This is a genomic window from Ancylobacter sp. TS-1 (genome assembly GCF_009223885.1).
Classification (GTDB): domain Bacteria; phylum Pseudomonadota; class Alphaproteobacteria; order Rhizobiales; family Xanthobacteraceae; genus Ancylobacter.
Genome location: NZ_CP045144.1, coordinates 564,551 through 673,426, shown reverse-complemented (window position 1 = coordinate 673,426; position 108,876 = coordinate 564,551). Strand labels below are relative to the sequence as shown.

Annotated in this window: 121 protein-coding genes and 6 tRNA genes (2 of these 127 only partly in view); 41 read left to right on the top strand and 86 right to left on the bottom strand. The window is 67.5% G+C overall.

The window, feature by feature from the left end; genetic code table 11:
* Positions 1-1,411: the 3' portion of a ubiquinone-dependent pyruvate dehydrogenase gene (gene poxB / locus GBB76_RS03260; protein WP_152301957.1), read on the top strand. Its footprint begins 323 nt before the window's first position; 1,411 of the gene's 1,734 nt are visible here — the last part of the coding sequence; the start codon falls outside the window, past its left edge; its stop codon occupies positions 1,409-1,411.
* 120 nt (positions 1,412-1,531) lie between these two features.
* Here poxB and GBB76_RS03255 read toward each other — a convergent pair.
* Together GBB76_RS03255 and GBB76_RS03250 are read right to left on the bottom strand one after the other, a co-directional pair.
* Positions 1,532-1,623 (bottom strand) — tRNA-Ser (locus GBB76_RS03255).
* A 127-nt stretch (positions 1,624-1,750) separates the two neighbouring features.
* Entirely contained in the window at positions 1,751-2,461 is a 711-nt protein-coding gene (locus tag GBB76_RS03250) for a glutathione S-transferase N-terminal domain-containing protein (protein ID WP_152301956.1), read from the bottom strand.
* A gap of 167 nt (positions 2,462-2,628) precedes the next feature.
* Here GBB76_RS03250 and GBB76_RS03245 point away from each other — a divergent pair, with 167 nt between their 5' ends.
* On the top strand, positions 2,629-3,270 hold the full coding sequence (locus GBB76_RS03245; protein WP_152301955.1) for a hypothetical protein: 642 nt from the start codon (positions 2,629-2,631) through the stop codon (positions 3,268-3,270).
* Positions 3,271-3,288: 18 nt separating this feature from the next.
* On the opposite strand, the gene GBB76_RS03240 is transcribed toward GBB76_RS03245, so the two are convergent.
* Together GBB76_RS03240 and gatB are read right to left on the bottom strand one after the other, a co-directional pair.
* Entirely contained in the window at positions 3,289-3,789 is a 501-nt protein-coding gene (locus GBB76_RS03240; protein WP_152301954.1) for a GNAT family N-acetyltransferase, read from the bottom strand.
* Complete coding sequence (gene gatB, locus GBB76_RS03235; protein ID WP_371717064.1) at positions 3,786-5,261, bottom strand: Asp-tRNA(Asn)/Glu-tRNA(Gln) amidotransferase subunit GatB; 1,476 nt, start codon at positions 5,259-5,261, stop codon at positions 3,786-3,788. Before gatB ends, GBB76_RS03240 begins: the two co-directional genes overlap by 4 nt.
* 160 nt (positions 5,262-5,421) lie before the next feature.
* Between gatB and GBB76_RS03230 the strand changes: the two genes are divergently transcribed.
* Positions 5,422-5,724 (top strand): DUF6455 family protein, encoded by a 303-nt coding sequence (locus GBB76_RS03230; protein ID WP_152301953.1) that lies wholly within the window; start codon positions 5,422-5,424, stop codon positions 5,722-5,724.
* On the opposite strand, the gene GBB76_RS03225 is transcribed toward GBB76_RS03230, so the two are convergent.
* The 5 genes from GBB76_RS03225 to GBB76_RS03205 all read right to left on the bottom strand — a co-directional run bounded on the left by GBB76_RS03225 (position 5,721) and on the right by GBB76_RS03205 (position 8,535).
* Positions 5,721-6,017: a chorismate mutase gene (locus GBB76_RS03225; protein ID WP_152301952.1), complete on the bottom strand. Its 297-nt coding sequence runs from the start codon at positions 6,015-6,017 to the stop codon at positions 5,721-5,723. The two genes, GBB76_RS03230 and GBB76_RS03225, sit on opposite strands and share 4 nt — an antisense overlap.
* Positions 6,017-7,498: an Asp-tRNA(Asn)/Glu-tRNA(Gln) amidotransferase subunit GatA gene (gatA, locus tag GBB76_RS03220; protein WP_152301951.1), complete on the bottom strand. Its 1,482-nt coding sequence runs from the start codon at positions 7,496-7,498 to the stop codon at positions 6,017-6,019. Before gatA ends, GBB76_RS03225 begins: the two co-directional genes overlap by 1 nt.
* A gap of 5 nt (positions 7,499-7,503) precedes the next feature.
* Positions 7,504-7,791, bottom strand: coding sequence for an Asp-tRNA(Asn)/Glu-tRNA(Gln) amidotransferase subunit GatC (gene gatC, locus GBB76_RS03215; protein WP_152301950.1), 288 nt, complete (start codon positions 7,789-7,791; stop codon positions 7,504-7,506).
* 114 nt (positions 7,792-7,905) lie between these two features.
* Positions 7,906-8,202, bottom strand: coding sequence for a hypothetical protein (locus tag GBB76_RS03210; RefSeq protein ID WP_246669022.1), 297 nt, complete (start codon positions 8,200-8,202; stop codon positions 7,906-7,908).
* 24 nt (positions 8,203-8,226) lie between these two features.
* Positions 8,227-8,535: a hypothetical protein gene (locus tag GBB76_RS03205; protein WP_371717062.1), complete on the bottom strand. Its 309-nt coding sequence runs from the start codon at positions 8,533-8,535 to the stop codon at positions 8,227-8,229.
* A 233-nt stretch (positions 8,536-8,768) separates the two neighbouring features.
* On the opposite strand from GBB76_RS03205, the gene GBB76_RS03200 reads away from it, so the two are divergent.
* A complete protein-coding gene (locus GBB76_RS03200) occupies positions 8,769-9,614 on the top strand; it encodes a hypothetical protein (protein WP_246669021.1) in 846 nt (281 codons plus the stop codon).
* A gap of 3 nt (positions 9,615-9,617) precedes the next feature.
* Here the strand turns inward: GBB76_RS03200 and GBB76_RS03195 are convergent, their stop codons facing one another.
* Complete coding sequence (locus GBB76_RS03195; RefSeq protein WP_162375465.1) at positions 9,618-10,436, bottom strand: FkbM family methyltransferase; 819 nt, start codon at positions 10,434-10,436, stop codon at positions 9,618-9,620.
* Positions 10,437-10,539: 103 nt separating this feature from the next.
* A complete protein-coding gene (locus tag GBB76_RS03190; protein ID WP_152301946.1) occupies positions 10,540-11,241 on the bottom strand; it encodes a metal-dependent hydrolase in 702 nt (233 codons plus the stop codon).
* A gap of 178 nt (positions 11,242-11,419) precedes the next feature.
* Here GBB76_RS03190 and ruvX point away from each other — a divergent pair, with 178 nt between their 5' ends.
* From ruvX to dprA, 6 genes are all read left to right on the top strand, one after another.
* Positions 11,420-11,902 (top strand): Holliday junction resolvase RuvX, encoded by a 483-nt coding sequence (gene ruvX / locus GBB76_RS03185; RefSeq protein ID WP_152301945.1) that lies wholly within the window; start codon positions 11,420-11,422, stop codon positions 11,900-11,902.
* Position 11,903: 1 nt separating this feature from the next.
* Entirely contained in the window at positions 11,904-12,836 is a 933-nt protein-coding gene (locus tag GBB76_RS03180; protein WP_152301944.1) for an AEC family transporter, read from the top strand.
* An 83-nt stretch (positions 12,837-12,919) separates the two neighbouring features.
* On the top strand, positions 12,920-13,873 hold the full coding sequence (locus tag GBB76_RS03175; protein ID WP_152301943.1) for an aspartate carbamoyltransferase catalytic subunit: 954 nt from the start codon (positions 12,920-12,922) through the stop codon (positions 13,871-13,873).
* Positions 13,866-15,167: a dihydroorotase gene (locus GBB76_RS03170; RefSeq protein ID WP_152301942.1), complete on the top strand. Its 1,302-nt coding sequence runs from the start codon at positions 13,866-13,868 to the stop codon at positions 15,165-15,167. Before GBB76_RS03175 ends, GBB76_RS03170 begins: the two co-directional genes overlap by 8 nt.
* A 63-nt stretch (positions 15,168-15,230) precedes the next feature.
* The gene (gene plsY, locus GBB76_RS03165) at positions 15,231-15,836 is read left to right on the top strand and encodes a glycerol-3-phosphate 1-O-acyltransferase PlsY (protein ID WP_152301941.1); all 606 of its coding nucleotides are present in this window, start codon (positions 15,231-15,233) and stop codon (positions 15,834-15,836) included.
* 3 nt (positions 15,837-15,839) lie between these two features.
* Positions 15,840-16,952 (top strand): DNA-processing protein DprA, encoded by a 1,113-nt coding sequence (gene dprA, locus GBB76_RS03160; protein ID WP_152301940.1) that lies wholly within the window; start codon positions 15,840-15,842, stop codon positions 16,950-16,952.
* Positions 16,953-16,991: 39 nt separating this feature from the next.
* Here the strand turns inward: dprA and GBB76_RS03155 are convergent, their stop codons facing one another.
* The gene (locus tag GBB76_RS03155) at positions 16,992-17,180 is read right to left on the bottom strand and encodes a hypothetical protein (RefSeq protein ID WP_152301939.1); all 189 of its coding nucleotides are present in this window, start codon (positions 17,178-17,180) and stop codon (positions 16,992-16,994) included.
* Positions 17,181-17,480: 300 nt separating this feature from the next.
* Between GBB76_RS03155 and topA the strand changes: the two genes are divergently transcribed.
* The gene (gene topA, locus GBB76_RS03150) at positions 17,481-20,147 is read left to right on the top strand and encodes a type I DNA topoisomerase (RefSeq protein ID WP_152301938.1); all 2,667 of its coding nucleotides are present in this window, start codon (positions 17,481-17,483) and stop codon (positions 20,145-20,147) included.
* A gap of 77 nt (positions 20,148-20,224) precedes the next feature.
* On the opposite strand, the gene GBB76_RS03145 is transcribed toward topA, so the two are convergent.
* Positions 20,225-21,703, bottom strand: coding sequence for an MDR family MFS transporter (locus GBB76_RS03145; RefSeq protein WP_152301937.1), 1,479 nt, complete (start codon positions 21,701-21,703; stop codon positions 20,225-20,227).
* A gap of 222 nt (positions 21,704-21,925) precedes the next feature.
* Here GBB76_RS03145 and rnr point away from each other — a divergent pair, with 222 nt between their 5' ends.
* The 5 genes from rnr to rpmG all read left to right on the top strand — a co-directional run bounded on the left by rnr (position 21,926) and on the right by rpmG (position 27,023).
* Complete coding sequence (gene rnr / locus GBB76_RS03140) at positions 21,926-24,202, top strand: ribonuclease R (protein ID WP_371717110.1); 2,277 nt, start codon at positions 21,926-21,928, stop codon at positions 24,200-24,202.
* A gap of 20 nt (positions 24,203-24,222) precedes the next feature.
* A complete protein-coding gene (locus GBB76_RS03135; protein WP_152301935.1) occupies positions 24,223-24,678 on the top strand; it encodes a DUF983 domain-containing protein in 456 nt (151 codons plus the stop codon).
* A 14-nt stretch (positions 24,679-24,692) separates the two neighbouring features.
* Positions 24,693-25,433, top strand: a complete 741-nt coding sequence (locus tag GBB76_RS03130; protein WP_152301934.1) for an NUDIX hydrolase — start codon at positions 24,693-24,695, stop codon at positions 25,431-25,433.
* Positions 25,434-25,567: 134 nt separating this feature from the next.
* Positions 25,568-26,725: an MFS transporter gene (locus GBB76_RS03125; RefSeq protein WP_152301933.1), complete on the top strand. Its 1,158-nt coding sequence runs from the start codon at positions 25,568-25,570 to the stop codon at positions 26,723-26,725.
* A 130-nt stretch (positions 26,726-26,855) separates the two neighbouring features.
* Positions 26,856-27,023 (top strand): 50S ribosomal protein L33, encoded by a 168-nt coding sequence (gene rpmG / locus GBB76_RS03120; RefSeq protein WP_013166321.1) that lies wholly within the window; start codon positions 26,856-26,858, stop codon positions 27,021-27,023.
* Between the two features lie 313 nt (positions 27,024-27,336).
* Here rpmG and GBB76_RS03115 read toward each other — a convergent pair whose 3' ends face one another.
* Positions 27,337-27,708 carry a response regulator gene (locus GBB76_RS03115; protein WP_152301932.1) on the bottom strand — a complete coding sequence of 124 codons (372 nt, stop codon included), beginning with the start codon at positions 27,706-27,708 and terminating at the stop codon, positions 27,337-27,339.
* Between the two features lie 107 nt (positions 27,709-27,815).
* Between GBB76_RS03115 and GBB76_RS03110 the strand changes: the two genes are divergently transcribed.
* Both GBB76_RS03110 and GBB76_RS03105 read left to right on the top strand, forming a co-directional pair.
* Positions 27,816-28,124, top strand: coding sequence for a DUF3572 domain-containing protein (locus GBB76_RS03110; protein WP_152301931.1), 309 nt, complete (start codon positions 27,816-27,818; stop codon positions 28,122-28,124).
* Positions 28,125-28,148: 24 nt separating this feature from the next.
* Complete coding sequence (locus tag GBB76_RS03105) at positions 28,149-29,528, top strand: DNA polymerase IV (protein WP_152301930.1); 1,380 nt, start codon at positions 28,149-28,151, stop codon at positions 29,526-29,528.
* Here the strand turns inward: GBB76_RS03105 and GBB76_RS03100 are convergent.
* Complete coding sequence (locus GBB76_RS03100) at positions 29,485-30,303, bottom strand: cell envelope integrity EipB family protein (RefSeq protein WP_152301929.1); 819 nt, start codon at positions 30,301-30,303, stop codon at positions 29,485-29,487. The two genes, GBB76_RS03105 and GBB76_RS03100, sit on opposite strands and share 44 nt — an antisense overlap.
* Positions 30,304-30,449: 146 nt before the next feature.
* Between GBB76_RS03100 and GBB76_RS03095 the strand changes: the two genes are divergently transcribed.
* From GBB76_RS03095 to GBB76_RS03080, 4 genes are all read left to right on the top strand, one after another.
* The gene (locus tag GBB76_RS03095) at positions 30,450-30,911 is read left to right on the top strand and encodes a RidA family protein (protein ID WP_152301928.1); all 462 of its coding nucleotides are present in this window, start codon (positions 30,450-30,452) and stop codon (positions 30,909-30,911) included.
* An 8-nt stretch (positions 30,912-30,919) separates the two neighbouring features.
* Positions 30,920-31,678 carry a glycerophosphodiester phosphodiesterase family protein gene (locus tag GBB76_RS03090; protein ID WP_152301927.1) on the top strand — a complete coding sequence of 253 codons (759 nt, stop codon included), beginning with the start codon at positions 30,920-30,922 and terminating at the stop codon, positions 31,676-31,678.
* Positions 31,679-31,785: 107 nt separating this feature from the next.
* Positions 31,786-33,081 carry a GNAT family N-acetyltransferase gene (locus GBB76_RS03085; RefSeq protein ID WP_246669019.1) on the top strand — a complete coding sequence of 432 codons (1,296 nt, stop codon included), beginning with the start codon at positions 31,786-31,788 and terminating at the stop codon, positions 33,079-33,081.
* 91 nt (positions 33,082-33,172) lie between these two features.
* The gene (locus GBB76_RS03080; protein WP_152301925.1) at positions 33,173-33,595 is read left to right on the top strand and encodes an HIT family protein; all 423 of its coding nucleotides are present in this window, start codon (positions 33,173-33,175) and stop codon (positions 33,593-33,595) included.
* Positions 33,596-33,605: 10 nt separating this feature from the next.
* Here the strand turns inward: GBB76_RS03080 and GBB76_RS03075 are convergent, their stop codons facing one another.
* The 5 genes from GBB76_RS03075 to GBB76_RS03055 all read right to left on the bottom strand — a co-directional run bounded on the left by GBB76_RS03075 (position 33,606) and on the right by GBB76_RS03055 (position 38,296).
* Positions 33,606-33,953, bottom strand: a complete 348-nt coding sequence (locus tag GBB76_RS03075) for an AzlD domain-containing protein (protein ID WP_152301924.1) — start codon at positions 33,951-33,953, stop codon at positions 33,606-33,608.
* Positions 33,950-34,648, bottom strand: a complete 699-nt coding sequence (locus GBB76_RS03070) for an AzlC family ABC transporter permease (protein ID WP_246669018.1) — start codon at positions 34,646-34,648, stop codon at positions 33,950-33,952. Before GBB76_RS03070 ends, GBB76_RS03075 begins: the two co-directional genes overlap by 4 nt.
* A 239-nt stretch (positions 34,649-34,887) precedes the next feature.
* A complete protein-coding gene (gene clpA / locus GBB76_RS03065; RefSeq protein ID WP_152301922.1) occupies positions 34,888-37,326 on the bottom strand; it encodes an ATP-dependent Clp protease ATP-binding subunit ClpA in 2,439 nt (812 codons plus the stop codon).
* Between the two features lie 31 nt (positions 37,327-37,357).
* On the bottom strand, positions 37,358-37,693 hold the full coding sequence (clpS, locus tag GBB76_RS03060; protein WP_152304734.1) for an ATP-dependent Clp protease adapter ClpS: 336 nt from the start codon (positions 37,691-37,693) through the stop codon (positions 37,358-37,360).
* Between the two features lie 264 nt (positions 37,694-37,957).
* Positions 37,958-38,296, bottom strand: a complete 339-nt coding sequence (locus tag GBB76_RS03055) for a phasin family protein (protein ID WP_152301921.1) — start codon at positions 38,294-38,296, stop codon at positions 37,958-37,960.
* Positions 38,297-38,677: 381 nt separating this feature from the next.
* On the opposite strand from GBB76_RS03055, the gene GBB76_RS03050 reads away from it, so the two are divergent.
* The gene (locus GBB76_RS03050; RefSeq protein WP_246669017.1) at positions 38,678-40,360 is read left to right on the top strand and encodes a D-alanyl-D-alanine carboxypeptidase; all 1,683 of its coding nucleotides are present in this window, start codon (positions 38,678-38,680) and stop codon (positions 40,358-40,360) included.
* A 9-nt stretch (positions 40,361-40,369) separates the two neighbouring features.
* Here GBB76_RS03050 and GBB76_RS03045 read toward each other — a convergent pair whose 3' ends face one another.
* Together GBB76_RS03045 and GBB76_RS03040 are read right to left on the bottom strand one after the other, a co-directional pair.
* A complete protein-coding gene (locus tag GBB76_RS03045; protein WP_152301920.1) occupies positions 40,370-41,068 on the bottom strand; it encodes a DnaJ domain-containing protein in 699 nt (232 codons plus the stop codon).
* Positions 41,065-41,778 carry a VWA domain-containing protein gene (locus tag GBB76_RS03040; protein WP_152301919.1) on the bottom strand — a complete coding sequence of 238 codons (714 nt, stop codon included), beginning with the start codon at positions 41,776-41,778 and terminating at the stop codon, positions 41,065-41,067. Before GBB76_RS03040 ends, GBB76_RS03045 begins: the two co-directional genes overlap by 4 nt.
* 130 nt (positions 41,779-41,908) lie before the next feature.
* Here GBB76_RS03040 and panC point away from each other — a divergent pair, with 130 nt between their 5' ends.
* The gene (panC, locus tag GBB76_RS03035) at positions 41,909-42,769 is read left to right on the top strand and encodes a pantoate--beta-alanine ligase (RefSeq protein WP_152301918.1); all 861 of its coding nucleotides are present in this window, start codon (positions 41,909-41,911) and stop codon (positions 42,767-42,769) included.
* A 13-nt stretch (positions 42,770-42,782) separates the two neighbouring features.
* Here panC and GBB76_RS18700 read toward each other — a convergent pair whose 3' ends face one another.
* The 3 genes from GBB76_RS18700 to GBB76_RS03025 form a co-directional block, all read right to left on the bottom strand.
* Positions 42,783-42,953 carry a hypothetical protein gene (locus tag GBB76_RS18700; protein WP_202911157.1) on the bottom strand — a complete coding sequence of 57 codons (171 nt, stop codon included), beginning with the start codon at positions 42,951-42,953 and terminating at the stop codon, positions 42,783-42,785.
* A 64-nt stretch (positions 42,954-43,017) separates the two neighbouring features.
* Positions 43,018-43,452 carry a DUF1489 family protein gene (locus tag GBB76_RS03030; protein WP_152301917.1) on the bottom strand — a complete coding sequence of 145 codons (435 nt, stop codon included), beginning with the start codon at positions 43,450-43,452 and terminating at the stop codon, positions 43,018-43,020.
* 30 nt (positions 43,453-43,482) lie between these two features.
* Positions 43,483-44,157 carry a glutathione S-transferase family protein gene (locus GBB76_RS03025; RefSeq protein WP_152301916.1) on the bottom strand — a complete coding sequence of 225 codons (675 nt, stop codon included), beginning with the start codon at positions 44,155-44,157 and terminating at the stop codon, positions 43,483-43,485.
* A gap of 607 nt (positions 44,158-44,764) precedes the next feature.
* On the opposite strand from GBB76_RS03025, the gene GBB76_RS03020 reads away from it, so the two are divergent.
* Entirely contained in the window at positions 44,765-45,445 is a 681-nt protein-coding gene (locus GBB76_RS03020) for a DUF599 domain-containing protein (RefSeq protein ID WP_152301915.1), read from the top strand.
* Entirely contained in the window at positions 45,438-45,728 is a 291-nt protein-coding gene (locus tag GBB76_RS03015) for a DUF3253 domain-containing protein (protein WP_152301914.1), read from the top strand. Before GBB76_RS03020 ends, GBB76_RS03015 begins: the two co-directional genes overlap by 8 nt.
* On the opposite strand, the gene GBB76_RS03010 is transcribed toward GBB76_RS03015, so the two are convergent.
* From GBB76_RS03010 to mgtE, 3 genes are all read right to left on the bottom strand, one after another.
* Positions 45,725-46,543: a YdcF family protein gene (locus GBB76_RS03010; RefSeq protein ID WP_246669016.1), complete on the bottom strand. Its 819-nt coding sequence runs from the start codon at positions 46,541-46,543 to the stop codon at positions 45,725-45,727. The genes GBB76_RS03015 and GBB76_RS03010 overlap by 4 nt on opposite strands.
* Positions 46,540-48,849 (bottom strand): bifunctional diguanylate cyclase/phosphodiesterase, encoded by a 2,310-nt coding sequence (locus GBB76_RS03005; protein WP_162375460.1) that lies wholly within the window; start codon positions 48,847-48,849, stop codon positions 46,540-46,542. The genes GBB76_RS03010 and GBB76_RS03005 overlap by 4 nt, the downstream gene beginning before the upstream one ends.
* A 96-nt stretch (positions 48,850-48,945) precedes the next feature.
* Positions 48,946-50,340 carry a magnesium transporter gene (gene mgtE / locus GBB76_RS03000; RefSeq protein ID WP_152301912.1) on the bottom strand — a complete coding sequence of 465 codons (1,395 nt, stop codon included), beginning with the start codon at positions 50,338-50,340 and terminating at the stop codon, positions 48,946-48,948.
* A 192-nt stretch (positions 50,341-50,532) separates the two neighbouring features.
* Between mgtE and GBB76_RS02995 the strand changes: the two genes are divergently transcribed.
* Entirely contained in the window at positions 50,533-50,826 is a 294-nt protein-coding gene (locus GBB76_RS02995) for an acylphosphatase (protein WP_152301911.1), read from the top strand.
* 9 nt (positions 50,827-50,835) lie between these two features.
* Here GBB76_RS02995 and lipB read toward each other — a convergent pair whose 3' ends face one another.
* Positions 50,836-51,573, bottom strand: coding sequence for a lipoyl(octanoyl) transferase LipB (gene lipB, locus GBB76_RS02990; RefSeq protein ID WP_152301910.1), 738 nt, complete (start codon positions 51,571-51,573; stop codon positions 50,836-50,838).
* Between the two features lie 199 nt (positions 51,574-51,772).
* Between lipB and GBB76_RS02985 the strand changes: the two genes are divergently transcribed.
* Positions 51,773-51,857 (top strand) — tRNA-Leu (locus GBB76_RS02985).
* 79 nt (positions 51,858-51,936) lie between these two features.
* On the opposite strand, the gene GBB76_RS02980 is transcribed toward GBB76_RS02985, so the two are convergent.
* The 37 genes from GBB76_RS02980 to GBB76_RS02800 form a co-directional block, all read right to left on the bottom strand.
* A complete protein-coding gene (locus tag GBB76_RS02980; RefSeq protein ID WP_152301909.1) occupies positions 51,937-52,716 on the bottom strand; it encodes a polysaccharide deacetylase family protein in 780 nt (259 codons plus the stop codon).
* A 151-nt stretch (positions 52,717-52,867) separates the two neighbouring features.
* Complete coding sequence (locus GBB76_RS02975) at positions 52,868-53,959, bottom strand: RluA family pseudouridine synthase (protein ID WP_152301908.1); 1,092 nt, start codon at positions 53,957-53,959, stop codon at positions 52,868-52,870.
* A gap of 48 nt (positions 53,960-54,007) precedes the next feature.
* Entirely contained in the window at positions 54,008-54,391 is a 384-nt protein-coding gene (gene crcB, locus GBB76_RS02970) for a fluoride efflux transporter CrcB (RefSeq protein ID WP_152301907.1), read from the bottom strand.
* A 33-nt stretch (positions 54,392-54,424) separates the two neighbouring features.
* Positions 54,425-55,744 (bottom strand): replication-associated recombination protein A, encoded by a 1,320-nt coding sequence (locus tag GBB76_RS02965; RefSeq protein WP_152301906.1) that lies wholly within the window; start codon positions 55,742-55,744, stop codon positions 54,425-54,427.
* 7 nt (positions 55,745-55,751) lie between these two features.
* Positions 55,752-57,182 carry a DegQ family serine endoprotease gene (locus GBB76_RS02960; protein WP_152301905.1) on the bottom strand — a complete coding sequence of 477 codons (1,431 nt, stop codon included), beginning with the start codon at positions 57,180-57,182 and terminating at the stop codon, positions 55,752-55,754.
* Between the two features lie 175 nt (positions 57,183-57,357).
* The gene (gene rplQ, locus GBB76_RS02955) at positions 57,358-57,786 is read right to left on the bottom strand and encodes a 50S ribosomal protein L17 (RefSeq protein ID WP_152301904.1); all 429 of its coding nucleotides are present in this window, start codon (positions 57,784-57,786) and stop codon (positions 57,358-57,360) included.
* Between the two features lie 73 nt (positions 57,787-57,859).
* Positions 57,860-58,876 carry a DNA-directed RNA polymerase subunit alpha gene (locus GBB76_RS02950; protein ID WP_152301903.1) on the bottom strand — a complete coding sequence of 339 codons (1,017 nt, stop codon included), beginning with the start codon at positions 58,874-58,876 and terminating at the stop codon, positions 57,860-57,862.
* 129 nt (positions 58,877-59,005) lie between these two features.
* Entirely contained in the window at positions 59,006-59,395 is a 390-nt protein-coding gene (rpsK, locus tag GBB76_RS02945) for a 30S ribosomal protein S11 (protein ID WP_152301902.1), read from the bottom strand.
* A gap of 117 nt (positions 59,396-59,512) precedes the next feature.
* On the bottom strand, positions 59,513-59,881 hold the full coding sequence (rpsM, locus tag GBB76_RS02940) for a 30S ribosomal protein S13 (protein WP_152301901.1): 369 nt from the start codon (positions 59,879-59,881) through the stop codon (positions 59,513-59,515).
* A 188-nt stretch (positions 59,882-60,069) separates the two neighbouring features.
* Positions 60,070-60,654: an adenylate kinase gene (locus GBB76_RS02935; RefSeq protein WP_152301900.1), complete on the bottom strand. Its 585-nt coding sequence runs from the start codon at positions 60,652-60,654 to the stop codon at positions 60,070-60,072.
* Positions 60,651-61,982 carry a preprotein translocase subunit SecY gene (gene secY / locus GBB76_RS02930; protein WP_152301899.1) on the bottom strand — a complete coding sequence of 444 codons (1,332 nt, stop codon included), beginning with the start codon at positions 61,980-61,982 and terminating at the stop codon, positions 60,651-60,653. Before secY ends, GBB76_RS02935 begins: the two co-directional genes overlap by 4 nt.
* A 55-nt stretch (positions 61,983-62,037) precedes the next feature.
* Positions 62,038-62,526, bottom strand: a complete 489-nt coding sequence (rplO, locus tag GBB76_RS02925) for a 50S ribosomal protein L15 (protein WP_152301898.1) — start codon at positions 62,524-62,526, stop codon at positions 62,038-62,040.
* A gap of 20 nt (positions 62,527-62,546) precedes the next feature.
* Positions 62,547-62,738 (bottom strand): 50S ribosomal protein L30, encoded by a 192-nt coding sequence (gene rpmD, locus GBB76_RS02920; protein WP_152301897.1) that lies wholly within the window; start codon positions 62,736-62,738, stop codon positions 62,547-62,549.
* Between the two features lie 23 nt (positions 62,739-62,761).
* Positions 62,762-63,313 (bottom strand): 30S ribosomal protein S5, encoded by a 552-nt coding sequence (rpsE, locus tag GBB76_RS02915; protein ID WP_152301896.1) that lies wholly within the window; start codon positions 63,311-63,313, stop codon positions 62,762-62,764.
* A gap of 42 nt (positions 63,314-63,355) precedes the next feature.
* Positions 63,356-63,718: a 50S ribosomal protein L18 gene (gene rplR / locus GBB76_RS02910; protein WP_152301895.1), complete on the bottom strand. Its 363-nt coding sequence runs from the start codon at positions 63,716-63,718 to the stop codon at positions 63,356-63,358.
* A 12-nt stretch (positions 63,719-63,730) separates the two neighbouring features.
* Positions 63,731-64,264 (bottom strand): 50S ribosomal protein L6, encoded by a 534-nt coding sequence (gene rplF / locus GBB76_RS02905; RefSeq protein WP_152301894.1) that lies wholly within the window; start codon positions 64,262-64,264, stop codon positions 63,731-63,733.
* Positions 64,265-64,284: 20 nt separating this feature from the next.
* Entirely contained in the window at positions 64,285-64,683 is a 399-nt protein-coding gene (gene rpsH, locus GBB76_RS02900; protein WP_152301893.1) for a 30S ribosomal protein S8, read from the bottom strand.
* Positions 64,684-64,695: 12 nt separating this feature from the next.
* Positions 64,696-65,001 (bottom strand): 30S ribosomal protein S14, encoded by a 306-nt coding sequence (gene rpsN, locus GBB76_RS02895; protein ID WP_152301892.1) that lies wholly within the window; start codon positions 64,999-65,001, stop codon positions 64,696-64,698.
* Positions 65,002-65,060: 59 nt separating this feature from the next.
* Positions 65,061-65,618, bottom strand: a complete 558-nt coding sequence (gene rplE, locus GBB76_RS02890; protein ID WP_152301891.1) for a 50S ribosomal protein L5 — start codon at positions 65,616-65,618, stop codon at positions 65,061-65,063.
* A complete protein-coding gene (gene rplX, locus GBB76_RS02885; RefSeq protein WP_152301890.1) occupies positions 65,611-65,928 on the bottom strand; it encodes a 50S ribosomal protein L24 in 318 nt (105 codons plus the stop codon). Before rplX ends, rplE begins: the two co-directional genes overlap by 8 nt.
* The gene (gene rplN / locus GBB76_RS02880) at positions 65,928-66,296 is read right to left on the bottom strand and encodes a 50S ribosomal protein L14 (protein ID WP_018390610.1); all 369 of its coding nucleotides are present in this window, start codon (positions 66,294-66,296) and stop codon (positions 65,928-65,930) included. Before rplN ends, rplX begins: the two co-directional genes overlap by 1 nt.
* A 73-nt stretch (positions 66,297-66,369) precedes the next feature.
* Positions 66,370-66,618: a 30S ribosomal protein S17 gene (rpsQ, locus tag GBB76_RS02875; RefSeq protein ID WP_152301889.1), complete on the bottom strand. Its 249-nt coding sequence runs from the start codon at positions 66,616-66,618 to the stop codon at positions 66,370-66,372.
* A 10-nt stretch (positions 66,619-66,628) separates the two neighbouring features.
* Positions 66,629-66,838 (bottom strand): 50S ribosomal protein L29, encoded by a 210-nt coding sequence (rpmC, locus tag GBB76_RS02870; RefSeq protein ID WP_152301888.1) that lies wholly within the window; start codon positions 66,836-66,838, stop codon positions 66,629-66,631.
* An 11-nt stretch (positions 66,839-66,849) separates the two neighbouring features.
* Positions 66,850-67,263 (bottom strand): 50S ribosomal protein L16, encoded by a 414-nt coding sequence (rplP, locus tag GBB76_RS02865; RefSeq protein WP_152301887.1) that lies wholly within the window; start codon positions 67,261-67,263, stop codon positions 66,850-66,852.
* 29 nt (positions 67,264-67,292) lie between these two features.
* Entirely contained in the window at positions 67,293-68,000 is a 708-nt protein-coding gene (gene rpsC, locus GBB76_RS02860; RefSeq protein ID WP_152301886.1) for a 30S ribosomal protein S3, read from the bottom strand.
* The gene (rplV, locus tag GBB76_RS02855) at positions 68,000-68,380 is read right to left on the bottom strand and encodes a 50S ribosomal protein L22 (protein ID WP_144343296.1); all 381 of its coding nucleotides are present in this window, start codon (positions 68,378-68,380) and stop codon (positions 68,000-68,002) included. The genes rpsC and rplV overlap by 1 nt, the downstream gene beginning before the upstream one ends.
* A gap of 9 nt (positions 68,381-68,389) precedes the next feature.
* Entirely contained in the window at positions 68,390-68,668 is a 279-nt protein-coding gene (gene rpsS, locus GBB76_RS02850; protein WP_013166266.1) for a 30S ribosomal protein S19, read from the bottom strand.
* A gap of 17 nt (positions 68,669-68,685) precedes the next feature.
* The gene (gene rplB, locus GBB76_RS02845; protein WP_152301885.1) at positions 68,686-69,519 is read right to left on the bottom strand and encodes a 50S ribosomal protein L2; all 834 of its coding nucleotides are present in this window, start codon (positions 69,517-69,519) and stop codon (positions 68,686-68,688) included.
* 23 nt (positions 69,520-69,542) lie between these two features.
* Positions 69,543-69,839, bottom strand: coding sequence for a 50S ribosomal protein L23 (locus GBB76_RS02840; RefSeq protein ID WP_152301884.1), 297 nt, complete (start codon positions 69,837-69,839; stop codon positions 69,543-69,545).
* Positions 69,836-70,459: a 50S ribosomal protein L4 gene (gene rplD / locus GBB76_RS02835; RefSeq protein ID WP_152301883.1), complete on the bottom strand. Its 624-nt coding sequence runs from the start codon at positions 70,457-70,459 to the stop codon at positions 69,836-69,838. The genes GBB76_RS02840 and rplD overlap by 4 nt, the downstream gene beginning before the upstream one ends.
* Positions 70,459-71,196, bottom strand: coding sequence for a 50S ribosomal protein L3 (gene rplC / locus GBB76_RS02830; protein ID WP_152301882.1), 738 nt, complete (start codon positions 71,194-71,196; stop codon positions 70,459-70,461). Before rplC ends, rplD begins: the two co-directional genes overlap by 1 nt.
* A gap of 22 nt (positions 71,197-71,218) precedes the next feature.
* A complete protein-coding gene (gene rpsJ, locus GBB76_RS02825; RefSeq protein WP_013166261.1) occupies positions 71,219-71,527 on the bottom strand; it encodes a 30S ribosomal protein S10 in 309 nt (102 codons plus the stop codon).
* Between the two features lie 98 nt (positions 71,528-71,625).
* The gene (gene tuf, locus GBB76_RS02820) at positions 71,626-72,816 is read right to left on the bottom strand and encodes an elongation factor Tu (RefSeq protein ID WP_152301868.1); all 1,191 of its coding nucleotides are present in this window, start codon (positions 72,814-72,816) and stop codon (positions 71,626-71,628) included.
* Positions 72,817-72,881: 65 nt separating this feature from the next.
* On the bottom strand, positions 72,882-74,957 hold the full coding sequence (gene fusA, locus GBB76_RS02815; RefSeq protein WP_152301881.1) for an elongation factor G: 2,076 nt from the start codon (positions 74,955-74,957) through the stop codon (positions 72,882-72,884).
* 27 nt (positions 74,958-74,984) lie between these two features.
* A complete protein-coding gene (gene rpsG / locus GBB76_RS02810; RefSeq protein ID WP_018390598.1) occupies positions 74,985-75,455 on the bottom strand; it encodes a 30S ribosomal protein S7 in 471 nt (156 codons plus the stop codon).
* A 10-nt stretch (positions 75,456-75,465) separates the two neighbouring features.
* A complete protein-coding gene (rpsL, locus tag GBB76_RS02805; protein WP_018390597.1) occupies positions 75,466-75,837 on the bottom strand; it encodes a 30S ribosomal protein S12 in 372 nt (123 codons plus the stop codon).
* 477 nt (positions 75,838-76,314) lie between these two features.
* A complete protein-coding gene (locus GBB76_RS02800) occupies positions 76,315-76,797 on the bottom strand; it encodes a MarR family winged helix-turn-helix transcriptional regulator (protein ID WP_152301880.1) in 483 nt (160 codons plus the stop codon).
* A gap of 318 nt (positions 76,798-77,115) precedes the next feature.
* Here GBB76_RS02800 and GBB76_RS02795 point away from each other — a divergent pair, with 318 nt between their 5' ends.
* Positions 77,116-77,538 carry an organic hydroperoxide resistance protein gene (locus tag GBB76_RS02795; RefSeq protein ID WP_152301879.1) on the top strand — a complete coding sequence of 141 codons (423 nt, stop codon included), beginning with the start codon at positions 77,116-77,118 and terminating at the stop codon, positions 77,536-77,538.
* Positions 77,539-77,630: 92 nt separating this feature from the next.
* Here GBB76_RS02795 and rpoC read toward each other — a convergent pair whose 3' ends face one another.
* The 14 genes from rpoC to GBB76_RS02725 form a co-directional block, all read right to left on the bottom strand.
* A complete protein-coding gene (gene rpoC, locus GBB76_RS02790; protein WP_152301878.1) occupies positions 77,631-81,821 on the bottom strand; it encodes a DNA-directed RNA polymerase subunit beta' in 4,191 nt (1,396 codons plus the stop codon).
* A 125-nt stretch (positions 81,822-81,946) separates the two neighbouring features.
* Positions 81,947-86,077: a DNA-directed RNA polymerase subunit beta gene (gene rpoB, locus GBB76_RS02785; RefSeq protein WP_152301877.1), complete on the bottom strand. Its 4,131-nt coding sequence runs from the start codon at positions 86,075-86,077 to the stop codon at positions 81,947-81,949.
* A 269-nt stretch (positions 86,078-86,346) separates the two neighbouring features.
* Entirely contained in the window at positions 86,347-86,724 is a 378-nt protein-coding gene (rplL, locus tag GBB76_RS02780; RefSeq protein WP_152301876.1) for a 50S ribosomal protein L7/L12, read from the bottom strand.
* Positions 86,725-86,774: 50 nt separating this feature from the next.
* Positions 86,775-87,293, bottom strand: coding sequence for a 50S ribosomal protein L10 (rplJ, locus tag GBB76_RS02775; protein ID WP_152301875.1), 519 nt, complete (start codon positions 87,291-87,293; stop codon positions 86,775-86,777).
* Positions 87,294-87,773: 480 nt separating this feature from the next.
* A complete protein-coding gene (rplA, locus tag GBB76_RS02770; RefSeq protein WP_152301874.1) occupies positions 87,774-88,478 on the bottom strand; it encodes a 50S ribosomal protein L1 in 705 nt (234 codons plus the stop codon).
* A 4-nt stretch (positions 88,479-88,482) separates the two neighbouring features.
* Positions 88,483-88,932 (bottom strand): 50S ribosomal protein L11, encoded by a 450-nt coding sequence (gene rplK, locus GBB76_RS02765; RefSeq protein WP_152301873.1) that lies wholly within the window; start codon positions 88,930-88,932, stop codon positions 88,483-88,485.
* 261 nt (positions 88,933-89,193) lie between these two features.
* Entirely contained in the window at positions 89,194-89,571 is a 378-nt protein-coding gene (locus GBB76_RS02760) for a ribbon-helix-helix domain-containing protein (protein WP_152301872.1), read from the bottom strand.
* Between the two features lie 128 nt (positions 89,572-89,699).
* On the bottom strand, positions 89,700-90,314 hold the full coding sequence (locus GBB76_RS02755; RefSeq protein ID WP_152301871.1) for a DJ-1/PfpI family protein: 615 nt from the start codon (positions 90,312-90,314) through the stop codon (positions 89,700-89,702).
* 168 nt (positions 90,315-90,482) lie between these two features.
* Positions 90,483-91,013: a transcription termination/antitermination protein NusG gene (nusG, locus tag GBB76_RS02750; protein WP_152301870.1), complete on the bottom strand. Its 531-nt coding sequence runs from the start codon at positions 91,011-91,013 to the stop codon at positions 90,483-90,485.
* 11 nt (positions 91,014-91,024) lie between these two features.
* Positions 91,025-91,222 (bottom strand): preprotein translocase subunit SecE, encoded by a 198-nt coding sequence (secE, locus tag GBB76_RS02745; protein ID WP_152301869.1) that lies wholly within the window; start codon positions 91,220-91,222, stop codon positions 91,025-91,027.
* Positions 91,223-91,420: 198 nt separating this feature from the next.
* A tRNA-Trp gene (locus GBB76_RS02740) sits at positions 91,421-91,497 on the bottom strand.
* 172 nt (positions 91,498-91,669) lie between these two features.
* Positions 91,670-92,860 (bottom strand): elongation factor Tu, encoded by a 1,191-nt coding sequence (gene tuf, locus GBB76_RS02735; protein ID WP_152301868.1) that lies wholly within the window; start codon positions 92,858-92,860, stop codon positions 91,670-91,672.
* Between the two features lie 193 nt (positions 92,861-93,053).
* Positions 93,054-93,127: transfer RNA gene (locus tag GBB76_RS02730), tRNA-Gly, on the bottom strand.
* Positions 93,128-93,159: 32 nt separating this feature from the next.
* Positions 93,160-93,244: transfer RNA gene (locus GBB76_RS02725), tRNA-Tyr, on the bottom strand.
* Positions 93,245-93,462: 218 nt separating this feature from the next.
* Between GBB76_RS02725 and rlmB the strand changes: the two genes are divergently transcribed.
* On the top strand, positions 93,463-94,284 hold the full coding sequence (gene rlmB / locus GBB76_RS02720) for a 23S rRNA (guanosine(2251)-2'-O)-methyltransferase RlmB (protein WP_202911156.1): 822 nt from the start codon (positions 93,463-93,465) through the stop codon (positions 94,282-94,284).
* A gap of 350 nt (positions 94,285-94,634) precedes the next feature.
* Positions 94,635-96,308 (top strand): MFS transporter, encoded by a 1,674-nt coding sequence (locus GBB76_RS02715; RefSeq protein ID WP_152301867.1) that lies wholly within the window; start codon positions 94,635-94,637, stop codon positions 96,306-96,308.
* 101 nt (positions 96,309-96,409) lie between these two features.
* Here GBB76_RS02715 and GBB76_RS02710 read toward each other — a convergent pair whose 3' ends face one another.
* The 3 genes from GBB76_RS02710 to GBB76_RS02700 form a co-directional block, all read right to left on the bottom strand.
* On the bottom strand, positions 96,410-96,751 hold the full coding sequence (locus GBB76_RS02710; protein ID WP_152301866.1) for a RidA family protein: 342 nt from the start codon (positions 96,749-96,751) through the stop codon (positions 96,410-96,412).
* A gap of 111 nt (positions 96,752-96,862) precedes the next feature.
* Positions 96,863-97,492, bottom strand: a complete 630-nt coding sequence (locus GBB76_RS02705; RefSeq protein ID WP_152301865.1) for an OmpA family protein — start codon at positions 97,490-97,492, stop codon at positions 96,863-96,865.
* A gap of 34 nt (positions 97,493-97,526) precedes the next feature.
* Positions 97,527-97,949 carry a cysteine rich repeat-containing protein gene (locus GBB76_RS02700; protein WP_152301864.1) on the bottom strand — a complete coding sequence of 141 codons (423 nt, stop codon included), beginning with the start codon at positions 97,947-97,949 and terminating at the stop codon, positions 97,527-97,529.
* A 408-nt stretch (positions 97,950-98,357) separates the two neighbouring features.
* Between GBB76_RS02700 and GBB76_RS02695 the strand changes: the two genes are divergently transcribed.
* Positions 98,358-98,432, top strand: a tRNA-Thr gene (locus tag GBB76_RS02695).
* 204 nt (positions 98,433-98,636) lie between these two features.
* Complete coding sequence (locus tag GBB76_RS02690; RefSeq protein ID WP_152301863.1) at positions 98,637-99,581, top strand: hypothetical protein; 945 nt, start codon at positions 98,637-98,639, stop codon at positions 99,579-99,581.
* Positions 99,582-99,666: 85 nt separating this feature from the next.
* On the opposite strand, the gene GBB76_RS02685 is transcribed toward GBB76_RS02690, so the two are convergent.
* Together GBB76_RS02685 and GBB76_RS02680 are read right to left on the bottom strand one after the other, a co-directional pair.
* Positions 99,667-100,362: a sulfite oxidase-like oxidoreductase gene (locus tag GBB76_RS02685; protein ID WP_152301862.1), complete on the bottom strand. Its 696-nt coding sequence runs from the start codon at positions 100,360-100,362 to the stop codon at positions 99,667-99,669.
* An 87-nt stretch (positions 100,363-100,449) separates the two neighbouring features.
* A complete protein-coding gene (locus GBB76_RS02680) occupies positions 100,450-101,187 on the bottom strand; it encodes a TerC family protein (protein ID WP_152301861.1) in 738 nt (245 codons plus the stop codon).
* 438 nt (positions 101,188-101,625) lie between these two features.
* On the opposite strand from GBB76_RS02680, the gene GBB76_RS02675 reads away from it, so the two are divergent.
* The 7 genes from GBB76_RS02675 (at position 101,626) to GBB76_RS02645 (ending at position 108,012) form a co-directional block, all read left to right on the top strand.
* Complete coding sequence (locus tag GBB76_RS02675) at positions 101,626-102,753, top strand: extracellular solute-binding protein (RefSeq protein ID WP_246669015.1); 1,128 nt, start codon at positions 101,626-101,628, stop codon at positions 102,751-102,753.
* A gap of 227 nt (positions 102,754-102,980) precedes the next feature.
* Positions 102,981-104,057: an ABC transporter ATP-binding protein gene (locus GBB76_RS02670; protein WP_152301860.1), complete on the top strand. Its 1,077-nt coding sequence runs from the start codon at positions 102,981-102,983 to the stop codon at positions 104,055-104,057.
* Positions 104,050-105,087, top strand: coding sequence for an ABC transporter permease (locus GBB76_RS02665; protein WP_152301859.1), 1,038 nt, complete (start codon positions 104,050-104,052; stop codon positions 105,085-105,087). The genes GBB76_RS02670 and GBB76_RS02665 overlap by 8 nt, the downstream gene beginning before the upstream one ends.
* Positions 105,084-105,881 carry an ABC transporter permease gene (locus tag GBB76_RS02660; protein ID WP_152301858.1) on the top strand — a complete coding sequence of 266 codons (798 nt, stop codon included), beginning with the start codon at positions 105,084-105,086 and terminating at the stop codon, positions 105,879-105,881. Before GBB76_RS02665 ends, GBB76_RS02660 begins: the two co-directional genes overlap by 4 nt.
* 89 nt (positions 105,882-105,970) lie before the next feature.
* Entirely contained in the window at positions 105,971-106,570 is a 600-nt protein-coding gene (locus GBB76_RS02655) for an outer membrane beta-barrel protein (RefSeq protein ID WP_152301857.1), read from the top strand.
* A 113-nt stretch (positions 106,571-106,683) separates the two neighbouring features.
* Entirely contained in the window at positions 106,684-107,667 is a 984-nt protein-coding gene (locus GBB76_RS02650; protein WP_152304729.1) for an MBL fold metallo-hydrolase, read from the top strand.
* A gap of 93 nt (positions 107,668-107,760) precedes the next feature.
* Entirely contained in the window at positions 107,761-108,012 is a 252-nt protein-coding gene (locus GBB76_RS02645) for a DUF3297 family protein (protein ID WP_152301856.1), read from the top strand.
* 16 nt (positions 108,013-108,028) lie between these two features.
* Here GBB76_RS02645 and cutA read toward each other — a convergent pair whose 3' ends face one another.
* Positions 108,029-108,334 (bottom strand): divalent-cation tolerance protein CutA, encoded by a 306-nt coding sequence (gene cutA, locus GBB76_RS02640; RefSeq protein ID WP_246669013.1) that lies wholly within the window; start codon positions 108,332-108,334, stop codon positions 108,029-108,031.
* Between the two features lie 59 nt (positions 108,335-108,393).
* Here cutA and GBB76_RS02635 point away from each other — a divergent pair, with 59 nt between their 5' ends.
* Positions 108,394-108,876 carry the 5' portion of an NAD kinase gene (locus tag GBB76_RS02635; RefSeq protein ID WP_152301854.1) on the top strand. The gene runs 336 nt beyond the window's last position, so 483 of the gene's 819 nt are visible here — the first part of the coding sequence; the start codon lies at positions 108,394-108,396; its stop codon lies off the right edge, out of view.

The window sequence follows — 108,876 nt, the reverse complement described above, 5'->3', positions numbered from 1 at the left end:
CGGCGGCTATTTCCAGGAGACTCACCCGCAGAACCTGTTCCGCGAGTGCAGCGTCTATTGCGAACTGGTCTCCGACCCCTCGCAGATGCCCTATGTACTGGAGAACGCCATCCGGGCGGCGGTCGGCGAGCGCGGCGTCGCCGTCGTCGTGGTTCCCGGCGACGTGGCGCTGATGCCCGCCCCGAACCGGGACATCTCGCCGGTCGCCGGCCTGCTGCCCCCGGCGCCGGTGGTGACGCCGGACGGGTCGCAGATCAAGGCGCTCGCCGATCTCCTGAACGGCGCCGAGCGGGTGACGCTGTTCTGCGGGCGCGGCTGCGCCGGCGCGCATGCCGAGCTGATGGCGCTGGCCGAGACGCTCAAGAGCCCGATCGTCCACGCCCTCGGCGGCAAGGAGCATGTCGAGTACGACAACCCCTATGATGTCGGCATGACCGGATTCATCGGCTTCGCCTCCGGCTATGAGGCGATGCATGCCTGCGATGCGCTGGTGCTGCTGGGAACGGATTTTCCCTACAAGCAGTTCCTGCCGACCGACGTCAGGATCGCGCAGGTGGACATAAGGCCGGCCCAGCTCGGCCGGCGCTGCAAGCTCGATCTCGGCATTGTCGGCGATGTTGGCGCGACAGTCTCGGCGCTGCTGCCGCACCTGACCGTGAAGACCGAGCGCAGCCATCTCGACGACGGCCTCGCCCGCTACAAAAGCTCGCGCAAGAGCCTCGACGATCTCGCCGTCGGCACGCCGGGTCAGAAGCCGATCCACCCGCAATATCTCGCCCGGGTCGTCAGCGAACTCGCCGCCGAGGACGCCGCCTTCACCTTCGATGTCGGCACGCCGACCATCTGGGCGGCGCGCTATCTCGCGATGAACGGCAAGCGCCGGCTGGTCGGCTCGCTGGCGCACGGTTCGATGGCCAATGCCATGCCGCAGGCCATCGGCATTCAGGCGGCGCAGCCGGCGCGACAGGTCATCTCCCTCTCCGGCGATGGCGGCTTCGCCATGCTGATGGGCGACCTGATCACCCTCACGCAGGAGAAGCTGCCGGTGAAGGTGGTGATCTTCAACAATGGCGTGCTCGGCTTCGTGGCGATGGAGATGAAGGCCGCCGGCTTCGTCGGGCTCGGCACCGACCTGAAGAATCCCGATTTCGGCGCGATGGCCCGCGCCATGGGCATTCTCGGCGTCCGGGTCGAGGACCCCGGCGACCTGCCCGGCGCCGTCGCGCAGGTGCTGGCGCATGACGGGCCGGCCGTGCTGGACGTCGTCACTGCCAAGCAGGAACTGTCCATGCCGCCCACCATCGGCATCGAGCAGGCCAAGGGCTTCGGCCTGTGGATGATCCGCGCGGTGATGAGCGGGCGCGGCGACGAGGTGCTCGACCTCGCCAAGCAGAACCTGCTGAAGCGCTGAGGCGGTGCCGGCAGGATGGCGCGCGTACCCGCGCCCATGCCGGCACAATCCCCCACGGGACGACCGACGCGCAGGCGCCGGTCGGAATAAAATATTGAATTTTCTAGATAAAACGGCAAATGGCGGAGACGGAGGGATTCGAACCCTCGAGACCCTTTTGGGGGTCTGCTCATTTAGCAAACGAGTGCCTTCAGCCTCTCGGCCACGTCTCCAGCCGGCCCCGCATCGCCTTGCGGCGGTGGCGGTGTCAAGCCGGCGACCTGTCTAGGTTTCCGCTGCCCCCCGGTCAAGGCCGAATGCGCATGCCTCCACCGGCGCGCCGCCGGGCCGGGCGGGAAATCAGCGCGCGCGCTGGCCGAACAGGACGTCCTGCGCCTGCTTGTCGGTGGCGATGTCGATCTTGGCGCGATCCTCGGCATTGACCGCAAGGCCGCGCTTCACCGCCGGGCGCGCCAGCATCCGCTCCAGCCAGGCGGCGAAATGCGGGAACTCGGCGATGTCCTGCCCCTGCCGCTCCCACAGCTTCGCCCAGCCGAAGCAGGCGATGTCGGCGATGGAATAGTCGCCGGCAAGGAACGGGCGGTCGGCGAGGCGGCGGTTCATCACGCCATAGAGCCGGTGCACCTCGTTGGTGTAGCGATCGATGGCGTAGGGAATCTTCTCCGGCGCATAGATGCGGAAATGGTGCGCCTGCCCGGCCATCGGCCCGAGGCCCGACATCTGCCAGAACAGCCACTGGTCCACCTCGACCCGACCGCGCTCGTCGGGCGGGTAGAACAGCCCGGTCTTGCGGCCGAGATACTGGAGGATCGCCCCCGATTCGAAGATCGAGATCGGCGCCCCGTCCGGACCCTCGGGGTCGACGATGGCGGGCATCTTGTTGTTGGGCGAGAGGGCGAGGAATTCCGGCTTGAACTGGTCGCCACGGCCGATGTTCAGCGGGATCACCTCATAGGGAAGCCCGCATTCCTCGAGCATGATGGTGATCTTCCAGCCGTTCGGCGTCGGCCAGAAATAGAGCTTGATGGGGCGGGTCTGGAGTTGGGCCATGGAGCGCGAGCCTTCTCGTCGCCCGGCGCGGGCGTTTCCTCCCCAAGAACTAGAGCCGGCCCCGCGCGCTGGCAAGGTCGCCATTGCCGGCTCGCCTCGCCGTGCCGAAGCGGCTAGATTTCCCTGCCCGCGTGCCATGGGCGGGCCAGCTCAACGGGACAGCCAACGTGAAGCGGATCAGTGCCTTCCTTCTCCTCGCAGGCGCGGTCACGCTGCTGACCGCCGGTGCGGCGCTCGCCCAGTCGGGATCGGCTCCCTCCCCGGCCAAGCTCTGCGCCGACCGCTGGAACGAGATGAAGGCCAAGAACCAGACCGGCAACCAGACCTATCGCGACTTCGCCAAGCAGTGTCTGGCCGATGCCGAAGCGGAAAAGCCCGCCACTGCGGCCGGCAAGCCCGCCGAGGCGCCGCCCCGGCGCAACACCACGCCGACCGGCTCGACCGCGGCGCAGGCGCAGCCCTCGATCAAGCAGTGCGCCGATCTGTGGAACGAGATGAAGGCGAAGAACCAGACCGGCAGCCAGACCTATCGCGACTTCGCCAAACAGTGCCTTGCCGGCACCGGTGCCCAGCCGGCGCAGGACACGCCTGCAAAGGAGGCCGCCCCGGCGCAGAAGCCGCGCAGCTCGGTGCCCTCCGTCTCCCCCCGTCCGACGCCCGAACCCGCGCCCGCGCTGACGAAGGAGCCGGACGAGAGCGACCGCGAGGCCCTCAACCGCTGCAATGCCGAATGGCAGGACTACAAGACCCGGCACAATCTGTCGGGCGCCAAGGCCTGGCACGTCTTCATGGCGCGCTGCCTGCCCTGAGGCGGCCGGCCGCCCGACTCAGCCATGCGCGGCGAGGTCGATCTTGAATCCGTCGAGCCGCTTCTCGAAGCCGGCCTTCTCGTAAAAGCGGTGCGCGTCGAAGCGCATCTTGTTGGAAGCGAGTTGCAGCGAGCCGGCCTCGCGCCGGCGCGCCTCGGCGATGGCGAAATCCATCATCGCGCTGCCGACGCCCTTGCCGCGAATGTCCGGGTCCACCTGCACCGCCTCGGCATGGGCGAGCAGCGCCCCGTGGCGCAGCAGCGCGCGGAACAGGACCAACTGAAAAGTGCCGACCACCCGCCCGTCCAGCCGCGCGACATAGAGCGTGGTGCGCGGATCGGCGGCGATGGCGTCGAAGGCGCGCTCATAGTCGGGAAAGTCGGCGGGATCGGCGCTGTCGCGCACGCCGAACATGGTCTCGCGGGCGAGGATCGAGACGATGGCGGGCAGGTCCTCCCGCCGCGCCTCCTCGACCGTCACGGCGCCGGCCGCCGGCGCGGGGGCCGTGGCCGGGCTCATATGCCCAGCTTGCCCTTCAGCAGGTCGTTGACCGCCTGCGGGTTGGCCTTGCCGCCGGTCTGCTTCATCACCTGTCCGACGAACCAGCCGAGCATGGTGGGCTTGGCCTGAACCTGCGCCACCTTGTCCGGGTTGGCGGCAATGATCGCATCGACCGCCGCCTCGATGGCGCCGGTGTCGGTCACCTGCTTCATGCCGCGCTCTTCGACCAGCGCGCGCGGATCGCCGCCCTCGGTGAAGACGATCTCGAACAGGTCCTTGGCGATCTTGCCCGAGATGGTGCCGTCGGCGATCAGGTCGACAATGGCGCCGATCTGCGCCGCCGAGACCGGCGAGGAGGCGATGTCGCGGCCTTCCTTGTTCAGCCGGCCGAACAGTTCGTTGATGACGAAGTTCGCCGCCGCCTTGGCGTCGCGCCCGCGGGCGACCTCCTCGTAATAGGCGGCCGTCTCCTTCTCGGCGACGAGCACGTCGGCGTCATAGGCGGATAGGCCGTAATCGGCGACGAAGCGCGCCTTCTTCTCGTCCGGCAGTTCCGGCAGATGCGCCTTCAGCTCGGCGACGAAGGCGTCGTCGAATTCCAGCGGCAGCAGGTCCGGGTCGGGGAAGTAGCGGTAGTCGTGCGCCTCTTCCTTGGAACGCATGGAGCGCGTCTCGCCCTTGCCGGGGTCGAACAGGCGGGTCTCCTGGTCGATCGTGCCGCCATCCTCGATGATGCCGATCTGCCGGCGGGCTTCGGTCTCGATGGCCTGGCCGATGAAGCGGATGGAGTTGACGTTCTTGATCTCGCAGCGCGTGCCGAAATCGTCACCCGGCTTGCGTACGGAGACGTTCACGTCGGCGCGCAGCGAGCCCTTTTCCATGTCGCCGTCGCAGGTGCCGAGATAGCGCAGGATGGTGCGCAGCTTGGTCACATAGGCCTTGGCCTCTTCCGAGGAGCGCAGGTCCGGCTTGGAGACGATCTCCATCAGCGCCACGCCCGAGCGGTTGAGGTCGACGAGCGAAAGCGTCGGGTGCTGGTCGTGGATCGACTTGCCCGCGTCCTGCTCGAGATGCAGCCGCTCGATGCCGACCTCGATCTGCCCGTCCGCCGTGTCCACCAGCACCACGCCCTCGCCGACGATGGGGCTCTTGTACTGGCTGATCTGGTAGCCCTGCGGCAGGTCCGGGTAGAAGTAGTTCTTGCGGTCGAAGACGGAGCGGTTGTTGATCTGCGCCTTCAGGCCGAGCCCGGTGCGCACCGCCTGCTTCACGCATTCGGCGTTGATGACCGGCAGCATGCCGGGCATCGCCGCGTCGACCAGGGACACATGGCTGTTCGGCTCGCCGCCGAATTCGGTCGAGGCGCCCGAGAACAGCTTGGAGTTCGACGTCACCTGGGCATGGATCTCCATGCCGATGACCACTTCCCAGTCGCCGGTCGCTCCCTTGATGAGCTTCTTCGGGTCGGCGGGGCGGGCGTGCATGTTCATGGATCGGGCCTGCTGTTGTCCGTCATTGGCCAGTTCCCTACTCCGCGCGGCGGGGTTCGACAACTCTCGGCGCGGAAGTTGCGCCAGATCAAGGCCGCCGGCGGGTCCCGGCCGCACGCTACGCCCTTGCGGTGCGGAGGATAAGCCGGGAGGGCGAACCATGCGCGTGGACACGATCGACGAACGTCTGTGCCTGTTCCGCGAGATGACCGACCATGCTGGCGTCGATCTCGATGCGCTGGCCGGCCAGCGGGCCGACGATCTGCGCGCCGCTGCCCAGCGGTGCCTCGGCTGCCGCGTCGGCGAGGAATGCCGCGCCTGGCTGGAGGATGTGGACCTCGCGGCCCCGCCGCCCGGTTTCTGCCGCAACGTCGAGGTTTTCGGCGAGTGGGTCGAATCGGTTCTCGACCCGGCGCCCGACCGTCGGGCCGAGGCGGCAGCGCCGCCGGAGGCTGCGGACTAGCCCAGCCGCTCGTTCTCGTAGGCGATCACCCACTCGATCAGCACGCGCCAGAGCTTCTCGACGAGTTCGGGCGGCAGGCCCTTGGTCTCGGCGCGGGCGCTGACCTTCTCGATCACGTCCTCGACGCGCTCGGGCAGGAAGGCGGCAAGCCCCTCTGCCTTCTTCACCGCCACGACGTGCTTCACCACCTCGAAGCGGCGCGCCAGCAACTCGACCATCTGTGCGTCGATCGCGTCGATCTCCGTCCGGAAGGGCGCGAGGGCGTTCTCGTTGTCGGGCAGCGTCCGTGCCATCACAGCCACCACTTCTCCGGCACGACGAGGCGGCCCGCCGCCTCCTCGATCACCTGGCCGAGCGCGAACAGCTCCTGCTCGGCGAAGGGCTTGCCGATGAGCTGGAGGCCGAGCGGCAGCCCCTCCGAGGAGAGCCCGGCCGGCACCGAGATACCCGGCAGGCCGGCCATGTTCAGCGTCACCGTGAACACGTCCTGCAGGTACATCTCCACCGGATCGGCACCGGACTTCTCGCCGATGCCGAAGGCCGCCGACGGGGTGGCCGGGGCCAGCACGGCGTCGATGCCGTCGGCGAAGGCGTTCTCGAAGTCGCGCTTGATCAGCGTGCGCACCTTCTGCGCCTTCAGGTAGTAGGCGTCGTAATAGCCGGCCGAGAGCACATAGGTGCCGATCATGATGCGCCGGCGCACCTCGTCGCCGAAGCCGGCGGCGCGGGTCTTCTCGTACAGCTCCACGATGTCGCGGCCGGGCACGCGCTCGCCATAGCGCACGCCGTCATAGCGGGCGAGGTTCGAGGAGGCCTCGGCCAGCGCCACGATGTAATAAGCCGGCAGTGCGTATTTGGTGTGCGGCAGGCTGATCTCGACGACCTCCGCCCCGGCGTCGCGCAGTATGTCGGCGCCCTTGTCCCACAGCGCGGCGATTTCCCCCGACATGCCGTCGACGCGGTATTCGCGGGGAATGCCGATGCGCTTGCCCTTCACCGAAGCGCCGACCGCCGCCTCATAGTCGGGAACCGGCAGGTTCGCACTGGTCGAATCCTTCGGGTCGTGGCCCGCCATGGAACGCAGCAGCAGCGCGGCGTCGTTGACCGAACGGGCGATCGGCCCGGCCTGATCGAGCGAGGAGGCGTAGGCGATGATTCCCCAACGCGAGCAGCGCCCATAGGTCGGCTTGATGCCGACCGTACCGGTGAAGGCGGCCGGCTGGCGGATCGAGCCACCGGTATCGGTGCCCGCCGCGCCGGCGCAGATATGCGCCGCCACCGCCGCCGCCGAGCCGCCCGAGGAACCGCCGGGCACCAGCGGCTGCTCCGAGCCATTGCGCCGCCAGGGATTCACAACGGGGCCGAAGGCGCTCGATTCGTTGGACGAGCCCATGGCGAACTCGTCCTGGTTCAGCTTGCCGAGCAGCACCGCACCGTCGCGCCACAGATTGGCGGTCACGGTCGATTCATAGGCCGGAACGAAGTTGCGGATGATGTTCGACGCCGCCGTGGTGCGCACGCCCTCGGTGGCGAACATGTCCTTGATGCCGAGCGGAATGCCCTCCAGCAGCCCCGCCTCGCCTTTCGCGATGCGCGCGTCGCTGGCGGCCGCCATCTCCAGCGCCCTCTCGGGCGTGGTCAGCACATAGGCGTTGAGGTCGCCGGCCGGTTCGATGGCGTCGATATAGGCCTGCGTCAGCTCGGTGGCGGTGAAGCTGCCCTGCGCGAGGCCTTCGCGGGCGGCGGTGATGGTGAGGGAGGTCAGGTCGCTCATGAGGCTCACTCCACCACCTTGGGAACGGCGAAGAAGCCGTCCTCGGCCGCCGGCGCGTTGGCCAGCACCCGCTCGGGGTAGAAGCCGTCATTCACGACGTCCGCGCGCAGCGGAAGCGTCATGGGAATGACGCTGGTCATCGGCTCGACGCCGGTGGTGTCCACCTCGCCGAGCTCGTCCACAAAGGCGAGAATGGCATTGAGCTCGCCCTGCAGATGGGCCACCTCGTCCTCCGTCACGGCGATGCGCGAAAGATGCGCCACTCGCCGGACCGTCGCCTGATCGACCGACATCCGAAATCCCAGTTCAACTGAAAACCGATGCGCGCCGTATAGCAGGCGGGCACCGCGCCCCGCAACGCGCGGCGCCCGGCATCGGCGGGATTCGGATGTCGGCCGTTCCGGCGCTCAGGAGCGCGCCTGCTCCAGGCACTGCCCCGCCGCCTCGGCGTTGGTGCGCGCATTGCCCCGGTCGATCTGGCCCGACATGACGAGCGAGCGGGCGGTGTCGGTGACCAGCGTGCGCAGGTCGCCGCTGTTGCCGGCGCCGATCACGCCGGCATAGATCGCCTTGCCGTCAGGCGTCAGCGACGCCGCGCAGGCATCGCCGGCGGCCTGGTTGGCGAAGGCGGCGGGCGCCACGACGAGGGCGCCGGCAAGGCAGGCGGCGGCGAGAGCGCGGCGGGTGAGGTCGAAGGTGTACATGAGTCTCTCCGAGTCGATGTTGTTTCAGCGCAGTCCGGCGCGGTTCACCGGGCCGCCACCGTTGACGCCGGGACCGGGCCGGGCGACGGCACGGCCGGCGGGGGTGCCCGCCACGCCGACGCCGGGAGCGCCGACACCCGGCGCACCTACGCCACCCACGCAGCCGACAGGATATCCGGGGCGGGTGCAATAGACGGCCGCACGAGCCGCCGGGGCGACGTAGGGCGTCGGCCGCACCACGCATCCGACCGGCACGCCGGGACCCGTGCAGTAGATCACCGCCGCCTGCGCCGTGCCGTTATCGAGCAGACCGAGGCCCGCGAGCAGCAGCACTGCCGCACCAGCCGGTGCAAGATAACGTGCGCGGAAGCGATTCTTGGAACGCTGTCCGGTCATTCGCTGTACTCCGTTGACTTCCCCTTGGGGAAACAGCGCGACTGTCGTCTGTCCGGCGCGTGGCGGCAATGCCGATTATTGGTCGCAATGCCGGGAGGAAGGGTTTGTCCATGTTCGCGCCGAGAAGCACGCCGATCCCGGCCCGGGTCACATACCGTTTCGAGGAATTCATGCCCGGCGAAACCGAGGAACGCCGTCGCCTGCGGGCGCGGCCCGACTTTCCCTGGATCGCCCGGCAGGCGGCGATCCACCTCGCCACCGCCTATCGGGGCAACTACCTGCTGACCCGCGTTCTCAACGATCGCGGGCGGCTTACCCTCGCCCTGCTCATGCTGCAGATGCATTTCGAGCCGCCGGAGGCGCCGGGTCTCACGGCGGGGCGCCTCAAGGCCGAGGCGTCGGCGCTCGGCATCTGCAGCCCGGGGCGCGTCGCCGCGATAGTGTCGGCTTTCCGCCTGCTCGGGCTGGTGACGTCGGCCCCCGACGCCGACCGGCGCCGGCGCCGGCTCATCGTGACCGGCCGCCTGCTGGATATCCACCGCGAACGCTGGCGGGTGCTGCTCAAGGCGCTCGCGCTGGTGCTACCGGAGGGCGCGGCGGGGCTCGCCCGCCTCGACGACGACGCTTTCCTCGCCGCCTTCGTGGATGCGCTGCTGGAGCCGCTGCGCCATGGCTGGCGGCCGGTCTACGACATCCCGGAACTCGAACTCTTCGTCGACCGCGACGGCGGGCTGATGATCGCCTTCGGCCTGTTCGGCACCGCGCCGTCCGGGACGCCGGTGACGGTCGCGGGACTGGCGCGTGCCTACCGCGTCTCGCGCTCGCACGTGGTCGATATCGTGCAAAAGGCGACCGAGGCCGGCCTGATCCGGCGCTACGGTCCCGAGGATCAGGGGCGGAGCGGCATCGTCGCCGAGCCGGCATTGATCGACGCCATGGAACGACTGATCGCCACCGCGCTGGTGCGGCAGGCCAACGCGGTTCGCCACGCCCTCAAGGCCATCGGCGCCGGCTGAGCCTCAGGCGCGCGTCGCGACCAGATAGCCGCGCTCGCCGGTCACCGCGTCCGGATCCGCCAGCGGGAAGAACGGCCCTTCGTCCACCGCCGTATGGAGCGTGAAGCCGGCCGCCGCGAAAACCCGCGCGATTCCGCGATTGGAGCCGCCGAACTGTCCGCAGGTCTCGTCGCCATGCAACTCGATGAACCAGGCATTCACGCTTGAGAGGGCGCGCTCCGCGCCCTTCATGGCCAGAACCTCGGCTCCCTCGACATCGAGAAAGACGAGGCTCGGCGTGCCGAAGCGCCCGATCATGTCGTCGACGGTGAGGCACTCCACCTTGGGGTAGAGGAAATTCAGCATCGACGGCTCGGCGACGATCTGGCCGTTCGAGCGTCCCGTCACCCGCACGAAGCCCGGCCGGTCGGAAATCGCGGCGTGCAGGCAGACCATGTTGTCTTCGCCGTTGAGGCGGAAATTCTCGGTGCAGGCGGCGGCATTGGTGCCGTTCAGCTCGACGCAGACCACCCGGCCCTGCGGCGCCAGCTTGCGCTTGAGCAGGATCGCCACGACGCCCTGATGCGCGCCGATGTCGAAGATCAGCCCGTCGCGCGGGAGGCCGAGCGTCGCCAGCAGGTCGATCTCGGTCCGGCTGCCCTCCGGCCAGTCGGCGCCGTACCACCCCCTCGACATGCCATCCGCGACGACCACGGAGAGCGATTCACCGAGATAGGTGTGCCGCAGCGTCTCGCCGGAATGTCCGCGCCGTTCCGCGCGGCAACGCGCGATCAGATCGCGGACCGGGGCGGGCACCAGTTTCTTCACGCTGCTAAGGGCCACCGGGACTCCGTCCGCTCGGGGGGCAAGGGGCGCAACCATAGGGCAGACGGAGAATTGGCGGCAAGGCGCAGCTTCCGCGCCCAGCGCCCGGGGCGTGGGGCGTTCAGCGCCCGAGCACGAACGCGACGCCGCTTTCCGGCACCTTCACCGTCGCCTCGTCCCCGACCAGCGCGACGAAACGCTCGGCATTCGCCTCCAGCAGGCCGAAGGAGGCGTAGTGGGCCGGAATGATGGTCAGCCCGCCGAGATAGCGCGACACCGCCAGCGCCGCCGTCTCCGGCCCCATGGTGAAGCGGTCGCCGATCGGCACGATCACCACGTCCGGCTGGTGGATCTCGGCGATCAGCGCCATGTCGGAGAAGATGTCGGTATCGCCCATGTGCCAGATGGTCGGCTCGCCCGGCGCCTTCACGATCAGCCCGTTGGCGTTGCCGAGATAGACCGTCGCCCCGTCGCGGACCATGCCCGAGGAATGGTCGGCCCGCACCATGCTCACCGAGAAGCCGTCGAGATGGATCGTGCCGCCGGTGTTCATCATCTCCAGCGATTCGACGCCCTGGGTGCCGAGCCAGCCCGCAAGGTCCGCATTGGCAACCACCGTCGCCGCGTTGGCAGCGGCGATGTCGACGGTGTCGCCGACATGGTCGAAATGGCCATGGGTGAGCAGAATGTGGCGCACGCCGGCGCTCGCCGAGGCCACGTCGCCCTTGAAGCCCGGGTTCCCGGTCAGGAAGGGGTCGATCAGCACCGCCCTGCCCGCGAAGTCGAACCGGAATGCGGAATGGCCAAACCAGGTGATCTTCATCGCCATGACTCCGTCGGGCGTGGGATTTCAGCCGGCAAGATAGTGCTGCGCCATCCCAACTCAAGCACGACCGTCGCCCGTTCGCACGGCCGGCCGGCACCTGCGGTGACAGCAGCGTGCGCGTCCGCAACGAACGGCCATGGCGCCGGCCCGTGCGCCGTGCTAGGCGCTGGCCATCATGGCCGCCGCGATCCTCTCCATTGCCGACGCCGCCCCGCTCCTGCCGCCGCGCGGGGGACTGATCGGGCTCGACCTCGGCACCAAGACCATCGGCGTCGCCAGCTCCGATCCCGACCGCCGGCTCGCCGCACCCGTCGAGACGATCTCCCGCAAGCAGTTCACCCCGGACGCGCAACGCATTCTGGCGCTGGCCGAGGCGCGCGGTGCGGCCGGATTCGTGCTCGGCCTGCCGGTGAACATGGATGGCAGCGAGGGGCCGCGCGCGCAGGCCTCCCGCGCCTTCGCCCGCAACCTCGCCCGCCTCACCGATCTTCCGATCGTGCTGTGGGACGAACGCCTGTCCACCGCCGCAGTGGAACGCGACATGATCGCCACCGACATGAGCCGCGCCCGGCGCGCGGAAGTGGTGGACCAGCAGGCGGCCGCCTTCATCCTTCAGGGCGCGCTCGACCGCCTGCGCTTCCTCGCGGAGCGCGATTGACATGTCGGCGGTGCTCGGCGCCCTCGTGCCGGTGTTCCTCGTCATCGCGCTGGGCGCCGCACTCAAGCGCGGCCTGCTCCCCGAAGCCTCGCACTGGATCGCGCTGGAGCGACTGACCTATTTCGTGCTGTTTCCGGCGCTGCTGATCGTCAGCATCTCGCGCGCCGAGCTTGGCGAGGTCGCCGTGGTGGAGGTCTCCGCCACGCTGCTCGGCTCGGTTGCCATCGTCGGCGCGCTGCTCACCCTCGCGCGCCGGCCGATCTGCCGGGCGCTCGGCCTGCCGGGACCGAGCTACACCTCGCTGTTCCAGGGCGCGCTGCGCTGGAACACCTACATCGCCCTCGCCGTCTCGGGCGCGCTGTCCGGCCAGCGCGGGCTTGCCGTCGCGGCGGTCGGCCTCGCCGTCATGATCCCGGTGCTCAACGCGCTGAGCGTCGTCGTGCTGGCACGGCACGGCGAGAATGGCGGCGCCAGCAACCGCCTGATGCTGCTCCAGCTTTTGCGAAACCCGTTCATCTGGTCCTGCGCCATCGGCGCGGCGATCAATGTCGCCGACGTGCCGATCCCGCCGGTCGTCCTCACCTTCGGCGACATTCTCGGGCGCGCCTCGCTGGCGCTCGGCCTGCTGGTCGTCGGCGCCGGGCTGCGGCTCGGCGATCTGCGCCGCCCACGCGCGGCGACTTGGTTCGCCAGCGCCCTCAAGCTCGCTTTGCTGCCGGCACTGGCCAGTGGGCTCGGGCACGCCCTGGGCCTGCGCGAAGTCGACCTTCTCATCGTCGCCGTCGCGGCCTCCGTGCCTTCGGCGCCGAACGGCTATGTGCTGGCGCGGCAGATGGGTGGCGACGCGCCGCTGCTGGCCGAGATTCTGACCGTGCAGACGCTGCTCGCAGCCGTCACCATGCCGGTCGTGATCGCCCTCGTGGCGCATCTTTAGCCGCCCATGCCCGCCGAAAGTCTGGACAGCGCGCTTAAACGCTTGCGGAGGGGGGCGGCTGCGTCTATCCAGCCGACTTCGATATGACATCGAACCCGACCGCCAGTTTCACCCTCCAGCGCCGGCACCTGCTCGGCATCGAGGGTCTGTCGCCCGACGAGATCGTCGGCCTTCTCGACCTCGCCGAAGAGTTCGTCCTTCTCAACCGGCAGGTGGAGAAGAAACGGGCAACGTTGCGCGGCCGCACCCAGATCAACCTGTTCTTCGAAGCGTCGACCCGCACCCAGTCCTCCTTCGAACTGGCCGGCAAGCGCCTCGGCGCCGACGTCATGAACATGTCGGTCAGCACCTCCTCGGTGAAGAAGGGCGAGACGCTCATCGACACCGCGGCGACGCTCAACGCCATGCACCCGGACGTGCTGATCGTGCGTCACAGCGCCTCGGGCGCCGTCGAGCTGCTCGCCCGCAAGGTCGACTGCTCGGTGGTCAATGCCGGCGACGGCGCCCATGAGCACCCGACTCAGGCACTGCTCGATGCCCTCACCATCCGCCGCAACAAGGGCCGGATCGAGGGGCTGACGGTCGCCATCTGCGGCGACATCACCCATTCGCGGGTCGCCCGCTCGAACATCCTGTTGCTGCAGGCGCTCGGCGCGCAGGTGCGCGTCGTCGCCCCGCCGACGCTGCTGCCGAAGGGCATCGACCGCTTCGGCGTCGCGGTTCACCACGACATGCGCAGCGGCCTAGCGGGAGTCGACATCGTGATGATGCTGCGCCTCCAGCGCGAGCGCATGAACGGCTCCTATGTCCCCTCGGTGAAGGAATATTTCCACTTCTGGGGGCTCGACGAGGCCAAGCTGCGCTACGCCAAGCCCGACGCGCTGGTGATGCATCCCGGCCCGATGAACCGTGGCGTCGAGATCGACTCGGCCGTGGCCGACGGCGCCCAGTCCCTCATCCGCGAGCAGGTCGAGATGGGCGTCGCCGTCCGCATGGCCGTGCTGGACGCGCTTTCGCGGAACCTGCCCAATGCCTGACCGCCGCCACCCCACCCTGCTCGCCAAGGCGCGCATCCTCGATCCCTCGCGCGACCTCGACACGCGCGGCGACATCCTGATCGCCGATGGCGTCATCAAGGACATCGCGACCGACCTCACCGGCGCCGGCCTCCCGGCCGACACCGAGATCGTCGATTGCCGCCATCTGGTGGCGGTGCCCGGCCTCGTCGACATGCGCGCGTTCATCGGCGAGCCCGGCGCCGAGCACCGCGAGACGCTGGCTTCCGCCAGCCAGGCGGCGGCGGCCGGCGGCGTGACGACCATCGTCTGCCAGCCCGACACCGACCCGGTCATCGACGACCCCGCCATCGTCGACTTCGTGCTGCGCCGCGCCCGCGACACCGCCATCGTCAACGTCCATCCCATGGCGGCGCTGACCAAGGGCCTCGAAGGCCGCGAGATGACGCAGATCGGGCTGCTGATGGAGGCCGGCGCCGTCGCCTTCACCGACGGCACCCGCTCGGTCGCGTCCGCCCAAGTGCTGCGCCGGGCGCTGACCTATGGGCGCGACTTCGGCGCGCTGATCGTCCACCACACGCAGGATGCCAGCCTTGCCGGCGAGGGCGTGATGAACGAGGGCGAGCTCGCCTCCCGCCTCGGCCTCGCCGGGGTGCCGAAGGCGGCGGAGACGATCGTGCTGGAGCGCGATGTGCGACTCGCCTCGATCACCGGCGGGCGCTACCACGCGGCGTCGCTGACCTGCGTGGAATCGCTCGAGGTGCTGCGCCGGGCCAAGGATGCCGGCCTCGACGTCACGGCCTCGGCCTCGATCAACCACCTCACGCTCAACGAGCGCGACGTGGTGGGCTATCGCACCTTCTTCAAGCTCACCCCGCCGCTGCGCGGCGAGGACGACCGCGCCGCGCTGGTGGCGGCGGTGGCGGAGGGGCTGATCGACGTCGTCGTCTCCGACCACGACCCGCAGGACGTCGACGTGAAGCGCCTGCCCTTCTCGGAAGCGGCCTTCGGCGCCATCGGGCTGGAGACGATGCTGGCGGCCGGCTTGCGTCTGGTGAAGGACGGCGCGCTCGACCTCGCCACGCTCATCCGCGCCACCTCGACCCGGCCGGCCGAACTGCTCGGCCTTCCCGGCGGCACGCTGCGTCCCGGCAGCCGCGCCGACATCGCGCTGATCGCGCTCGACGAGGCCTGGCTGCTCGACGCCTCCACGCTCAAGTCGCGCTCGCGCAACACGCCGTTCGACGAGGCCCGTTTCGAGGGCCGCGTGGTGCGCACGCTGGTCGGCGGCCGCACGGTATATGAATACGTGTAAGAAGTGCGCCGGCGGCGCCCGCCGCCGGCTGTGCTTTCCCTGCAAAGCCGGTAACATTCCCGCATGAGCTGGTCCCTGCCCCCGCTGTCGAGCTATGTCGCGCTGATCCTCGGCTACGCGCTGGGCTCGATCCCGTTCGGCCTACTGCTGACGCGCTGGGCCGGCACGCAGGACATACGCTCCATCGGCTCCGGCAATATCGGCGCCACCAACGTTCTGCGCACCGGCCGCAAGGGACTTGCCGCCGCGACCCTGCTCGGCGACGCCCTCAAGGGCACGGTGGCGGTGCTGCTCGCCGGCTGGCTGATCGGCGCCAATGGCGCGCTGCCGGCCGCGCTGGGCGCCTTCCTCGGCCATCTCTTCCCGGTCTGGCTCGGCTTCCGGGGCGGCAAGGGCGTCGCCACCTTCCTCGGCGTGACGCTGGCGCTGGCCTGGCAGGCCGCGCTGGTCTTCGCCGCCGCCTGGCTGACCGTCGCCTTCGTCTCCCGCTATTCCTCGCTGGCCGCGCTGGTGGCGAGCGCGCTCACCGCCGTCGCGGCATTCGCCCTCGCCGCGCCGCAGACCGGGCTGCTGCTCGCCATCCTGGCGACGCTGCTGTGGATCATGCACCGCGCCAACATACGGCGCCTTCTCGCCGGCACCGAAGGCCGGATCGGCAAGAAGGGATAAGGCTTGAGCGGGAGCGGCGTTCATCTCGACCCGGGGCAACGCCGCGACTGGCTCCGCCTGATCCGCACGGAGAATGTCGGCCCCCGCGCCTTCCGCAGCCTGATCAACCGCTTCGGTGGCGCTGCCGCTGCTCTCGACGCGCTGCCGGCGCTGGCCCGGCGCGGCGGCGGCCTGATCCCCCCGCGTATTCCCACCATCGCCGAGGCCGAGGTGGAGATCGCCGCGCTGGCCCGGATCGGCGGGCGGCTGGTGGCGCTCGGGGAGCCGGAATACCCCGCACTGCTCCGCCATGTCGACGATGCCCCGCCCCTGCTCGCGGTGCGCGGTCGGCTGGAAACGCTGGCCCGGCCGACCGTGGCCATTGTCGGCTCGCGCAACGCCTCCGGCGCCGGGCGTACCATGACGGTACGCATCGCGCGCGGGCTCGGCGCGGCGGGCTGGGTGGTCGCCTCCGGCCTCGCCCGGGGCATCGACGCCGCTGCGCATGAGGCCAGCCTCGGGACCGGGACGATCGCGGTGATCGCCGGCGGCCACGACCGGCCCTACCCCCGCGAGAACGAAGCGCTCATGGAGGCCATTGCCGCCGAGGGCGCCATTCTCTCGGAGATGCCAATGGGCTGGGAGCCGCGCGCGCGGGATTTTCCGCGCCGGAACCGGCTGGTTTCCGGCGTGTCGCTCGGTGTCGTGGTGGTGGAAGCAGCGGAACGCTCCGGCTCCCTGATCACCGCGCGCCTCGCCGGCGAGCAGGGACGCGAGGTGCTCGCGGTTCCCGGCTCACCGCTCGATCCGCGCGCGGGCGGCACCAACGCCCTGATTCAGCAGGGCGCGGCCCTCGTGACCAGCGCCGCGGACGTGCTGGAGGTTCTCGGCGCGCTGCGCGACCGTCCGCCGCCGCTCGCCGTCGAGGAGGAAAGCGAGGCGATGGCCGCCCCGGAGCCGGGCGAGGATGTGCGGGCCCGCGTGCTCTCGCTGCTGGGGCCGACCCCGCTGCCGGTCGACTCCCTCGTCGCCATGTCCGCCGCGACGGTCAGCGAGGTCCAGATCCTGCTGCTGGAACTGGAACTGGCGGGACGGCTGGAGCGGCACGCCAACGGCGCCGTCTCGCTCACCTACTGACGGCAGGCGCCGGCCATCCTGCCGCCGGAAAACCCGCCCTCACCTGTCCTCCGGGCGTTGCAGACGCTCCACCGCGATCATGCGCGCCTCGTCGCGGGCCATTTCGAGCAGGTAACGGAGAAGGTCGAGCCTCTGCGCGGCGGCCATGGTCGCCAGCTCCTGGGCCAGCGTGGCGATGTACTCGGCCGCTTCGCGCGCCAAGCTGGAATCCCGATTGGTGTCGGTCACGGAGCTGTCAGCCGGTTGCGGGAACGCGTCAAACGGAAAGCTAGCACAGGAATCGTGCCGCGCGCGACCTCTGCGTGTGATCAATAGTAGCTCGCTACCAAGACTTGCATATCGGAAAGACCCGCCGCCAGCGGGATCGTTCCGCTACCACAGGCCCGAAGGGGCCTGCCGGCGCCAGAAGCAGCCCCGACGTAGCCCCTGACGCAGGCAGCGTTGCGGATGCCATTTGACAGGTGGGGACGGCTACCCCATTTTCCGGCGCTTCTTGGGCTGGACTTAGCAAACGGACGCGGCGGGCATATGCAGGTCGTCATCGTCGAATCGCCTGCCAAGGCGAAGACGATCAACAAATATCTCGGGCCGGGCTACGAGGTCATCGCCTCGTACGGACACGTGCGCGATCTTCCCGCCAAGGACGGCTCGGTCGATCCCGAGCAGGACTTCCGCATGCTGTGGGATGTCGATCCCAAGGCGCAGAAGCGTCTGGCCGACATCGCCCGCGCCGTGAAGGGCGCCGACGGACTGATCCTCGCCACCGATCCGGATCGCGAGGGCGAGGCCATCTCCTGGCACGTGCTGGAGATATTGAAGGAAAAGCGCGCGCTCAAGGATCAGCCGGTCTCGCGCGTCGTGTTCAACGCCATCACCAAGCAGTCGGTGCTGGATGCGATGAAGCATCCTCGCATCATCGACGCCGCGCTGGTGGACGCCTATCTCGCCCGCCGCGCGCTGGACTACCTCGTCGGCTTCACGCTTTCTCCCGTCCTGTGGCGCAAGCTGCCGGGCGCACGCTCTGCCGGCCGGGTGCAGTCGGTGGCGCTGCGCCTCGTCTGCGACCGCGAGCGCGAGATCGAAACCTTCGTGCGGCGCGAATACTGGTCGATCGCCGCCCAGCTGGCGACGCCGCGCCAGGACGTTTTCGAGGCCCGCCTCGTCGGCGCCGACGGCCGCAAGATCACCCGGCTCGACGTCGGCACCGAGGCCGAGGCCACGGATTTCCGCACGGCGCTGGAAAAGGCCGACTACACGGTACGTTCGGTCGAGGCGAAGCCGGCCCGCCGGCATCCCTACCCGCCCTTCACCACCTCGACGCTGCAGCAGGAAGCCAGCCGCAAGCTCGGCTTGGCCCCCGCCATCACCATGCGGATCGCGCAGCGGCTCTATGAGGGCGTCGACGTCGGCGGCGAGACCGTCGGCCTCATCACCTATATGCGTACCGACGGCGTCGACATGGCGCCGGAAGCGGTGACTCAGGCGCGCTCCGTCATCGGCAGCGACTATGGCGACCGCTACGTCCCGGCGGCGCCGCGCAAGTACACCGCCAAGGCGAAGAACGCGCAGGAAGCCCATGAGGCGATCCGCCCGACCGACCTGTCGCGCCGCCCGAAGGACGTGACTCGCCATCTCGAACCCGAGCAGGCGAAACTCTACGAGCTGATCTGGCTGCGCACCGTCGCCAGCCAGATGGAATCGGCCGAGCTGGAGCGCACCACGGTCGACATCGACGCGGCGGTGCAGGGCCGCGCGCTGGAGCTTCGCGCCACCGGCACGGTGGTGAAGTTCGACGGCTTCCTCACGCTGTACCGCGAGGGCAGCGACGACGGCGACGAGGACGAGGAGAGCCGCCGCCTGCCCGCGATGACCTCCGGCGAGGGCCTCGCCAACAAGGGCATCAAGGCCGACCAGCATTTCACCGAGCCGCCGCCGCGCTACTCGGAAGCCTCGCTCGTCAAGCGCATGGAAGAGCTCGGCATCGGCCGGCCGTCCACCTATGCCTCCGTGCTCGCCGTGCTGCGCGACCGCGAATATGTGCGTCTCGACAAGCGTCGCCTGGTGCCGGAAGACAAGGGCCGCCTTGTCACCGCGTTCCTGGAGAGCTTCTTCGACCGCTATGTCGAGTACGACTTCACGGCCGACCTCGAGGAGAAGCTCGACCGCATCTCCAATGGCGAGTTGCAGTGGAAGGACGTGCTGCGCGACTTCTGGCGCGATTTCACTGCCGCCGTCGGCGAGACCAAGGAACTGCGCGTCTCCGACGTCATCTCGGCGCTCGACGGGATGCTGACCGCGCATATCTTCCCGCCGCGCGAAGACGGCTCGGACCCGCGCATCTGCCCGACCTGCGGCACCGGCCGGCTGTCGCTGAAGGTCGGCAAGTTCGGCGCCTTCATCGGCTGCTCGAACTATCCCGAGTGCAAGTACACCCGCCCGCTGGCGGCGCAGAGCGGCGATTCCGACAATCCGGCCGAGGCCAACGGCACCCGCGTGCTCGGCACCGATCCCCAGAGCGGGCTCGAAGTCACGGTGCGCGACGGCCGCTTCGGCACCTATCTTCAGCTCGGTGAGGGCAAGGACGGCGAGAAGCCCAAGCGCTCCAGCCTGCCCAAGGGCCTCGCCCCGGCGGATGTCGACCTCGATACGGCGCTGGCCCTGCTCTCGCTGCCGCGCGAGATCGGCCGCCACCCGGACGGCGGCGAGCCCATCCTCGCCGGCATCGGCCGCTTCGGGCCCTATGTCCAGCATGGGAAGATCTACGCCAATATCGAGCCGGGCGACGACATCCTGGCCATCGGCCTCAACCGGGCTGTGGCGCTGATCGCCGACAAGCAGAACAAGGGGCCCGGCCGTCGTGGCGGCGCCACCGCCGGGCGCGAGCTTGGCGAGTTCCCGGAGGTCGGCGGCATGATGACCGTGCGCGCCGGCCGCTTCGGCCCCTATGTGAGCCACGGCAAGATCAACGCGACGCTGCCCAAGGGCACGGACCCGGAAACGCTGACGCTGGAGCAGGCGGCGGAGCTGATCCGCGCCAAGGCCGGCGGCACCCCTCCGGCGCCGGGCGCGCGCAAGACGGCGGCCAAACCCGCCGCCGCCAAGAAGGCCCCGGCGGCCCGCAAGCCGGCCGCCAAGAAGGCGACGGCGTCGAAGGCCACCGCCACCAAGACCAAGGCGGCCGCCAAGAAGGGCTGAGCCATCCGGACGGACTGAGCCCCGAGACGCGAAAGGCCCGCCGGTCACAGGCGGGCCTTCTGTTTTCGGGGGTGCCGCTATTCCGGCAGCGGGGCGGGCGCGTGGGCGGAGCGCAGGGGGCGCTCCTCCATGGCGATGATGGCGATCAGGGACACCGCCAGAGAGACCGCCCCGGCGACGAACACCCAGCGGAAGGCATCGGCCAGCGGAGCGACCTGGGCGTGCCCGGACAGCAGCCGCTCCAGCAGCGCGCTTCCCTCCATGCCCGACAGGCCGATGACGATGGCGCCGAAGCCGGCGGTGAGCACCGCGCCGCCGAGCGAGCGGAACAGGTTCACCACGCCGGTCGCCGTGCCCATCTGCGGCAGCGGCACCGCGTTCTGGACGGCGACGGTGGAGACCGGCAGCACCGTGCCCAGCCCGATTCCGGTCACGCCCATCGCGGCGGCGACAGCGGCGATGTGGAGCCCCAGCGGCCAGACGGCGAGAATGGCCAGCGACAGGATGCTGGCGATCAGGCCGACGACCGGCAGCCGCTTGTAGTGCGTCACGCTGCCCATCACCCGGCCGGCCCCGGTGGCACCGACCACCACGCCCGCCATCAGCGGGATGAGGGCGACGCCCGACTGCGAGGCGGTCAGACCCATCACGCCTTCCAGATAGAGCGGCATCTGGATGGACAGGCCGATCAGCGTCCCCATGGCGAAGGCGGCGGCCGGCACGCCCGCCCGCACCACCGGGTTGGCGAGCACCGCCGTCGGCACCAGCGGCTCGCTCGCGGTGGCGACGCGCAGCGCAAAGGCGATCCACAGCACGGTGGAGAGCGCGAGCAGGCCGAGGATCGGCGCCGAGAGCCAGTGGAAATGCGTGCCGCCCCAGCTCAGCGCCAGCAGCAGCGCCACCGTCGCGGCGCACATCAGCGCCGCGCCGAGAATGTCGAGCCGGTGCGGATGGTGATGCGCCGGCAGCCGGCGCAGCGCGCGGTCGCTCATCGCGGCGGCGACGAGGCCGAGCGGCAGGTTGATCCAGAAGATCAGCGACCAGTGCAGGTGCTCGGCGAAGAAGCCGCCGAGGATCGGGCCCGCAATGCTGGAGGTGATGAAGACGATGGCGAAATAGCCCTGATAGCGCCCGCGCTCGCGCGGCGCGATCAGTATGCCGATGATGGTCTGCGCCAACGCGATCAGCCCGCCGCCGCCCAGCCCCTGCACCGCGCGCCCGGCGATCAGCCACATCATGCCCGGCGCCAGCGCGCAGGCGAGCGAGCCGACGAGGAACAGGCCGATGGAGCCGAGCAGCACCGGCCGGGGGCCGTGGATATCCGCCAGCTTGCCGACCAGCGGCGTTACCGCCGTGCCGGTGAGCAGATAGGCGGTGACGACCCAGGACAGGCTTTCAAGGTCGCCGAACTGCGAGCCGATGGTCGGCAGCGCGGTGGCGATGATGGTCTGGTCGAGCGCGCTCAGGAACATCGCGACCATGACGCCGGTGACGATGACGCGAATCTCGGCATGGGAAAGCGGGGCGGGAACCGCCTCCGGCGAACGGGCATCCATCGGAAATATCCAGAGTCGGCGGGCCTTCCCGCCGCAAGAGCGGCGCAAATTCGGCGCATCGGTCCGCGATTGCAAGAGAGTCCGGCCGCCTCCCGCTTCGTTAACCGCCTGTCCGGTCGACGCCGCGCCCCGATCCCGGTAGCGTCGGGGTGTCCGCCCCATCAACGGTGAATCGTGCGCAAACCAACAAAACCGAAGTCCCCGCGTCCCGCCCGTCCGGCGCTGCCCAGAGGTCTGCCCAGTCGCGAGGATTTGATGGCGTTCATCGCCTCGCATGGCGGCGACGTGGGCAAGCGCGAGATTTCGCGGGCCTTCGGGCTCGACGGCGGCGACCGCATCGCGCTCAAGTCCATGCTGCGCGAACTCGCCGATGAGGGACTCGTCGGCAGCAAGCGCCGCAAGCTGCACCTGCCGGGCGCCCTGCCCGCCGCCGTCATGGCCGAGGTGATCGAGCGCGACGAGGACGGCGAGCTGATCGCCACCCCCATCGACTGGGATGAGGAGGAGCACGGCGAGGCGCCGCGCATCCTCGTGCGTCTGGCCCGGCGCGGCCGGGTGGCCGGCCCCGCCCCCGGCATCGGCGACCGCGTGCTGCTGAAGACCGAGGAACTTCCGGAGGCGGACGGGCTGATCCGCCACCATGGCCGCGTGCTCAAGCTGATGGAGAAGGCGCGCACCCTGACGCTGGGCATCTTCCGCCGGGATGCGCAGGGTGGCGGCCGGCTGGTGCCCATCGACAAGCGCAATATGGGCCGCGAACTCGCCATCCCCTCCGATTTCGCCGGCGATGCGCAGGAGGGCGATCTCGTCTCGGTGGAGGTGGTGCGCCACCACGCCTACGGCCTGCCCACCGCGCGGGTGAAGGAGCGGCTGGGTTCCGTCGCTACCGAGAAGGCGATCAGCCTCATCGCCATCCACGCGCATGGCATTCCCAGCGTGTTCCGCCGCGAGGCGGTCGCCGAGGCCGAGGCGGCGCGGGCCGCCACCATGGCCCATCGCGAGGACTGGCGCGACCTGCCGCTCGTCACCATCGACCCGCCCGACGCCAAGGACCATGACGACGCGGTGCATGCGACGCCGGACCTCGACCCGGACAATGAGGGCGGTTTCATCCTCACCGTCGCCATTGCCGATGTCGCCGCCTATGTGCGCCCCGGCACCGCGCTCGACCGCGAGGCGCTGGCGCGCGGCAATTCGGTCTATTTCCCCGACCGGGTGGTGCCGATGCTGCCCGAGCGCATCTCCAACGATCTGTGCTCGCTGCGTCCGCTGGAAGACCGCCCGGCCATCGCCGTGCGCATGGTGGTCGGCGCGAATGGCCGCAAGAAGCGTCACAGTTTCCACCGCATCATGATGCGCTCGGCCGCCAAGCTCGCCTATGCGCAGGCGCAGGCGGCCATTAACGGCCGCCCCGACGAGACCACCGATCCGCTGATCGAGGGCGTGCTGCGCCCGCTCTGGGCCGCCTATGGCGTCGTGAAGAAGGCGCGCGACATCCGCGCCCCGCTGGAACTCGACCTGCCCGAGCGCAAGATCCTGCTGAAGCCCGACGGCACCGTCGACAAGGTGATCGTCCCCGAGCGCCTCGACGCCCACAAGCTGATCGAGGAATTCATGATCCTCGCCAACGTCGCCGCTGCCGAGACGCTGGAGGAGAAGCGCACGCCCCTCGTCTACCGCGTGCACGACCAGCCCTCGCTGGAGAAGATGTCGGGCCTGCGCGAGTTCCTGCAGACGCTCGACATCAAGCTGCCGAAGACCGAAACGGTGCGCCCGGCGCAGTTCAACGACATCCTCGCCCGCGTCGAGGGCTCGGAGATGGCGCCGCTGGTCAATCAGGTGATCCTGCGCAGCCAGGCGCAGGCGGAGTACGCGCAGGAGAATTACGGCCATTTCGGCCTGCACCTGCGCCGCTACGCGCATTTCACCTCGCCGATCCGCCGCTATGCCGACCTCATCGTGCATCGCGGGCTGGTGCGCGCGCTCGACCTCGGCCGCGACGGACTGCCCGAAAGCACCACCCCCGAGCAGCTCGCCGAGATCGCCGCCCGCATCTCCGCCAGCGAGCGGCGCGCCATGGCGGCCGAGCGCGAGACCATCGACCGGCTGATCGCCCACCACATGGCCGAGCAGATCGGCGCCACCTTCAGGGGCCGCATCTCCGGCGTCACCAAATCGGGGCTGTTCGTCGCGCTCGACGACACCGGCGCCGACGGTTTTATCCCCGCCGTCACGCTCGGCATGGACTATTATCGCTACGACGAGGCCCGCCACGCGCTGATCGGCGACCAGAGCGGCGAGATGCACCGGCTGGGCGACCGCGTCGAAGTGAAGCTTGTCGAGGCGGCGCCCGTGGCTGGCGCGCTGCGGTTCGAGCTAATATCTGAAGGTCAGTACATCGCGGGCGACAAGCGCCGCCCGCGCGGCCCGGGGCGCAACCGCTTCCGCCGCCCCGACGAGCGCCCGCGCGGTCCGGCCCGCGGCGGCAAACGCAAATAGGCGCCGGGAGGCGCGACACGATGAAGAGCTTGCCCGCGCGGGCCGTCGGCCCCGCCTTCGTCAACGGTTTCCGCATGCGCTGCCCGGCCTGCGGCCAGGGCGCGCTCTATGCGTCCTATCTGAAGGTGAACGAGCACTGCCCCGCCTGCGGCGAGGAAATGTGGCACCACCGCGCCGACGACGCCCCGCCCTACATGGTCATCACCATTGTCGGCCACATCATCGTGCCGCTGCTGCTGGCGGTGGAGATGGCGCTGCACCCGGCGCTGTGGCTCCATCTGATCGTCTGGCTGCCGCTGACGCTCATCCTCTCGCTGGCGCTGCTGCCGCCGGTGAAGGGCGCGCTCATCGGCTACCAGTGGGCGCTGCGCATGCATGGCTTCGACCCCGCCGATCCGGAACGCGAAGACCTGCCGCCCAGCCGCCGCGACGAGGCGGCGCTGGCGCCCGCGCCCGCCGCCCTCAAATCCTCCTGACGCCCCCTTCCTCGATGTCCCTTACCGACGTCTCCGAACGCTTCGCCCTCGAGACGCGCGACGCGGTGCATCCGGTCATCCGGCCGGTCGACGCCGCCGCGCTGATCCTCGTCGACCGCTCGCGCCGCACCCCGCGCCTGCTGCTGGGACGGCGCAATCCCGCGCTGCGCTTCATGCCGGGCATGTTCGTCTTTCCGGGCGGGCGGGTCGATGCCGGCGACCGCAGCGTGCCCGTCTACGGCATGCTCGACGCGGAGAGCGAGCGCCGCCTGCTCGCCCGCGTCACCCGGCCCAGCGCCGCCCGCGCGCGGGCGCTGGCGCTCGCCGCCATACGCGAGACCTTCGAGGAAACCGGGCTGCTGATCGGCACGCGCGAGGCCGGCACGCCCGAGCGCCTGCCCGTGGCATGGAGCGCCTTCGCCGAGGCGGGCCTGTTCCCCAATCTCGAGGCGCTGACCTTCGTCGCCCGCGCCGTCACGCCGCCGCGCCTGTCCCGCCGCTTCGACACCCGCTTCTTCATGGCGGACGTCTCCAACGTCGCCCACACGGTGGAGGGCATCGTCGGGCCGGACGCCGAGTTCGTCGAGGCTGGCTGGTTCACGCTCGACGAGGCGCGGAAGGCGCCTGTGCCGCACATAACGGCGGCGATGATCGAGGAGATCGACGCCCGGCTGAAGGGCGGCAACCGGCCGTGGCAGCCGGTGCCGTTCTACTTCACGCGGCGCGGCCGCGTGTTCCGCGAGGCGCTGGCCTGAGCGCGACCTGACGATGCGGGCGCATCGAGAAGGGTCCGTCATGTTGCCATTGCCAAAAGTCATTCGACTTTCGCCACCCATCGGCTAGAGGCATCGGCCCGGGACTTTCCGTCCCGGCAGTCCGGGTGACCGTCATGCATGCCCCCGCCGCCCGCAGCGGCACGAACATCGCGTCCATCGCCGCGGCCATCGGCGCCATATCCGCGGTCGGGTTCGGCCTCGCGCTGTCCATCCCCCTGCTCGCCTTCGAACTGCACGATCGCGGCATCTCCAGCACCTGGATCGGCATCAACACCGCGATGGGCGGCATCGCCACCATCGCGGTCGCCCCCTTCCTGCCGAATCTCGTGCGGCGGCTCGGCGCGGGGCCGCTGCTGTTCGCCGCCATCCTCAGCGCGGCGGCGAGCCTGCTGGCGTTCAAGGTCACGGAATCGTTCGCGCTCTGGTTCCCGCTGCGCTTCATCTTCGGCGCGGCGCTGTGCGTGCTGTTCGTGGTCAGCGAGTTCTGGATCAACGCGGCGGCCCCCAACGACCGGCGCGGCCTCGTCATCGGCATCTACGGAACCGTGCTGTCCATGGGCTTCGCCGGCGGGCCGGCGGTGCTGAGCCTCGTCGGCACGCATGGCTGGGCGCCCTATCTGGTGGGCGCCGCCCTGTTCGCCCTCGCGGCCGTCCCGGTGATGATCGGGGCCGCAGGGGCACCGGCCATCGAGAAGGAAAGCTCGGGCGGCGTCTGGGCGCTGATGCTGGTTGCGCCGGCGGCCACGCTCGCCGCCTTCATCTTCGGCGCGGTGGAAACCGGCATGATCAACTTCCTGCCGCTCTACGGCCTGCGGCGCGGGCTCGACGAGGGACAGGCCGCGCTGCTGCTTACCATTGCCGAGCTGGGCAATGTCGGGTTGCAGCTTCCGCTCGGGCTGCTGAGCGACCGCGTCGACCGGCGCCGGCTGCTGCTCGTCTGCGGCAGCATCGGCGTGGTCGGCTCGTTCCTGATTCCACATCTGGCCATCGACGGCTGGGCGATGTGGATGACGGTGTTTCTCACCACGGGAATCGTTGCCGGCCTGTACACGGTCGGCCTCGCTTTGCTCGGCGCCCGCTTCAACGGCGCCGCTCTCGCCACCGCCAACGCCGCCTTCGTCATGCTCTATTCCATCGGCCTCACCGTCGGGCCGACGGCGGTAGGCGGCGGCATGCAGATCCTGGAACCGCACGGCTTCGCCTGGTCGATCGGCGCGTTCCTGCTGGTCTATGTACTGGTGGTCGCCGGGCAGATTTGGCGCGATCGCTGAGCGGCGTTCCTTGACATTCGCGCGCCGATCACGGATACGGACGCCAACGAGCGGCAGAGATGCCGCGCGATCATGATTTCTTCGGCGTGGCGGGCCACGTTCGAATGCCACGCTCCCAGGAGACCCGGTCATGGCCAAGGCAACGACCATCAAGATCAAGCTCGTGTCGAGCGCCGACACCGGCTTCTTTTACGTGACGAAGAAGAACTCGCGCACCATGACCGACAAGCTGGTCGTCAAGAAGTACGATCCGGTCGCGAAGAAGCACGTCGAGTTCCGCGAAGGCAAGATCAAGTGATCTGAGCCGACGCCGGCCGGCACGCCCGGCCCGGAAGACGCGAAAGGCGCCGCAAGGCGCCTTTTTTCGTTTCCGGCCGGTTCGTGTTTGCGGACAAGGATTTCGGGATCTTGCGGAGGAATGGAATCGGCGGACGATAAGCGGAGAGGCCTTCCGCAGCCATCGCCCGCCGACCAACCCCACGGGCCCAGGAGATGCGGCGGACCCGAGCATTCCGTAGGGCAAGCGGTTACCCGCCCGAAAAGCTATCGCAACCCTTCCGGAAAGCAAACGGATTGTGGGGGCGATGGTGGCGATTCGCCGGGCGGACGGGTCAGCCGACCGGGACGAACTGCCGGACCGTTTCGAGGAACTTGCCGACCGAGATGGGCTTGGACAGATAGGCCTCGCAGCCGCCCTCGCGGATGCGTTCCTCGTCGCCCTTCATGGCGAAGGCCGTCACCGCGATGACCGGGATCGACTTCAGCTCCGGGTCCGCCTTCAGCGCCCGGGTGACGTCGAGGCCCGACACTTCGGGAAGCTGGATGTCCATCAGGATCAGATCAGGCCGGTGGCGGCGCGCGAGCCCCAGCACATCGATGCCGTTGCGGGTGCCGACCGTGCTGTAGCCATGCGCTTCGAGCAGATCGTTGAAGAGCTTCATGTTAAGCTCGTTATCCTCAACGATCAGAATGGTCTTGGGCATCGGTCGCTGGATCCTCGGATCGACGGCAGCGGGACTGTGGGCGGATTCGCTCACGCATCCGCCGCCGATAGGTTAGCTTTACGCGTGCATTCCTTACGGAACCGGAAATGAGAAGCCGCCCTACCCGCTCCCGCTCCCTGTCCACCATCGAGGCCGCCCGCGAGGTTGGCCTCGGCGCGCTCGGCTTTCTCGCCGGCGACCCCGAAAGGATCGGCCCCTTCCTCGCGGAGAGCGGCCTGTCGCCGGCGGATCTGCGCGGCGTGGCAGGCTCGACGGCGTTTCATGTGGCGTTGCTCGACTACCTGATCAACCGCCAGGACCTGCTGGTCTCCTATGCCGGCGAAGCCGGGATCGACCCCGGCCATGTCGTGGCGGCGCGCGAGATCCTCGCCCACGCCGGGATTGGCGAGGACTGAGGCGAGCCTCTTCGGAGAGCGGCCATGCCACGGCTTCCGGCCTTCTGCCGCGACTGCCTGAATGATGCGGGCGAGGCGCCGCGCTGCCTGCATTGCGGCAGCCCGCGCGTGCTGCGTCACATCGAGCTGAACGCGCTCCACGTCGCCCATATCGACTGCGACGCCTTCTACGCGGCGGTGGAGAAGCGCGACGACCCGTCCCTGCGCGATGTGCCGGTCATCATCGGCGGCGGTAAGCGCGGCGTGGTCTCGACCGCCTGCTACCTCGCCCGCGTGAAGGGCGTGCGCTCGGCCATGCCGATGTTCAAGGCACTGGCGCTGTGTCCCGAAGCGGTGGTGGTGAAGCCCAACATGGCGAAATACGTCGCCGTCGGCCGCCAGATCCGGGAACGTTTCCTCAGCCTGACGCCCCTGGTCGAGCCGCTCTCCATCGACGAGGCATTCCTGGATCTTGCCGGCACGGAGCGCCTGCACGGCGTGAGCCCCGCCCGCGCGCTCGCCCGGCTGGCGCGGTCCATCGAGGCCGAGATCGGCGTGACCATCTCGGTGGGGCTGGCGCCGAACAAGTTTCTCGCCAAGATCGCCTCGGAACTCGACAAGCCGCGCGGCTTCGCCGTCATCGGCGGTGCGGAAGCCGTCGCCTTTCTCGCCCCGCGCAGCGTCGGCACCATCTGGGGTGTCGGCAAGGCGACCCAGGAGCGCCTCGCCCGCGAGGGCTTCCGGCTGATCGCCGACCTTCAGGCAGCGGACGAGGTGACGCTCATGCGGCGCTTCGGCAATGAGGGGCTGCGCCTCGCCCGCCTCGCGCGCGGCATCGACGACCGGCCGGTCAATCCCGAGCGCGAAACCAAGAGCGTCTCGACGGAGACCACCTTCGACACCGACATCGCCGATTTCCGCGCGCTGGAGCAGGAGCTTTACCGGCTGACGCGCAAGCTCTCCGACCGCCTCAAGGCGGCGGGGTTCGCCGGCCGCACGGTGACGCTCAAGCTGAAGACCTCCGATTTCCGCCTCATCACCCGCGCGCGCTCGCTGGAGGACCCGACCCGCCTCGCCCACCGCATTTTCGACCATGCCCGCGAATTGCTGGCGCGGGAGGCGGACGGGCGGCACTTCCGGCTGATCGGCGTCGGGGTCTCGGAGCTGAGCGATCCGGCCCTCGCCGACCCCGCCGACCTGATCGACACGCAGGCGACCAAGCGCGGGCTGGCCGAACTCGCCACCGACACGCTGCGCGCGCGCTTCGGCAAGGAGATCATCGACCGGGGGATCGCGCTCGACGCCCCGCGACGGCGCGGCGCCGAGCAGCCGCACCGCAACCAGCCGGACGAGACCTCGGCTCCCGACGATACGGGCGCGCCTACTTCGCGCACTCTTCCTTCGGCAGCGCCTCGTAGGAAGTGAGCTTCCCACGCAGGGCGAACTCGCCATAGTCCAGCTTCAGGTTCCGGCTCACGCCGTTGTCGAACATGTCGAAGCTGATGATGTAGTCCGGCGTCTGGCTGGTGGCGCCGCGCTCGTAATAGCTGATCGTCACCGGATAGCGGGTGCGGCCGGCCAGGTCGGCGGTGGTGGCCGCGTCTTCCAGCCCCTTCGCGTCGCTCACACCGCGCCCGATCACCGAGAGCGTGTCATAGACCTTCTTGGCGTCCGGCGAGCCGTCGAAGACCTTGGCGTCGAGCACCGAGTCGCCCTTTTCGGCGGCGGCGATCAGGCGCAGCACGTGCTGGGTCGGCAGCATGATGTTGGAGCCGAGCTGGCGCTCGTCCTGCTCCGGCTTGGTCGCCTTGACCACCAGCCGGCCGTCCCGGCGCTCGGCCACGCCGTCGGCCTCGTCGGGCGTCTCGCCATTCAGCGTGTTGGTGACGCGGAAACGATAGGCATTGCCCTCGCCATCCTCCCAGGTCGCGGTCGAGACCGCGCTGTTGACCCGTCCGCCCTCGGTCAGAAGATCCGTGTTCTGGCGTAGCTGCACCGAGTAACCCGCGCAGGGGTTGCCGCGCATTTCGTAGACGATCCGCCCCTCGGCGCCCGCGACCCGGTTGGCCGGCTTGGTGCCGTCCAGGGAAATCTCGTAGGTCGCCCGGTGCGGCGTCAATTGGATGGCGGCGGCCGGCAGGGCCGAGCCGGAGAGCAGGACAAGGGCGGCGACGGCACTTGAGGATCGGACGAAAGGCATAGTCACTCGGCTCCCGGGAGGCCCCACACGCGGCTTGCGAACAGCGAACCGATCCGCCAAACATCACCCTTCGAAAGTGGCGATAGCGGGACGGGCGCCGTCCGACGCACGCCGGCACACAATCAGCACGATAGCAGGAGAACCCCATGTCTGGAACGGTTGACGCCAAGCTCGCGGCCCTCGGCATCGTCATACCCGCCGCCACCGCGCCGGCGGCGAACTATGTGCCGACAGTCACCAGCGGCAATCTGTTGTGGATCTCCGGCCAGATCTCGGTGGCCGACGGCAAGTTCATGGCCGGCAAGCTCAACAGCGAGGCCGATATCGAGGCCGGCCGCGCCGCCGCGCGCCAGTGCGGCATCAACCTGATCGCCCAGATGAAGGCGGCGCTCGGCGATCTCGACCGGGTGAAGCGGGTGGTGAAGCTGGTTGGCTTCGTCAATTCCGCCCCTGACTTCACCGACCAGCCCAAGGTCGTCAACGGCGCCTCGGACCTGTTCGTCGAGGTGTTCGGCGATGCCGGCCGGCACGCGCGCTCGGCGGTCGGCGTGGCGGCGCTGCCGTTCAATGTCAGCGTCGAGGTCGAGGCGGTCGTCGAGTTCGCCTGAGACCGTCCATGGTGCTCCAGCCCAACGCTCCCGCCTGGCTGACGGCGTGCCCGGTCGCCCACCGCGCGCTGCACGATGCCGCGCGCGGCGTGATCGAGAACACGCCGTCCGCCGTGGATGCGGCGCTGGCGCGCGGCTACGCCATCGAGGTCGACATCCAGCTTTCCGCCGATGGCGAGGCGCTGGTGTTCCATGACGACACGCTGGAGCGGCTGACCACCGCCACCGGGCCGGCGGCGGCGCTGACCGCCGCCGCGCTCAAGGCGCTCGACCTGCGCGACACCGGCGACCGCATGATGACGCTGGGCGAGCTTCTCGCCCGCGTCGGCGGGCGGGTGCCGCTGGTCATCGAGCTGAAAAGCCGCTTCGACGGCGACACCGCCGTCGCCGCCCGCGCCGCCGAGATATTGGCCGGCTATGACGGGCCGGCGGCGCTGATGTCGTTCGATCCCGATCTCGTCGCGGCGGTGCGCCGCCTCGCCCCGCACATCCCGCGCGGCATCACCATGGAACACCGCTACGACGATCCCGAATGGGATTTCCTTTCCCCCGCGACCAAGTTCGCCTGGGGCAACCTGCTGCATTTCCCGCGCACGCGGCCGGATTTCGTGGCCCATTACGTCCGGGAGCTGCCGTCGACGGCAGTCTCGCTGGCCCGCCACGCCGTCGCGCTGCCGCTGCTGACCTGGACGGTGCGTACGCCCGAGGACCGCGCGGTTGCCGCGCGGCATGCCGACCAGATGATCTTCGAGGGCTTCCTGCCCTGAGCCGGGCCGGCGCCTCTGCCGTCGCGATCGCGTGAGCACCCTTCCGCTCGGCATCGGGGACGCGCACATTGGGCCCATCGTTCCCGCCGTCCCGCCGAGCCTCATCCATGCCTGACGAGAATTTCCGCCTCCGCGTCGAGAGCGAAATCCGCGCGCTGTCGCCCGATGCCTGGGATGGCTGCGCCAACCCCGGCGCCTCGCACCCTACATCAGAAACTCCCCCTAAGCCTTTGATAGATGAAGTTCGCGCCGTGCGTGAACAACATCGCGCGGTGCCTGAGGCGGGTTGCGCGGCGGTTCAGCAGCGCCCTGCCAATCCCTTCGTCAGCCACGCCTTTCTCTCCGCGCTGGAAGAGTCCGGCGCGGTGTCGGCGCAGACCGGATGGCTGCCGCAGCACCTCGTTCTGGAAGACCCCGAAGGCCGCATCGTCGGCGTCTGCCCCGCCTATCTCAAGTCGCATTCGCAGGGCGAATACGTGTTCGACCATGGCTGGGCGGAAGCCTTCGAGCGTGCCGGCGGGCGCTATTACCCCAAGCTCCAGGTGGCGGTGCCGTTCACCCCCGCAACCGGCCCTCGCCTGCTGGCCGCGCCCGGCGCCGACGCGGCGACGGTGCGCGCAGCGCTGGCCGGCGGCCTCGTGGCGCTGGCCGGGCTGCGCCAGGTCTCCTCGGTTCACGCCACCTTCCTGACCGACGCCGATGCGCAGGCGCTGGAAGCGGAAGGCTTCCTGCCGCGCACCGACCAGCAGTTCCACTGGCACAATCGCGGCTACGACGATTTCGAGGCGTTCCTCGGCGATCTCGCCTCGCGCAAGCGCAAGCAGATACGGCGCGAGCGGCGCGAGGCACTGGATAACGGAATCACCGTCCACGCGCTCACCGGCGCCGATCTGACGGAAGAGGTGTGGGACGCCTTCTTCGCCTTCTACATGGAGACCGGCTCGCGCAAATGGGGCCGCCCCTATCTCAACCGCGACTTCTACCGCCTGATCGGCGAGCGGATGGCGGACCGCATCCTTCTCGTCATGGCCAAGCGTGGCGGACGCTGGATCGCCGGCGCCATCAACTTCATCGGCGCGGATACGCTTTATGGCCGGCACTGGGGCGCGATCGAGCACCATCCGTTCCTGCATTTCGAGGTCTGCTACCATCAGGCCATCGACTTCGCCATCGCGCGCGGTCTCTCGACCGTGGAGGCCGGCGCGCAGGGCGAGCACAAGCTGGCGCGCGGCTACATGCCGGTCACGACGCACTCGGCGCACTACATCGCCGATCCGCAGTTCCGCGCCGCCGTCGCCCATTATCTCGAGCGCGAGCGCCGCTACATCGCCGAGACGGGCGAGGAACTGAGCGAACTCGGGCCGTTCCGCCATGCCGGCACCCGGGCCGACGACGAACCGTGAGCGGGAGCCTTGACCCGCATCGCGCGGCTTGCGATCAGGCTTGTCCGGCGGGCCGCCGCGTTCCACGCCCCGCCGACAGGGAGGATTCGCGATGACCTACGATCCCGGCAACATCTTCGCCAAGATTCTGCGCGGCGAGCTGCCCGCCTTCAAGGTCTATGAGGATGAGAAGGTGTTCGCCTTTCTCGACATCTTCCCGCGCGCGCCTGGCCACACGCTGGTGATCCCGAAGGCGCCCACCCGCAACCTGCTCGACGTCGCGCCGGAGGATTTGGCGGCGGTCGCCGCTGCCGCCCAGCGCATCGCACAGGCGCAGGTGAAGGCGTTCGGTGCCGAGGGCATCACCGTGACCCAGCACAACGAGCCCGCCGGCGGGCAGGAAGTGTTTCACCTGCATGTCCATGTAATCCCGCGCCAGAGCGGCGTCGAGCTGCGCGCGCCGCTCTCCTACAAGGAAACGCCGGAAGTTCTGGCCGAGCAGGCGGCCGCGCTTACGGCGGCGCTGGAGGGCTGAGCCGCCCGGCTCACGCCACGCCGAGCCACCAGGCGCCGACGACGAGGATCGCCTCGGCCACCAGCACGCCGGCCAGCACGGAGCGGCGCACCGCGAGGAAGCCGGCGATGCCGCCGGCCACCGCGCCGACGCGCAGCCAGAGCGGCAGCGCCACCAGTGCGCCGCTCGGCACCAGCACGAGGCGGGCCACCACGGCGGCAAGCAGCGCCGTCGCCACCGCCGTCACCCAGCGCATGCCGGCGCTGTCCTCGTCGATGCGCCGGCCGAACAGCACGCCCAGCACGCGCCAGACCTCGTTCGGCAGGAAGCCGATGAAGATCACGATCAGCACGGCGGTGAACTCGCTCAGGCCGCTCATGGCGCGCGCCTCGGGCGATAGCGGTCGATCAGGAAGGCCAGCGTTCCCCCACCCACACCGGCCCAGAACAGGTCGAGCCCGCCCGGCGAACCCGCCGCCAGCGGTATGATGGCGGTACCGAGCCCGATGGCGAGCCAGTCCACCGTGTGGCGCGCATTGCGCACGAGCAGGATGGTGAAGGAAATCGGCGTCAGCAGAAGCAGCGCCACCGCCAGCGGCCCGGGCAGCGTGTGGCTGAGAAAGAAGCCGACCCCGGTGCCGAACATGGAGAGGACCGACAGCCCGAGCCCGAGTCCGGTCGCGAAGGCCGGGCGGCCGTCGGGATCCACCTTCGGCAGCAGGCGGAAACCCTCCACCCACATCGTCACCGCGACGAAATGGGCGCAGACCAGCTCCCGCCACAGGCTGGGGCGCGGTCCGCGCATCAGCGGCATGAGCGACACGACCATCGGCAGCAGCCGCACCCCCGACAGGCACACCGCCAGCGCCAACGCCGGCAGCGAGCTGCCCGCCGCGAGGCCGCCAACGAGGATCACCTGCGCCGGCAGGGCCCAGACCAGCACGGTCGAGAGAAGCCCCGCCCCGACGGGAAAGCCGAGATCGTGCAAGAGCCCGCCAAAGCCGACGAACGTCACGATGAGCACGATGCCCGGGACATGAAGCGAGGCCGCGAGGCCGCGCAGGAACCAGTACACAGGGCGGCGCGGGACCGGAACGGGCGATGGGGGATCTGAATGCATAACGCTCATCTCGACGCCCGCGCTACATCGGCCCCCCGGTTCCCGGCGTCAAGCGACCCATCCGACGCCGGCGCGGTGCCGCGCGCATGGCTGCCATGTCAGGCAACGACGAGGACGTGCCCCCGGAATCGAACCGCCCGCGGCGTGACCCGCGGGCGGCTCTTACATTCGTCCCTCGCCTTCCAGGAGCGGGATCAGGCCTTGACCAGCGGCACCTTCGGCACGCGCGAGCTTGTCGGCTTGGCGCGTCCGGCGGCACCCGCCGGCTTCTTGGCCTTGGAAGCCGGCGCCTTGCGGCGCGGGGCGCGCTTGGGCTTGGCCGGGGCGATCTTCTCCGGCTTGGGCGTGATCGGGCCCTCGGGGAACTCGAAGCCGAGCGAGGTCTCGCCCTCCTCGTCGGTCTTCAGCACCACGCGGACATGGCCGCCCGAACGCAGCTTGCCGAACAGCACCTCGTCGGCCAGCGCCTTCTTGATGTGCTCCTGGATCACCCGGCCCATCGGGCGGGCGCCCATCTGCTGGTCGTAGCCACGCTCCACCAGCCAGGCGGTCGCATCGTCGGAAAGCTCGATGGTCACGTTGCGGTCGGCCAGCTGAGCTTCGAGCTGCAACACGAACTTCTCCACCACCAGCGCGATGATCTCGTTGGTGAGATGCGCGAAGGGGATGATCGCGTCGAGGCGATTGCGGAACTCCGGCGCGAACAGGCGGTTGATCGCCTCCACGTCGTCGCCCTCGCGCTTGGAGCGCGTGAAGCCGAAGGCCGACTTCGACAGGTCGGCGGCGCCCGCATTGGTCGTCATGATCAGAATGACGTTGCGGAAATCCACCTGCTTGCCGTTGTGGTCGGTCAGCTTCCCGTGGTCCATCACCTGCAGCAGGATGTTGAACAGGTCGGGATGCGCCTTCTCGATCTCGTCGAGCAGCAGCACGCAGTGCGGGTGCTGGTCGACGCCGTCGGTCAGCAGGCCGCCCTGGTCGAAGCCGACATAGCCGGGAGGCGCGCCGATCAGCCGCGAGATGGTGTGCCGCTCCATGTACTCGGACATGTCGAAGCGCAGCAGCTCGACGCCGAGGCTGGAGGCGAGCTGCTTGGCCACCTCGGTCTTGCCGACGCCGGTGGGGCCCGAGAACAGGTAGGAGCCGATCGGCTTCTCCGGCTCGCGCAGCCCGGCGCGGGCGAGCTTGATGGCCGAGGACAGCGCCTCGATGGCCTTGTCCTGCCCGTAGACGACGCGCTTCAGCGTGGTCTCCAGCGCCGCGAGGATCTCGGTGTCGGACTTGGAGACGGTCTTGGGCGGGATACGGGCGATGGTGGCGATGGTCGCCTCGATCTCCTTGACGCCGATGATCTTCTTGCGCCGGGCCTCGGGCAGCAGCATCTGCGCCGCGCCCGACTCGTCGATGATGTCGATCGCCTTGTCCGGCAGCTTGCGGTCATGGATGTAGCGCGCGGAAAGCTCCACCGCCGCCTTGATGGCGTCGTTGGTGTAGCGCAGCCGGTGGTAGTCCTCGAAATAGGGCTTGAGGCCCTTCAGGATCTCGATGGCGTCCGGCACGGTCGGCTCCGGCACGTCGATCTTCTGGAAGCGGCGCACGAGGGCGCGGTCCTTCTCGAAGTACTGGCGGTACTCCTTGTAGGTGGTCGAGCCGATGCAGCGCAGCGTGCCGGAGGCCAGCGCGGGCTTGAGCAGGTTGGAGGCGTCCATCGCGCCGCCCGAGGTCGCGCCGGCGCCGATCACCGTGTGGATCTCGTCGATGAACATGATGGCGTCGGGATAGGCCTCGATTTCCTTGACCACCTGCTTGAGGCGTTCCTCGAAATCGCCGCGGTAGCGGGTGCCGGCCAGCAGCGCGCCCATGTCGAGCGAGAAGACGGTGGCCTTCCTGAGCACGTCCGGCACCTCGCCGTTGACGATGCGGCGGGCGAGTCCCTCGGCGATGGCAGTCTTGCCCACGCCGGGATCGCCCACGAAGAGCGGGTTGTTCTTCGAACGGCGGCACAGCACCTGGATGGTGCGCTGGATCTCGCCGTCACGGCCGATCAGCGGATCGATCTTGCCCTCGCGCGCCTTTTTGTTGAGGTTGACGCAATAGGCTTCGAGCGCATCGGCCTTCTTCTTGGTCTCCTCCCCGGTCTTCGTCTCCGTCTCCTCTTCGGCGCCCCGCACAGGACGGCTTTCCGACATGCCGGCGCGCTTGGCGATGCCGTGGCTGATGTAGTTGACCGCGTCGTAGCGGGTCATGTCCTGCTCTTGCAGGAAATAGGCCGCATGGCTCTCACGCTCGGCGAAGATCGCGACCAGCACGTTGGCGCCGGTCACTTCCTCGCGGCCGGAGGACTGCACATGGATGACGGCACGCTGGATCACACGCTGGAAGCCGGCGGTCGGCTTGGAATCCTCGCCGCCATCCTGCACCAGATTGTCCAGCTCGGTATCGATATATTCGACGAGGTTGCGACGGAGCTTGTCGAGGTCGACATTGCAGGCGCGCATCACCGCCGCCGAGTCCTGGTCGTCGACCAGAGACAGCAGCAGGTGCTCAAGGGTCGCATATTCGTGATGACGCTCGTTGGCGAGCGCGAGGGCCCGGTGAAGCGACTGCTCGAGGCTGCGGGAGAAGGTGGGCATCGGGACCTCTTCGTTTAGCCGTCGCGGAGCGTCACTTCTTCTCCATGACGCACTGCAAAGGATGCTGGTGCTTGCGCGCGAAGTCCATAACCTGCGTGACCTTTGTCTCGGCCACTTCGTAGGTGTAGACGCCGCACTCCCCCACGCCATGCTGATGCACATGCAGCATGATCTGTGTGGCTTCCTCCCGATTCTTCGTGAAGAAGTGCTCGAGCACGTGCACGACGAACTCCATTGGCGTGTAGTCGTCGTTGAGCAGGAGCACCCGGTAGAGATTTGGCCGCTTCGCCTGCGGCTTGGTGCGGGTGATGACCGCCGTGCCGGGCGCGTTGTCGCCGCGCCGTCGACGCTCGTCGTCAGCCATCATCGTTGCACGTGGATCGGACGTGTACAGGTCGGACATTCAGGCTTTCCCCAAACCGGCGCGCCGGTTCATGAGGGTTATAATATGTATGCCCCCCCGCAGACGCCAGAGGCGCCGTGCGCTCCCGCTGTCGCAATACGGTGACAATTTGCCCGGCGGCACGGTGGCCTGAGCCTCGGTGACGTACCGCCCGTCGCCGAAACGCAAAAGGCCCGGCGTTGCCGCCGGGCCTTGCGAAAGCAAGCGTGGAGGGCTGGAAGCCAGCTCTCACTTGGCTCCGGGAATCTTGCCGAGAACGCTCTCGTAGGGCTTGTAGCTCTCCTTGGCGAGGTCGGCGTAAAGCTCGCCGATCTTGGTCGCCTGGGCCACGAAGCCCTCATAGGCATTCTTGAAATAGTCGGACTGGATCTCGACCGCCTTGTCGAGGGTCTTGGCACCAAACAGCTTCTCGGCCGTCGCGGTGCCTTCCTCGAAGGACTTCTTCGAGTAGTCCGCGACTTCCACGGCGATCGCCTGGAAGCCCTTGGAAACGGTGCCGAAGCTCTTGACCGCGAGGTCCATGTTGTCCTTGCCGAGCTTCTGGATGTCGTCGAAATTCTGAGCCATTTGAGCCAACTCCTGTCGTGTCGCCACACGCGTTGCGCTCTTTTTCAGCCGCACGCGCCCGGGAACTCTCCCTGACCCCTGTGTACTGCGCCGCACCATTCGACGTCAAGCGAAATTGTGCAGCGCAACATGAGCGGCGTGTGGCCCCGGCATCGCGGCATCGCCACCCCCGCCCCTTCTTCTCGCCACATCCACACGCTTGAAAGCCGTTCTTTACGACTTTGTAACCGCGCCCTTCTTAAGGTTTGGGAAGTGATGGTTCGGCAGGGTTCCTTAACCGATCCGGCTCGCCGCGCGGCCCACAAAGGTGGCGCGACGAGAGAAGCCCTGCCGGGCGCGTTGGGTTCCGGCGCAAGCCGGCTAGAGTAGCGGGACGAGTAGATGCGGGTTCCGGGAATTGTCGGCACGCTTGTCATGCGTGCCGCCGTGGCGGTGTTGGCGGTCTCCCTCATCGGGGTCGGTGCCTCGGAAGCGGCGTCGAAGAAAAAGAAGACGGCACGCAGCAAGGCGACCGTCACACGTACGGCCGCTCCGAGCGGCACCTGGCATCGCGGCTATTCCCATATCGTCATGGACGCCAATACGGGCCGCGTTCTCGACGCCGAGAACGCCGACGCCCTGCGTCATCCCGCTTCCGTCACCAAGGTGATGACGCTCTATCTCCTGTTCGAGCAGCTTGAATCCGGGAAGATGCGGCTCAATACGCCGCTGCGCGTCTCGCGCTATGCCGCCTCCCAGCAGCCGTCCAAGCTTGGCGTGAAGCCCGGAACCACTATTTCCGTCGAGGACGCCATCCAGGCGCTCGTCACCCGCTCGGCCAACGACGTCGCGGTGGTCATCGCGGAGAACATCTCTGGCGACTCGTCCAGCTTCGCCCAGCTCATGACCCGCCGCGCCCGCCAGCTCGGCATGTCCCGCACCACCTTCCGCAACCCGAACGGCCTGCCCAACCCGCAGCAGGTCACCACGGCCCGCGACCTCGCCGTCCTCGGCCGTGCGGTCCAGGAGCGGTTCCCGAAGTACTACGGCTACTTCGAGGAGCGCAGCTTCATGTATCGCGGCGTGGCCATCCGCAACCACAACCGCCTGCTCGGACGGGTGGAAGGCGTCGACGGCATCAAGACCGGCTACACCGCCGCCTCCGGCTTCAACCTGCTGACCAGCGTCAAGGTGGACGGCCGCTACGTGATCGCGGTCGTTCTCGGCGGCACCAGCGCCGGTGCGCGCGACAACAAGATGGTCGCACTGATCAACCGGCACCTGCCCCGCGCCTTTGCCGGCCGCCAGACCGTCGCTCGCATGAACAGTGCCCCGACCGGCGCTGGCTCAGACGAGGAGATCGGCGCGCCGGTGGCGCTCGCCTCGGCCGATCCGGCTCCGCTGCCCGTTCCCGCACCGGCCAACGCCCAGGCGCGCGCCACCATCCCCGTTCCCGCCGCCAATCCGCGCGTCGCCATGGCCTCGGTGGTCTCGGACGCTGACGTCACCGCCTCGGTGCCCACCCCCCTGCCGCCGCCTGTCCGTGGCAACCAGACCGCAGCCGACGGACCGGCCGCCGGTTCTGTTGCCCCCATCGTACCCGTCGCCGTGAAGACGGTCGCCATCGCCCGCCCGACCGCCCCTACTGCCAGCTTCAGCAATCAGCCCGGCATTCTCGGCACGCTGTCCTTCTCCGGCGGCCAGTCCAGCGGCGCCACGCAGGCTCAGGCGGCCCCGGCCCAGCGCGCCATCAAGCAGCAGGTGCAGCTTGCCAGCGCCGGCCCGACCGAGATTCCGCGCCAGGAGGCCGAGCAGGCCGAGCGGGCGGCGACGCCGCCCTCCGGCTGGGCGATCCAGATCGGCGCCTTCGGCAGCGAGGCGGACGCCCGCGCCCAGATCGCCAAGGCCCAGCAGAAGGCGCCCGGCGCCCTCTCCAAGGTCGACGCCTACACCGAGGAAGCCGTGAAGGGCTCGACGAAGATCGTGCGCGCCCGCTTCGCCGGCTTCGATCAGGAGTCGGCCGCGCGCAGGGCCTGCCAGGCGCTCAAGCGGAGCGACTTCGGCTGTATGGTTTTCCGTAACTGACGGGAGGGTTCAATGCCCGTCGAGCAGGATGTCCTTGGCTTCGTTCACCCGGGCGGCGAGATAGTTCGACCCGCCCTGATCGGGATGGAGTTTCTTCATAAGGGATCGGTGGGCTTTGCGGACCTCGTCCGCCCCCGCCCCCGGCTGAAGCCCCAGGATCTGGTAGGCCTCCTCTTCCGTCATCGCGCTACGGCGCGCCGGATCAGTGCGCCGCCGGCCCGCGTCGCCATCAGCGTGTTCACGCCAACCGGGCGACCGGCGGTCAAGATAAGCTTCGAGTAGCTGCCGGCTCTCCGCGTCCACGTCGAGGGCGAGGCGCGCGAGAGTCGGCACGTCCAGCGCGTCGAGCGCCGTGCCGGACAGCGGACCGGCGATCACCTTGCCGGTGAGCCGCCCGCTGTCATGGTCGAGCTCCATGTCGAGCGCGGCGGTACGCACCTTCGAGCTTCGTCCCGGACTGGCCTTGCCGCGCGACCACGGCAACGCGCCGCGAATGTCCCAGCCGATCAGCGACAGTCCGAAAAGCCCCAGGGGGAGCGCGGTCTCGATATGGCCGCGCAGCCCCACGAAGCCGGCGATGGCAAGCAGGGCCATGCCGCCGACCCGGCGCCCGAGCCGGGCCAGCGCCTTCGCGTCGGCGCGGCCAAACGCCTTCAGGCCGTAAAAGATGAAGGCGACGATGGCCGCCCCGACCAGCAGATTGATCATCGCGAATCCTGCATCGCCGAGATCAACCGGCGGGCGCCGGGAGAACTGCCGGCCAGCGCCGCGAGCGCCTTCGAGCCGCCCGCCGCGTAGCTCGCCACCGCCCGCAGCAAGGCCCGCAATTCGGCGGCGGCGCCGGCGTCGAAACGGCAATAGGCGCCGCGCGTGAGCCGGGCGATCTCGCGGAAGCCGCGTTCCACCGCCGGATCGGCACCCTCCTGGAACATGAACACCGGCACCCCGCGCAGGGCGAGCGGCCCAGCCTCGGCGCAGAGCGCGTCGATGGGCTCCTCCAGCGCGTCGCCGACGAACACCAGCGCCCCGACCGGCCCCTTGCCGGCCTGCGCCTCGGCATGGCGCAGCACGCGGCCGATCTGCGTGCGTCCGCCCTGGCAGTCGATGCGCGCCATCAGCGCGCCCAGCTTGCCGCCGTCCGCCAGCCAGGGCGAGGCCCGGCATTCGCCAATGCCCCGGTAATAGACGAGCTGGATGTCGAGCCCGCCGATCTTCGACGCCTCATCGAACATCTCTCCCTGCAGGCCGCAGGCCATGTCCCATGTCGGCTGCCGGCTCAACGTGGCGTCGAGGGCGAAGATCAGCCTGCCGCGCCGCTCGGCGGTCAGCGGCACGCGCTGCTCCACCTCCGCCAGAAAGGCGGCGATGTCGGCCGAGACGGCGGCCGGGGCGGTGTCCTTGCGTTTCTCGATGGCCATGCGGATGCCCGTGCGGATTCGCGGCGAGTGTAGCGGGCCGGTGGGGCCGGCGAACAGGGGCCCTCGCCGATGGTTGACCCCCCTTCCCGCTCTGCTAGCTTCCGCCGCCCGAACGACAGGGGAGCCGAACATGGCCACGCCGCGCAACATCCGCACCGTCCACACCGTCGCCGAGCTGCGCGAACAGGTGGCGCGGTGGCGGGCGGCGGGCGAGACGGTGGCGCTGGTGCCGACCATGGGCGCGCTGCATGCCGGCCATGTCGCGCTGATGGAAGCTGCGAAGGCGCACGCGACGCGGGCGATCGTCTCGATCTTCGTCAACCCGACCCAGTTCGCCCCGACCGAGGATCTCGGCCGCTACCCGCGCACGCTGGAGGCGGACCTCGACAAGGCGGAAGGCGCCGGTGTCGCGCTGGCCTTCGTGCCCGACGTCGCGGAGATGTACCCGGAAGGCTTCGCCACCACCGTTTCGCTTTCCGGGCCGGCGCTGGGGCTGGAGACGGATTTCCGCCCGACCCATTTCGCCGGCGTCGCGACCGTGGTCGCCAAGCTGCTGGGTCAGGCGGCGCCCGACGTGGCACTGTTCGGCCAGAAGGACTACCAGCAGCTTCAGGTCGTCACCCGCATGGCGCGCGACCTCGACCTGCCGGTGCGCATCCTCGGCGTGCCGACGGTGCGGGAGGCGGACGGCCTCGCCCTCTCCTCCCGCAACGTCTATCTCTCGCCCGAGGATCGCGCCGGCGCTCCGGCGTTGCATCGCGCGTTGAGCGCGGCGGCGGCCGACATCGCCGGCGGCGCCGATATCGCCGCGAGCGTCGAGACGGCGCGCCACGCGGTCATCGCCGCCGGCTTCGCGCTGGATTACCTGGAGGCCCGCCACGCCGCCACGCTGGCGCCGGTCGCGGCCCGGTCCGACGGTCCGATCCGGCTCCTCGTCGCCGCCCGCATCGGCGCGACGCGGCTGATCGACAATCTCGCCGTGCCGGGCTGATCCGCGTTTCGCGTCACACGACGCCGAAATAGCTGATCGCCATGCCGACGATGACCAGCGCCAGCCCGATGCCGAGCACATAACGCATCGGGCGCACCTCGACGGCCTGCCGCTCCTCGGTGTCCGCCTTCACCACGGCCTCGCCATTCCTAACGACGCGGTGATCATCCGAATCCTGCACCATCGGTCTCTCCTTTCCTCGCTGTCAGGACGACAACGCGGAAGGCGGCCTTCGGGTCCGACATCGGTCAGAGCAGGCCGAGCGAGCGCAGCTCGCGGCGCAGAGTGTCCGGCAGCGCCGGCGCGTCGCCTCCCGCCGCCAGATCGGCCGGAACGTCCTTGTCGGCGAGGTAGCGCCAACCCTGGAAGGGCCGGTTCGGCCGCGGCATCACCCGGTGCACCACCGGCTCCATCACCAGATGGCAGCGGCGGATGCCGTCGCCGTCGACGAAGGGGCGGATGCCGGTGAGGCGCTGGCGGCAGGCCACTTCGCCCTTGATGACCCAGTAGAGCGAACCGCCGTCCAGCAGCTCGGTCATGCGCGTGGGCACCATACGGGTCGTGTGCACCTGCTCGGCCGTCTCGCCGCGCGCCGTCTTGCCGGCGAGATTCTCGGCAATCCACTCCTCCAGGTCCTCGATGGACTCGGCGCCGACGCAGAGCTTCAGGAGGTGGAGCGGCATGGCACGGCTCGCATGGGGAGTGACGCCCCTCTATACGCGCTTGACGGTCGGCCAGTCGACCTCGTCCTCCGGCAGTGCCCCGGTTTCCTTCAGCGCCGCCTCCTTCCACGCGACGAAGGCCGGGTGCGCGTGGATGGCGTCGACATAGGCGTCCGCCACCGGGTCGAGCGCGACCCCATAGGTGCGCAGCCGCGTCGCGACGGGGGCGTACATCGCATCCGCGCCGCAGAAGGCGCCGTAGAGGAAATCGCCGCCGGCCCCGAACCGGGCACGCGCCTCGTTCCAGCGGCGCGTGATACGGCGGACATCGGCGAGCGCCTCCTCCGGCAGAGCGCGCGGCTCGATCGGACGCCAGAGGTTCATCGGCGCGGCACCGCGCAGCGCGCCGAAGCCGCCATGCATTTCGGTGGCCAGCGAGCGCGCATGCCCCCGCGCCGCCGGATCGGACGGCCAGACGCCCTTGTCGGGAAAGCGCTCGGCGAGGTGCTCGAGTATGGCGATGGATTCCCACACCACCGCCTCGCCGTCGATCAGCACCGGCACCCGGCCGGCCGGCGAATGCTCGCGCACGCGCTCCTTGAAATCGGGCGCGTCGAGCGGGACGAGGATTTCCTCGAACGGGATACCCAGCGCGGTCAGCGCCAGCCAGGGACGCAGCGACCAAGAGGAATAGTTCTTGTTTCCGATGATGAGCCTGAGCGCCACCGTGTTTCTCCTTGGGAGGGGATCGGCGGCAGGTTCGGGCAAATGCCGCGCCGGCGCAAACGCATGACGCTTATGGCGGCGATCAATCCGCGTGATCGCGGGAGCCGAAAAGCAAACGGCCCGGCCTTGCGGGCCGAGCCGTCATAAAACTCTCAGGGTGGCTGCTCTCGGCCGCCTAGGACCGGAATGCCTCAGCTGGCGACGGTCTGGACCGCCTGGAAACCGCCGAAAAGGTAGACAAGGGCAACGCCAGCCAGAAAGGCGACAACGGCCCAACGCGCAACTCCCCAACAGGAGTGCTCGGATACCGAATTCATGTTGATCCTCGGAACGTTTCGTTCGCCGCGCGGCCTCGCGAGTTCGACTCGGCGCAGGCGCTAGCTGCAACAACACTTAATGAAACGTTACCGATTTCGCAATCGCGAAAACGCCACATTCCACTTCCGGCGCCGCAGGACAGACCCGCCCGGCACGCATGACAGGCTCATGACAGGGCCGCCGCCTCCCCGCGCCGCGCCTATTGAAAGCCGGCCGCTCCCGCCTCACCATGCACGCGACCGCCCGCCGCACCGGCGCCGGCGAAACGCGGGGCGCAGCAGGCAAGGCCATGTTCGGGTTCAGCTATATCGACGCGCTCGCCTTCGCGGTCTTCGCCCTCGCGTGGATCACCTATCACGGCATGATGGAGGGGAGATGGGCGGAGACGCGCTCGCTCAACCGCCGCATGGATGTGTTCCGCACGCAGTGGACGCAGCGCATGCTGGCGCGCGAGAACCGCATCGTCGACGCGCAGATCGTTGCTGCGCTGCAGAACGGAACCGCCTTCTTCGCCTCGACCTCGCTGCTGGCCATCGGTGCCTCGCTGGCCATCCTCCAGTCCACCGACGCGGTGATGGCGATCTTCCGCGACCTGCCCTTCGTAGAGTCGAACCGGTCGGGCTGGGAACTGAAGACGCTGGGCCTGACGCTGATCTTCGCCAACGCCTTCTTCAAGTTCGCCTGGGCCTACCGGCTGTTCAACTACACGACCATCCTGCTCGGCTCGACGCCGCCGCCTTCCGAGGCCGCCACGCCGCAGGCGCAGGCGCATGTGATCAAGCTCGCCCGCATGGCGACGGTCGCCGGCCGCCATTTCAATCGCGGACAGCGTTCCTTCTTCTTCGCCATCGCCTATCTCGGCTGGTACATCAACGGCTGGGCGCTGATGGCGGCGACGGTCGCCATCTTCCTGGTCATGGTCAACCGGCAGTTCGGGCCGGATTCGCATTGGGTACTCGACAGTGAATGACAATTCTTCGGGCGAACGCACCGTCCGCCCCTCCGAAGAGGCGGCCGAGGCCGCCATCCTCGCGGTCGCCGCGCAACCGGGCGCGGGGCGGTCCGTGGCGCCCGAGGAAGTGGCCCGCAGCCTTGCCACCGGCCCCGACTGGCAGAGCCTGCTGCCGCTCGTCCGCCGGGCGGCGGTGAGGCTCGCCGGGGCCGGCCGGCTCGTCATCTATCGGAAGGGCAAGCCGGTCGATCCGGCGGAGCTGCGCGGCGTCTACCGGCTCGGCCTGCCGCCGCAGGGTTAGTTCGGCGGCGGCGCCGGGAACGGACTGGCGATCCACCGGGTCAGGTAATAGGCGGCCAGCCCCACCCATTCGCGCAGCGCGAGATCGAAGAAGCCCAGCCCCTGCGCCACCGAATCGAAGGGGCGCAGCCATCCGGCCTCGCCGGTGGTGCGGAAATCGACGGGATAGGCAATGACCGGGAAGCCGGCCGCCTCGAAGCAGCCGACGGCGCGCGGCATGTGAAAGGCCGAGGTGACGAGCAGCCAGCGCTCGCCCGGTTTCGGCTGGATCAATGCGCGGGCGAGACGCGCATTCTCCGCCGTGTTGCGCGAGGTACGCTCGAAGGCGACCCGCCCCTCGTCGAGACCGATCTGCGGCAGCGCCCGACGGACGACCTCGGCCTCCTGCATCGGCTGCGTGCCGAGGCTGCTGCTGCCGCCGGCGAAGACGAGGCGGGCCTGCGGGTAGCGGCGCCCCAGCTCGCCCATGGCCAGTATCCTTTCGGCGGATTCCTGGAAGGAGGGCTGCCCGCGCGCGGCGGTGATGGCGGGCAGTTCGGCGCCACCGAGAACGATGACGCCATCGACCCGGCCGCCATCGTCGACATAGGCGGGGAAACGGTCCTCCAGCGCGAGCAGCAGGACACGCCCGAACGGGCCGAGGCCGACGAGCAGCAGCCCGCCGACGCCGAGGACGGCAAGGCAGCCGCCCACCCGTCGCCAGCGCAGCGCGAGCAGCAGCCCGCAAGCCGCCAGCAGCGCGAGGAAGGTCGACGGCACGGCGACCATCCAGACGAGCTTGGAGGCGACGAAGAAAAGGCCGCCGGGATCCGTCACAGGACCACGCGGGTGCGTGCCGGCGAGGTCGAGGCCGGCACCACACGCTCAAGATAGCGGTTGATGCTGGTGACGGGCACCGGGCCGGCCAGCAGATAGCCCTGCACGTGATGGCAGCCGACCGATTGCAGGTAGCGCAGTTGCTCGCGCGTCTCGACGCCCTCGGCCGTGACCGTGATGGCCAGCGCGCGCGCCAGCCGCACCACGCAATCGATGATCGCCGCCGCGTCGTCGCTCTGGCCGATGTTCTGGGTGAAGGCGCGGTCGATCTTGATCGTGTCGACGCGGAACCGGCGGATATAGCCCAGCGAGGAGTAGCCGCTGCCGAAATCGTCCAGCGCCACGCGGATGCCCATGCGGCGCAGGGCGGCGAGCGAGGCGAAGGCTTCCGGCTGGTTGCCGAAGAGCAGGTTCTCGGTGATCTCAATCTCCAGCCGGTCGGCGGGAAAGCCGGTCTCTTCGAGGATCTGCTTCACCTGCTGATCGAGATCGCGCCGGCGGAAGTCGACCGGCGAGAGATTCACCGCGAGCTTCACCCCGCCCCAGTCGCGCGCCTGGGCGCAGGCATTGCGCAGCACCCACATGTCCAGCTCGGTAATGAGCCCGGTCTGCTCGGCGATGGGAATGAACTCGCCGGGCGAGACGATGCCGCGCGTCGGGTCGAGCCAGCGCACCAGCGCCTCGAAGCCGACGACGACCTCGCCGTCGACGGCGAATTGCGGCTGGTAGTAGATGGTCAGTTCGCCGCCGGCCAGCGCCCGCCTCAGCTGTATCTCGAGGTCGCGCCGCCGCATGACTTCGCGCTCCATGCTGGGCGCGAAGATCTGCGCGTTGCCGCGCCCCTCGGCCTTGGCGCGGTAGACCGCGATGTCGGCGAGGCGGATCAGTTCGATGGCGTCGAGGCCGTGATCGGGCGCCACGGTGCAACCGATGGAGCCGTTCACCACCAGCGTCTGCCCGCCCACCCGCACCGGCTGGCGGATCGTGTCGAGGATGATCTCGCCGGCCTCGGCGATTTCGGTGTCCTTGTCGATGGAGATGAGGATCACGAACTCGTCGCCGCCGAAGCGCGAGGCCAGCACGCCCTTGAACGGCAACCGGCCCAGACGCTGGCCGATCTCGGCGAGCAGCAGGTCGCCGACATGATGGCCGAGCGTGTCGTTGATGTCCTTGAAGCCGTCGAGATCGAGGAACATCAGCGCCAGACGGTTGTAGCGGTCGACCCGCCGCAGCCTCTCGCCCAGCGTGCGCATCAGCATGGTCCGGTTGGCGAGGCCGCAGAGCGGGTCCGTATAGGCCAGACGCGAGGCCAGCTCCTCGCTTTCGGTAAGCTCCTTTGTGGCCCGGCGGGCGTACCACAGCACGATGGCCGCGACGGCGAGCAGCAGCGCGGCGGTTCCGATGAGCGCCGGCAGCAGCGCTGAGAGCAGTTCCCGGCCGGGATTCTGCGGCTCCCAGGTCAGCCAGGCCGGCCGTGCCTGACGGTCCTGGAAGGGAATGCCAACCCCCTGTCGGCCCGGTTCGGGCGGTTCGTCCGACACCCTGGGAGCGACCATGTGCAGTTCGCCGACCAGATCGCTCAGGAAGCGCCGTTCGAGGAACAGGACGGTCACGGCCACCGGCGGAACGCGCGAGGGCGAAACCACGCGACCGTAATCGGGCATGATGCTGATGGCGCCGACCAGCGCCGGCCGGCCCTCCACGCGCATGTAGCCGGCGCGGAACACCGGCGGATTGTCGCGCCCGCGCGGCTCCCCGTCCTGCAGGGTCTTGAGGGCGAGAAGCTGGTCGCGGAAGGCCGCCGCCACGCCGGCGACGAGCGGAGCGATCGCGTCGGCGTCGTAGGGCGCCGACGACAGGTCCATCGCGACACCGTCGACGGACGCATAGGCCGGGCCGCTTTCGAGCACGATATAGGAGCGATCGTGGCGCTGGGTGTTGTAGAGCCACTTGCCGAAGTTCTGGTCGACCCATTCCTCGTCGAGGAAATAGGCGGTGCGCAGCACCGACTCGTCCCAGTGCGCGAAGCTCGACAGGTCGCGTTCGAGGAAGGACGCGCGGCGCTGGAGCGCATCCGTGACCAGCCGGCTCCAGCGTTCGCGGGCGGCGATGTCGATCCGCTCGGCCGCGACGAGGGCGAAGGCGCCCATGACCATCACGGCCGCCAGGATCACCAGCGCCACCGCGAGGATCATGCCGTCGCCCGCCCGCAACCGCCGGCGCGGGATCACGGAAACGGCGGCCGCGTCCGCAGCCGCCTCGTCCCTCAACTGGAAGGCCAGACGATCCCTCTCGGGCGCCCCCATCCGCTCCTCCGACCGGCTGCCGTCATCCACAACGCATGCCGCGGCATCGTGAGAACAATCCGGATTGGCCATGCATACAAACTTTAACGGCAGAGTTCAAAACCACAGCGACGCAATCCCGAGAAACGCAAAAAAACCAACGACATCGGTCACGGTCGTCACGAAGGGCCCCGACGACACCGCAGGATCGACCTTCAGCCGATCGAGCAGCAGTGGGATCAAGATACCACCAAGTGCGGCGGCGACCAGATTGATGATCATCGCCAGTGCGATCACGAAGCCCAGATCGGCGATTCCGAAGCGGGCGAAGACGACGACGGCCATGATGACGGCGAAGACGACGCCATTGAACAGGCCCACCAGCAGTTCGCGGGCGACGACGCGCCGTGCGTTGCTTGGCCGCAGCTCACGCGTCGCCAGCGCGCGCACGGCGACCGTCATGGTCTGCGTGCCGGCATTGCCGCCCTGGCTGGCGACGATGGGCATCAGCACCGCCAGCGCCACCATGCGGTGAAGCTCCTCCTCGAACAGCGCGATGACGAAGGAGGCGATGTTGGCGGCGATCAGGTTGAGAAGCAGCCACGAGAAGCGGCTCTTGGCGATGTACCAGAAGCTGTCGGACAGCTCCTCGTCGCCGGCGACGCCGCCGAGCGCCTTGAGGTCCTCGTCGGCCTCCTCCTGGATGACGTCGACGATGTCGTCGATGGTGAGCACGCCGACGAGGCGGTCGCCCTCGTCGACCACGGGCGCGGAGATCAGGTTGTAGCGCTCGAAGACGCGGGCGACGTCCTCCTGGTCGTCGGTCGCCTTGACCACATGGCGGTCCGGCGTGACCACCTCGCCGAGCTTGACGCCCCGCTTGGTGCGCAACAGCCGGTCGAGCGGCACCGAGCCGCTGAGGCGATAGGACGGATCGACGACGAAGACTTCGAAGAAGACGTCCGGCAGACCCTCGGTCTCGCCGATGTAGTCCAGCGCCTGCCCGACGGTCCAGAACGGCGGCAGCGCGATGAACTCGGTCTGCATGCGCCGGCCGGCGCTTTCCTCGGGGTAGTCGAGGCTGCGCTGAAGCGCGGCGCGCTCCGGCACCGGCAGGTCGGCAAGGATCGCCTGCTTCTCGGCGTCGTCGAGATCTTCGAGGATGTAGACCGCGTCGTCGGATTCGAGATCGCGCATGCCCTCGACGACGGTCTGGCGCGGCAGTTCCTCAAGGATCTGCAGGCGCACCGTCTCGTCGAGTTCGGTCAGCGCGGTGAAGTCGAAATCGCTGCCGAGCAGCTCGATCATCAGCGGCCGGTCGGCGGCCGGCAGCGCCTCCAGCAGCCGCGCGAGATCGGTTTCGTGCAGGTCGGCGACGATCGCCTTCAGCGCCGCGATGTTGCGCGTCTCTATGGCGCCCGCCACCGCCGCGACGAAGCCGGGCTTGTCGATGGGATCGGCTTCGTGGTCCGGCCCGCGCGGCGGAACGGCGAGATCGGTCTCTTCGCGCATGCTTTCTCCGGTGCGGGTGAAGGGTCGCAGACGCTGTTTCCGCCTTCCGAAAACCCTCGTCCAATCTAGGGGGATTCTTGTTAATGAAGCGTCGGCGGCGGCACATTTCCACCGTCGGCAACGCCCCATTCGGCAATCCGGTTCGTTTGCCGGCCCTAGCTTATACGGGCCTTGGCTTATACGGAGACGACCATGAGCGAGACCACTGCCACCCGCTTTGCCATACGCGGCCGCGTGCAGGGCGTTGGCTACCGGGCCTGGTTCGCGCGCGAGGCGGTGCGCCGGGGGCTCAAGGGCTGGGTGCGCAACCGGCACGACGGCTCGGTCGAGGCGCTGGTCTTCGCCCCGCCCGAAGATCTGGAGGATCTGATCCTCGCCGCCCGCCGGGGACCTCCCTCGGCGGCGGTCGCGGAGGTGCGGGCGGCCGGGGAGACCGTGCCGGTTGGTGAGGCCTTCGACGACTTCGCGGTCTGGCCGACGGGCTAGGGAGGCCGGCTAGCCGGCGTCCTCATCCACCACCGGCCCGAACACGGTCTGGAAGGCGCCGCGCAGCGCGAGATCGGCATCCTCCATCGTCACCGGCAGGCCAAGGTCGACAAGGCTGGTCACGCCGTGCTCGCGCACCCCGCAGGGCACGATGCCACCGAAATGCGACAGGTCCGGCTCCACGTTCAGCGAGATGCCGTGCATCGTCACCCAGCGGCGGACGCGAATGCCGATGGCGGCGATCTTGTCCTCGCCCTCGCCCGCTTTGGTGGGATGGCGGACCCAGACGCCGACGCGGTCTTCGCGGCGCTCGCCGCGGACGTTGAACGAATCGAGCGCGCGGATGAGCCACTCCTCCAGCGCCGCCACATAGCGGCGCAGGTCCGGCTCGCGGCGCTTGAGGTCCAGCATCACATAGGCCACCCGCTGGCCGGGGCCGTGATAGGTGAACTGCCCTCCCCGCCCGGTCTCGAAGATCGGGAATCGGCCGGAATCGACCAGATCCTCCGGCCGCGCGCTGGTGCCGGCGGTGTAGAGCGGGGGATGCTCCAGCAACCACACAAGTTCGTCGGCGCGGCCGGCGGCGATGTCCTCGGCCAGCGCGTCCATTGTCGCCAGCGCATCGGGATAGGCGACCGGCACGCGCGACACGCGCCAGCGCACCGGCGGGCTGCCGGGCCGGGGCAGGAGCAGCGGCGAGAGCGCATCGCGGGCGATGGCGGGAGCGGAGCCTGGTGCGTCGTTCATGGCCTCTAGATAATCACGCCTCCGCTCGCTGTCTCCTGCGTCGCGACCGGCGGCGCCATGCGCGGGGAGCGTGGCTGTCCACAGCCTGAGCGGCCGGCGGACCCGCAGCGGGCGCGGGCCTTGTGGAGCCCCATTCGATCTGTTAGACGATGCCCCGCTCGCGCCGGGCAGCTTTCGGGTCTGTTCGGCGTCTGGCGACGCGGTCGTGGCGGAATTGGTAGACGCGCTGCCTTGAGGTGGCAGTGGGTAACACCGTGGAGGTTCGAGTCCTCTCGACCGCACCATTTTCTCCGGTTTCGGAACACACGGCGACCCTCGGGTCGCCGTTGTCGTTTCCAGCGCCCTCAACGGCGCCCCGCCGCCTCAGCGCGGCACGGCCGCCGTGCGTGCCGGCGACGGCACGATGTGGACGACGCGGTAGCCCTTCTCCTTCAGCGCGGCGAGGAAGGCCGGGAGCATCTTCAGCGTCTGGCCGCGCGTGTCGTGAAACAGGATGATCCCGCGTCCCGCATGGTCGAGGCGCGCCATCACCAGATCGAGCTGCTCCTGCGGCGTCATCGGGTTCCAGTCCGACGCCCACAGATCGGCGCCGAAAACGCCGATGCCGCGCCGCTTCAGATAGTCCAGCAGTTCCGGCGAAGAGCCGAATCCAGGAAAGCGGAAGAACGGCACGCGCGGCTGCGCCCCAGCCTCGCCATAGGCGGCCCGCTCATCGGCCTTCAGCCCCTTCTCGATGTCGGCGACGGCCTTGTCATAGGGCATGTCGGCCAGCGTCATCGGATGCGTCATGCTGTGATGGCCGACCGTGTGCCCCTCGGCGATCTCGCGGCGCACGAGGTCGGGATGAGCGGCGGCGTTGCGGCCGATGACGAAGAAGGTCGCCCGCACGCATTCACGCGCCAGCGCCTTCAGCACGCCCGGCGTCGTCGCCGGCAGCGGGCCGTCGTCGAAGGTCAGCACGACCTCCTTGTCGGCGAGGTCCAGCGTCTGCGGGAAATGCTTGGTGCCGACCTGAAGCCCCGCCGGGTCCACCTCCATGACGCGCGAGGTGCCGAGCCGGCCGGCGCAGTCCTGCCCGGCGAGTGCGGGAGCGATTCCCCCGCACATCGCCAGAACGAGGGCAAGGCGGACGATGCGCGGCATGGTCGGGAATCCGGAAATGATGACAGGCCGCGACGGCGTAGCCGATTGCACGCGCGGGCGCCATCGGCCGTTCCACGCACCGCGCGCGTTCCAGCCCTCCGCGCGCCGCATGGCGGGCCGGGGACGCCCGCTTTCGCGATTCGCGGAGCCGTCAGCTTTCCGGCGCGTCGACGATGGGATCGTATTGCGAGGCATCGAAGCCGAGCACGTTCCAGCTCTGCTGCATGTGCGGAGGCAGCGGCGCGGAGACGTCGATCAGCCGGTCGCCGCGCGGATGCGGAATGACGAGGCGCCGCGCCAGCAGGTGCAGCCGGTTCTGCAAGCCGCCCGGCAGCGGCCAGTTCTCGACGTTGAAATATTTCGGATCGCCGACGATGGGATGGCCGATATGGGCGGCATGGGCGCGCAGCTGGTGGGTGCGCCCCGTCACCGGCTTGAGCGACAGCCAGGCGAGCTTCTGCGCCGCATGGTCGACCACGGCATAGTAGGAGATGGCGTGGCTGGCCTCGTCGTCGCCATGGCGGGCGACGCGCATCTTTTCGGCCGCCTCGTCCTTGGCGAGATAGGTCGAGATGCGTCCCTGTGCCGGACGCGGCACGCCAGGCACCAGCGCCCAGTAGATCTTGCGGGCCGCGCGCGAGCGAAAGGTCTTGGCCAGCGTCGAGGCCGCCAGCCGCGTGCGGGCCACCAGCAGGATGCCCGAGGTGTCCTTGTCGATGCGGTGGACGAGGCGCGGCTTCTGCCCGTCGGTGCCGCGCAGCGCCTCCAGCATGCCGTCGACATGGCGATAGGTGCCCGAGCCGCCCTGCACGGCGAGGCCGAAGGGCTTGTTGAGCACCAGCACGTCGCGGTCCTCGTAGAGCGTCATGTCCTGCAGCGCGCGGGCGTCCTTGTCGTCGGAACTCGCCCGCTTCACCGCCGGCGCGGCGACGTCGTGCTCGCCGTCTTCCGCCGTGATCCGGGGCGGACGCGGCGGCGCCTCGCCCCGCGCCTTCGCCTCCGCCGCCTCCATATGGTCGGCGGCGGAGAGCTGCGGCTTCTCCTCCAGCGGGGGGATGCGGATGCTCTGGCCGGACTCAAGGCGCGTATTGGTCTTCACCCGGCCACCGTCCACCCGCACCTGCCCGCTGCGCAGCAGCTTCTGCAGATGGCCGAAGGACAGGTCGGGGAAATGCGTCTTGAACCAGCGGTCGAGCCGCATGCCCTCTTCATCCGGGTCGACGCGGCGAGTCTCAACGGCCATGGATCGGTTACTCCTCGCCCCAGCACATAGCCGAGACAGGGCGCCACGTCACGCGAGAGCGCGCATCACGGCCAGTCCGGCGAAGACGCCGAGGAGCGAGAGGCCGACCGAACCCAGCACATAGATGGCCGCATGGCCGAACTGGCCACGCTCTACCAGCATCGCCGCTTCCAGCGAGAAGGACGAGAAGGTGGTGAAGCCGCCGAGCACGCCGGTGATGACAAAGGCCTTGGCGTACATGCTCCACGAGGCCCCGGCCTTGAAGGCGAGCCAGCCGGCGACCAGCCCGATGACGAGTGAGCCGATGATGTTGATCGCCATCGTGCCGATCGGGAAGCCCATGCCGAACAGCCGCATGGCGGTGAGGCCGACCGCGTTGCGCAGCACGCCGCCGATGCCGGCGCCGATGAAGATCAGAATCCAGCCATGCACGCCACGACCCTCGCCCTTGTGTACCCGTACTGCCTATTTGCCGCCCCGGCGCTCGGCGCGCAGCCGCGCCCAGTATTCCAGACGCTTCTTCACGTCGCGCTCGAAACCGCGCTCGTTCGGCGTGTAGAAGTCTGCCCGGGAATCGCCGGCGAGTTCTTCAGGAAAGAACTCTTGTCCCGAAAACGCATCGGGATAATCGTGATCGTAACGGTAGCCGGCGTGGTAGCCGAGTTCCTTCATCAGCTTGGTCGGCGCGTTGAGGATGTGCTTGGGCGGCGGCAGGGAGCCGGTCTTCTGCGCCAGCGCCAGCGCCGCGTTGAAGGCGGAATAGGCGGCGTTGGACTTCGGCGCGGTCGCGACATAGGCGATGGCCTGGCCAAGGAACAGCCGCCCCTCCGGCCAGCCGACGCGATCGAAGGCGGTCCACGCCGCCACCACCTGCGGCATCGCCTGCGGATCGGCCATGCCGACATCTTCCGACGCCGCGCAGCACAGGCGCCGGAACACCGTTCCCGGATCCTCGCCGCCGGTGATCATGCGCGCCGCCCAGTACATGGCGCCGTTCACGTCCGAGCCGCGCAGGCTCTTATGGAAGCAGCTGAGCAGGTTGTAGTGCTCGTCCTGTCCCTTGTCGTAGATCGGCGCCCGCTTCTGCATAGTGGCGGCAAGGCCCGCCACGTCGAGATCGGGGCCTTCGGGCAGCGACAGCAGTTCCTCGGCGAGGCCGAGCAGATAGCGCCCGTCCCCATCCGCCATGCCGGCGAGCGCGGCGCGCGCTTCCGGCTCCAGCGGAAGCCGGCGGCCTTCCATCTCCTCGGCGCGGTGCAGCAGCCCCTCGATGGCCTGTGCGTCGAGCGCCTTGAACACCAGCACGCGGGCGCGGGAAAGCAGCGCGGCGTTCAGCTCGAAGGACGGGTTCTCCGTCGTCGCGCCGATCAGCGTGATGGTGCCGTCTTCCATGACGGGGAGAAACCCGTCCTGCTGGGCGCGGTTGAAGCGGTGGATCTCATCGACGAAGAGCAGCGTGCCCTGCCCAATGGCGCGCCGGCCGCGCGCGGCCTCGAACACCTTCTTGAGGTCAGCGACGCCGGTGAAGATGGCGGAGATCTGCTCGAAATGCAGGTCCGTCTCCCGCGCCAGCAGACGCGCCACCGTCGTCTTTCCGGTGCCCGGCGGCCCCCAGAAGATGAGCGATGCGAGCGAGCGGTTGGCGATCATGCGGGTCAGCATGCCGTCCGCGCCGGTCAGGTGCTCCTGCCCGACCACCTCGGAGAGCCGCTGCGGACGCAGCCGGTCGGCCAGCGGGCGCGGCGCCTGCCCCTCCATTCCCGCGCTGGCGAAAAGATCGGCCAAGGGCGCCTCAGCCGGGAAGGAGCGCGGAGATGACGCGCCCGCCGCGCTGGAGCGTGACCCGCCACGCCCGCGAGGGCGTGCGGGTGATGCGCTGGAGGTCCGCCGTCGTGGCAATAGGGGTGCCGTTGATGTCGAGGATGACATCGCCGGGCTTGAAGCTGGTGCGCTGGGCGGGCGATCCCTCCTCGACCGCCGTGATCACCACGCCCTTCGTCGCCCCCATGGTACGCATCTCCTCCATGACCGCCGGGGAGAGGTTGACCACGGTGGCGCCGGACAGCGGCGAGCGCCCGGACAGGACGATCTCGTCGCGCGGCACCGTCTCGGGAGCCGCCTCCAGCCCCACCCGCAGCGTCGCCGGCTTGCCCTGACGGATAATCGCGACATCGACCGTGCCGCCCAGCGGACGCGTGGCGAAGCGGAAGCCGAAGGCGTCGGGATCGTCGACCTCCTGCCCGGCGACCGCCACGATGAGATCGCCCGCGCGCAGGCCCGCCTTGGCGGCGGGGCTGCCGGGAAGCACGCCCTGCACCAGCGCGCCGGTCGGGCGCACCACGTCGAGCCCCTCGGCGATGTCGGGCGTCACCTCCTGCAAGTCGGCGCCCAGCCATGGCCGCCGCACCACCTTGCTGCCGGACAGCGCCGATTGCAGCACCACGCGCACCATGTCGGCAGGGATGGCGAAGCCGATGCCCTGCGAGCCGCCCGAGCGCGAGAAGATCGCCGTATTGATGCCGACCACGCGCCCTGCCCCGTCCACTAGCGCGCCGCCGGAATTGCCGGGATTGATGGCGGCATCGGTCTGGACGAAGAAGCCGTAATCGGTGATGCCGCGCTGCGTGCGGGCGAGCGCGGAGACGATGCCCTGCGTCACCGTCTGACCGACGCCGAACGGGTTGCCGATGGCGAGCACGATGTCGCCGACCTGAAGATCGTCCGACGAGCCGAGCGTCGCCGAGGGAAAGGCGCCCTTCCCGTCCTTGATGCGCAGGATGGCGATGTCGGTGCGCGGGTCGCGCAGCACCACCTCGGCGTCGAACTCCCGCTTGTCGGACAGGGACAGGCGGATCTCGTCGGCACCATCGATGACGTGATTATTGGTCACCACGATGCCGGACGGGTCCACCAGCACGCCCGAGCCGAGCGAACGCTGGATACGCTCGCGCGGCATGTCGAAGCCCGGCACGTCCGGGCCGCCGCGATCGCCGAAGAAGCGCCGGAAGAACGGATCGTCCAGCAGCGGGTTGCTGCCCCGTGCCGCCGTCTTCATCGCGTAGACATTGACGATGGCCGGCGCCGTGCGCGCGACCACCGGGGCGAAGCTGAGACCGATCTCGGCGCGCGAGCCCGGCACGCGCGGCCCGCCGGTCGCGGGCGTCTGCGCGAGCGCGGGAACGGCGACGAGGAGCGAGGCGGCAATCAGGGCGAAGCGTTTCATGCGCCAGATATAGTCCGCAGCCGCCGGTCGAGAAAGGCCCCGCCGCGCCCGGCGCCTATTTCGCCCGCGCTTGCGTGCTTCCGGCGGCGCGCCAAAGAAAAAGGGGCGGTCCAGCCGCCCCTCATTCGAACTCGTGCAATCTCTTGCCCGTCAAGCTCTTGCCTTGCGGCGCCGATCACGCGGCGGCGGCTTCCTCGGACTTGGAGGCCTCGAGGCGGGCAAGATCGGCGGCGCCCTTGGCGCTCTCGTCGCGGTCGACCAGCTCGATCACGGCGATCGCGGCCGAATCACCGTGGCGGAAGCCAGCCTTGATGATGCGGGTGTAGCCGCCATTGCGCTCCTTGTAGCGCGGGCCGATCACGTCGAAGAGCTTGCGCACGACGGCGACGTCGCGCACTTCGGCGATCGCCTGACGACGGGCGTGCAGGCTGCCGCGCTTGCCGAGGGTGATCAGCTTCTCCACCACCGGGCGAAGATCCTTCGCCTTCGGCAGGGTGGTGATGATCTGCTCATGGGTGATGAGCGCCTGCGCCATGTTGGCGAACATGGCCTTGCGGTGTTCCGCGGTCCGGTTGAACCGGCGATATGCCTTGCCGTGGTTCATGGTGACTTATCCTAACGTGCGACGGCTTCCGAGCCGAGAGGTTGTTGTGCGGCTCGAATGCCGCGTTCAATGCTCAGTAGTGATCTTCGAACCGCTTGGCGAGATCCTCGATGTTCTCGGGCGGCCAGCCCGGCACTTCCATGCCGAGGTGCAGGCCCATGGAAGCGAGAACTTCCTTGATCTCGTTCAGCGACTTGCGGCCGAAGTTCGGGGTACGGAGCATCTCCGCCTCGGTCTTCTGGATCAGGTCGCCGATGTAGACGATGTTGTCGTTCTTCAGGCAGTTGGCCGAACGCACCGACAGTTCCAGCTCGTCCACCTTCTTCAGCAGCGCCGGGTTGAAGGGCAGCTCCTGGATGGCCGGGCTCTCGGTCTCGCGCTTGGGCTCCTCGAAGTTCACGAAGATCTCAAGCTGGTCCTGCAGGATGCGCGCGGCATAGGCGAGCGCGTCCTCGGGCGTGACCGAACCGTTGGTCTCGATCGTCAGGGTCAGCTTGTCATAGTCGAGGATCTGGCCCTCACGGGTGTTCTCGACCTTGTAGGAGACCTTCTTGACCGGCGAGTAGAGGCTGTCGACCGGGATCAGGCCGATCGGCGCGTCCTCGGGACGGTTGCGGTCGGCCGCGATGTAGCCCTTGCCGGTGTCGACGGTGAACTCCATGCGGATCTCGGCGCCGTCGTCGAGCGTGCAGAGCACCAGCTCGGGGTTCAGCACCTGCACGTCGCCGACCGTCTGGATGTCGCCGGCAGTGACGACGCCCGGACCCTGCTTCTTCACCACCATCCGCTTCGGGCCATCGCCGGCCATCTTGATAGCGATGTCCTTGATGTTGAGGATGATGTCGGTGACATCCTCGCGCACGCCCGGGATCGAGGAGAACTCGTGCAGCACGCCATCGATATGCACCGACGTCACCGCCGCGCCCTGGAGCGAGGACAGCAGGATGCGGCGCAGCGCGTTGCCGAGCGTCTGGCCGAAGCCACGCTCAAGCGGCTCGGCGATCACGGTCGCAAGGCGCTTCGGGTCGCCGCCGACCGCGACCTCAAGCTTCTCGGGCTTGATCAGCTCTTGCCAGTTCTTCTGAATCACGACGTCACCCTTGGTTTCGACGGTGCCCCGGACACCCTGGCCGGCACCCCCGTCCCCGGCCTCGGCCGGTTAGGTAATGCCAAACGCAGCGGCCCCTGCGGCGCTCGGAGCGCCGCTGGATGAATAGCGTCAGACGCGCCGACGCTTGCGCGGACGGCAGCCATTGTGCGGGATCGGCGTAACGTCGCGGATCGACGTCACGGTGAAGCCCGCGGCCTGGAAGGCGCGCAGCGCCGACTCACGGCCGGAACCGGGACCCGACACCTCGACCTCGATGGTGCGCATGCCGTGATCGGCGGCCTTGCGGGCGCAATCCTCGGCAGCGACCTGCGCCGCGTACGGCGTCGACTTGCGCGAACCCTTGAAGCCCATGGCGCCGGCCGAAGACCAGGCAATGGTGTTGCCCTGCGCGTCGGTGATGGTGATCATGGTGTTGTTGAACGACGCGTTCACATGCGCGACGCCGGAGGCGATGTTCTTGCGCTCGCGGCGCTTGATACGGGCAACTTCTTTAGCCATAGACCCTTGATCCTTCAGGCGCGCCCGTCATTCCAGGCGCTCGGGACGATACTCGTAGCGAATGCGCCGGCCGCACGGGGCGCCGGCGCTGTCCGGCGGGCTTGAGCCCGCCGTGAATTACTTCTTCTTGCCGGCGATCGGCTTGGCCGGGCCCTTGCGGGTGCGGGCATTGGTATGCGTACGCTGGCCACGCACCGGCAGGCCGCGACGGTGACGCAGGCCGCGGTAGCAACCGAGATCCATCAGCCGCTTGATGTTCATCGAGACTTCGCGACGCAGATCGCCCTCGACGAGGAAGTCGCGGTCGATGGTCTCGCGGATCTGCAGCACTTCTTGGTCGGTGAGCTGGTTCACCCGACGCTCGAGCGGGATACCGACCTTCGCGACGATGTCGGCCGCATTCTTGGCGCCGATGCCGTGAATGTACTGAAGCGCGATGATGACGCGCTTGTTGGTCGGGATGTTAACGCCTGCAATACGAGCCACGTCGCATTCTCCATGTCGTCCGGCAGAGCCGGAATTTGAACGCCCCGCGTCCGGTGGAGGCCGGCCCTTGCGGAGATACGCACGAGGCCACGCGACATCATCCAGTGATGTCGATGCGTGGCACCCGCTTGAGTGAAGCGCGGCACATAGAGCGATTCCGCCCCTATGTCAAGCCGCAGGTGCGAGACTCAGACAGTTTCAAGAACGTCCGAGATCGCCTTGGTCACGTCGTCGATGGGCTTCATGCCGTCGATCACCACCAGAAGCCCGCGCCCGGAATAGTAGGGCGCGACGACGGCAGTGTCCCGGTTGAAGGCTTCCAGACGGGTCTTGAAGACTTCCGGGTCATCGTCCTTGCGGACCGGCTCGCCGCGCGCAGCGGTTTCAGCGGCACGCTGGATGATGCGGTGGACCAGCTTGTCCTGATCGACCTTGAGCTCGATCACGGCGTCGAGCTTCAGGCCCTTCTCGTTCAGGATGCTGTCCAGAGCCTCGGCCTGGGCGACCGTGCGCGGGAAGCCGTCAAGGATGAACCCCTTGGCGGCGTCCGGCTGGTCGATCCGATCGGAAATGATGCCGATCACGATATCGTCGGAGACGAGCTGGCCTGCATCCATCACCGCCTTGGCCCGCAGGCCGATCGGCGTGCCGTTGCGAACGGCCTCGCGCAGCATGTCGCCGGTGGAGAGCTGCACGATGCCGTGACGCGCCACCAGCCGCTGCGCCTGCGTGCCCTTCCCCGCCCCCGGCGGGCCGAGCAGTATAAGCCTCATCGGCGCTTCCCCCTGAGCTTGGCCTTCTTGACCAGCCCCTCATATTGATGCGCCAGAAGATGCCCCTGAACCTGCGCCACCGTATCCATGGTCACGCTCACCACGATCAGCAGCGAAGTGCCACCGAAGTAGAACGGGACGGCCGCATACGAGATCAGGATCTCGGGGAACAGGCACACAATCGCAAGGTAAGCCGCACCGATGACGGTGATGCGAGTCAGCACATAGTCGATGTACTCGGCCGTGCGCTCGCCGGGACGGATGCCGGGGACGAAGCCGCCGTGCTTCTTGAGGTTGTCCGCGGTCTCGGTCGGGTTGAACACGATGGCGGTGTAGAAGAAGCAGAAGAACACGATCAGCAGCACGTAGAGCAGCATGAACAGCGGCTGGCCGTGGCCGATGAGCGTGGTGACGGTGGTCAGCCAGCCGGGCCCCTGCCCCTGCATGAAGCTCGCGACCGTGGTCGGGATGAGCAGCAGCGAGGACGCGAAGATCGGCGGGATGACGCCCGACGTGTTGAGCTTCAGCGGCAGGTGCGAGGACTGGCCCTCATACACCTTGTTGCCGACCTGGCGCTTCGGGTACTGGATCAGCAGCCGGCGCTGGGCACGCTCCATGAACACGATGAACATGATGACCGCGACGGCCATCAGGATCACCGCCAGGATGATGCCGGTCGACAGGGCGCCCTGACGGCCGAGTTCCAGCGTGTTGGCGATCGCCGAGGGAAGCTCCGCCACGATGCCGGCGAAGATGATCAGCGAGATGCCGTTGCCGATGCCGCGCGAGGTGATCTGCTCGCCGAGCCACATCAGGAACATGGTGCCGCCGGTCAGGGTGATGACCGTCGAGATGCGGAAGAACCAGCCGGGATCCGCGACCACGGCGCCCGAACCTTCGAGGCCGACGGCGATGCCGTAGGACTGGAACACGGCGAGCACCACGGTGAGGTAGCGCGTGTACTGGTTGATCTGCTTGCGGCCGGCCTCGCCTTCCTTCTTCAGCGCCTCGAGCGTCGGGGAGACGGTCGTCAGCAGCTGGATGATGATGGAGGCGGAGATGTACGGCATGATGTTCAGGGCGAAGATCGCCATGCGCGAGACCGCGCCGCCCGAGAACATGTTGAACAGGCCGATGATGCCCTGCTGCGCCGTGCGGAACACGTCGGCGAGCGCGTCGGGATTGATCCCGGGCATCGGAATGTAGGTGCCCAGCCGATACACGAGAAGCGCACCCAGTGTGAACCAGATGCGCTTCTTCAGTTCGTCGGCTTTTGCCAGAGCACCGAAGTTGAGGTTTGCCGCAAGCTGTTCTGCTGCCGAGGCCATGGTGGCTCCGCTCCTCGTCTGTGCCCGGTAATGACGGTTAGGCCTGACTTAAGCGTCAGGCCGCCGTTTCGCCAGTCTCGGCCTTGGACGCCAGCAGCGTCACAGTGCCGCCGACCTTCTCGATTGCCTCGACCGCCGACTTGGTCGCATGGGCGACTTCCAGCGTGACCTTGGTGGTCAGTTCGCCGGAACCGAGCACGCGCACGCCGTCACGGACGCGGCGAAGCACGCCCGCCTCGACCAGCGTCGCCTGCGTCACGGTCGCCTTGGCGTCCAGCTTGCCCGCATCGATCGCAGCCTGGATACGGCCGAGGGAAACCTCGTTCCAGTCCAGCGCGAAGATGTTGTGGAAGCCGCGCTTGGGCAGACGCCGATGGATCGGCATCTGGCCGCCCTCGAAGCCCTTGATCGCCACGCCGGTACGCGAGGTCTGACCCTTCACGCCGCGACCTGCGGTCTTGCCCTTGCCGGAGCCGATGCCGCGACCGACGCGCATCCGCTTCTTGCGGGCGCCGGCGTTGTCCTTGATCTCGTTCAGGCTCATAGCCAGTCTCCTTCCCGCCGTCAGGCTTCGACGACGCGGACGAGGTGGCGGACCTTGTAGATCATGCCACGCACGGCCGGGGTGTCTTCGAGCGTCGAACGACGCCCGAGCTTGTTGAGGCCGAGACCGATGAGGGTGGCCCGCTGGTCCTCGGGGCGACGGATCGCACTACCGACCTGCTCCACCGTGACCGTCTTGGTGCTGTTCGCCATGATTAGCTTCCCTACTCCTGGCGTCAGTCGGTCGCTTCGGCGTCATCGACGCGGCGGCGGGACTGAAGCTGCGACACCTTCAGGCTGCGGCGAGCAGCCACAAGGCGCGGGCTGTCCTGGTTCTTCAGGGCGTCGAAGGTCGCGCGGACCATGTTGTACGGGTTGGACGAGCCGAACGACTTCGCCACCACGTCCTGCATGCCCAGCGTCTCGAAGACGGCGCGCATCGGGCCGCCGGCGATGATGCCGGTACCGGCCGGAGCCGCGCGCAGGATGACCTTGCCGGCGCCATGGTGGCCGTGCACGTCGTGGTGCAGCGTCCGACCCTCGCGCAGCGGCACGCGGATCAGCGCGCGCTTGGCAGCTTCCGTCGCCTTGCGGATGGCTTCCGGCACTTCACGGGCCTTGCCGTGGCCGAAGCCGACGCGCCCCTTCTGGTCGCCGACAACGACCAGCGCGGCGAAGCCGAAGCGACGGCCACCCTTCACCACCTTGGCAACACGGTTGATGTGGACCAGCTTGTCCACGAACGTGTTGTCGCGATCTTCGCGTTCACGCTCACGTTCACGAGCCATGATCTTATCCTCGTCGTTCTGCGGGGGATCCCGCTCGTGATCTCAGAAGTTGAGACCGCCCTCGCGGGCGGCATCGGCGAGCGCCTTGACGCGGCCATGATAGATGAAGGCGCCGCGGTCGAAGACCACGTCCTTCACACCGGCCGCGACGGCACGTTCCGCCACGAGCTTGCCAATCGCCTCGGCCGCCGCGACATCCGCGCCGGTCTTGAGGCTTTCCCGCAGAGCCTTCTCGAGCGACGAGGCGGCCGCGATGGTCACGCCGCGAGCGTCGTCGATGATCTGCGCATAGATGTGCTTCGACGAGCGATGCACCGAGAGGCGCGGCCGCCCGTTCGCCGTCGAGCGGAGAGCCCGACGGACACGCGCCTTGCGGCGCTCGGTAGCGTCCTGATACTGAGCCATGGTTCGGGTCCGTTACTTCTTCTTGCCTTCCTTGCGGAAGATGAACTCGCCGGCGTACTTGACGCCCTTGCCCTTGTAGGGCTCGGGGCCGCGGTACTCACGAATCTCGGCCGCCACCTGACCGACCTGCTGGCGGTCGATGCCGGAGACGACGATCTCGGTCGGCTTCGGCGTGACGATCTGGATCCCTTCCGGGATCGCGTAGTTCACATCGTGGCTGTAGCCGAGCGCGAGGTTGAGAACCTTGCCCTGCACCGCCGCGCGATAACCCACGCCGCTGATCTCGAGCTTCTTCTCGAAGCCCTTGGTCACGCCTTCGACCAGGTTCGACACCAGCGTGCGGGACAGGCCCCACATCGCCTTGTGACGGTTGGTCTCGCCATTGAGCGAGAACAGGATGGCCCCGTCCTCGAGCTTCACGCCGATCTCGTCGACGACCTTCACTTCCAGGGCGCCCTTGGGGCCCTTTACCTTCACCGTCTGGCCGTCGATCGTCGCAGTGACGCCGGCGGGAATGGAGACGGGGGCTTTACCGATCTTGGACATGTGCTCTCTCTCCTCCGCGATCAGAAGACCGTGAAGAGGACCTCGCCGCCCACGTTCTTGTCGCGGGCTTCGTGGTCCGCCATCACGCCCTGCGGCGTGGAGACGACAGCGACGCCAAGGCCGTTGGCGACGCGGGGAAGGGTCTTGACCGACGAGTACACCCGCCGGCCCGGCTTCGACACGCGCGAAATTTCGCGGATCACCGGCTCGCCGTCATAATATTTGAGCTCGATCTCGAACTCGGTGCGGCCGTTGACCGGCTCGCCCGCTGAATAGCCGCGGATGAAGCCTTCGGCCGCCAGGACGTCGAGCACGCTGGCGCGCAGACGCGAGCCGGGCGTGGTGATCTTTTCCTTGCGGCGCATCTGCGCGTTGCGGATGCGGGTGATGAGATCGCCGATCGGATCAGTCGTGGACATGAATCGGCCTCCTCACCAGCTGGACTTGACGAGGCCGGGAACCAGGCCCTGCGAACCAAGTTCGCGGAGCGCGATGCGGCTCATCTTAAGCTTGCGATAATACGCACGCGGACGCCCGGTGATCTCGCACCGGTTGCGGACGCGAACCTGCGCCGAATTACGCGGAAGCTGCGCGAGCTTGAGGACCGCGGCGAAGCGCTCCTCAATCGGCAGTTCCTTGTTGCTCACCAGGGCCTTGAGACGCGCACGCTTACCGGAATAGCTCTTCGCGAGCTTCCGGCGGTGTTCGTTCTTCTCGACCGCGCTCTTCTTCGCCATATGACCTTGCTCCTAGTCTCCGCGTTTGGGGCCTTCGCCCCACTGCCGGAAGGGGATGCTTACTGACGGAACGGGAAATTGAGGGCCTTCAGAAGCGCGCGCGCTTCGTCGTCCGTCTTCGCCGTCGTCACGACGATGATGTCCATGCCCCACGCCTGATCAACCTTGTCGTAGTTGATCTCGGGGAACACGATATGCTCCTTGATGCCCAGGGCGTAGTTGCCGCGGCCATCGAAGCTCTTCGGATTCAGGCCACGGAAGTCACGCACGCGCGGCAGGGCGATGTTCACGAGACGATCGACGAACTCGTACATCCGCACCTTGCGAAGGGTGACCTTCGCGCCGACCGGCTGGTTCTCGCGCAGCTTGAAGTTCGAGATCGCCTTGCGGGCCCGGGTGACAACCGGCTTCTGGCCGGCGATCAGCGCCAGGTCGCCGGCGGCGTTCTGGACCTTCTTGGTGTCGGCAGTGGCTTCGCCGACGCCCATGTTGATGACGACCTTCTCGATGGTCGGCACTTCCATGGCGTTCTTGTAGCCGAACTCTTCGATCAGCTTCTGGCGGACCACGTCCTCATAAAAGGACTTCAGCCGCGGAGTGTAATTGGCCTCAGCCATCGATCTTCTCCCCCGAGCGCTTGGCGACGCGCACCTTGGTGCCATCAGCCTGCACAAGGAAACCGACGCGGGTCGGCTTGCCGTCCTTGGGATCGGCGATCGCGATGTTCGACAGGTCGATCGGGGCCTCCTTGGAGATGATCCCGCCTTCCTGGTTCGCGCTCTGCCGCTGGTGGCGCTTGACGAGGTTCACGCCGCGCACGCGGGCGGTACCCTCCTTCGGAAGCACCTCGAACACCTCACCGGTGCGACCCTTGTCGCGACCGGTGAGGACGACGACCTTGTCGCCCTTCTTGACCTTGGCAGCCATCACAGCACCTCCGGCGCCAGCGAGATGATCTTCATGTGGTTCTTCGCGCGAAGCTCGCGCGGAACCGGTCCGAAGATACGCGTGCCGACCGGCTCCTTGTTGTTGTTGATCAGCACGGCCGCATTGCGGTCGAAGCGGATCACCGAGCCATCGACGCGACGGATGTCCTTGGCCGTGCGAACCACGACCGCCTTCATCACATCGCCCTTCTTCACGCGGCCGCGCGGAATAGCTTCCTTCACCGACACCACGATGATGTCACCGACATGGGCATACTTGCGCTTCGAACCGCCAAGCACCTTGATGCACATGACGCGACGCGCACCGGAATTGTCCGCCACGTCGAGATTGGTCTGCATCTGGATCATGACGCACCTATTTCTCGCAAAAACCGCGCGCAACCGTCACCGGTGCGCGCCCCTCAATCCCGTTTCCGGGCGCTCAGACTTCAGCCCGCTTCTCGCCCTGGACCACGATCCAGTTCTTGAGCTTGGACAAGGGGCGGTGCTCCTCGATCCAGACGGTGTCGCCTTCCTTCCACACATTGCCCTCATCGTGGGCATGATACTTCTTGGAACGACGGACGGTCTTCTTCAGCAGCGGATGGGTGAAACGGCGCTCGACGCGGACCACGACGGTCTTGTCCTGCTTGTCGCTCACCACGACGCCCTGCAGCATACGCTTCGGCATCGCCCTCTCCTCACTTAGCCTTGGCCGGCGAACCGGCCTTCTGCGCCTGGATCGTCTTGACCCGCGCGATATCGCGGCGGACCTGACGCACACGCGCCGTGTTTTCGAGCTGACCGGTCGCCTTCTGGAAGCGCAGGTTGAACTGCTCCTTCTTCAGGCTCACTAGGTTGTCCTGCAGCTCGTCGACGGTCTTCGTCCGAATGTCGGAAATCTTCGTCATATTTCCCTCCATCACTCGGCGATACGTTCGACGAAGCGGGTCTTGATCGGCAGCTTGGCCGCCGCAAGGCGCAGGGCCTCGCGGGCGATGTCCTGGCTCACGCCGTCGATCTCGAACATGATGCGGCCGGGCTTGATCTTGGCGGCCCAGTAGTCCGGCGCGCCCTTGCCCTTGCCCATGCGGACTTCGGTCGGCTTCGACGACACCGGCACATCCGGGAACACCCGGATCCACACGCGGCCCGCACGCTTCATGTGACGGGTCAGCGCGCGGCGCGCGGCTTCGATCTGGCGCGCGGTCACGCGCTCAGGCTCCATGGCCTTCAGCCCGAACTGGCCGAAGTTGAGGTCAGTTCCGCCCTTCGCAGCACCGTGAATACGGCCCTTGAACTGCTTGCGGAACTTCGTGCGCTTTGGTTGCAGCATGTCGCGCCTCTTATTCCTTCTGTCTCAACTCACGCCGCGTCGCGACGCGAGGAGCGACCACCCGACGGCTCACCTTCCGCCTGGCGCCTGTCCTGCGCCATCGGATCGTGCTCCAGGATCTCGCCCTTGAAGATCCAGACCTTGACACCGCAGGTGCCGTAGGTCGTGAAGGCGGTGGCCGTACCGTAATCCACGTCCGCGCGCAAGGTGTGAAGCGGCACGCGCCCTTCACGATACCATTCGAGGCGCGCGATCTCAGCGCCGCCAAGGCGGCCCGAGCAGTTGATACGGATGCCTTCCGCGCCCAGACGGATCGCCGACTGCACGGCGCGCTTCATGGCGCGACGGAACGCCACACGGCGCTCAAGCTGCTGGGCGATCGATTCGGCGACCAGACGGGCGTCGATTTCCGGCTTGCGAATCTCGACGATGTTGATGAACACCTCCGAGTTCGTCATCTCGGAGACCTTCTTGCGCAGCTTGTCGATGTCCGCGCCCTTCTTGCCGATGACCACGCCCGGACGCGCCGAGTGGATGGTCACGCGGCACTTCTTGTGCGGGCGCTCAATCACGATCTTGGACACCGCCGCCTGCTTCAGAAGCTTATGAAGCGCTTCGCGGATCTTGATGTCCTCGTGCAGCAGCTGGCCGTATTCGCCCTTGCTGGCGAACCAGCGCGAATCCCAGGTGCGGTTGATGCCGAGCCGGAGCCCGACCGGGTTGACCTTCTGACCCATCAGGCCTTCTCCTCGACTTCACGCACCACGATGGTGATATGCGAGAACGGCTTCTCGATGCGGCTCGCACGACCACGGGCGCGAGCGGCGAAGCGCTTCATCACCAGGCCCTTGCCGACATGAGCCTCGGCGACGATGAGATCGTCGACGTCCAGCTCATGGTTGTTCTCGGCATTCGCGATGGCCGACTCGAGGCACTTCTTCACATCGCCGGCAATCCGCTTGCGCGAGAACTGCAGGTCGGCGAGAGCGACCGAGACCTTCTTGCCGCGGATCAGACCCGCGACGAGGTTGAGCTTCTGGGGGCTCACGCGAAGATTGCGAGCGACCGCCTTGGCTTCCGTATCCGCGAGCGTGCGCGGACGAGCTGCCTTACCCATGACCCTGCCTCACTTCCGCTTGGCTTTCTTGTCCGCCGCGTGCCCGTAATAGGTACGGGTCGGGGCGAACTCGCCGAACTTGTGGCCGACCATGTCCTCGGTGACCGACACCGGGACATGCTTGTTGCCGTTGTAAACGCCGAAGGTGATCCCCACGAACTGCGGGAGGATCGTGGAGCGGCGGCTCCAGATCTTGATGACGTCGTGACGACCCGACGAGCGCGCGGCATCCGCCTTCTTGAGGAGGTAGCCGTCGACGAACGGACCTTTCCAGACCGATCGAGACATAGTTCAGATTCCCTCGCTCACTTCTTGCGGGCGTGCCGGCTGGACACAATGAACTTCGTGGTCGACTTGTTCTTCCGGGTCTTCTTGCCCTTCGTGGGGAAGCCCCACGGGGTGACCGGATGACGTCCACCCGAGGTGCGGCCTTCGCCGCCGCCATGCGGGTGATCGACCGGGTTCATCGTGACACCGCGGTTGTGCGGGCGACGGCCGAGCCAGCGCTTGCGGCCGGCCTTGCCGAGGTTGGTGTTCATGTGGTCGGGGTTCGACACCGCGCCCACCGTGCCGAGGCACTCGCCGTGCACCAGACGCTGCTCACCCGAGTTGAGGCGGATGATCACGTAACCCTGGTCGCGGCCGACGATCTGCGCATACGAGCCGGCGGAACGGGCGATCTGGCCGCCCTTGCCGATCTTCAGCTCGACATTGTGCACGATCGTGCCGACCGGCAGGTTGCCCAGCGGCGCGGCATTGCCCGGCTTCACGTCGACACTCTTCGACGCGATCACCCGGTCGCCGACCGCAAGGCGCTGCGGCGCGAGGATGTAGCTGAGCTCGCCGTCCTCATACTTGATGAGGGCGATGAACGCCGTACGGTTGGGATCGTACTCGATACGCTCCACCGTCGCAGCCACGTCACGCTTGGTGCGCTTGAAGTCGACGAGGCGATAGGCCTGCTTGTGGCCGCCGCCGCGGAACCGCACCGTGATGCGACCCATGTTGTTGCGGCCGCCCGCCTCGGACTTGCCCTCGGTCAGCGTCTTGACCGGCTTGCCCTTGAACAGGCCCGAGCGGTCGACGATGACGAGCTGGCGAAGGCTCGGCGTTACCGGCTTGAAGGTTTTGAGCGCCATGTCTCTGGTCCCTTAATTCCGGCTCACAGACCCGTCGTGATGTCGATGGAGTGGCCCTCGGCGAGGGTCACGACCGCCTTCTTCACGTCGTTCTGCACGCCCTTGCGGCCCTTGAAGAACTTCGTCTTCCCCTTGCGGACCAGCGTGTTGACGCTCTCGACCTTCACGTCGAAAAGCTTCTCGACCGCCTCCTTGATCTGCGGCTTGGTAGCCGTCAGAGCAACCTTGAAGACGACCTTGTTGTGCTCGGACGCAGCCGTGGCCTTCTCGGTGATGACCGGGGACACGATCACGTCGTAGTGGCGCGGATCGAGACTCATTTGAAGCGCGCCTCCAGAGCGTCGACAGCCGCCTTCGTCAGAACCAGGGTCCGACGGCGAAGGATGTCGTAGACGTTGATGCCCTGGACGGGCAGCACGTCGAGATGGGTGACATTGCGCGAGGCGAGGCCGAAATTGGCGTCCACCTCGGCGCCGGAAACGACCAGCGCGCTCGACAGACCCAGACCCGCCAGACGCTCCTTGAGCAGCTTGGTCTTCGGCTCGGTCAGCACCGCGTCATCGAGGATGACGATCTGCTGATCCTTCGCCTTGGACGACAGCGCATGCTTGAGAGCGAGGGCGCGAACCTTCTTCGGCAGGTCGCTCGCATGGCTGCGGGCAACCGGGCCGAACGCCTTGGCGCCGCCGCGGAACTGGGGAGCGGAAGCCGCGCCGTGGCGAGCGCCGCCGGTGCCCTTCTGCTTGTACATCTTGCGCTTGGTCCGGTTGACCTCGGAGCGCGTCAGGGTCTCGTGCGTGCCGGCCTGGCGGCGGGCAAGCTGCCACACCACCATGCGGTGCAGGATGTCCTGGCGCGGCTCGAGACCGAAGATCTCGTCCGACAGGGTCACGGACCCGGCTTCGGCGCCTTCGAGCGTCTTAACGGCGATTTCAACCATCACACGTTCTCCTCGACCGCAGCCTCGACCACCGGGGCGTCGCTGGCGACCGTCTCGGAGCCCGGCAGCCGGAACTTGCCCGGCTTCGGCGCTTCGGCCGGCAGCTTCTTCTTCACGGCGTCGGCGACCAGGATCCAGCCCCCCTTGTTGCCGGGAACCGCGCCCTCGACCGCAATCAGACCGCGCTCGACATCCGTCAGCACGACCTTGAGGTTCTGGGTGGTCACCGTCTCGGCGCCCATCTGACCCGGCATCTTCTTGTTCTTGAAGGTCTTGCCCGGGTCCTGACGGCCGCCGGTCGAACCGATCGAACGATGCGAGACCGACACGCCGTGAGTCGCGCGCAGACCGCCGAAGTTGTGGCGCTTCATACCACCGGCAAAACCCTTGCCGATGGAGGTGCCGGTGACGTCGACGAACTGGCCGACCACAAAGTGGTCGACAGTCAGTTCGGCGCCGACCGGGATCAGCTCGCCCTCTTCCACGCGGAACTCCGCGAGGCGACGCTTCGGCTCCACACTCGCAACCGCGAAGTGGCCGCGCATCGCGCGGGTGGTGTTCTGCGGCTTCGCCTTACCGACGCCGAGCTGGACGGCGGTATAGCCGTTCTTCTCGACAGTACGGTGGGCAACCACCTGGCAATTATCGACTTTCAGCACAGTGACCGGAACATGTTCACCTGCATCGTTAAAGATGCGGGTCATGCCGACCTTCTGGGCGATGACGCCTGACCGCATGGCCGTGTCCCTTCGCCTTCTCTCAGAGCTTGATCTCGACGTCGACACCCGCGGCGAGGTCGAGCTTCATCAGCGCGTCCACCGTCTGGGGGGTCGGGTCGACTATGTCCAGCAGACGCTTATGCGTCCGCATCTCGAACTGCTCACGGGACTTCTTGTCCACGTGGGGAGAACGATTGACCGTGAATTTCTCAATCCGCGTCGGCAGCGGAATGGGACCGCGGACCTGGGCGCCCGTGCGCTTCGCCGTCGAGACGATCTCGCGCGTCGAGGCATCCAGGATGCGATGATCGAACGCCTTGAGGCGGATCCGAATGTTCTGGCCGTTCATTGACTTCAGGCTCCCAGAGGGCTCGTCAGTCGGGCTCTGTAACGAGCTCCACGAAAAAGGGGCGCAGGCGATCCCGCGCCCCTCGGGATTGTTTGGTCTTACTCGATGATGGCGGCGACGACGCCGGCGCCGACGGTACGGCCGCCTTCACGGATGGCGAAGCGCAGCTTGTCTTCCATCGCGATCGGCACGATCAGCTGCACGTCGACCGAGATGTTGTCGCCCGGCATCACCATTTCCGTGCCTTCCGGCAGCGTCACCACGCCCGTCACGTCCGTCGTGCGGAAGTAGAACTGCGGACGGTAGTTGGTGAAGAACGGCGTGTGGCGGCCGCCCTCTTCCTTCGTCAGGATGTAAGCCTCGGCCTTGAACTTCGTGTGCGGCTTCACCGAACCCGGCTTGCACACCACCTGACCGCGCTCCACGTCCTCGCGCTTCGTGCCGCGAACCAGAATGCCGACATTGTCGCCGGCCTGGCCCTGGTCGAGCAGCTTGCGGAACATCTCGACGCCGGTAACCGTCGTCTTGATGGTCGGACGGATGCCGACGATCTCGACTTCCTCGCCCACCTTGATGATCCCGCGCTCGACGCGGCCCGTCACCACCGTGCCGCGGCCCGAGATCGAGAACACGTCCTCGATCGGCATCAGGAACGGCTGGTCGACCGGACGCTCCGGCTGCGGGATGTACTTGTCCACTTCCGCCATCAGCGCCAGCACGGCATCGTGGCCGAGCTTGGGGTCGCCGTTCTGCAGCGCCACCAGCGCCGAGCCGCGGATGATCGGGATGTCGTCGCCCGGGAAGTCGTACTTCGACAGAAGCTCGCGCACTTCCAGCTCGACCAGCTCGAGGAGTTCCTCGTCGTCGACCTGGTCGCACTTGTTCAGGAACACCACCAGCGCCGGAACGCCGACCTGGCGCGCCAGAAGGATGTGCTCGCGGGTCTGCGGCATCGGGCCGTCGGCCGCCGACACAACCAGGATCGCGCCGTCCATCTGCGCCGCGCCGGTGATCATGTTCTTCACATAGTCGGCGTGCCCGGGGCAGTCGACATGCGCGTAGTGGCGGTTCGCCGTCTCGTACTCGACATGCGCCGTCGAGATCGTGATGCCACGCGCCTTCTCTTCCGGCGCCTTGTCGATCTGGTCGTACGCCGTGAACGTCGCCCCGCCAGACTCCGCAAGAACCTTCGTGATCGCCGCCGTCAACGACGTCTTGCCATGGTCAACATGGCCAATCGTCCCAATGTTGCAGTGAGGCTTCGAACGGTTGAACTTCTCTTTGGCCACGGGGCTCTCCGTCGGTCGATATTCTGTGTTGGGTACGAAACGCTCAGTCAGTCAGGCCGTACGCGTCACGCGTACTTGGCCTGGACTTCCTGCGCGACGTTCGACGGCACCTGCTCGTAGTGGTCGAACTGCATGGTGAAAGTCGCGCGGCCCTGGCTGAAGGACCGCAGCGTGTTGACGTAGCCGAACATGTTGGCGAGCGGCACCATCGCGTTCACGACGTTCGCATTGCCACGCATGTCCTGGCCCTGGATCTGGCCGCGGCGGGAGTTGAGGTCGCCGATCACCGAGCCGGTGTAGTCTTCCGGGGTGACGACCTCGACCTTCATGATCGGCTCGAGGAGCACCGGGCCGCCCTTCTGCAGGGCTTCGCGGAACGCCGCACGCGAGGCGATTTCGAAGGCGAGCGCCGACGAGTCGACTTCATGGTAAGCGCCGTCGATCAGCTCGACCTTGACGTCCACGACCGGGAAGCCGGCCAGCACGCCCGAACCGAGCACGCTTTCGAGGCCCTTGGTCACGCCGGGGATGTATTCCTTCGGCACCGCGCCGCCGATGACCTTGCTCTCGAAGCCGAAGCCCTTGCCGACTTCGTTCGGCTCGACCACGAACTTCACCCGGGCGAACTGACCGGTACCGCCGGTCTGCTTCTTGTGGGTGTAGTCCACCTCGGTCTTGCGGGTGATCGTCTCGCGATAGGCCACCTGCGGGGCGCCGATGTTGGCGTCGACCTTGTAGGTGCGCTTCAGGATGTCGACCTTGATGTCGAGGTGCAGTTCGCCCATCCCCTTGAGGATGGTCTGGCCGCTCTCGTGGTCGGTCGACACGCGGAAGGACGGATCCTCGGCCGCCAGCTTGGCGAGCGCGAGACCCAGCTTCTCCTGGTCGGCCTTGGACTTCGGCTCGATCGCGATCTCGATGACCGGCTCGGGGAATTCCATCTTCTCGAGGATCACGGGCTTGGCCGGATCGCAGAGCGTGTCGCCGGTGCGGACTTCCTTGAGGCCGGCGAGAGCGACGATGTCGCCCGCATAGGCTTCCTTGATGTCCTCGCGGTTGTTCGCATGCATCAGCAGCATGCGACCCACGCGCTCCTTCTTGTCACGGGTCGAGTTCAGCAGGCCCATGCCGGTCTCGAGCTTGCCCGAGTAGATGCGGCAGAAGGTGATGGTGCCGACGAACGGGTCGTCCATGATCTTGAACGCGAGGACCGACAGCGGGTCGGCATCGCTCGGGTTGCGGACGGTCTCTTCCTCGGTGTCGAAGTCGATGCCCTTGATGGCGCCGCGATCGATCGGGCTCGGCAGGAAGTCGCAAACGGCGTCGAGCAGCGGCTGCACGCCCTTGTTCTTGAAGGCCGAGCCGCAGAACACCGGGTTGAACACGCGACCGATGACGGCCTTGCGGATCAGGCCCTTCAGGGTCGCCTCGTCCGGCTCAACGCCGTCGAGATAGGCCGAGAGAACGTCGTCGTCGAGTTCGACAGCCGCCTCGAGCAGCTTGCCGCGATATTCGACCGCCTGGTCGAGCAGCTCGGCCGGGATCTCTTCGTCGTGATACTTCGCGCCGAGCTCTTCATTGTCCCACACGACCGCCTTCATGCGGACGAGGTCGATGATGCCCTTGAAGTTGTTCTCCGAGCCGATCGGGAGCTGGCAGCACACCGGCTTGCCGTCCACGCGGTCGATGATCATCTCCACGCAGCGGAAGAAGTCCGCGCCGGTCTTGTCCATCTTGTTGACGAACACGATGCGCGGCACGTTGTACTTGTCGGCCTGACGCCACACGGTCTCGGTCTGCGGCTCGACGCCCTGGTTGCCGTCGAGAACGCACACGGCGCCGTCGAGCACGCGCAGCGAACGCTCGACTTCAATGGTGAAGTCGACGTGGCCGGGCGTGTCGATGATGTTGAGGCGCTTGCCATGCCAGAAAGCGGTCGTCGCGGCCGACGTGATGGTGATGCCGCGCTCCTGCTCCTGGGTCATCCAATCCATGGTGGCAGCGCCATCATGGACTTCGCCGATCTTGTGGCTCTTGCCGGTGTAGTAGAGGATCCGTTCGGTCGTGGTGGTCTTGCCGGCATCAATGTGGGCCATGATGCCGAAGTTACGGTAGTCTTCGATAGCATTAATGCGCGACATATCAGATCCTCGTCCCGGCTCTCTTCATCACCAGCGGTAGTGAGAGAAGGCGCGGTTCGCCTCCGCCATGCGGTGGGTATCTTCACGTTTCTTCACGGCGGTGCCACGATTGTTCGAGGCATCGAGCAGCTCGCCCGACAGACGCTCGACCATGGTCTTCTCGTTGCGGGCACGGGCCGCAATGATCAGCCAGCGGATCGCCAGCGCCTGACGGCGCTCGGGACGCACTTCGACGGGCACCTGATAGGTGGCGCCGCCGACGCGGCGGGAGCGCACCTCGATGGCCGGGCTCACATTGTCGAGTGCCTGGGTGAACACACCCAGCGGCTCCGACTTGGCGCGGTTCTCGACCAGGTCGAGCGCGCCATAGACGATCTGCTCGGCGACCGACTTCTTGCCGTCATACATGACGGCGTTCATGAAGCGGCTGAGCACCTCGCTCCCGAACTTGGGATCCGGGGTGACTTCACGGCGCTCTGCACGATGACGACGGGACATCGCTCAATCCTCACTTCGGCCGCTTGGCGCCGTACTTCGAACGGCGCTGCTTACGATTCTTGACGCCCTGGGTGTCGAGCACGCCGCGCAGGATGTGATAGCGCACGCCCGGAAGATCCTTGACGCGGCCGCCGCGGATCATGACCACGGAGTGTTCCTGCAGGTTATGCCCCTCACCGGGGATGTAACCGATGACTTCGTAGCCATTGGTCAAACGAACCTTGGCGACCTTACGAAGCGCCGAGTTCGGCTTCTTCGGGGTCGTCGTATAGACGCGGGTGCAAACGCCGCGCTTCTGCGGGCTGGCCTGCAGCGCCGGAACCTTGTTCCGGGCCTTCTGGGCTTCCCGCGGCTTGCGGATCAGCTGGTTGATCGTCGGCACGTGTCTCGCCTTCGTCTCGCTGCGCTAAGGACAGAGTGTCCCGCGCTAACCCAAATTTCCGCGGCCACAACCGCATTCGCTCTCGACGGTTCGGAACAATCTGCACATCGCCGGCCCACTGGGCCGCATCTCCGGGCTATCTGCGAACAAAATAAGCGCCGCCGGCCAGAAGCTGGCCGAGGGCGCTAACGTTCAGAGGATCACGCGAACGGTTGTTAAACCGCCCGATTGCGCGATCATGCGCCGGATTTGGTCGTGCATGCGTCCCGGCAGCGTCTTGGAATTCTGTGTCCAGACAGGGTGTCCGAACGCGGTAATTCCAACCGCCTGCCGTGAAAGTAGGCGCCTTCTACGCGTCGAGTCGTCTTCCGTCAAGTGCGAACCGCAAGTTTGGCCGCTCACGCCCTCGTGCGAGGCATTGAAGACGTTAGATTTCGTCGCGCTGTCACGCGGCGCAAGTAAGTGACGCCCGCAAGGTCAGGGCGCTGCGCCGTCGGAAGCGCCCCCCGGCGACTCGGTACGATTCGCCGCAAAGGCGTCCCGCACCGCCGTCATTTCATCGCGCAGACGTAGAAGATCGGCAACCGTCTGCTGCGAAGCGCACAGAATCGCCTCGGGAATCGCCCGCGCCTGCTCCTCGAGCGCGATCCCCGCCGCCGTCGGCGCGACGATGAGCTGGCGCTCATTGTCCGGGTTGCGGCGCCGGCTGACCAGGCCGAGCTGCTCGAGGCGCTTGAGCAGCGGCGTGAGGGTGGACGAATCGAGCAGCATGCGCTCGGCGATTCCCCCCACCGTCTGCGTGCCGCCCTCCCAGAGCAGCAGCATGACGAGATATTGCGGGTAGGTCAGGCCGAGCGGCTCCAGCAGCGGCCGATAGGTGCGCATCACCGCATGGGTCGCCGAATAGAGCGCGAAGCAGAACTGACTCTCCAGCCTGCGGGCATCTTCGGTCTCGCTCATCGCAACCTCCTCCGTTCCGCCACGCGTCACGACCATGGGCCGGCGGCCGATCCGCCCGTGCGGATGCATGGATCGCCTCGGGGCCGACGCACACGCCGTCGCCCGCTTCCAAGGTGAGTGCCCTGCCCGCTCACGGACCGGGCGTCCTGCCGCCCCTCTGCCCTTCCAGATTCGGCCGTGAGAAACATACCACGACATTAGTTATCGCGATAACTTTTCGCTAGACAGGCATTGGGCGACCAGCTATCCATTTTATATCGCGCACGATTGATTGGCGCATATGAACACCGGGCCGCGGCCCTTTTGCGGAGGACTATCATGAGCATTCTCTACAGGACGCAGGCGACCGCCACCGGCGGGCGCACTGGCTCGGCCGCCACCCATGACGGCGCGCTGAAGGTTGATCTCGTCACCCCGAAGGAACTTGGGGGGCCGGGCGGCGTAGGCAACAACCCCGAGCAGCTCTTCGCCGCCGGCTATTCCGCCTGCTTCCTCGGCGCGATCAAGTTCGTCGCCGGCCAGCAGAAGATCAAGGTTCCCGACGACAGCACCGTCACCGCCGATGTCGGCATCGGTCCGCGCGAAGACGGCACCGGCTTCGGCCTCGACGTGGCGCTGACCATCAAGCTGCCGGGCATCGAGCGCGCCGTGGCGGAGGATCTGGTCGCCCGCGCCCATGTCGTGTGCCCCTACTCCCACGCGACCAAGGGCAGCCTGGACGTTCGCCTCACCGTCGCCTGAGCCGCGCCGCACGTCCCACAAAGCAAAAGGGCCGCTCCCGAGGGAGCGGCCCTTTCTGTTTCAGCGGACCCGAGCGGGTGCCGGCGTGCCGATCACTCGGCGGCGGCCGGACCCTCGATCTGCGGCGCATTGGCGGCAACGCCGTCCTGCTCGTTCTGCGCGGCGATCAGGTCGTCGCGGGTCGTCGCGGTCACGCGCAGCTTGGCCATCTGGGCGCCCGTGCCGGCCGGGATGAGGCGGCCGACGATGACGTTCTCCTTGAGGCCGGCGAGGTCGTCGGACTTGCCGTTGACCGCCGCCTCGGTGAGCACCCGGGTGGTCTCCTGGAAGGAGGCCGCCGAGATGAAGGAGCGCGTCTGCAGGCTCGCCTTGGTGATGCCGAGAAGCACCGGGTGGCCGCTCGCGGTCTTCTTACCTTCCGCAACCAGTCGCTCGTTGATCTCGTTCAGCTCCGAGGCGTCGATCTGCTCATTGGTGAGCAGGTCGCTCTCGCCGGCGTCGTCGATCTCGACCTTCTGCAGCATCTGGCGAACGATCACCTCGATGTGCTTGTCGTTGATGAGCACGCCCTGCAGCCGGTAGACCTCCTGGATCTCGTTGACCAGATAGGCGGCGAGTTCCTCGACGCCCTTGATCGCCAGGATGTCGTGCGGCGCCGGGTTGCCGTCGACGATGAAGTCGCCCTTCTCGACGAGGTCGCCATCCTGCAGATGGATGTGCTTGCCCTTCGGGATCAGGTACTCGACCGCCTCGTCGGTCGAGTCCTGCGGCTCGATGGTGACGCGGCGCTTGTTCTTGTAGTCCTTGCCGAAGCGGATCGTGCCGGAGATTTCGGCGATGATCGCCGCATCCTTCGGACGACGCGCCTCGAACAGCTCGGCCACGCGCGGCAGACCGCCCGTGATGTCGCGGGTCTTGGCGGACTCCATCGGCACGCGGGCAAGGACGTCGCCGGCCTTGATCTGCGAGCCGGGATCAGCCGACAGGATCGCCTCCACCGGCAGCGTGTAGCGGGCATCGCCGCCGCGCTGCAGCTTCAGCACCTTGCCGTCCGGACCCTTGACCACCAGCGAGGGACGCAGTTCCGAACCGCGGCCCGTGCGCCAGTCGGTGACGACACGCTTGGCGATGCCGGTCGACTCGTCGACCGTCTCGCTCAGCGAGGCGCCTTCCACCAGGTCCTCGTAACCCACCGTGCCCTCGACCTCGGTGAGGATCGGGCGGGTGTAGGGGTCCCACTCGGCGATGCGCTGGCCACGCTTGATCGCGTCGCCGTCATCCACCTTCAGCTTGGCGCCGAACTGGATGCGGTGCGCCGCCTTCTCGCTGCCGTCATGGTCGATGATCAGCACCGAGAGGTTGCGGCTCATCGCGATCAGCTCGCCCTCGGAGTTCCGCACCACATTGCGGTTGCGGAGCTTCACCGTGCCCTCGAACGAGGCCTCGATGAAGGACTGCTCGGAGAGCTGCGCCGCGCCGCCGATGTGGAAGGTGCGCATGGTGAGCTGGGTGCCCGGCTCGCCGATCGACTGCGCCGCGATGACGCCGACCGCCTCGCCGATGTTCACCGGCGTGCCGCGCGCGAGGTCACGGCCATAGCAGGTGCCGCAGACGCCGTTCTTGGCTTCGCAGGTCAGCACGGAGCGGATCTTGATCTCCTGCACGCCGGCCTTCGAGATGCGCTCGACATCGGCTTCGTCGATCATCCGGCCCGCCGGAATGATGACGTTGCCCGTGCCGCCCTCGATCACGTCCTCGGCCGTGGTGCGGCCCAGCACGCGCGAGCCCAGCGTCGCCACGATCTGACCCGCGTCGACGATGGCCCGCATGGCGATGCCGTTGTCGGTGCCGCAGTCGCGGATCGTGATGATGCTGTCCTGCGCCACGTCGACGAGACGACGGGTCAGGTAGCCCGAGTTCGCGGTCTTCAGCGCGGTGTCCGCGAGGCCCTTACGGGCGCCGTGGGTCGAGTTGAAGTATTCGAGAACCGACAGGCCTTCCTTGAAGTTCGAGATGATCGGCGTCTCGATGATCTCGCCCGACGGCTTGGCCATCAGGCCGCGCATGGCGGCGAGCTGACGCATCTGCTCGCGCGAACCACGGGCGCCCGAATGGGCCATCATGTAGATCGAGTTGATCGGCTTGGCCCGGCCCGTCTTCGGGTCGATCTTCACCGCCGAGATCTCGGCCATCATCTCGTCGGCGAGGCGCGCGGAGCACTTGCCCCAGGCGTCGACGACCTTGTTGTACTTCTCGCCCTGGGTGATCAGGCCGTCATTGTACTGCTGCTCGTACTCCTTGGTGAGCGCACGGGTCTCTTCGACCATGTCCCACTTCTTGGAGGGCACCACCATGTCGTCCTTGCCGAACGAGATGCCGGCGCGGAAGGCGTTGGAGAAGCCGAGCGTCATGATGCGATCGCAGAAGATGACCGTCTCCTTCTGACCGCAGTGGCGGTAGACGGTGTCGATCATGTTCGAGATTTCCTTCTTGGTCATCAGCTTGTTGACGACGTCGAAGGTGATCTTGGCGCTCCTCGGCAGCAGTTCGCCGAGCTTCATGCGGCCCGGGGTGGTCTCATAGATCTTCGAGACCGGGTCGCCGTTCTCGTCCACGCCGATGTGACGCCCGCGCACCTTGGTGTGCAGGGTGATGACCTTGTTGGCCAGCGCGTGGTCGATCTCGCCCATATTGGCGAAGGCCATGCCCTCGCCGGGCTCGTTGTCGCGCAGCATGGTCAGGTAGTACAGGCCGAGCACGATGTCCTGCGAGGGCACGATGATCGGCGCGCCGTTCGCCGGGTGCAGGATGTTGTTGGTCGACATCATCAGCACGCGCGCTTCGAGCTGCGCCTCGATGGACAGCGGCACGTGCACCGCCATCTGGTCGCCGTCGAAGTCCGCGTTGAAGGCGGCGCAGACCAGCGGGTGAAGCTGGATCGCCTTGCCTTCGATGAGCACCGGCTCGAACGCCTGAATGCCCAGGCGATGCAGCGTCGGGGCGCGGTTCAGCATCACAGGATGCTCGCGGATCACCTCGTCGAGGATGTCCCACACCTCGGGACGCTCCTTCTCGACCAGCTTCTTCGCCTGCTTCACGGTGGCGGAAAGGCCCTTGGCGTCGAGGCGCGAATAGATGAAGGGCTTGAACAGCTCCAGCGCCATCTTCTTCGGCAGGCCGCACTGGTGCAGCTTCAGCTCGGGACCGACGACGATCACCGAACGGCCGGAATAGTCGACGCGCTTGCCGAGCAGGTTCTGACGGAACCGGCCCTGCTTGCCCTTCAGCATGTCGGCGAGCGACTTCAGCGGGCGCTTGTTGGCACCCGTGATGACGCGGCCGCGGCGGCCGTTGTCGAACAGCGCATCGACCGCTTCCTGAAGCATGCGCTTCTCGTTGCGGATGATGATGTCCGGCGCCTTCAGCTCGATCAGCCGCTTGAGGCGGTTGTTACGGTTGATGACGCGGCGGTACAGGTCGTTGAGGTCGGAGGTCGCGAAGCGGCCGCCATCCAGCGGGACGAGCGGGCGCAGGTCCGGCGGGATGACCGGAACATGCGTCAGGATCATCCATTCCGGCTTGTTGCCGGACTCCTGGAAAGCCTCGACGATCTTCAGGCGCTTGGCCAGCTTCTTCGGCTTGAGCTCGGTGGTCGCCTCGGCGATCTCCTTGCGCAGATTGCCGGCGATCTTCTCCAGATCCATGCTGCGCAGCAGCTCGCGGATCGCCTCCGCGCCGATCAGCGCGGTGAACGAGTCCTCGCCATATTCTTCCTGCGCCCGCAGATAGTCCTCTTCCGAGAGGAGCTGACGCTCCTTCAGCGGGGTGAGGCCCGGCTCGATGACGCAGTAATATTCGAAGTACAGGATGCGCTCGAGGTCCTTGAGCGTCATGTCGAGCAGCAGGCCGATGCGGCTCGGCAGCGACTTCAGGAACCAGATGTGCGCGACCGGGGCAGCGAGCTCGATGTGGCCCATGCGCTCGCGGCGCACGCGCGACAGCGTGACCTCGACGCCGCACTTCTCGCAGATGATGCCCTTGTACTTCATGCGCTTGTACTTGCCGCACAAGCACTCATAGTCCTTGATCGGGCCGAAGATGCGCGCGCAGAACAGACCGTCACGCTCGGGCTTGAACGTGCGATAGTTGATCGTCTCCGGCTTCTTGATCTCACCGAAGGACCACGACAGGATCTTTTCCGGACTCGCGATCGAGATCTTGATCTGATCGAAAGTCGGCGCCGGCGCCGCCGGGTTGAAGAGATTCATGACCTCTTGATTCATCGCCGTCTCCTTCGGATGGACCCCGCCTCCGCCGCCGCGGCTCGCTTGGGTCACTGAAAAGTCTGATCTGTCGAGCGATCGAAGGGGCGGCGGCCGATACGCCGCCCGCCCCTCTTGTCAGTCGGTCATTCGGCCGCCGGCAGGCTCTCGCCCGGGGTCGGCACCGCCGAGTGGGTCTTGGAGTTCATCAGCTCGACATTGAGGCCGAGCGAACGCATCTCCTTCACGAGAACGTTGAAGCTCTCGGGAATACCCGCCTCGAAGGTGTCGTCGCCGCGGACGATCGCCTCGTAGACCTTGGTGCGGCCGGCGACGTCGTCGGACTTGACCGTGAGCATCTCCTGCAGCGTGTAGGCAGCGCCATACGCTTCCAGGGCCCACACCTCCATTTCGCCGAAGCGCTGACCGCCGAACTGCGCCTTGCCGCCCAGCGGCTGCTGGGTGACGAGCGAGTACGGGCCGATCGAGCGTGCATGGATCTTGTCGTCGACAAGGTGATGCAGCTTCAGCATGTAGATGTAGCCGACCGTCACCTTACGGTCGAACTGCTCGCCGGTGCGGCCGTCGAACAGGGTCGACTGCGCCGATTTGTCGAGGCCCGCCAGCTCCAGCATGTGCTCGATGTCGGCCTCGCGGGCGCCATCGAAGACAGGCGTGGCAATCGGCACGCCGCGGCGCAGGTTCGACCCCAGCTCGACCAGACCCTCCTCGTCGAGCGAGGCGACGGTCTCATCCTTGCCGTAGATCTTGCCGAACGCGTCCTTGAGCGGGGCGATGTCGTTGGTCTGCCGGTAGCTCTCGATGGCACGGTCGATGACCTTGCCGAGACCCGCGCAGGCCCAGCCCAGATGCGTCTCCAGGATCTGGCCAACGTTCATGCGCGAGGGCACGCCGAGCGGGTTGAGCACCATGTCGACCGGGGTGCCGTCCTCAAGGAACGGCATGTCCTCGACCGGGACGATGCGCGAGACCACGCCCTTGTTGCCGTGCCGGCCGGCCATCTTGTCGCCCGGCTGGATCTTGCGCTTCACGGCGATGAAGACCTTGACCATCTTCATCACGCCCGGAGGCAGTTCGTCACCGCGCTGCAGCTTCTCGACCTTGTCGAGGAAGCGCTGCTCGAGACGCTTCTTCGACTCGTCGTACTGGTTGCGGATCGCCTCCAGCTCACCCATCAGGTGATCGTCGGCGATGGCGAACTGCCACCACTGGCTGCGCGGATAGTCGGTCAGCACCGAACGGGTGATGACGGTATCCTTCTTGAAGCCCTTGGGGCCGGCGACGCCGGTCTTGCCGTCGAGCATCTCGGCGAGGCGGCCGAAGACGTTACGGTCGAGGATCGCCTGCTCGTCGTCGCGGTCCTTGGCGAGACGCTCGATTTCCTCGCGCTCGATGGCCTGGGCGCGCTCGTCCTTGTCGACGCCGTGACGGTTGAACACGCGCACTTCGACGACCGTGCCGGTGACGCCCGGGGGAACGCGCAGCGAGGTGTCGCGCACGTCCGCCGCCTTCTCGCCGAAGATGGCGCGAAGCAGCTTCTCTTCCGGGGTCATCGGGCTCTCACCCTTCGGCGTGATCTTGCCGCAGAGGATGTCGCCCGCCTGAACTTCGGCGCCGATATAGACGATGCCGGCTTCGTCCAGGTTCTTCAGCGCCTCTTCCGACACGTTCGGAATGTCGCGCGTGATTTCCTCCGGACCCAGCTTGGTGTCGCGGGCCATCACCTCGAACTCCTCGATGTGGATCGAGGAGAAGACGTCGCCCTTGGAGATGTTCTCCGACAGCAGGATCGAGTCTTCGAAGTTGTAGCCATTCCACGGCATGAAGGCGACGAGGATGTTCCGGCCGAGCGCGAGATCGCCGAGGTCGGTCGAGGGACCGTCCGCGATGATGTCGCCCTTCGTCACCCGGTCGCCCACGCGCACCAGCGGACGCTGGTTGATGCAGGTCGACTGGTTGGAGCGCTGGAACTTCTGCAGCCGGTAGATGTCGACGCCGGACTTGGAGGCGTCATTCTCCTCCGTCGCGCGGATGACGATACGGGTGGCGTCCACCTGATCGATCACGCCGGTGCGGCGGGCGGCGATGGCCGCGCCCGAGTCACGGGCGACGACCGACTCCATGCCGGTACCGACGAAAGGCGCGTCGGCGCGAACCAGCGGCACTGCCTGGCGCTGCATGTTCGAACCCATCAGCGCGCGGTTGGCGTCGTCGTTCTCAAGGAACGGGATCAGCGCGGCGGCGACCGAGACGAGCTGCTTGGGCGACACGTCCATGAAGTCGACGCGGTCGGGCGTGACCAGCAGAACGTCGCCGGCGTGACGGCAGACGATCAGGTCCTCGACGAAGCGGCCATCCGCGTCGAGCGGGATGTTGGCCTGCGCGACGTAGTACTTCCCCTCCTCCATGGCGGAGAGATAGACCACCTCGCCCTGCACCTGGCTGTCCTTCACGCGGCGGTAGGGCGCCTCGATGAAGCCGTACTTGTTCACGCGGGCGAAGGTCGCCAGCGAGTTGATGAGGCCGATATTCGGGCCTTCCGGCGTCTCGATCGGGCAGATGCGGCCGTAATGCGTCGGGTGCACGTCGCGCACCTCGAAGCCGGCGCGCTCGCGCGTCAGGCCGCCCGGGCCAAGCGCCGACAGGCGGCGCTTGTGGGTGATCTCCGACAGCGGGTTGGTCTGGTCCATGAACTGCGAGAGCTGCGACGAGCCGAAGAACTCGCGCACGGCCGCGGCGACCGGCTTCGCGTTGATCAGGTCCTGCGGCATCACGGTGTCGATGTCGACGGACGACATGCGCTCCTTGATGGCGCGCTCCATGCGCAGCAGGCCGACGCGGTACTGGTTCTCCATCAGCTCGCCGACGGAGCGGACGCGGCGGTTGCCGAGATGGTCGATGTCGTCGATCTCGCCCTTGCCGTCGCGCAGCTCCACCAGCGTGCGGATGACCGCGAGGATGTCCTCGCGGCGCAGCACGCGCACGGTGTCGGCGGCGTCGAGGTCAAGACGCATGTTCATCTTCACGCGGCCGACCGCGGAGAGGTCGTAGCGCTCGGAATCGAAGAACAGCGAGTGGAACATCGCCTGCGCGGAATCCAGCGTCGGCGGCTCGCCGGGACGCATCACGCGGTAGATGTCGAACAGCGCGTCCTCGCGGGTGACGTTCTTGTCGACCGCCAGCGTGTTGCGGATGTAGGCGCCCACATTGACGTGGTCGATGTCGAGGATCGGCACCTCGTCATAGCCGAGGTCGACAAGCTGCTTGAGCAGCTTCTCGGTGACTTCCTCGCCGGCCTCGACATAGATCTCGCCGGACTGCGGGTTCACCAGGTCCTGCGCGATGTACTGTCCGAGCATCTCCTCATCGGAGATCTTCAGGGCCTTGAGGCCCTTCTCGGCGAGCTGGCGGGCCTGACGGACCGTGACCTTCTTGCCGGCCTCGATCACCACTTCGCCGGTGTCGGCGTCGACGAGATCGGACACGGCCTTGTAACCCTTCATCCGCTTGGGATCGAAGGGCATGCGCCAGCCGTCCTTCGTGCGGACGAAGGTGACGGTCTCGTAGAAGGTGTTGAGGATTTCCTCGCCGTCGAGGCCGAGGGCGAACAGCAGGCTCGTCACCGGAATCTTGCGGCGACGGTCGATGCGCGCAAAGACGATGTCCTTGGCGTCGAACTCGATGTCGAGCCAGGAACCGCGATACGGGATGATGCGGGCGGCGAAGAGCAGCTTGCCCGAGGAGTGCGTCTTGCCCTTGTCGTGGTCGAAGAAGACGCCCGGCGAGCGGTGCATCTGGGACACGATCACGCGCTCGGTGCCGTTCACGATGAACGTACCGTTGGACGTCATGAGCGGAATGTCGCCCATGTAGACGTCCTGCTCCTTGATGTCCTTGACGGACTTGGCGCCGGTGTCCGGGTCGACATCGAACACGATCAGGCGGAGCGTCACCTTCAGCGGGGCGGCGAACGTCATGCCGCGCTGGCGGCACTCGTCCACGTCATACTTCGGCGGCTCGAACTCGTAGCGGACGAATTCGAGCATGGCCGCGCCCGAGAAGTCCGAGATCGGGAAAACCGACTTGAAAACCGCCTGAATGCCGTCGTCCGCGCGACCGCCCTTCGGCTCGTCGATCTGCAAGAACTGGTCATAGGATGCCTTCTGAACCTCGATGAGGTTCGGCATCTCGGCCACTTCCTTGATCTTGCCGAAAAACTTGCGGACCCGCTTACGACCGGTGAACGTCTGCGCCATGTCGCTCCTCGCTCCGTCCCAGTAACCGTCGCGCCAGCCACGGCCCGGGCAAAAGGCCCGGCAACGGTGGTGGCACATGCTTGCGAAACGAATCGGTCAAAAGGATGAGGCGACCTGACGCCTGCCCCTTGACCGTTCCGCAAACCGACGGCTCGCCGGACGATCCTGCTGCGGACCGTCGGGGAAGCCGTCGGGCTTCCTACGTCGCCTTCGCCCGCGAGCGAAGGCAGAGGCCGCCGGCGAACCGGCGGCCTCCCATGATCAGATGATCACTTGAGCTCGACCTTGGCGCCGGCCTTCTCGACCTGAGCCTTGATCTTCTCGGCCTCGTCCTTGGACACGCCTTCCTTGATCGGCTTGGGCGCGCCTTCGACGAGGTCCTTGGCTTCCTTGAGGCCCAGGCCGGTGATGGCGCGGACTTCCTTGATGACCTCGATCTTCTTGTCGCCGGCGGCAGCCAGGACAACGGTGAACTCGGTCTGCTCCTCGACGGCCGGAGCCGCAGCGGCAGCACCCGGAGCGGCAGCGACGGCCACGGCGGCCGCAGCGGAAACGCCCCACTTCTCTTCGAGGAGCTTCGCGAGCTCGGCAGCCTCGAGAACGGTCAGGTTGGAAAGCTCGTCGACGAGCTTCGACAGATCAGCCATTTTACTTAAGTCCTTGGATTTCGGTTCGAACCAGATTTAACCGGGAAGCCTCACGCGGCTTCGTTCTCGCGCCCATAGGCCCCGAACACGCGGGCGAGCTTCGCCGCCGGCGCGTTGACGACCTGAGCAACCTTGGTGGCGGGGGCCTGGATGAGGCCGACCAGCTTGGCGCGCAGTTCGTCGAGAGACGGCAGCGTGGCCAGAGCCTTGACGCCGTCGGGGTTGAGGGCGGACTTGCCGAGGGCTCCGCCGAGGATGACGAACTTGTCGTTCGTCTTGGCGAAGTCAGTGGCAATCTTCGGCGCCGCAACCGGATCGCTGGAATAGGCGATCAGGGTCGGTCCCTTCATCAGGGACGCGACATGCGCGACGTCCGAACCTTCGAGAGCGATCTTCGCGAGGCGGTTCTTGGCCACCTTCACAGTCGCACCGGCCGCCTTGGCCTGCCGGCGCAGGGCCGACAGCTGGGCGACGGTGAGGCCGGAATAGTGGGCCACGACGACAACCGAGGTGCTCTTGAACACCTCGGAAAGCGACGTGACGAGCTCTTCTTTTTGTGCTCGATCCACTTCACTTGCTCTCCGGTGGCGAGGAAGACATGCTCCCCCGCCGGGTTTGCGCCTTGTCGCCCCTCCTCGCGGAGAGACGACGGTTAGAATCCTGTCCCCCTGGGACCGGAAAACCGGCCAAGGCGCTGGTTCGAGCCGAAATCCAAGCCCCGGAGACCGGAACCCTTCCTTCGGTCGTACCCCGTCTATGCTGGCCCCGAAGCGGGATTAAGCCACCTCGAACGAGGGGCGCCGGCAGTCTCGGACAGGACTTAAAGCCGGCAAGGCGAACCCTGCCGGCCTCTCCGCCCGGTTTTACGCGGGCGAAAGCTGCGAATCTGTTGGTTCGCTCCCGACTCATTGCCGGGAACGAAACCGCCCATATAGTGGGTCTCTCGGGATTTGTCACCCCTGATAGCACCAAGGGCTTGACAAATCCACATCGCCGCGATCACGGGGCCGCGACCGGCCCCGTTCTCGCCGCGAGGCATCGATACCCGCTCAGCTCGCCGCCGACAGCACGGACGACGTGTCGACCTTCAGGCCGGGGCCCATGGTCGAGGACAGCGCGATGCGCTGGACATAGGTGCCCTTGGCGCCGGTCGGCTTGGCCCGGACCACCGCGTCGGCGAAGGCGCGGATGTTCTCGGCCAGCTTGTCGACCGGGAACGAGGCCTTGCCGATGCCGGCGTGGATGATGCCGGCCTTCTCGACGCGGAACTCGACCGCGCCGCCCTTGGCGGCTTCGACGGCGCCCTTGACGTCCATGGTCACGGTGCCGACCTTCGGGTTCGGCATCAGGCCGCGCGGGCCCAGCACCTTGCCGAGACGGCCGACCAGCGGCATCAGGTCCGGGGTCGCGATGCAGCGATCGAAATCGATCGTGCCGCCCTGGATGGTCTCGAGCAGATCCTCGGCGCCGACGATGTCGGCACCCGCCGCCTTGGCCTCGTCGGCCTTGGCGCCGCGCGCGAACACTGCAACGCGCACGGTACGGCCGGAGCCGTTCGGCAGGTTGCACACGCCACGGACCATCTGGTCGGCATGGCGGGGATCGACGCCGAGATTCATCGCCACTTCGATGGTCTCGTCGAACTTGGCGTTGGCACGCTCCTTCAGGAGCTGGATCGCCTCGTCGAGCCCGTAGAGCTTGACCGGATCGATGCCCTCACGGACGGCGCGAATACGCTTGGAAATCTTGGCCATCAGCTCAACCCACCACTTCGAGGCCCATGGAACGGGCGGAGCCCTCGATCATCCGGACCGCCGCGTCGACGGTGTCGGCGTTGAGGTCCTTCATCTTCTTCTCGGCGATCTCCGCGAGTTGGGCGCGCGTGACCTTGCCGGCGAAGCCGCCCTTGCCCGGGGTCTTGGAACCCGAGCCCGGCTTCTTCTTCGTCTCGAGGCCGGCGGCCTTCTTGAGGAAGTAGGAGACCGGGGGAGTCTTCAGCTCGAAAGTGAAGGAACGGTCCTGATAGGCGGTGATCACGACCGGGATCGGCATGCCCTTTTCGAGCTGGCCGGTCTGGGCGTTGAACGCCTTGCAGAATTCCATGATGTTCAGGCCGCGCTGACCGAGCGCCGGGCCGATCGGCGGCGCGGGGTTGGCCGAGCCGGCCGGCACCTGCAACTTGATGTAGCCGGTGATCTTCTTCGCCATGACGAACTCCTCGGCGCCGCGACTGCCGGTCGCAAACGCCAAAGCACGCCGTCGCGACGGCTTCATCGCGGGCGGCGTATATGGAGGATCGCGGTTGCGGCACGTGTATCACGCCGGCTGGCGAACCGGCCGTGCCTCCCGCGTATGAATGCGACCCGAGGGGCGCGGTCGCTCCGATACAGCAATTTGCGTGCCGACGCAACGTGGCAGCCGGATGACAGCCGCCGGCGATGCCCGCGCCGGCACTAACCTACCCGCCCCTCACGCCGCCGACGGCAGCGCCCGCCCGCGCCCGGTGCGCCGCGCCTCGCGGGCGAGAATGGCGTCGGCATCGAGGCTGCGGATCGGCGTGCCGAGGTCGCGCGGCACGTCGCCCTCGAGCTGGAGCGCCAGATAGCGCCCGCAGCACACACGCAGGAAGGAGGCGAAGTTCTCGACCCCGCCATGGGCGAAGACCAGTTCCTCATGGAGCTTGGCGAGAAGCTGGCCAAGGCTCATGCCGTCGCGCTGGGCGATCTCCTCCAGCACCTGCCAGTAGAGGTTCTCCAGCCGCACGCTGGTCGAGTAGCCGTGGAGCCGCACCGATTTGAGCCGCGTCTGCCACAGACGGGGATCGGCCTCGATGAAGAGCTTGCACATGACGCCCTCCCTGGCGACGCCACCTTGTGACGTCCCTTGGCGGCGGAGCCGTCCGCCCCGCCGCGCCATCATAATCCCGTTCGGCCGTTCCGCGAAGGCGCGTACGCCCGCGATCGGGGCCGTCGCCGTCAGGCGGCCTGGCGAGCGGAGGTGTTCACCTCGCCATGGGAAATGGTGGTGCCGAGCACCGCGAGGAACTGGCCGATCCACGCGGGATGGGCCGGCCATGCCGGGGCCGAGACCAGATTGCCGTCCGTCACCGCCGCGTCGATGGCGATGTCGGCATAGGTTCCGCCCGCCAGTTCGACCTCGGCGCGGCAGGCCGGATAGGCCGAGCACAGGCGGCCCTCCAGCACCCTCGCCCCGGCCAGAAGCTGCGCGCCGTGGCAGATGGCGGCGACCGGCTTGTTGGCCGTGAAGAAGTGCCGGACGATCTCGACCGCCCGCGCGTTGAGCCGCAGATATTCCGGCGCGCGCCCGCCCGGAATCACCAGCGCGTCGTAGCGGGCCGGGTCGATGTCGGCGAAGGTCGCGTTGAGCGCGAAATTGTGGCCGCGCTTTTCCGAATAGGTCTGCTGGCCCTCGAAATCGTGGATCGCGGTGGCCACGCTGTCGCCGGCTTTCTTGTCCGGGCAGACCGCGTGCACGGTGTGGCCCACGGCCAGCAGCGCCTGATACGGCACCATGGTCTCGTAGTCCTCGACGAAATCGCCGACGATCATCAGGATGCGTTTGCCTGCCATTGTGTCCTCCCATGTTGACGCCGCCGTCCGTGGCGCGGCGGCAAGGCTTGGGAGGAGGATAGGCGGTCGGCCGGCGGCGAGGGTGTTAACCCGTTAACGCGCGCCTCAAACGAAAAAGGGCGCCGCCGAAGCCGCGCCCTCGCAGAACGTGCCGCCGTGGATCGGCGATCAGGTCTTCTCGACCTGCGCGAACTCCAGCTCGACCGGCGTGGCGCGGCCGAAGATCGACACCGCCACCTTGAGGCGCGAGCGCGCCTCGTCGACTTCCTCGACGATGCCGTTGAACGAGGCGAAGGGGCCGTCCGCCACCTTGACCGTCTCGCCAACCTCGAAGGTGATCGAGGGCTTGGGGCGCTCGATGCCTTCCTGCACCTGCTGAAGGATGCGCATGGCCTCCTTCTCGGCGATCGGCATCGGCTTGTTGTCGGCGCCGAGGAAGCCCGTGACCTTCGGCGTGTTCTTGATGAGGTGGAAGGCTTCGTCGGTGAGGTCCATCTTCACCAGCACGTAGCCAGGGAAGAACTTGCGCTCGGCGTCGACCTTGCGGCCGCGGCGCACCTCGACGACCTTCTCGGTCGGCACCAGCACCTGCTCGAACAGGTCGGTGAGCCCGCGCTGCGCGGCCTGCTCCTTGATGGAGTCGGCGACCTTCTTCTCGAAGTTCGAATAGGCGTGGACGATGTACCAGCGCATGGGCATCGCGTCTCTCCTCACCGGCCGAACTGGAGGACCTGAGCGATGACGAAGCTCAGGATCTGGTCGGCGACCAGGAAGAACAGCGAGGCCAGAACCACCATGACGAACACCATCGCCGTGGTGATCAGCGTCTCGCGACGGGTCGGCCAGGTCACCTTGCGCGCTTCCGCGCGGACCTGCTGGAAAAACTCGACCGGATTCGTCTTCGCCATGCTCGTCTCGAAACGCCTCTGATGCCGCCCGCGCCAAAATCGGTGTGATCGCGACGCCGGCCTGCAGGATGTCGTAACGCGCCGCCCGGTGGGCAACCCGCGACGGTACCGTCAAATACACGAAGCGGGCGTATAGCCCGCAAAGCTGCCTCGCGTCAAAGGACGTTTGCCGCCTTGCCCGCCACTCATCCGAGGGAGTGGCAGGAGTGGAGGGACTCGAACCCCCAACCCCCGGTTTTGGAGACCGGTGCTCTAACCAGTTGAGCTACACTCCTAAAGAAGCGGACGGGGCTTCAGCCAGATCGTCCGCCTCTCGAATCGCGAGGCACTATAACCGGCGGCGCGCGAAGGTCGAGGGCACGCGGCGCCGGTATCAACAGTCCGGCAGGTCCGGCGGAAAAATGCCGGTGCCGGAAAGGGATGCGGCAAGCCGCATCCCTGCATCGATCACTCGATGATGGCGGCGACGACGCCGGCGCCGACGGTGCGGCCGCCTTCACGGATGGCGAAGCGCAGCTTGTCTTCCATCGCGATCGGCACGATCAGCTGAACGTCGACCGAGATGTTGTCGCCCGGCATCACCATTTCCGTGCCTTCCGGCAGCGTCACCACGCCCGTCACGTCCGTCGTGCGGAAGTAGAACTGCGGACGGTAGTTGGTGAAGAACGGCGTGTGGCGGCCGCCCTCTTCCTTCGTCAGGATGTAAGCCTCGGCCTTGAACTTCGTGTGCGGCTTCACCGAACCCGGCTTGCACACCACCTGACCGCGCTCCACGTCCTCGCGCTTCGTGCCGCGAACCAGAATGCCGACATTGTCGCCGGCCTGGCCCTGGTCGAGCAGCTTGCGGAACATCTCGACGCCGGTAACCGTCGTCTTGATGGTCGGACGGATGCCGACGATCTCGACTTCCTCGCCCACCTTGATGATCCCGCGCTCGACGCGGCCCGTCACCACCGTGCCGCGGCCCGAGATCGAGAACACGTCCTCGATCGGCATCAGGAACGGCTGGTCGACCGGACGCTCCGGCTGCGGGATGTACTTGTCCACTTCCGCCATCAGCGCCAGCACGGCATCGTGGCCGAGCTTGGGGTCGCCGTTCTGCAGCGCCACCAGCGCCGAGCCGCGGATGATCGGGATGTCGTCGCCCGGGAAGTCGTACTTCGACAGAAGCTCGCGCACTTCCAGCTCGACCAGCTCGAGGAGTTCCTCGTCGTCGACCTGGTCGCACTTGTTCAGGAACACCACCAGCGCCGGAACGCCGACCTGGCGCGCCAGAAGGATGTGCTCGCGGGTCTGCGGCATCGGGCCGTCGGCCGCCGACACAACCAGGATCGCGCCGTCCATCTGCGCCGCGCCGGTGATCATGTTCTTCACATAGTCGGCGTGCCCGGGGCAGTCGACATGCGCGTAGTGGCGGTTCGCCGTCTCGTACTCGACATGCGCCGTCGAGATCGTGATGCCACGCGCCTTCTCTTCCGGCGCCTTGTCGATCTGGTCGTACGCCGTGAACGTCGCCCCGCCAGACTCCGCAAGAACCTTCGTGATCGCCGCCGTCAACGACGTCTTGCCATGGTCAACATGGCCAATCGTCCCAATGTTGCAGTGAGGCTTCGAACGGTTGAACTTCTCTTTGGCCATAGTGTTTTTCCTTCAGCGACAGTCCGGAAGTCGCGAAAATCGGGGCGTGGGATAGGCGGTTTCGGCTCATTCCGCAAGTGCCGCGTTGCGCGGCGGGGCGGCGCACCCGCTGCGATTCACGCCTCGGGCACACACGGAATGCCGACTGCGCACGGAACCGGCGCACGCCTCATATAGGAAGCACGGGCGGATTTGGAGCGGGTGAAGGGAATCGAACCCTCGTCATCAGCTTGGAAGGCTGTTGCTCTACCATTGAGCTACACCCGCGAAAGGTAGAGGCAATATAGCGAGAGGCGACGTGGTGGGGGAGGTAGGACTCGAACCTACGAAGGCATAGCCAGCGGATTTACAGTCCGCCCCCTTTGCCGCTCGGGACACTCCCCCAGGTCACTCAAGGCACGTCGCGTCGGTCACGACCGACGCGGACGACGCCCCGGCCTTCGACCCCACGGGGAGCGTCCGGCGCAAAGCGTGGCGCCCCCGTGCGGCCGGCTTTATGGTGACGTGCCCCTGCCCTGTCAACCCCGCTCGCGGCTCCGTCCCCCACACTGTGGACGCGCGGCAAATTGCCAATGAGGGCGTGTCGTGACAGAACGCGCGCCATGAACGATCGCCCGAACCGCCCGCACGGCCGGCCCTCGCGCCCTGCCGACCGCAACCGCACGCCGCGCCCGCGCCCCGCCGGGCGCCCCTTCGGCGCGTGGCCGGACGACGTCGCGATCCTGTATGGCTGGCACAGCGTCGTCGAGGCGCTGCGCAACCCGCGCCGCAAGTTTCGCCGCCTGCTCGCCACCGAGAACGCCGCGCGCCGGCTCGAAGAGGAAGCGATTCCGCTCAAGATCGCGCCGGAGATCGTGCGCCCCGGCGAGATCGACCGGCAGCTCGATCCCGACGCGGTGCACCAGGGGCTGCTCGCCGAATGCGACCCCCTGCCCGTGCTCAGTCTCGCCAAGGCGGCCGAGTGCGACCTGCTGCTGGTGCTCGACCAGATCACCGACCCGCATAATGTGGGCGCTATCGTGCGCTCGGCGGCGGCGCTGAAGGTCGGCGCCATCGTCACCACGGCCCGCCACAGCCCGGCGGCAACCGGCGTGCTGGCCAAGAGCGCGAGCGGCGGGCTGGAGCACGTGCCGTTCTGCTTCGTCGGCAACCTCGCCCGCGCGCTGGACGAGCTGAAAGAGCGCGGCGTGCAGGTGGTCGGCCTCGACAGCGAGGGTCCGGCCGATCTCGTCGACACGACCCTTTCCGCCCCTGCCGCCCTCGTGCTCGGCGCCGAAGGAAAGGGCCTGCGCCAGCTCACCCGCCAGACCTGCGACACGCTCGCGCGCATCGACCTGCCGGGCGCCATCATCAGCCTGAACGTGTCGAACGCGGCCGTGCTCGCGCTCTATATCGCCCGCCGCGCCGTCGGCGGACGAGACTAGCCGCCCGATAATACTTCGCACCTACAGCATTTTTCTCCCGCACTGCAGCGCAATGCGGGGTTACGACCAATTGCCAATCGTCAAACCCAGCGGCTTTCGCCAAGCTTTCCGTTGAGGTGCAGAAGGAATCGAAGAATTCCGCGCATCGCGATACCGGGGACTGGCGCCGCCTGCGCATGGTGGGCCGCCCTCCGGGAGGAAAAAGCCCGAGCGGACGGCGTTCCAGCGGAACACCCAAACTCGATCACGACATCAGACGAGGCTCCCGGCGAGCCCGTCGTCTTTCGTGCGTGCGCAGTTCTTCGCACGTCTGGATATTGGCGCGACTTACTTTGGGGAAGGGAACGACAATGAGCGTTACAACGGCAGGGCCCGCCAAGAAGGCGGCCCCGATGACCCGGGAAGAGAGGAAGGTGATCATCGCCTCCTCCGCCGGCACGGTCTTCGAATGGTACGACTTCTATCTTGCGGGCTCGCTCGCGGCCAACATCGCCGCCACTTTCGTGCCCGGCACGAACGACACCGCCAAGTTCATCTTCGTGCTGTTCGGCTTTGCCGCCGGCTTCGCGGTGCGCCCGTTCGGCGCTCTGGTCTTCGGTCGCCTCGGCGATCTCATCGGCCGCAAGTACACCTTCCTCGTCACCATGACGCTGATGGGCATCGCCACCTTCCTGGTCGGCCTTCTGCCCAGCTATGACTCGATCGGCTACGCCGCTCCGGTCATCTTCATCGTCTGCCGCCTGCTGCAGGGCCTCGCGCTCGGCGGCGAGTATGGCGGCGCGGCGACCTATGTCGCCGAGCATGCGCCCCACGGACGCCGCGGCTTCTACACCTCGTGGATCCAGACCACCGCCACGGTCGGCCTGTTCCTCTCGCTGCTGGTCATCCTGACGCTCCGCCTGTCCATGTCGCCGGAAGACTTCGCGGCCTGGGGCTGGCGCATTCCGTTCCTGCTGTCGATCATCCTGCTCGGCTTCTCGATCTGGATCCGCCTCTCGCTCAACGAGTCGCCGGCCTTCCAGAAGATGAAGGCGGAAGGCTCGCGCTCGAAGGCGCCGCTCACCGAAGCCTTCGGCCGCTGGTCGAACGCCAAGATCGCGCTCATCGCCCTGTTCGGCGGCACCGCCGGCCAGGCCGTGGTCTGGTACTGCGGCCAGTTCTACGCACTGTTCTTCCTGACACAGACACTGAAGGTGGACGGCACGACGGCGAACCTTCTCATCGCCTTCAGCCTGCTCCTCGGCACGCCGTTCTTCGTCTTCTTCGGCTGGTTCTCGGACAAGATCGGCCGCAAGCCGATCCTGATCGCGGGCTGCCTCATCGCCGCGGCGACCTACTTCCCACTCTTCGAGAACATCGCCCGCGTCGCCAATCCGAAGCTGATCGAAGCCACCGACTCGGTGAAGATCGACATCACCGCCGATCCGGCGAGCTGCGGAACCCTGTTCGACCCGGTCGGCGTGCGCGTCTTCACCCGGCCGTGCGACGTCTATCGCCGCACGCTGGCGACCAATTCGATGCACTACGCGCTGCTGCCGGGCCCGGCGGGCTCGCCCGTGGCGGTCTCGGTCAACGGCACGCCGGTCACGATCGCCGACACCGACAAGTCCGGCGCCGCCATCGTCGCCGCAGCCCAGGCCGCCGGCTATCCCAAGGTGGGCGACGCGTCCATCGTGAAGCAGCCGAGCGTCGGCGGCGTGCTGAGCGACAGCCGCACGCTCACCCTGATCGGCCTCCTGTTCATCCTCGTCCTCTACGTGACGATGGTGTACGGCCCGATCGCGGCCCTGCTGGTCGAACTCTTCCCGACCCGCATCCGCTACACCGGCATGTCGCTGCCCTACCACATCGGCAATGGCTGGTTCGGCGGCTTCCTGCCGCCCACCGCCTTCGCCATCGTGGCCGCGACCGGCAACATCTTCTCCGGCCTCTGGTATCCGATCATCATCGCCGTCATGACGGCGATCATCGGCCTGATCTTCCTGCCGGAAACCAAGGACCGCGACCTCGAGAACTGGCACTGATCGCGTGCCCCGGCTCCGCCCCACGCGGGCGGAGCCTCAAAATGGAAAGGCCCCGTCGCAGGACGGGGCCTTTTTTGCGGCGTTCGCCGGCGCGGACGGTCTCAGAGGGCGGCCTTCACCACGATCTCGACCTTGTAGTCGGGCGTCGCCAGCAGGGCCTGGACGGTGGCGCGGGCGGGCGTGTTGCCGGCCGAGACCCACTTGTCCCACACCGCGTTCATCTCGGCGAAGGTCGCGATGTCGGCGAGGTAGATGGTCGCCGTCAGCAGCTTGGACTTGTCGGTGCCGGCCTGCGCCAGAAGCGCGTCGATCGACGCGAGCACGGCCTCCGTCTGCGCCGTGACGGTCTCGCCCTTGGCGACCTGCCCCGCCAGATAGACGACCGACCCGTGAATGACGGCCTCGCTCATGCGCGGACCGACCTCGATTCTCTTGATGCTCATCTGCCGAAACTCTGGATTCGTCGGTGGGGGAACGGCCAAATAAAAAGGCCGGCCGGCACCCCCCGGGCACCGGCCGGCCTTGCTAGCACGCGAGACGCGCGCCTGTCGCGATCAGGGCGCGTTGGTCGGAACAGGCTTGCCCATCGGGCCGACGGTGCCGATGGTGAAGATCTGCACGCGGCGATTGATCGGGTCCTGCGGCTTGGAGGGCACCTGCAGCGCCTCCTGGCCGAGGCCGACGGCCTCGAGCCGGGCCGGCGAAATGCCGAACACCGTCACCAGCGCCTGCACGATCGCCTCGGCGCGCTGCTGGCTGAGCTTCAGGTTGAAGGCACGCGTGCCGGTCGTGTCGGTGTTGCCGACGACGATGAACTTGTAGTTCCACAGGATCGGGTGGTGCATCGCATCGGCGATGGCGCCGAGCGTCCGGTAGGACTCGGGGCGGATGATGTCCGAGCCGAGCGCAAACTGGATCTGCACAGTGATCTGCGCCAGCTTGTCGAGCCGCTTGGCGATCTCGGACTTGTCCAGCGTCAGCGGCGCGTTCCTGGCCACCGCGTCCTGAGCCATCTGGCGCAGCACCTGGGCGGTGAGCGACGGATCGAACATGGTGGCCTGCGACAGGCCCTGCATGATCTGCGCGTCGGAGTCGGGCGTCTGCGCGGTCGCCGTGCTGGCGAGCGGTGCCGCCATCATGGCTGCGAGGGCGATGCCCCCGACGAAACGGGTAATACGGGTCATGATCTGTCTCTTTCCCTGGCCTTGTCCCGGTCCGTCAGTTCCACCAGCCGGCGTCGTTCAGCACCTGCTTGCAGGCCGGACGCACGACTTTGCTGGCGGTCTGCAGGCAGGTCAGAATGTTGGCGTCACCGGGCTGAATGCCGGCGCAGAACTCGCGGATGCTGCCATTGCAGACGCTGTAGGCGTCGCCCTGCGCGGCGATGCGCTTGGCGATCGAGGCGCGCGCGGCGGCATAATCGTCGAAGCACTGCTGCGGCACCTGGTCCTGATGCGACATCAGGCAGTTGCGGATCTCGCCGGTGCCGAGATTGTCCTTCGCGCAGAAGCGCTCGATGGACGGGCCGCAGCTCTTGGAGATGAGCGCCCCGGCCTCGGCGTAGCTCATGGTCTGGGCCGACGCGCTGCCGGCCGTGAAGGCCAGCAGCAACGCTGCCAACCCGAATGCAAATCGGAACATATCTCGCCTCCCGTTCAGGGTGAGCCGCCGACGGCGCCGGCGGCGAAGGGGAGACGGCTCGCCACCGTAGAACACCTCCCCTGCGACTCGTCTCGCAGATGCCGATGCGTGACGCAATGTCGATTTTCGTTTGCAAAGAACTCGCGCGGCGCCCGCGCCCACAAGCCCGCGAACCGTTCCGTCATGTCTCCGGCAATTGTCGCGGAACTCGGCGTAAGGCCCGCTCGTGCCGATCGGCCGTTGACGCTCGACGCGGCTTGGGCGATGACAATCCCGGTGGTGGCAACGTCAGCCGGTGGCCGAAACGCCTGTACCTCCGAACGGAGCGCAGCGCGTTACCGCCTTCGGGCCGTATCCGGCCGAGGCATGCAAGACATGCCCGGAACTGTGACGTGGCTGGCAAGATGTGCCGGGTTAGCACAGCGGTAGTGCAGCGGTTTTGTAAACCGAAGGTCGGGGGTTCGATCCCCTCACCCGGCACCAGCCACCTCTGGCGCATGCGAGAAGCTGACGATTCGTCCTGCGGGAAAGACTCGCATGCTACGTGATTCGATGCCGCCAGTAATCGTTCAATAGTTACCGAATGGTTAACGGCGGATGCATTGTTTCGAGATTATTTCTCTACGCTAAGCCTCTGAGATTCCCTCGAATCAGCTATGTTGATTCAAATTCCTGGGGGATTTGGTCATGCAGTCGAAATGGCGCGCACCCGCTTGCTATGTCGGTGTCGGCGTTCTCTGCGCCTTGTATCTCTCCATCGTGCCCGGCGTGAGCTTCACCGACGTCTGTGCGGGCGCCGGTCTCGGCGCTGCGGTGATGTGGGCGATCAACGAGTGGGAAACCGGCAAGTGGAACGTGCCGATGCCGGTTCAGCCGGCGCTCGCGGCGCTTATTCCCCAGCCGGTCCAGTCACTTGCGATTGCCGGGGATGCCGGGCAGATGCAGGCCGTCGCGCTGCAGGCCGCGCCGCCCGAGGCGGTCGCACCGGCGCAAGCGCCCGTCATGGCGGCTGCCCCTCCCCCCGCTGACATCGAGTTGTCCGTCCAGCAGGCGGTGCCCGAGCCGACGCCCCGCCACCGGGTCGATTCCGGTGCGGCGACGCCCGACAAGATGGAGAAGTGGGAGATCGACGAGAAGGAACCGAGCTGGGACGCCACCGCGCTGGCCGAGACCTGGGCCAAGCTGCGGGCCGAACTGTCGATCAATCGCCCCAGCAGCCGTCCTGCCGTCTCGCCCGACCTGCCGCGCACCTCGCAATATGCCCGCAACGCCGATCCCAAGGCGCAGCCGCGCCCGCAGGCCGGCAATTATGCGCGGCCCCAGACGTCCGCCCCCTCCACGCCGACGCCCGGCAAGTACCAGACCTCGAAGGCCGCTCCCGCCAAGCCGCTTTCCACCAAGCTGCCGCCGGCCAAGCCGCTTGCGGCCAGCCAGCCGATGGGCAAGCCCCAGCAGGTCGCGGCCAAGCCGGCCGGCTACACGCTCGGCAGCCTCGGTCAGAATGGTGGCTCGCCCGTGCTCGCCAATCTGGCGTCCGGCAGCGCCAAGCCCGGCCGGCCGCCCGAGAAGCCGGCCGAGCCGGCCCGGCAGACCGGCTCGTTCCTGCGTTCGGGGGCTTTCCGCCCGCGCTGAGCGCCCCATCGCAACGAAATAAGAAAAGGCCCGGACGGGATGCCGTCCGGGCCTTTCTCATTGTGGCGCGCGAAGATTCGCCGTGTCACTCATCGGCGGAATAGCGCTCTTCCTTCCAGGGGTCGGCGTGGTTGTGATAGCCGTTCTCCTCCCAGAAGCCGCGCTTGTCGAAGCTGCGGAACTCGATGCGCTTCAGCCACTTGGCGCTTTTCCAGAAATACAGATGCGGCACCACCAGCCGCACCGGCCCGCCATGCTCGCGGGTGAGCGGCTGCCCCTCCCAGCTATGGACGATCAACGCATCCTCGGCGGCGAAATCCTCAAGGGCGAGGTTGGTGTTGTAGCCGTCATGGGAGTGCAGCATGACGAAATGCGCGTCCGCCTTCGGCATCACCACGTCGAGCAGGTCGCGCGTCGACACGCCTTCCCAGTGGTTGTCGTAGCGCGACCAGGTGGTGACGCAGTGGATGTCGGTGGTTTCGCGGGTCTGCTTCTGCGCCCGGAAGGTCTCCCAGTCCCAGGAGACGGGATTCTCGACGGCACCGTCGACATCGAGCCGCCAGCGGTCGAGCGGCACACGCGGCTGTATGCCGAGGTCCAGAACCGGCCAGTCGCGCACGAGATGCTGGCCGGGCGGCAGGCGGTCCTCTTCCGGCCGTGTCACCCGTCCGGTCAGGAACTTGCCCTCGCGCGCCCAGCGCTGCTTGGTCAGGGTGAGCTTGGTGTCGGAGGGTGGAGAGGCTGCGTCGGGAGAGGAAGGCGGTTCGGCGTCGTCACTCATGTCCGGGCTCCTGAGCGGGTGGGAGCGCGATCATAGCATCGTCCGGCGGCGTGGGGTTTCACATCCCCACGCCGCCGGGAAGCTGCGTCAGTGCGAGGCCGGCCGGCGCCGGCGCTGGATCATGTTGAGGCCTTCCACCGCCGCCGAGAACGCCATGGCGGTGTAGATGTAGCCCTTCGAGACATGGGCGCCGAAGCCTTCCGCGATCAGCGTGGTGCCGATCAGCAGCAGGAAGCCGAGCGCCAGCATCACGATGGACGGGTTGCGGTTGATGAAGTTCGCCAGCGGACCCGCCGCGAACAGCATGGTCAGCACCGCGAAGACCACCGCGATCACCATGATCGGGATGTGCTCGGTCATGCCCACCGCCGTGATGATGCTGTCGACCGAGAAGACGAGGTCGAGGATCAGGATCTGCACGATGGCGGCGCTGAAGCTCACCTGCAGCGCCCCGCCCATCGCAGCTTCCTGCTCGTCATGCGGCGCCATGCTGTGGTGGATTTCCTTGGTCGCCTTCCACACCAGGAACAGGCCGCCCGCGATCAGGATGATGTCGCGCCAGGAGAAGGGATGGCCGAACACGGAGAATACCGGCTCGACCAGCGTCACGATGATGGCCACCGTGCTGAGCAGGCCCAGACGCATGATCAGCGCCAGCCCGATGCCGATCTTGCGCGCACGCGGCCGGATGTCCTCCGGAAGCTTGTTGGTGAGAATCGAGATGAACAGCAGGTTGTCGATGCCGAGCACGACTTCCATCGCCACCAGAGTGACAAGCGCTGCCCAGGCCGCCGGACTGGCGGCAAGTTCCATCAAATAGTCCACCGGATCACTCCCCCGAAATCGTCACGACAGACCGTTCGCGGCGCGATAACGCGCAACGACGGGACAAGGATGCAGTCGGAAAGGAAATCAATCTCATCTAGACACGGTTCCACCGGCGCGACGTCGGAAAGCGATCCGACATCACGCGAACGCCGGCTCGGCTCGCGTCAGAGGGGCCCGGATCAACGGGTGCGCAGAACTTAAGGCAGGCGCGGTCCATTGCCAGAGCTTTCCGACCTGACAGATTGTCGCACCCCTGCCGGCTCGCGCCACCGCGCACAACGGTTCTCACGCTCGGGAAGGTTTGTTCGGATACGACGGAATATTTGTCTTGAGGCGACATCGCCTTCCGCCGGCCGCGCCCGCATGTCATCGTCCGTTCATTCCCCGGAACTAGAGCGAACGCCGTTTCGCCCATCGGGGCCAAGGGAGGTACATATGACCCGCTTTTCGCGTCGCGACCTGATGAAAGCCGGCGCCTTCGCGCTTGCCGCGCCAGCCGTGCTGCGCGCCCACGATGCGCTCGCCACCTCCGGTTCGCTCAACGTCTATGCCTGGGGCGACTATTTCGACAAGAACACCCTGCTGGCCGACTTCACCAACGCCACGGGCGTGACGGTGAACCTGTCGACCTACGGCTCCAACGAAGAGTGCGAGAACAAGCTGCGCGCTGCCGGCGGCAAGGGCTTCGACATCGTGTTCCCGTCGGTGGATACCGGCCCGAACTACTACAAGGACAACCTGCTTCAGCCGATCGACGAGGCGAAGTTCAAGTCCTCCCTGATCATCCCGTCCATCTACCGCAACTCGCTCACGCTCGGCGCCGCCTATCGCGGCAAGCGCTATCTGGTGCCGTTCGACTGGGGCACCGAGGGCGTCACCTGGGATTCGACGAAGTTCCCGGACAAGAAGTCGGGCGAAATCTCCTATGGCGACATGTGGCTGGCCGGCAATCCCAAGCAGACCGCCATCCGCCAGAAGTCGGTGTTCAACGGCGTGGCGCTCTATCTCGACGCCACCGGCGAGCTGAAGTCCGACCGCGGCCTCGACCTGTACAAGTCCGAGGCCGACTCGCGCCGCGTCTTCGAGGGCGTGCTGAAGTACATCCTCGCCCATAAGGGCAATATCGGCGCCTACTGGAACAACGCCACCGAGGCGACCGCCGCCTTCACCGACGCCGGCTGCACCATCGGCCAGACGTGGGACACCACCGGCATCCTGCTCCACCGCAACACCGACAAGAAGTGGCGTTACGGCATGCCGAAGGAAGGTGGCCTGGCCTGGACCGACACGCTCGGCATCCCGGCCGGCGCGGCCAATGTCGAGCAGGCCTACGCCTTCGCCAACTTCATCTACCAGCCCGAGGTCGGCGCCCGCTTCGCCAACACCACCGGCTACAACAGCGCGGCGGCCGGCGCGGGCCAGTTCCTCTCCGACGAGGCCCGCTCGGCCTTCGAGGCGGCCTATCCGGCCGGCACCATCGACAACCTGTTCTGGTGGCCGATGCAGACGGACTTCTACGCCAAGCTGCGCGGCGAGTACGTCGAGAAGCTGACCAACAGCTGAGGCACGGGGCGGCCCTCCGCCCCTCGCTTTGTTCCGGCCACGCCCGGCGGGCCGTCATTCCGAACTGCGCGCGCCGCGCGGGATGACGGAGCCGGGTGGCCGGACCTACCTTCTTCGAGTCCCGGCCGGTGGCCGGGCACCTCAGGACGACGTTGATCGGGGATGGTGTCGGCGACGCGCCGTCCCCGGCACCGGCCTCCGGCTCTCCTTCATGCAGAGGTCTGCCCATGCGCGGCAAGGACGTCCGTCTCGATCAGGTTTCCATCCGCTTCGGCGATTCGACCGCCGTCCAGCCGACCGACCTTGCCATCCATGCCGGCGAGTTCTTCTCCATCCTCGGCCCCTCCGGCTGCGGAAAGACGACGCTGCTGCGGACCATCTCCGGCTTCATCCAGCCGACCGAAGGCCGCGTGCTGATCGGCGGCGAGGACATGGGTGGCAAGGGGCCGAACGAGCGCCCCACCGCCCTCATCTTCCAGAATCTCGCGCTGTTCCCGCTGATGAGCGTGGCCGAGAACGTCGCCTTCGGGCTGGAGGCACGCGGCGTCGCCAGGCACGACCGGCAGCGCCGGGCGCAGGAACTGCTGGAACTGGTGGCGCTTAGCGGCTTCGGCGACAAGAAGCCGGCGGACTTGTCCGGCGGCCAGCGCCAGCGCGTCGCCATCGCCCGCGCCCTTGCCGTCGAGCCCGCCGTCCTGCTGCTCGACGAGCCGCTCTCCGCGCTGGACCTGAAGCTGCGCCAGCACATGCGCACCGAGTTGCGCGCCATCCAGAAGCGCGTCGGCATCACCTTCATCTACATCACCCACGACCAGGGCGAGGCGCTCGCCATGTCCGACCGCGTCGCGGTGATGAGCCGCGGCCGTCTTGAACAGGTGGCCGACGCCGATCTCCTCTACGCCGAGCCGGCGACGCCCTTCGTCGCTACCTTCGTCGGCGAGCAGAATGTGCTGCGCGGCACGGTCGCCAGCCTCACCGACGACTTCACCGGCGTCGACACCCCGGTCGGCCGCATCGAGGGGCGGATCAAGGGCCCGCTGCGGGTCGGCGAGGAGGCGCTGGTAATGGTCCGGCCCGAACGCATCACCCTCGGCGGCGGTGCCACCAATGCGGTCGCCTCACGCCTCGTCTCGCGCAATCTGGAAGGCCCCTCGGTCAATCTCCTGTGCGCCGCCGCCGGCCAAACCCTGACCGTGACCGTTGCCAACGGCCCCTCGGCGCGCGAACTGCCGGAGGAGCTGATGCTCTCCTTCGGCGTCGACGACGCGCTGGTCTTCCCGATGGGGGCCCTCGCCCATGGGTAGCCTGGCGCAAGCCTATGGCCGGCCGCTCGCCAGCGTCATCGCGCTGATCGCGGCGGTGTGGATTCTCGCCCTGATCCTTGTGCCGCTCGGCGCCATGCTGGAACAGTCGCTGTGGTGGCGGGACTCCAAGGGCGACATCTCGCTGCAGATCGACCGGCTCTACAACGAGATCGCGACGATCCAGCTCGACCGCGAGAACGAGGCCGACCCCGCGAAGCAGGCCGCCTTCGATAGCGCCCTCCAGCAGAAGCAGGCCGAGGCCAGCACGCTTGAAGCGCAGGAGTTGGACCCGCCCAAGACCTACGGCTTCGCCAACTTCACCCGCATGAGCGCCCTGCACCTCTACATCTTCGTGCGGACCATCTTCTATGCGCTGATGGTGACGGCGCTGGCGCTCGTGGTCTGCTACCCCGTCGCCTATGTGGTGGCGCTGGCCAGCGGCCCGCGCAAGGCGATCATCCTGATGGTCGCGCTCATCGTTCCCTATGCGATCAACGAATTGCTGCGCGTCTACGCCTGGCTGATGATCCTCGACTACCGGGGCGTCATCAACGGCGTGCTGCAATGGATGGGCTTCATCGATCTCGATGCGCGGGAGTGGATTCCCTTCCTCGAAAACCCCTCTGCCGTCTTCCTGGCGATGATCTACACCTATGTGCTGTTCATGGTGTTCCCGATGGTGAACACGCTGGAGACGCTCGACCGCAACCAGATCGAGGCCGCGCGCGATCTCGGCGCCTCGACGCTGCGCATCCATCGCCGGGTCATCATTCCGCACGCCAAGCCGGGCATCGCGGTCGGCTGCATCATGACCTTCATGCTGTCGGCCGGCTCCTACTCGGTGCCGGCGATCATGACACGCGGCCAGGGCGGCGACTGGTTCAGCCAGCTCGTCTACCGGCAGTTCTACGAGAGCAACAACTGGAACATGGGCTCGGCCTATGCGGTGTCGCTGCTCGTGGTGTGCACGGCCTTCATCCTCATCATGATGCGCCTGTTCGGCGTCGGGCTGAGGGATATCGCGAAATGAGCACCGCCACCGAGAGCGCCGGCGCCCGGCTGGTGATGAACATCTATATCGGCATCTTCGTGCTCTATCTCTTCCTGCCGCTGGCGGTGATGTCGGCGGCGGCGTTCAACTCCTTCGACTACCCGTCCGTCACGCAATGGCACGGCTTCACCCTGAAATGGTTCGTCGCGCTCGCGCATGACGAGCGTTTGCTGCAGGGGCTGGTCAATTCCGTGCTCGTCGCGCTGGGCGTCATCGTGGTGTCGATCCCCGCCGGTCTTTCGGGCGCGCTGATCCTCACCCGGCTCGGCCAGCGCTCCGGCACGGTGCTCTATTCGGTGCTGGTGTCGCCGGTGCTCACCCCGGGCATCATCCTGGGCATTTCCAGCCTGATCTTCTGGCGCGAATTCGGCGTGCCGGGCGGGCTGTTCGTCGCTGTCATGGCGCAGTCGAGCTTCATCGCCTCCTACGCCATGCTGCTCTTCCTCGCCCGGCTCCAGCGGCAGGACCGCACGCTGGAGGAGGCTGCCCTCGACCTCGGCGCCAGCCACACGCTGGTGTTCCGACGCATCACCCTGCCCTTCCTGGCGCCGACCTGCTTTACCGCCGCCGTCGTCGCCTTCCTGCAATCCTTCGAGAACTACAACACCACCGTCTTCGCCATTGGCGGCGAGTGGACGCTGGTGACGGAGATCGCCTCGCGGCTGCGCTTCGGCCTGTCGCCGGTGATCAATGTGGTGGGCGTGATCTTCGTCGTGCTGACGCTCGTCGCCGCTGTCACCTATGTGTTGCTCAAAGGCAAGCCGCGGCGTTAGGCCGGGCGAAACGGTAAGACCGCACGCGTTCCGTCATCCAGGTTGCACAGCGGCCCGGAATGATGCCGGGGGCAACCCGGGATGACCGCATGCGTACAAACCGCCTCCTCGCCTGCCCCGTGCTCGCGGCCGCGCTGCTGCTCGGGGCCCCTGCGGCCCAGGCCGGCAGCACCAGCATCGGCGGCTCCTACACCACGGAGCGTGCGCCGGACGACTTCACCGAGACCAAGTCGTCCGACTGGCAGATCGACGTCGCGCACACCTTCGACAACAAGTTCAGCGTCTCCGGCGCGGTGAAGTACTACGACACCGCCGGCACGTCCGATTACAAGTTCAATGCCCAGCTCGGCGTCGGCTACACCTACGATTTCGGGGCGTTCTCGCTCACCGGGGGCGCCGGCATCGGCCAGCACTTCATCCACTCCGACGACCCCTCGAACTTCCCCTATTACTATTTCACCCTCGCCGGAGCGGTGCCGCTCAACGACAAGTGGACGTGGAACGCGTTCCGCCTGCGCTACCGCAACGCCTTCGACAACTCGAACGACTACAACACGCCCGAAGCGGCGATGGGCGTCACCTACAGTCTCAACGCCCATAACAGCATTTCGCTCTACATCGAACGCGACTGGAGCGACGGCCAGCCTTCCTATGACGCCATCGAGGTCGGCTACCGCTACAAGTTCTGACGCCCCCTCACGCCAACGTGACCCCTCCCCGGCGTGACCGCGCGCGGGTGCCCCCCTAGCCTGCGGCGCCCGAGTCCGTTCACGTCTGGAGAGCTGCCATGGACACCGTTCCGATGCCCCACCTGTCGCGCCGCCATTTGATGATCGGCGCCGGCGCGGTGCCGCTCGCCGCCCCGCTCGCGGGCCTTCTCTCCTCCCCCGCCGCCGCGCAGACCGGCTCCGGCCAGCAGGTGCCGGGCCTCTACCGCTACAAGGTCGGCGCCATCGAGGTGACGGCCGTGAACGACGGCGTCCGCACCTTCCCGCTGCCGGACGGCTTCGTGCGCAACGCCAGCCGCGATCAGGTCAATGCGGCGCTTGAGGCTGCCTTCCAGCCCAAGGATGTGATGAGCATCCAGTTCAACCCGCTGCTGATCAACAATGGCGGCAAGCTGACGCTGATCGACACCGGCAACGGCCCCCAGCCGGGCAATGCGACCGTCGGCAAGCTGCGCGCCAACCTCGCCTGGGCCGGGGTGAAGCCGGCCGACATCCAGACGGTGGTCATCTCCCATTTCCACGGCGACCACATCAACGGCCTGCGCGCCGAGGATGGCGGGCTCGCCTTCCCCAATGCCGAGATCATGGTGCCGGAAGCCGAATGGGCGTTCTGGATGGACGAGGGCGAGGAAAGCCGCGCGCCGGACGCGCTCAAGGCCAATTTCCAGAACGTGAAGCGGGTCTTCAAGGACATCGACAGCAAGGTCGCGCGCTTCGCATGGGACAAGGAGGTCGTCCCCGGCCTGACGGCGGTGGACGCGGCGGGACACACGCCCGGCCACACCGCCTTCGTGCTCGCCTCGGGCGAGGGCAAGCTGTTCATCCAGTCCGACGTCACCAACACGCCGATCCTGTTCGCGCCGAACCCGGACTGGCAGGTGCAGTTCGACATGGACGGCGCCAAGGCGGCGCAGACGCGCAAGCGCATCTACGACATGCTGGCCGCCGAGCGGCTCCAGCTCACCGGCTATCACTACCCCTTCCCCGCCACCGGCTTCATCCGCAAATCGGGCGACGGCTATGAGGCGGTTCCGGCGGTCTGGCGGCCGGTCCTCTAGACCCGCGCGCACGCGATCTCGCGCGACGGGCTGGCAAGCGGACGCGGGCGCGGCTATGTCTCGCCCCGACCGCCACCCGGACCTGAGGACATCATGGCCGACACCCTTCCCGACCGCTTGTCGAGCGACCCGAACAGCCCCTTCTACAACGCCGAGCTTCTGGAGCGCGGCGTCGGCATCCGCTTCAAGGGCGCCGAGAAGACCAATGTCGAGGAATACTGCGTCAGCGAGAGCTGGATCCGCGTCTCCGTCGGCAAGGCCAAGGACCGCGCCGGCAACCCGATGACGGTGAAGCTTCAGGGCCCGGTCGAGCCCTATCTGCGCGAGGTTGAAGGCGACAGCTGAAGGCTGGCGTCAGCCCTCACCCTTCCGTCTCGGCGGCGATCCAGTCGAGGAAATCGGCATTGCCGCCGGCGACGGGAAGGAACAGCACGGCCGGCGTCTCATAAGGGTGGCGGGCGCGCACGGCCTGCGCGACGGCCTCGGCGAGGTCGGCACGGGTCTTGAAGATCACCACCACCTCCTGCGCGCGCTCGATCTCGCCCTGCCAGCGATAGATCGAGACCATGCCGGGCACTATATTGATGCAGGCGGCCAGGCCATCGGCGACAATGGCCCGCCCCGCCGCCTCCGCCTCGACGGCCTCGGGCCACGTCGTATAGACCATGACTATGCTATAGCCGCCTTCAGGCATCGCCGTTCCCCATCACCACCGGGCCGTCCAGCATGAACGAAGTCGCCCGCCCCGCCGGTCAGAGCAGCGTGGAAGCCGACTCCCCGCGAGCATATGGCCGAATCGCCTTCGTCGCGAGCGAGGCGCCCGACGCCCTGCTGGCGCAGGCCCAGCTTGTCGGGCGCTATGGCAATGTCGCGCCCGAGGAGGCCGACGTCGTGGTCGCTCTGGGCGGCGACGGCTTCATGCTGCAGACGCTGCACCGCTTCCGCGACAGCGGCACCCCGATCTACGGGATGAATCGCGGCTCCATCGGCTTCCTGATGAACAGTTTCCGCGAGGAGGACCTGCCGGCACGGCTGGCGGCGGCGCAGCGCGTCGTCATCCACCCGCTGATGATGGAGGCGACCGACGTCAACGGCCGGCAGCATCGCGCCTGGGCGTTCAACGAGGTCTCGCTCATCCGCCAGTCCTATCAGGCGGCGAAGCTGCGCATCGCCATCGACGGCAAGATGCGCATGGAAGAGCTGATCTGC

Coding starts and splice junctions, on each gene's coding strand:
- gatC (WP_152301950.1), bottom strand. CDS start 7,791: ATGTCGGTCGATCAGGCGACGGTCCGGCGAGTGGCGCATCTTTCGCGC.
- rpmD (WP_152301897.1), bottom strand. CDS start 62,738: ATGGCGAACAGCACCAAGACGGTCACGGTGGAGCAGGTCGGTAGTGCG.
- GBB76_RS02660 (WP_152301858.1), top strand. CDS start 105,084: ATGAGCACCGCCACCGAGAGCGCCGGCGCCCGGCTGGTGATGAACATC.
- tuf (WP_152301868.1), bottom strand. CDS start 92,860: ATGGCCAAAGAGAAGTTCAACCGTTCGAAGCCTCACTGCAACATTGGG.
- rpsQ (WP_152301889.1), bottom strand. CDS start 66,618: ATGCCGAAGCGTATGCTGCAGGGCGTCGTGGTGAGCGACAAGCAGGAC.
- GBB76_RS03045 (WP_152301920.1), bottom strand. CDS start 41,068: ATGATCAATCTGCTGGTCGGGGCGGCCATCGTCGCCTTCATCTTTTAC.
- GBB76_RS02800 (WP_152301880.1), bottom strand. CDS start 76,797: ATGAGCGAGACCGAAGATGCCCGCAGGCTGGAGAGTCAGTTCTGCTTC.
- mgtE (WP_152301912.1), bottom strand. CDS start 50,340: ATGCGCGAAGAGACCGATCTCGCCGTTCCGCCGCGCGGGCCGGACCAC.
- GBB76_RS02650 (WP_152304729.1), top strand. CDS start 106,684: ATGCCCCACCTGTCGCGCCGCCATTTGATGATCGGCGCCGGCGCGGTG.
- rlmB (WP_202911156.1), top strand. CDS start 93,463: ATGAACGATCGCCCGAACCGCCCGCACGGCCGGCCCTCGCGCCCTGCC.
- GBB76_RS02655 (WP_152301857.1), top strand. CDS start 105,971: ATGCGTACAAACCGCCTCCTCGCCTGCCCCGTGCTCGCGGCCGCGCTG.
- GBB76_RS03055 (WP_152301921.1), bottom strand. CDS start 38,296: ATGGCTCAGAATTTCGACGACATCCAGAAGCTCGGCAAGGACAACATG.
- GBB76_RS03225 (WP_152301952.1), bottom strand. CDS start 6,017: ATGGCACGGACGCTGCCCGACAACGAGAACGCCCTCGCGCCCTTCCGG.
- clpA (WP_152301922.1), bottom strand. CDS start 37,326: ATGCCCACCTTCTCCCGCAGCCTCGAGCAGTCGCTTCACCGGGCCCTC.
- rplR (WP_152301895.1), bottom strand. CDS start 63,718: ATGGCTCAGTATCAGGACGCTACCGAGCGCCGCAAGGCGCGTGTCCGT.
- GBB76_RS02760 (WP_152301872.1), bottom strand. CDS start 89,571: ATGTGCAAGCTCTTCATCGAGGCCGATCCCCGTCTGTGGCAGACGCGG.
- fusA (WP_152301881.1), bottom strand. CDS start 74,957: ATGTCGCGCATTAATGCTATCGAAGACTACCGTAACTTCGGCATCATG.
- GBB76_RS02755 (WP_152301871.1), bottom strand. CDS start 90,314: ATGGCAGGCAAACGCATCCTGATGATCGTCGGCGATTTCGTCGAGGAC.
- GBB76_RS03110 (WP_152301931.1), top strand. CDS start 27,816: ATGAGAAGCCGCCCTACCCGCTCCCGCTCCCTGTCCACCATCGAGGCC.
- rplE (WP_152301891.1), bottom strand. CDS start 65,618: ATGGCTGAGGCCAATTACACTCCGCGGCTGAAGTCCTTTTATGAGGAC.
- GBB76_RS02670 (WP_152301860.1), top strand. CDS start 102,981: ATGCGCGGCAAGGACGTCCGTCTCGATCAGGTTTCCATCCGCTTCGGC.
- GBB76_RS03250 (WP_152301956.1), bottom strand. CDS start 2,461: ATGGCCCAACTCCAGACCCGCCCCATCAAGCTCTATTTCTGGCCGACG.
- GBB76_RS03090 (WP_152301927.1), top strand. CDS start 30,920: ATGGTGCTCCAGCCCAACGCTCCCGCCTGGCTGACGGCGTGCCCGGTC.
- plsY (WP_152301941.1), top strand. CDS start 15,231: ATGAGCTGGTCCCTGCCCCCGCTGTCGAGCTATGTCGCGCTGATCCTC.
- GBB76_RS18700 (WP_202911157.1), bottom strand. CDS start 42,953: ATGGTGCAGGATTCGGATGATCACCGCGTCGTTAGGAATGGCGAGGCC.
- GBB76_RS03005 (WP_162375460.1), bottom strand. CDS start 48,849: ATGGGGGCGCCCGAGAGGGATCGTCTGGCCTTCCAGTTGAGGGACGAG.
- GBB76_RS02960 (WP_152301905.1), bottom strand. CDS start 57,182: ATGAAACGCTTCGCCCTGATTGCCGCCTCGCTCCTCGTCGCCGTTCCC.
- rpsS (WP_013166266.1), bottom strand. CDS start 68,668: ATGTCTCGATCGGTCTGGAAAGGTCCGTTCGTCGACGGCTACCTCCTC.
- clpS (WP_152304734.1), bottom strand. CDS start 37,693: ATGATGGCTGACGACGAGCGTCGACGGCGCGGCGACAACGCGCCCGGC.
- rplF (WP_152301894.1), bottom strand. CDS start 64,264: ATGTCCAAGATCGGTAAAGCCCCCGTCTCCATTCCCGCCGGCGTCACT.
- rplN (WP_018390610.1), bottom strand. CDS start 66,296: ATGATCCAGATGCAGACCAATCTCGACGTGGCGGACAATTCCGGTGCG.
- lipB (WP_152301910.1), bottom strand. CDS start 51,573: ATGAACGACGCACCAGGCTCCGCTCCCGCCATCGCCCGCGATGCGCTC.
- rplV (WP_144343296.1), bottom strand. CDS start 68,380: ATGGGTAAGGCAGCTCGTCCGCGCACGCTCGCGGATACGGAAGCCAAG.
- GBB76_RS03180 (WP_152301944.1), top strand. CDS start 11,904: ATGTCGGCGGTGCTCGGCGCCCTCGTGCCGGTGTTCCTCGTCATCGCG.
- rplB (WP_152301885.1), bottom strand. CDS start 69,519: ATGGCGCTCAAAACCTTCAAGCCGGTAACGCCGAGCCTTCGCCAGCTC.
- GBB76_RS03145 (WP_152301937.1), bottom strand. CDS start 21,703: ATGGATGCCCGTTCGCCGGAGGCGGTTCCCGCCCCGCTTTCCCATGCC.
- GBB76_RS03085 (WP_246669019.1), top strand. CDS start 31,786: ATGCCTGACGAGAATTTCCGCCTCCGCGTCGAGAGCGAAATCCGCGCG.
- rpsJ (WP_013166261.1), bottom strand. CDS start 71,527: ATGAACGGCCAGAACATTCGGATCCGCCTCAAGGCGTTCGATCATCGC.
- GBB76_RS02645 (WP_152301856.1), top strand. CDS start 107,761: ATGGCCGACACCCTTCCCGACCGCTTGTCGAGCGACCCGAACAGCCCC.
- rplD (WP_152301883.1), bottom strand. CDS start 70,459: ATGGTTGAAATCGCCGTTAAGACGCTCGAAGGCGCCGAAGCCGGGTCC.
- GBB76_RS02685 (WP_152301862.1), bottom strand. CDS start 100,362: ATGAGTGACGACGCCGAACCGCCTTCCTCTCCCGACGCAGCCTCTCCA.
- GBB76_RS02980 (WP_152301909.1), bottom strand. CDS start 52,716: ATGCCGCGCATCGTCCGCCTTGCCCTCGTTCTGGCGATGTGCGGGGGA.
- rpsG (WP_018390598.1), bottom strand. CDS start 75,455: ATGTCCCGTCGTCATCGTGCAGAGCGCCGTGAAGTCACCCCGGATCCC.
- GBB76_RS02840 (WP_152301884.1), bottom strand. CDS start 69,839: ATGAGTCTCGATCCGCGCCACTACGACGTGATCGTGTCCCCGGTCATC.
- GBB76_RS03040 (WP_152301919.1), bottom strand. CDS start 41,778: ATGGCCATCGAGAAACGCAAGGACACCGCCCCGGCCGCCGTCTCGGCC.
- GBB76_RS03020 (WP_152301915.1), top strand. CDS start 44,765: ATGTTCGGGTTCAGCTATATCGACGCGCTCGCCTTCGCGGTCTTCGCC.
- GBB76_RS02710 (WP_152301866.1), bottom strand. CDS start 96,751: ATGAGCATCAAGAGAATCGAGGTCGGTCCGCGCATGAGCGAGGCCGTC.
- GBB76_RS02690 (WP_152301863.1), top strand. CDS start 98,637: ATGCAGTCGAAATGGCGCGCACCCGCTTGCTATGTCGGTGTCGGCGTT.
- GBB76_RS03075 (WP_152301924.1), bottom strand. CDS start 33,953: ATGAGCGGCCTGAGCGAGTTCACCGCCGTGCTGATCGTGATCTTCATC.
- panC (WP_152301918.1), top strand. CDS start 41,909: ATGGCCACGCCGCGCAACATCCGCACCGTCCACACCGTCGCCGAGCTG.
- rpoB (WP_152301877.1), bottom strand. CDS start 86,077: ATGGCGCAGACGTTCACCGGTCGTAAGCGGGTCCGCAAGTTTTTCGGC.
- rpsN (WP_152301892.1), bottom strand. CDS start 65,001: ATGGCGAAGAAGAGCGCGGTCGAGAAGAACGAACACCGCCGGAAGCTC.
- GBB76_RS03230 (WP_152301953.1), top strand. CDS start 5,422: ATGCGCGTGGACACGATCGACGAACGTCTGTGCCTGTTCCGCGAGATG.
- rpoC (WP_152301878.1), bottom strand. CDS start 81,821: ATGAATCAAGAGGTCATGAATCTCTTCAACCCGGCGGCGCCGGCGCCG.
- GBB76_RS03240 (WP_152301954.1), bottom strand. CDS start 3,789: ATGAGCCCGGCCACGGCCCCCGCGCCGGCGGCCGGCGCCGTGACGGTC.
- topA (WP_152301938.1), top strand. CDS start 17,481: ATGCAGGTCGTCATCGTCGAATCGCCTGCCAAGGCGAAGACGATCAAC.
- rplP (WP_152301887.1), bottom strand. CDS start 67,263: ATGCTGCAACCAAAGCGCACGAAGTTCCGCAAGCAGTTCAAGGGCCGT.
- GBB76_RS02700 (WP_152301864.1), bottom strand. CDS start 97,949: ATGTTCCGATTTGCATTCGGGTTGGCAGCGTTGCTGCTGGCCTTCACG.
- GBB76_RS03050 (WP_246669017.1), top strand. CDS start 38,678: ATGCGGGTTCCGGGAATTGTCGGCACGCTTGTCATGCGTGCCGCCGTG.
- rpsH (WP_152301893.1), bottom strand. CDS start 64,683: ATGTCCACGACTGATCCGATCGGCGATCTCATCACCCGCATCCGCAAC.
- secY (WP_152301899.1), bottom strand. CDS start 61,982: ATGGCCTCGGCAGCAGAACAGCTTGCGGCAAACCTCAACTTCGGTGCT.
- gatA (WP_152301951.1), bottom strand. CDS start 7,498: ATGAGCGACCTGACCTCCCTCACCATCACCGCCGCCCGCGAAGGCCTC.
- GBB76_RS02935 (WP_152301900.1), bottom strand. CDS start 60,654: ATGAGGCTTATACTGCTCGGCCCGCCGGGGGCGGGGAAGGGCACGCAG.
- rplQ (WP_152301904.1), bottom strand. CDS start 57,786: ATGAACCACGGCAAGGCATATCGCCGGTTCAACCGGACCGCGGAACAC.
- rplX (WP_152301890.1), bottom strand. CDS start 65,928: ATGGCTGCCAAGGTCAAGAAGGGCGACAAGGTCGTCGTCCTCACCGGT.
- GBB76_RS02795 (WP_152301879.1), top strand. CDS start 77,116: ATGAGCATTCTCTACAGGACGCAGGCGACCGCCACCGGCGGGCGCACT.
- rplC (WP_152301882.1), bottom strand. CDS start 71,196: ATGCGGTCAGGCGTCATCGCCCAGAAGGTCGGCATGACCCGCATCTTT.
- rplL (WP_152301876.1), bottom strand. CDS start 86,724: ATGGCTGATCTGTCGAAGCTCGTCGACGAGCTTTCCAACCTGACCGTT.
- ruvX (WP_152301945.1), top strand. CDS start 11,420: ATGGCCGCCGCGATCCTCTCCATTGCCGACGCCGCCCCGCTCCTGCCG.
- GBB76_RS03190 (WP_152301946.1), bottom strand. CDS start 11,241: ATGAAGATCACCTGGTTTGGCCATTCCGCATTCCGGTTCGACTTCGCG.
- rplO (WP_152301898.1), bottom strand. CDS start 62,526: ATGAGCCTGAACGAGATCAAGGACAACGCCGGCGCCCGCAAGAAGCGG.
- GBB76_RS02715 (WP_152301867.1), top strand. CDS start 94,635: ATGAGCGTTACAACGGCAGGGCCCGCCAAGAAGGCGGCCCCGATGACC.
- rpmG (WP_013166321.1), top strand. CDS start 26,856: ATGGCCAAGGCAACGACCATCAAGATCAAGCTCGTGTCGAGCGCCGAC.
- rpmC (WP_152301888.1), bottom strand. CDS start 66,838: ATGACGAAGATTTCCGACATTCGGACGAAGACCGTCGACGAGCTGCAG.
- gatB (WP_371717064.1), bottom strand. CDS start 5,261: ATGAACATGCACGCCCGCCCCGCCGACCCGAAGAAGCTCATCAAGGGA.
- GBB76_RS03030 (WP_152301917.1), bottom strand. CDS start 43,452: ATGCCGCTCCACCTCCTGAAGCTCTGCGTCGGCGCCGAGTCCATCGAG.
- GBB76_RS02665 (WP_152301859.1), top strand. CDS start 104,050: ATGGGTAGCCTGGCGCAAGCCTATGGCCGGCCGCTCGCCAGCGTCATC.
- rplK (WP_152301873.1), bottom strand. CDS start 88,932: ATGGCGAAGAAGATCACCGGCTACATCAAGTTGCAGGTGCCGGCCGGC.
- GBB76_RS03135 (WP_152301935.1), top strand. CDS start 24,223: ATGAAGAGCTTGCCCGCGCGGGCCGTCGGCCCCGCCTTCGTCAACGGT.
- GBB76_RS02705 (WP_152301865.1), bottom strand. CDS start 97,492: ATGACCCGTATTACCCGTTTCGTCGGGGGCATCGCCCTCGCAGCCATG.
- GBB76_RS03115 (WP_152301932.1), bottom strand. CDS start 27,708: ATGCCCAAGACCATTCTGATCGTTGAGGATAACGAGCTTAACATGAAG.
- GBB76_RS03170 (WP_152301942.1), top strand. CDS start 13,866: ATGCCTGACCGCCGCCACCCCACCCTGCTCGCCAAGGCGCGCATCCTC.
- secE (WP_152301869.1), bottom strand. CDS start 91,222: ATGGCGAAGACGAATCCGGTCGAGTTTTTCCAGCAGGTCCGCGCGGAA.
- rpsC (WP_152301886.1), bottom strand. CDS start 68,000: ATGGGTCAGAAGGTCAACCCGGTCGGGCTCCGGCTCGGCATCAACCGC.
- GBB76_RS03130 (WP_152301934.1), top strand. CDS start 24,693: ATGTCCCTTACCGACGTCTCCGAACGCTTCGCCCTCGAGACGCGCGAC.
- rplA (WP_152301874.1), bottom strand. CDS start 88,478: ATGGCCAAGATTTCCAAGCGTATTCGCGCCGTCCGTGAGGGCATCGAT.
- GBB76_RS03105 (WP_152301930.1), top strand. CDS start 28,149: ATGCCACGGCTTCCGGCCTTCTGCCGCGACTGCCTGAATGATGCGGGC.
- GBB76_RS03210 (WP_246669022.1), bottom strand. CDS start 8,202: ATGTACACCTTCGACCTCACCCGCCGCGCTCTCGCCGCCGCCTGCCTT.
- GBB76_RS02675 (WP_246669015.1), top strand. CDS start 101,626: ATGACCCGCTTTTCGCGTCGCGACCTGATGAAAGCCGGCGCCTTCGCG.
- GBB76_RS03095 (WP_152301928.1), top strand. CDS start 30,450: ATGTCTGGAACGGTTGACGCCAAGCTCGCGGCCCTCGGCATCGTCATA.
- rpsE (WP_152301896.1), bottom strand. CDS start 63,313: ATGGCTCGTGAACGTGAGCGTGAACGCGAAGATCGCGACAACACGTTC.
- GBB76_RS03125 (WP_152301933.1), top strand. CDS start 25,568: ATGCATGCCCCCGCCGCCCGCAGCGGCACGAACATCGCGTCCATCGCC.
- GBB76_RS03100 (WP_152301929.1), bottom strand. CDS start 30,303: ATGCCTTTCGTCCGATCCTCAAGTGCCGTCGCCGCCCTTGTCCTGCTC.
- GBB76_RS03175 (WP_152301943.1), top strand. CDS start 12,920: ATGACATCGAACCCGACCGCCAGTTTCACCCTCCAGCGCCGGCACCTG.
- GBB76_RS03200 (WP_246669021.1), top strand. CDS start 8,769: ATGCCCGGCGAAACCGAGGAACGCCGTCGCCTGCGGGCGCGGCCCGAC.
- rpsK (WP_152301902.1), bottom strand. CDS start 59,395: ATGGCTAAAGAAGTTGCCCGTATCAAGCGCCGCGAGCGCAAGAACATC.
- GBB76_RS02995 (WP_152301911.1), top strand. CDS start 50,533: ATGAGCGAGACCACTGCCACCCGCTTTGCCATACGCGGCCGCGTGCAG.
- cutA (WP_246669013.1), bottom strand. CDS start 108,334: ATGGTCTATACGACGTGGCCCGAGGCCGTCGAGGCGGAGGCGGCGGGG.
- GBB76_RS03080 (WP_152301925.1), top strand. CDS start 33,173: ATGACCTACGATCCCGGCAACATCTTCGCCAAGATTCTGCGCGGCGAG.
- nusG (WP_152301870.1), bottom strand. CDS start 91,013: ATGCCCATGCGCTGGTACATCGTCCACGCCTATTCGAACTTCGAGAAG.
- GBB76_RS02975 (WP_152301908.1), bottom strand. CDS start 53,959: ATGGCCGTTGAGACTCGCCGCGTCGACCCGGATGAAGAGGGCATGCGG.